We start from the raw sequence: 111,114 nt of genomic DNA on the forward strand, positions 1-111,114 counted from the left end.
GTGAGCATGTCCACAGGTCTGTTTGCTATGGCAGGAAGTATGGCTGGCGGAATACTCTTCAGCTTTTCGAGATTTGTAGCTGTTACTATGTAACTGCCGTTGCGGTTAGTTTCCAGAACCAAACCGAGTTCCTGGCCCAGGAGAGAGGGAGCGCCTTTAAGTTTCAGGTCATTGGTATACCAAATCTCAATGGTGTTGGAGTTGATGATGGTTCTTGCCTTTTTGCACTTGTACCCCAGTATTGTTTTAGTATCCGGAAGCAATTCGAAGGATTGTTTTTTCAGTGAAACAGAGTCTCTTGTGGCAATGTGCTTTCCTTTGGACCATTCGGCTGAAATTACATAGGAGCTATCGATATGGTAAACCAATGATTGCTCTATAGGGAAGGATGCTTTTCCATCAAATATACTCTTATTGCTTACCAGTGTTTTATGTGCATCCGAAAAAATGATGATTGGGTTATCGGCATCGGCCACTTTGCCAAGTGATATTTTTTGGTAGCTAACTTTTACGGCTACAGGTTGCTTTTGGGAGTAAGCTATGGCCGTAATTAAAATCAGGAGTAGGAAGAAAGCTTGTTTCATGCCTGCTAAGTTCGCCAATTTTTTTAAAATTTTTGCGCAACCTTTTTTCATTTGGCAGGACTACAGTATAAATAAACCAATTATTATGAAAAATATTTCACTTTTTTTATTGCTTTTGCTGTCAGGAATGGCAGGGGCGCAGATTGTGGATATACCGGATGCTAATTTTAAAGCACGTTTATTAGCCGCTAATTTTAACAATGGAATCGCTAAAAATAGTAATGGCAATAGTATGATTATCGATGCTAATGGTGATGGTGAAATACAGGTTAGTGAAGCCCTTGAAGTTTGGGAACTTAATTTTTTTTCGATTGAGATAACTTCTGCTCAAGGTATTAATGCTTTTGTGAACCTGAGAAGATTAGATCTGGATACATTTCTGGACTGCCAAATTTTGAACATAAATTTGCCAAATCTCGAGCGTCTTTATGTTTATGATGTTGATTTTCAAGAAATAAACTTACAGGCTCCTGCTTTAAAAATTCTCAATGTAAGTGTATCTGATTTTATTACATCTCTCGATACTTCAGGACTGCCAAGTTTGGAAGAGTTAACTTTAGATTATTCTGGTAATGCCACCATTAATCCTTTGGTTAATATAAACTTAAAGAAAATGAAGATAATTCATGTTGATCTTAACGAATTTGATTTTTCTGCTTTATCCTCATTGGAGGATGTATGGTTTGAAACATCTTTGAATTCATTTAATTTTTACGGCCTTACAGGGTTAAAGAAAATATACATAAATGCAGCAGGATACGTTAATAATCTAAATTTGGAAGGGGTAGTAAACCTCGAGGATATAATTTTGGATATATATAATGGGGTTTCAATCGATCTAAGTGATTGTGTTTTGCTTAAAAATGTAAATATTAGCATGGGTGCAACTGGTAACACAATTAGTTATATCAATTTCAAGAATGGTGTAACGGAATATGATGATTTTACTATTAATCTAAATACTGATCAGCAGGCTGGCATATATATCTGTATCGACGAAGGCAACGAAAGCCTATTCCCGTCAAATGTTTATGCCAATCCAAATATCCTTGTAAGCAACTATTGTTCCTTTACCCCCGGCGGTAGCTACAATACGATTGAAGGCAATCTTACTTTTGACAGTGATAACAACGGTTGCGGTCTTGATGATGCCTATTCCGGATTTGTCAGGATGAATATAGATAATGGGATAGAATCATTCAGCACTTTTACCGCTTCGGGACTATACAATTTCTACGTCCAATCAGGTACATTTACCCTCACCCCCCAAATAGATAACGAATGGTTTATTGCAACACCACCATCTGCTACAATAAATCTCGCTACGGTTGTTAACAGCACTATGACTCAAAACTTTTGTATTATTGCCAACGGTTTTCACCCCGATGTGGAGGTTGTAATTGTACCTATAGTGGCAGCGCAGCCCGGATTTGATGCCAATTACAAAGTAGTGTACCGCAACAAGGGCAACCAGGCTCTGTCCGGCACAGTGACGCTGAATTATGACGATGCGGTACTGGATTATGTTTCTGCCATTCCTGTTGAAAGCACATCGTCTACAGGATTGCTTAGCTGGAATTACGTGAACCTTCTTCCTTTCGAAAGCAGGAGCATTCTACTTACCCTCAACGTGAACGGCCCGATGGAAACTCCTGCCATAAATCTTAATGACGTACTTGCGTTTTCGGCTTCGGTGACTCCTGCAACAGGCGATGAAACCCCGACCGACAATGCCTTTGCATTGGAGCAGGTTGTTGTAGGTTCGTACGATCCGAATGATATTACCTGCCTTGAAGGGGAAAGTGTTGACCCTTCAAAAATTGGGGAATACCTGCATTATAACATTAACTTTGAGAATACCGGCACAGCGCCTGCGACATTCATTGTGGTAAAAGACATGATTGATGAGGCCAAATTTGACATCAACACTTTACAGGTGTTATATGCATCCCATGCTGTGGAAACAAGGGTGACAGGCAACAAGGTAGAATTCTACTTTGGCGACATCAACCTTGCAGCATTGGGCAAGGGTAATGTGGTTTTCAAAATCAAAACACTGAATACCTTGCAGGTAAATGACGATGTGGCCCAGCAGGCCGATATATTCTTTGACTACAACTGGCCAATAGAAACCAATGAGGCGGTAACAGTTTTCGAAGTACTCAGCCTGGGCGAATATGAAACGGACAATTCGGTAAAAGTTTACCCTAATCCTGCAAAAAATAGAGTTACAATTACTGCTGCTTCGCAAGTAGAATTGATAGAAGTTTATGATATGCAGGGCAGGCTGTTGCAGTCGGCCATTGTAAATGGTACAGAGGTGGAAATGGACCTGTCGTCGCGCAGCAACGGTGTATATTTTGTGAAGGTAGAGACGGATAGGGGGATGAAGGTGGAGAAGATAATTAAAGAGTAATTTTTCTCATTGATGGCAAAACCGGTACAGCAGTGCCGGTTTTTTTGTGTGATAAAATTTATGCAATTTGTATGTTTAGCGGCAAAATCCTGTATATTAGTGTATTATTTACACGCCATGAAAGAAGATTTTTTGCACCACGTTTGGCTATACAAAAAGTTTAGCCTGCAGGAACTCAAAACTGTACAGGGTGATCCGATAGAAATTATAAATGCCGGACAGTACCTCCAGCATTCCGGGCCTGATTTCTTTAATGCCCAATTGATCATCGGCGGGCAAAAGTGGGCAGGCAATGTCGAGATACACATAAAATCCTCCGACTGGTACCTGCACAGCCATGAGAACGACCCCAATTACGACAATGTTGTACTCCATGTAGTTTGGGATCATGATACCGAAGTTATGCGTAGGGACAATTCGGAAATACCTGTGCTCGAACTGAAACATTACACCGACCCGAAACTGCTGCAAAGTTATAATGCGCTCGCAGCCACGAAGACCTGGATTTATTGCGAAAAGGAATTGGCGACAATGGAAAGCTTTCTGCTCGAAAACTGGAAAGAACGCCTGTTCTTTGAACGTCTCGAGCGAAAGGCCGCACCCATACTCCAACTCGCTCACGAAACCGGGAATGACTGGGAAGCCGTATTGTTTTGCTTTCTTGCCAAGAACTTCGGGTTAAATACTAATGGTAGTATATTTTATAGTATTGCGCGCTCGCTGCCATTCAGTGTTGTAAGAAAAGAAAGTTTTGATGCCGATAATCTTGAGGCGTTGCTTTTTGGCAGGGCAGGGCTGTTAGAAAGGGAATATGAGGATGCTTATCCGCGCGACCTAAAAGCGCGGTATGCTTATATGAGCCACAAGCACCGGTTACAGCCTGTACACATTGACAGTCCTGAATTCTTCAGGCACCGCCCGGATAACTTCCCTACAATAAGGTTGTCACAACTATCACAGTTGTACCATGGCCATCAAAACCTGTTTTCGAAAATTATGAGTTCACCTACTGTTGAGGATATTTATAAAGTGTTTGATGTGCAGGTATCGTCTTATTGGCAAACGCATTATACTTTAGATAAGGAAAGTGCTAAAAAGCGAAAAGCACTAACGGCATCGTTCATCGATTTAGTCATCATTAATACAATACTGCCTTTCCGGTTTGCCTACGCCAAAAGCACAGGCAAGGAACTCTCCGAAGAGCTTATCAGCCTTTTAAAAACCGTAGCGCCGGAAAAAAATGCCGTGGTAGATAAATTTCGTTCGTTTAAGGTAGTGTCGGAGTCAGCCTATGATACGCAGTCGCTGCTGCAATTGCGTAACGAGTACTGTGAAAAAAAGCGCTGCATGCAATGTGCCCTTGGACTGGAACTTTTAAAAAGTAAATGATTTATTTTTATCTTTGAAAAATCAACGGTTTGAGTAATCAATTTTAAGCTTTAAACCAGAAATCAATAAAATGGCTGTAATAACTAACATAAGGCACTTTTTCGAAAAGCATGGCTTTGAAGTGTCACAGCGCCTTGCCGACAGGCTGGGAATGCGGGCAACTAATGTACGCCTGTTTTTCATTTACATATCCTTTGTAACGATTGGACTGTGGTTTGGCGTATACCTTACGCTGGCTTTCTGGCTTAGGCTAAAAGATATGATCTACACCAAGAGGAGTTCTGTTTTTGACCTGTAATCGAGTCATGACATGAAACCCTTCAACTTTCTTTTGCAATTTACCTCCGGCCAGCGAAAAGGCATTATGGCACTGTTTATACTGGTCATAATTTTCCAGGCAGTCTACTTTATTGTGGCTTCGTATGACTTTACGACTGAAGAAGGGCAGTCTGCACAGAAAAAGGAATGGCTTGCACACCAGGCAGAAATTGATGCTTTGAAAGCAAAAAGCAACAGTAAGAAAGACACCATCTACCCATTCAACCCCAATTATATTTCCGACCATAAAGGCTATGCTTTAGGGATGAGCGTTGCTGAGATTGACCGCCTCCACGCGTTCAGGAAAACAGGAAAGTTTGTTAATTCGGTTGATGACTTCAGGTACGTGACCAAAGTCTCCGATGAACTACTGGCTAAAATTTCTCCCTACTTCAAATTTCCGGATTGGGTAAATGAGAAAAATGGCCGGGAGAAAAGGTCAGAAGCTGTCAAGGCATTCCCAGGAACAGATGAGCCGGTTTTAAAAGAAGAAAAGAAAATCGTGCAACTCGATATCAATGATGCGCTTGAAGAAGACCTTGTAAAGGTGTATGGTGTCGGGCCTTATTTCGCTAAAAAGATACTGCGCCGCCGTGCTGAATTTGGCGCTTTTGCCAGCATGGAGCAGATGGGTGATTTTACCGATCTGTCTCCTGAAGCGGTAAAAGGATTGAAGAAAAGTTTTTATGTGGGCCAGGATCCGGATATATCTAAAGTCAATATCAATTCGGCTTCATTGCAACTGCTGGCACGCTTTCCATATTTCAATAAAGACCTTGCGAAAGCTATAATCACCAAAAGAAGCATGAACGGAAAAATCATCAATATTGATGAATTGTCAAAAATTAATGATTTTCCTGTTGATAAAATAAAAATAATTGCTCTATATTTGGAATTCTAAAACCAAACACATGAATTTCGATTATAGTGAAACGCAAAACATGATTGCAGAATCAATCAGGGATTTTGCAGAACAGCACATCCGTCCGAACATTATGGAGTGGGATGAGAGCCAGTATTTTCCTGTTGACTTGTTTAAGAAGTTAGGCGAAATGGGATACATGGGTGTCCTGGTACCTGAAGAATATGGCGGTTCCGGCCTTGGCTACCACGAATACATTACGGTAGTGGAGGAGATATCCAAAGTAGATCCCTCTATCGGCCTTTCGGTTGCTGCGCATAATTCACTTTGTACAAACCATATACTTACATTTGGCAACGAGGAGCAAAAGAAAAGATGGCTTCCTAAACTGGCTACTGCCGAATTCATCGGTGCCTGGGGACTTACGGAACACAACACCGGTTCTGATGCAGGTGGAATGAACACTACTGCTGTGAAAGACGGTGATCACTGGATTGTGAATGGCGCTAAAAATTTCATTACGCATGCAAAATCGGGCGACATTGCCGTGGTTATAGTGCGTACAGGTGAGAAGGGCGACTCGAAAGGCATGACGGCTTTTGTGTTCGAAAAAGGCATGCAGGGTTTTACCAGCGGTAAAAAAGAGGACAAGCTTGGTATGCGTGCCAGCGAAACTGCGGAACTTATATTTGACAACTGCCGCATACCCGATGCCAACAGGCTGGGTGAGGTAGGCGAGGGCTTCATCCAGGCGATGAAGGTGCTTGACGGCGGAAGGATATCCATTGGTGCCCTTTCATTAGGTATTGCCAAGGGTGCTTATGAAGCGGCATTAAAATATTCAAAAGAGCGCCATCAGTTCGGGCAGCCGATAAGCAGCTTCCAGGGCATTGCCTTTAAGCTTGCCGACATGGCGACTGAAATTGAGGCTTCGGAACTATTGCTTCACAAAGCGGCCTACCTGAAAAATAATGGTAAGAAAATGACCGTTGCCGGAGCAATGGGTAAAATGTATTCGTCTGAAGTGTGTGTGCGTGTTTCTAACGAAGCGGTACAGATACACGGCGGCTATGGCTACACCAAGGATTACCCGGTGGAGAAATTCTACCGCGACTCCAAGCTGTGTACCATAGGCGAGGGAACTACAGAAATACAGAAGCTGGTTATTTCGCGTAACCTGCTTAAGGAGTAGTCGTACATATATTATATAGTTAACGGGCTGCTGAGAAGCGGCCCGTTTTTGTTTGGTTTCTATAGCATTGTTTTTTTGGGATAATCTTTAGGTGATTATTGAGGCAAAATAAAATTCAAATTTATAACCATAATATAAAATAAAGTTTTAAGTTTGCAGCCTTAATGAGAGGAGGTGTTATGCTATGTTAATTATACCAATTAAAGACGGAGAGAATATCGACAGGGCGCTAAAGCGTTACAAGCGTAAATTCGACAAGACCGGCGTTGTTCGCCAGCTTAGGCGTCGTCAGGCGTTCATCAAGCCATCTGTAACAAGAAGGGCTGAGATCCAGAAAGCAAATTATATCCAGGGCCTAAGGGACGCTGCGGAATCATAAGCAGAAATTCTGTTTACAATACCAAACCGTTATCTGTAAAAGTTTAACTTTGCGGGTAACGGTTTTTTTATGGTCGACAGCAAACAGGCATACCACGATTATCTGCTAAAGGAAAAGAATTATTCCCTGCTCACCCTTCGTGCCTATCTGGATGATGTTTCGGCATTTGAATCCTTTATTAAGGATGGCGACGCCGGCGCGACGCTGGAAGAGGTAAATTATAGCCAGGTGCGCAGTTGGATCGTGCAGCTTGTGAATGTAGGTTTGGCTAATAAATCCATCAACCGGAAAATATCTTCGCTGAAATCGTTCTATAAGTTTCTTCTTAAATCCAGGCAGATAGAAATCAATCCCCTGTTGAAGCATAAATCCCTGAAGACCGAAAAGAAGCTGCAAATTCCTTTTTCGGAAAAAGAACTGGTAGATGTGGTGGCAGATAATGAATACCCTGACGATTTTGAAGGCGTTCGGAACAGGCTAATCATCGAACTGTTTTATACAACAGGAATGCGCCGTGCGGAACTCATAGGCCTCAAGGTAAATAGCTATGATTCTGGCAATGGTACGCTCAAAGTGCTGGGTAAGCGTAATAAGGAGCGCATACTGCCGGTATTGGATTGTACGGCAAAACTCATCGGGCAGTACCTTTTGAAACGGCGCGAATTGGAAACGATTAGTGATCCTGATGTGTTAATTTTAAATATCAGGGGAAATAAAATCAGTGAATCGTTTGTCTATCGGTTAATAAATTGTTACTTTAGTGTTGTCTCTGAGAAGGTAAAAAAGAGCCCGCACGTGCTCCGGCATACTTTTGCAACACACCTTCTGAACAACGGGGCAGATTTAAATTCAGTAAAGGAACTATTAGGGCACGCGAGTTTATCATCCACACAAATCTATACCCACAGCAGTCTTGCCGAGTTGAAGAAGGTGTATGGGGATTCGCATCCTCGCGGTCGTGGTGGCTCCTAAGTTTAACCAAAATAATGATATTATGAAAGTAAACGTTCATGCAGTCAACTTTACTGTTGACAGGAAACTGGTAGGCTATGTTCAGGACAGGTTGGATAAGCTTGAGAAATATTATGACAGGGTAGTTTGCTCGGATGTGTTTTTTAAGCTGGATAATACAAGCGATAAGGAGAATAAGATTGCTGAAATTAAGCTATCGGTCCCGGGGGATGAATTCATAGTGAAAAAACAGTGCAAAACATTTGAGGAGGCGGTAGAGCTTGCGGCCGATTCGATGGAGCGTTTACTGATGAAAAGAAAGCAAAAAGTGAGGGCTCATTCATAATGAGAAAAAAAATATCGAAAATGTTTTGATTAAAAAATAAATTCTATACATTTGCAGTCCGTTAGAAATAGCGGACTTTTTTATTGAAAGTTGCCGGTGTAGCTCAGCTGGCTAGAGCAGCTGATTTGTAATCAGCAGGTCGTGGGTTCGAGTCCCTCTATCGGCTCAAAATAAGTTTTTTGATAAGCGACTGAAAAGTAAAAGGTTAGGGGAGATACTCAAGCGGCCAACGAGGACGGACTGTAAATCCGTTGGGAAACCTTCGCAGGTTCGAATCCTGCTCTCCCCACAATTTTTATTTTGAATGATGAATGCTGAATTTTGAATTAGTGCTGAAAAGCAAGATTTTAAATCGATGGGATTCAGAGGTTGAAATAAAGGGAAAAGGCCGGTGTAGCTCAGGGGTAGAGTGCTTCCTTGGTAAGGAAGAGGTCACGGGTTCAAATCCCGTCATTGGCTCAAGATTGAATTTGAACACTAATTATATAACTAAGATTAAATTATTAAATCATGGCAAAGGAAACTTTTGATAGGTCGAAGCCGCACCTTAACATAGGTACTATCGGACACGTTGACCACGGTAAAACAACCCTTACTGCTGCTATTACAAAAGTACTAGCTGATGCAGGTCTTTCTGAAGCTAAGTCATTTGACCAAATTGACAACGCTCCTGAAGAAAAAGAAAGGGGTATTACTATTAATACTTCACACGTGGAGTATGCTACAGCTAACCGTCACTACGCTCACGTTGACTGTCCTGGTCACGCTGACTACGTTAAGAACATGGTAACTGGTGCTGCCCAGATGGACGGTGCTATCCTTGTTGTTGCTGCTACTGACGGACCGATGCCACAAACACGTGAGCACATCCTTCTTGGTCGCCAGGTAGGTGTTCCACGTATGGTTGTTTTCATGAACAAAGTGGATATGGTTGATGATGCTGAGCTTCTTGAGCTTGTAGAGATGGAAATCCGTGACCTTCTTTCTTTCTATCAGTATGATGGAGATAATGGTCCTGTAATCCAGGGTTCTGCTCTAGGTGCGCTTAACGGTGAGCCAAAATGGGTTGATACTGTAATGCAGCTTATGGATGCTGTTGATACTTGGATCGAGCTTCCTGCTCGTGACGTTGATAAGCCATTCCTAATGCCTGTTGAAGACGTATTCACAATCACTGGTCGTGGTACTGTTGCTACAGGCCGTATCGAAACTGGTGTTGCTAATACAGGTGATGCAGTTGAAATCATCGGTATGGGTGCTGAGAAACTTACTTCTACAATCACAGGTGTTGAGATGTTCCGTAAAATCCTTGACAGGGGTGAAGCTGGTGACAACGTAGGTCTTCTTCTACGTGGTATCGATAAAGCTGACATCCGTCGTGGTATGGTTATCATCAAGCCGGGATCTGTTAAGCCACACGCTAAATTCAAAGCTGAGGTTTATATCCTTAAAAAAGAAGAAGGTGGACGTCACACTCCATTCCATAACAACTACCGTCCTCAGTTCTACGTTCGTACAACTGACGTAACAGGAACAATTTCTCTTCCTGCAGGTGTTGAGATGGTTATGCCTGGTGACAACCTTACTATCGAAGTGCAACTACTTAGCCCAATCGCTCTTAGCGTAGGTCTTCGTTTCGCTATCCGCGAAGGTGGTCGTACAGTAGGTGCCGGTCAGGTAACTGAAATTCTAGACTAATTATTTTAGAAATAAATAAAAAGCCAGCAGGTGCATCTGTACCGGCTGGCTTTTAACAAACGGGCGTAGTTCAAGGGTAGAATAGCGGTCTCCAAAACCGTTGATGGGGGTTCGAATCCCTCCGCCCGTGCAAAAAAGGAAATACAAATGAAGGTTACCAATTATATATCAGAGGCGTTTACAGAGTTGAGGACCAATGTAACATGGCCTGAGTGGGCTGAAGTTCAGCGCTACACTATTATTGTTGCTGTTTTTTCGATAATATTCGCCCTGGTTACATTTGGTGTGGATAAAGGATTTGAAGTCCTTATTGCTAAAGTGTATGGTTTCTTAAAAAGCTAATATATCGCTATGACTGATAACAATGTTAAAAAATGGTATGTAGTCAGGGCGGTAAGCGGTCAGGAGAATAAGGTTAAGAATTACATCGAAACCGAAATCAACAGGCTCGGAATGGCAGATTACGTTTCCCAGGTACTGGTGCCAACTGAAAAGGTGGTGCAGGTGCGTGACGGGAAAAAAATCAGCAAGGACAGGGTCTATTTTCCGGGTTATGTAATGATCGAAGCCAATCTGACGGGTGAGATACCGCATATTATAAAGTCTATTGCCGGTGTGATAGGTTTTCTTGGTGAAACTAAAGGAGGCGATGCGGTTCCGTTACGCCTTTCTGAGGTGAACAGGATGCTGGGCAAGGTAGATGAACTTTCGGTAAAAACCGATAATGTTTCAATTCCGTTTACTGTAGGTGAAACCGTAAAAGTAATAGACGGGCCTTTCAACGGCTTTAATGGTACTGTTGAGAAGGTAAATGAAGAAAAGCGTAAGCTTGAGGTGATGGTGAAGATCTTCGGAAGGAAGACACCGCTGGAACTAAGCTTTATGCAGGTAGAAAAAGTATAATTTTTGTTACACTTATTATAAATCACATCCTCGCTTCCAATTGAAGATGTGCTAATCTTTAAAAGAAATGGCTAAAGAAATTAGTAAAGTAGTTAAACTACAAGTTAAGGGAGGTGCCGCGAATCCATCGCCACCGGTTGGACCTGCTTTGGGAGCTGCGGGCGTTAACATCATGGAGTTCTGTAAGCAATTTAATGCAAGGACCCAGGATAAGCCCGGCAAAGTTTTACCAGTACAAATTACTGTGTACAAAGACAAATCTTTCGAGTTTGTTGTTAAAACTCCACCGGCTGCAATACAGCTGATGGATGCTGCCAAGCTAAAAGGTGGTTCGGGTGAGCCGAACCGTAAAAAAGTTGCAAGCGTTACCTGGGATCAAATCAGGGCTATCGCAGAAGACAAAATGGCTGACCTGAATGCTTTCACTATTGAGAAAGCAATGAGCATGGTTGCCGGTACTGCAAGGTCTATGGGTATCACTGTATCAGGAACAGCTCCTTTTTAATTCGTAAAAAGAAAAGAAGAAATGGCAAAATTGACAAAAAAACAGAAAGAGGCTGCTTCAAAAATTGAGAAGAACAAACTGTACTCATTGAAAGATGCTTCTGCATTGATCAAAACAGTTGCTTCTGCAAAATTTGATGAGTCTGTTGACATCGCGGTACGTTTGGGTGTAGATCCCAGGAAAGCGAATCAGATGGTAAGGGGCGTAGTAACGCTTCCTCACGGAACTGGTAAAGATGTAAGGGTTCTTGCCCTTGTAACCCCTGATAAAGAAGCTGAAGCTAAAGCTGCCGGTGCAGACTACGTAGGTTTGGATGATTACCTTCAAAAAATCAAAGACGGCTGGACGGATGTTGATGTTATCATCACAATGCCTGCAGTAATGGGTAAACTGGGTCCTTTGGGTAGGATACTTGGTCCTCGCGGACTAATGCCGAACCCTAAGACAGGTACTGTTACTATGGAGGTAGGTAAAGCTGTAGGTGAGGTTAAAGCCGGTAAAATCGACTTTAAAGTTGATAAGACAGGTATCGTTCATGCAGGTATCGGAAAAGTATCTTTTGATGCTGATAAAATCACTGAGAACGCTCACGAAATTATTCAAACATTAATCAAATTGAAGCCAACTGCGGCTAAAGGCACATACATAAAGAGCATCCATATCTCTTCTACTATGAGCCCGGCGATCGCTTTAGATCCTAAAGCAGTTTAATTGGCGGTTAAAAATTTTTTATTATGACCAAGGAAGAAAAATCAAGAGTTATTGAAGATTTAACTGCACAGTTGGCCGGTACTAATGTTGTATATGTTACCGATATTTCAGGCCTTAATGCTGAGAATACTTCAAACCTGAGGAGAGCTTGCTTTAAAGCAGGTATTAAGCTTGAGGTTGTTAAGAATACCCTGCTTGAAAAAGCAATGGGTAGCCTTGAGAACAACTATGGCGAATTGCCTTCTATCCTAAAAGGAAGCACGTCTATAATGATTGCAGAGAACGGAAACGCTCCTGCGAAGATCATCAAGGAATTCCGTAAAAAATCTGACAGGCCTGTACTTAAAGGCGCTTACATCCACGAGGCTGTATTCATTGGCGACAACCAGCTTGATGCCCTTGTAGCGCTTAAATCTAAGGAAGAGGTTATCGGAGAGATCATCGGTCTTCTTCAATCTCCTGCTAAAAACGTTGTTTCTGCCCTTAAATCAGGTGGCAGCACGATTGCAGGACTTGTTAAAACGTTATCTGAAAGGTAACAAACCCGCGAGAACGCACTTTATAAATTATATATTACAAACTATTTAAAACGATAGAAAAAATGGCAGATTTGAAACAATTCGCAGAACAACTAGTTAATCTTACTGTTAAAGAAGTTAACGAACTAGCTACAATACTTAAAGATGAGTATGGAATCGAGCCTGCAGCTGCTGCTGTAGCTGTTGCCGGTCCTGTTGCAGGTGGCGGTGAAGGTGCTGCTGCTGAAGAGCAAACTGAATTTACAGTAGTTCTTAAAGATGCTGGTGCTTCTAAACTTGCAGTAGTTAAGGCTGTAAAAGAACTTACAGGCCTTGGACTTAAAGAAGCTAAAGACCTAGTTGACGGTGCTCCTGCAAACGTTAAGGAAGGCGTTTCTAAAGATGAGGCTGAAGGCCTTAAGAAATCTCTGGAAGAAGCCGGAGCTGTTGTTGAGCTTAAATAAGCTTACATAGGTTAAAAAACCCAGGTTTAGGCCTTGAGAAGAACTCTCAAAGGCCTAAACCATTTTTCGTATAATAACTTTAAATAACTTTATTGTACGCCCTTATAAATTATTTTAATCAAAATTTTGTCCATTGATGATAACAAATCAGACTGAAAGATTAAATTTTGCCTCTACAAAAAACATCCCGGCTTATCCGGATTTCCTTGACATTCAGGTAAAATCGTTCAAAGATTTTTTCCAGTTGGAAACCAAATCGGATGAAAGAGGCAACGAAGGTCTTTATAACACCTTCATGGAAAACTTTCCGATCACTGATACCCGAAATCAGTTCGTACTGGAGTTCCTTGATTACTTTGTTGACCCGCCACGATATACAATTGAAGAGTGTATAGACAGGGGGCTTACATACAGCGTGCCGCTAAAAGCAAGGCTGAAGCTGTACTGTACAGACCCTGAGCATGAGGATTTTGAAACGATTGTACAGGACGTATACCTGGGAACCATCCCATATATGACTCCTAGTGGTACCTTTGTTATCAACGGCGCTGAGCGTGTAGTTGTTTCGCAGCTTCACCGTTCGCCGGGGGTTTTCTTTGGCCAATCTTTCCATGCTAATGGAACTAAATTATATTCTGCAAGGGTAATTCCTTTCAAAGGCTCATGGATCGAGTTCGCTACAGACATCAACAGTGTGATGTATGCCTATATCGACCGTAAGAAAAAACTTCCTGTTACCACCCTTTTCAGGGCTATTGGTTTCGAGAGGGATAAGGACATCCTTGAAATATTCGACCTTGCTGAAGAGATCAAGGTATCGAAAACAGGTCTTAAAAAATATGTCGGCAGAAGGCTGGCCGCGCGTGTATTGAACACATGGCACGAAGATTTCGTGGATGAAGATACAGGCGAGGTGGTTTCTATCGAGCGTAACGAAATTATCCTTGACCGTGACACCATCATCGACAAGGACAATGTGGAGGAAATTATCGACTCTAACGTGAAGACCATCCTTCTTCACAAAGAGGATAACAACCAGGCAGACTATGCCATTATCCACAATACGTTACAAAAAGACCCTACTAACTCTGAAAAAGAAGCCGTAGAGCACATTTACCGTCAGCTGCGTAATGCAGAACCGCCTGATGAGGAAACGGCCCGCGGTATTATAGATAAACTGTTCTTCTCTGACCAGCGCTACAACCTTGGTGAAGTAGGCCGTTACAGGATGAACAAAAAACTTAGTCTTGACATCCCTATGGATAAGCAGGTGCTTACTAAAGAGGACATCATAACTATAGTAAAATACCTTATCGAGCTGATCAACTCGAAGGCTGAGATTGATGATATCGACCACCTTTCCAACCGTCGTGTACGTACGGTAGGCGAGCAGCTTTCAGCACAGTTCGGTGTGGGTCTTGCACGTATGGCAAGGACTATCAGGGAGCGTATGAACGTAAGGGACAACGAGGTATTTACCCCAATTGACCTTATCAATGCCAAGACTCTGTCTTCGGTAATCAACTCTTTCTTTGGTACTAACCAGCTATCGCAGTTCATGGACCAAACCAACCCACTTGCGGAGATTACCCACAAGCGCAGGCTATCTGCTCTTGGGCCGGGCGGTCTTTCAAGGGAAAGGGCAGGTTTCGAGGTTCGTGACGTTCACTATACGCACTACGGACGCCTATGCCCGATTGAAACCCCGGAAGGTCCGAATATCGGTCTTATATCATCACTTGGTGTTTATGCCAAAGTGAATGGAATGGGCTTCATCGAGACACCTTACCGTAAGGTAACCAATGGTAAAGTTGACCTTGAGTCGACACCGGTTTACCTTAGCGCAGAGGAGGAGGAAGGCATGATGATTGCTCAGGCAAACATCGAAATGAGCAATGACGGGCAAATTACCGCAGATAAGGTAATTGCACGTGAGGAAGGTGACTTCCCGGTTGTTGACCCTAATGTGGTTCATTACACTGACGTTGCACCAAACCAGATTGCCTCTATATCAGCATCGCTTATCCCGTTCCTGGAGCACGATGACGCGAACCGTGCGTTGATGGGGTCGAACATGATGCGCCAGGCGGTTCCTCTTTTACGTCCGGAGTCCCCTATTGTGGGTACAGGATTGGAGCGCCAGGTAGCTTCTGACTCAAGGGTACTTATTAATGCTGAAGGGCATGGTACCGTTGAGTATGTTGATGCCAATGAGATTACAATCAAATATGACAGGACCGACCGTGAGCGAAGCGTGAGCTTCGATCCGGACGAGAAAACCTACCAGCTTATCAAGTTCAGGAAAACCAACCAGAGCACGAGCATCAACCTTAAGCCTATCGTAAGGAAAGGTGACAGGGTAGCGCCGGGCCAGGTACTTTGCGAAGGCTATGCTACGCAGAATGGTGAACTTGCACTGGGCCGTAACCTTCAGGTGGCGTTCATGCCATGGAAGGGGTACAACTTCGAGGATGCTATCGTGATCTCTGAAAAAGTGGTACGCGATGACATATTCACGTCAATCCACGTGGATGATTACTCTCTTGAAGTAAGGGATACGAAGCTGGGTAACGAAGAACTTACCAACGACATACCAAACGTATCCGAAGAGGCTACTAAAGACCTTGACGAGAACGGTATGATCAGGATTGGTGCCGAGGTGAAGCCTGGCGACATCCTTATCGGTAAGATCACTCCTAAAGGAGAATCGGATCCGACACCGGAAGAAAAGCTCCTTCGCGCCATCTTCGGTGATAAGGCCGGTGACGTGAAAGATGCTTCATTGAAGGCGTCTCCGTCACTACACGGTGTTGTGCTGGATAAGAAATTGTTCGCCCGCGCTGTGAAAGACAAGCGTAAGCGCACAAAAGATAAAGATGATTTGGGCAAGCTGGAGATGGATTTTGAAGTTAAGTTCAATGAACTTAAAGACAAACTTATCGACAAGCTGTTCAACATCATAAACGGCAAAACATCTCAGGGTGTTATGAATGACCTTGGTGAGGAAGTATTGCCAAAAGGCAAGAAATATACCCAAAAAATGCTTTATGCTGTTGAAGATTTCGCTCACCTGACTAAAGGGCAGTGGACTACGGACGACGATACCAATGCAATGGTAAACGACCTTATCCACAACTATAAGATCAAGCTGAACGACCTTCAGGGTGCATTGAGGAGGGAGAAATTCACCATTACGGTGGGTGACGAGCTTCCGTCAGGTATACTTAAGCTTGCTAAAGTTTACATCGCTAAGAAACGTAAGCTGAAAGTGGGTGATAAGATGGCGGGACGCCACGGTAACAAAGGTATTGTTGCCAAGATTGTCCGCCAGGAAGACATGCCGTTCCTTGAGGATGGTACGCCTGTTGACATTGTGCTTAACCCGCTGGGTGTACCTTCGCGTATGAACATTGGCCAGATATATGAAACTGTTCTTGGATGGGCCGGCCTTAAGCTGGGCAAGAAATTTGCTACACCTATCTTTGATGGTGCATCGCTTGACCAGATAAACGAACTTACGGATGAAGCAGGAATACCGCGTTTTGGCCATACGTATCTCTACGATGGTGGTACAGGCGAGCGTTTCCACCAGCCGGCAACCGTAGGTGTTATCTACATGCTGAAACTGGGCCACATGGTTGACGACAAGATGCACGCACGTTCTATCGGTCCTTACTCGCTCATCACACAGCAGCCTCTTGGAGGTAAAGCGCAGTTTGGTGGACAGCGTTTCGGGGAGATGGAGGTTTGGGCTCTTGAAGCATACGGTGCATCGAGCACGCTAAGGGAGATACTGACTGTTAAATCGGATGACGTTATCGGAAGGGCTAAAACTTACGAGGCAATCGTTAAGGGTGAGACCATGCCGGAGCCGGGGCTTCCTGAATCATTCAACGTATTGATGCACGAGCTTAAAGGCCTTGGACTAGACATCAGGTTAGAAGAATAAATTTCCACGGGAATGGCGTTACGGCGCCATCCCTATCCATACTTTTTAATAAATCGATAGATTACATATCATGACGAGATTAAAAGATAAAAATACCGTTAAAAGGTTCAACCAGATCTCAATAGGCCTTGCTTCGCCTGAGTCGATCCTGGCAGAATCAAGGGGTGAGGTTCTAAAGCCTGAAACCATTAACTATCGTACTCACAAACCGGAAAGGGACGGCCTTTTCTGCGAGCGTATCTTTGGACCTGTAAAGGACTTTGAATGTGCCTGCGGTAAATATAAAAGGATACGCTACAAAGGGATTGTTTGTGACCGATGCGGTGTTGAAGTTACTGAGAAGAAAGTTCGACGTGACAGGGTAGGGCACATCAACCTTGTAGTGCCTATCGCCCACATCTGGTATTTCCGTTCGCTTCCTAATAAAATCGGCTATATCCTTGGTCTTCCGTCCAAGAAACTGGACATGATCATATACTACGAAAGGTATGTGGTTATACAGCCGGGTATTGCCAAGGGGCCGGATGGCGAAACCCTTAACAGATTAGATTTCCTTACAGAAGAAGAGTACCTGAACATACTGGATACCCTTCCGATGGAAAACCAATACCTTGACGATAGCGACCCTAACAAGTTTATCGCCAAAATGGGTGCTGAGTGTATCATGGACCTGCTTGCAAGGATTGACCTTGACGCATTGTCATATGACCTTCGCCACAGCGCTAACAACGAAACTTCAAAACAGCGTAAAACCGAGGCTCTTAAAAGGCTTCAGGTAGTTGAGTCGTTCCGTGAATCGAACATGAACAGGGAAAACCGCCCGGAATGGATGATCCTTAAAGTGATTCCTGTGATCCCGCCGGAACTTCGCCCGCTTGTACCGCTTGATGGTGGACGTTTTGCGACTTCTGACCTTAACGACCTGTACCGCAGGGTGATTATCCGTAACAACCGTCTGAAAAGGCTTATGGAAATCAAGGCACCTGAGGTGATCCTTCGTAACGAAAAGCGTATGCTTCAGGAATCTGTAGACTCGCTATTCGACAACACAAGGAAAGCTTCGGCTGTTAAGACCGAATCAAACAGGCCATTGAAATCGCTTTCTGACTCACTGAAAGGTAAGCAGGGGCGTTTCCGTCAAAACCTTCTTGGTAAGCGTGTTGACTACTCGGCACGTTCGGTAATTGTTGTAGGGCCTGAAATGAAATTGTTCGAATGCGGCCTTCCGAAAGATATGGCTGCCGAGCTGTACAAACCGTTCGTTATCCGTAAGCTTATCGAGCGCGGAATCGTGAAAACGGTAAAATCGGCCAAAAAGATAATTGACAAAAAAGAGCCTGTAGTATGGGACATCCTTGAAAACGTAATCAAAGGGCACCCGGTACTCCTAAACAGGGCCCCAACCCTTCACAGGCTTGGTATACAGGCATTCCAGCCGAAGCTTATCGAAGGTAAGGCAATCCAGCTTCACCCGTTGGTATGTACGGCTTTCAACGCCGACTTTGACGGTGACCAGATGGCGGTACACCTTCCGCTTGGACCGGAGGCTATACTTGAGGCACAGCTATTGATGCTGGCTTCCCACAATATCCTTAACCCGGCCAACGGTGCGCCTATCACCGTACCTTCCCAGGACATGGTACTTGGTCTTTATTACATGACCAAGGAGCGCCTTTCTACCGAAACGAACAAGATTAAAGGCGAAGGCCTTACGTTCTATTCGGCTGAAGAGGTGAACATTGCCCTTAATGAAAACAGGCTGGAACTGAATGCACGTGTGAAAATACGCGCTAAAGACTTTAACGATAATGGCGAACTGGTATGGCAGATCATCCAGACGACTGCAGGCCGTGTACTCTTCAACGAAGTAGTTCCGGAGGCAGCAGGCTATATCAATGAGGTATTGACCAAAAAGTCGCTAAGGGATATTATCGGTAAGATTTTGAGTGTTACCGATGTGCCTACAACGGCAGCGTTCCTTGACAATATGAAGGACATGGGATACAAGTTCGCATTCAAAGGCGGTCTCTCATTCAGTTTGGGTGATATCATCATCCCTGAGAGGAAGCAGGAGCTTATTGCCGATGCTAATGAGCAGGTAGATGCTATCTCGATGAACTATAACATGGGTCTTATTACAAATAATGAGCGTTACAACCAGGTTATCGACGTGTGGACTTCTACCAACGCATTGCTTACAGAGCTTGCGATGAAGAACATCCGCGAAGACCAGCAGGGCTTCAACTCGGTATACATGATGCTTGACTCTGGTGCGAGGGGTTCGAAAGAGCAGATCCGCCAGCTTACAGGTATGCGTGGGCTAATGGCCAAGCCGAAGAAATCGACTGCAGGTGGTGGTGAAATTATCGAGAACCCTATCCTTTCAAACTTTAAGGAAGGCCTTTCGATCCTTGAGTACTTCATTTCTACGCACGGTGCCCGTAAGGGTCTTGCGGATACCGCCCTTAAAACGGCGGATGCCGGTTACCTTACAAGGAGGCTGCATGACGTATCCCAGGATGTTATCGTGAACTCTGTTGACTGTGGTACGCTTAGGGGTATTGAAGTAACAGCGCTGAAGAAAAACGAAGAGATTGTTGAAACCCTTGGTGAAAGGATCCTTGGCCGTGTTGCGCTCCAGGATGTGGTTAACCCGCTTACAAGTGAAGTGCTTGTACATGCAGGTAACCAGATTACAGAGGCTGAAGTCAAGGCAATTAATGCTGCGCCAATTGAAGCCGTAGAGGTACGCTCACCGCTTACCTGCGAGGCTAAGAAAGGTATTTGTGCCAAGTGCTACGGCCGTAACCTTGCTACAGGCAAGATGACCCAAAAAGGTGAAGCCGTAGGTGTAATTGCTGCACAGTCTATCGGTGAACCGGGTACACAGCTTACGCTACGTACCTTCCACGTGGGTGGTACGGCAGGTAACATCTCTGAAGAATCAAGCATCATTACCAAATTTGCGGGAAGGCTCGATATTGAAGACCTTAAAACGGTTAAGGGTGAGGACAACGAAGGCAATGAAGTGGACATCGTGGTATCACGTTCTACCGAATTGAAACTTGTTGACCAAAATACCGGAATTGTACTAAATACACACAACATTCCTTACGGTTCAAGCATTTATGTGAAGGACGGCGAGGTAGTTGATAAAGGAACTGTAATCTGTAAGTGGGACCCTTATAACGGGGTAATCATCTCTGAATTTACAGGTAAGGTAGCTTATGAAGATATCGAACAGGGACAATCGTTCATGGTTGAGATCGATGAGCAGACCGGATTCCAGGAGAAGGTAATCTCTGAAGCAAGGAACAAGAAATTGATCCCTACGCTATTGATCTACGGTAAGGATAACGAGCTTATCCGTTCGTACAACCTTCCTGTAGGTGCCCACCTTATGGTGGACAATGGCGAGAAGATCAAGGCCGGTAAGGTACTTGTTAAGATACCGAGGCGTTCGTCTAAAGCGGGCGATATCACCGGTGGTCTTCCAAGGATTACCGAGCTTCTTGAAGCACGTAACCCATCGAACCCGGCAGTAGTGTCGGAAATCGACGGTGTGGTATCGTTCGGTAAGATCAAGAGGGGTAACCGTGAGATCGTAATCGAGTCGAAATTCGGCGAGATCAAGAAATACCTTGTGAAGCTTTCCAACCAGATCCTTGTTCAGGAAAATGACTACGTTAAAGCAGGTATGCCGCTATCGGACGGTGCCATCACTCCTGAGGATATCCTGAGGATACAGGGCCCATCTGCCGTACAGCAGTACCTTGTGAACGAGATCCAGGAGGTTTACCGTCTTCAGGGTGTGAAGATCAACGACAAGCACTTTGAAGTTGTGATCCGCCAGATGATGCGTAAAGTACAAGTACAGGATCCGGGAGACACGCTGTTCCTTGAAGACCAGTTGATCCATACGTCAGACTTCATGGAGGAGAACGACAAGCTATACGGTATGAAAGTGGTTGAGGATGCAGGAGACTCACAAACCCTTAAAGCGGGGCAGATCATTTCGCCGCGCGAGCTAAGGGACGAGAACTCTATCCTTAAGCGCAACGACCAGAACCAGGTATCCGCAAGAGACGTAGTCCCGGCAACGGCAACTCCTGTACTTCAGGGTATTACAAGGGCGTCGCTTCAAACCAAGTCGTTCATCTCGGCTGCGTCGTTCCAGGAAACTACCAAGGTACTGAACGAAGCCGCTGTAGCTGGTAAAGTAGATGGACTTGAAGGACTTAAGGAGAACGTTATCGTAGGCCACAGGATACCGGCAGGTACCGGTATGAGGGATTACGACAACATCATCGTAGGTTCTACTGAGGAATATAATGAGCTATTAACTCCGAAAGAGGAATTTAACTACTAATATAATGAGTGACCAAAAACAGGAGCCGGGGCAGATCAACATCGAACTGGATGAGAAGACTGCCGAAGGCATTTACTCCAATCTGGCAATCATAAACCACTCAGCGTCAGAGTTTGTGGTGGATTTTGTGACCATCATGCCGGGTGTGCCAAAGGCCAAGGTAAAGTCGCGCATTGTGTTAACGCCCCAGCATGCCAAGCGCCTGCTGAAGGCTTTAGGCGAAAACATCCACCGCTTTGAGAGTACCCATGGTACGATAAGCGATACGGAGCAGCAGCCGCTTCCACTGACTTTCGGGCCTGCAGGACAGGCTTAAGATAAAAAACAACCCCTTTCGGAAACGGAAGGGGTTTTTTGATGCTTTTCTGGGTATTTTTACACCGCTACTGTATGTTTTTTGGGCCGGTACATGATGATTTTAGGGTATGCCGCAGGGGTATTTTTGATGGTGTTTAGGTTATTGTTTGGACTTTTGCACTTTTTCAGCGATTGAGCGATTCAGTGAAGAGGGATAAGTGAAAAGCGCTCGTTATTATATTACTTTTTTTTATAGTAATTGTATTTTATATAGTTTGTTTCAATGAGTTAAATTGGAATTAGGTCTGTTCCCAACTTAAGAAATTTCCTTCAATGCTTCTCTTGCAGCGGTAATATCCTCTTGTATTTTATGAGTAGATGGATCTTTCTCCAATGCTGTCTCAAAATATTCCAAAGCCTTTAAATATTCTTTCCTGTCAAAATGATAAGTCCCCATATTTTTATAATAATAGGCATTTTCAGGATCTAAAGAAAATGAGAATTCCAAATCTGAGAGGCCTTGTTCAGCATTTCCCAATTTTATTTTGGCAAGGCCCCTATTGCAGTACGGTGCGTGTTGCTTAGGGTCGAGGGCGATTGCCTTATCAAGGTGTGCAATCGCCTCATCGTACCGATTCATAACAATCATTGTATAGCCTATATTATAATGTGCGTAAAAGCTATCGTTCATGCTGAGCGACTTATTGAAATATTCGAGTGCCTTGTCATGATCATCTGTTTGCGAATAATAATAGCCAAAATTGATAAGTTCTACGTAAGACGCCTTGAAATGAGCAGAGAAATCTTCAAGCAATGACTTTAAGGCGTCAAGTTGCTTTGCCTTGCCAAAACACCCTATGGCCAGCCGCTGGATTCTTTCATTCCTTTTTCCATTGGCCAGCAATATTTTAAAGTATTCTGCGGACTCCGTATATTCCTCTGCCCTGTAATGGTTCATCGCCAATGCGTACTCCCTGTGAACGCGGCGGTAATTGATGGCTGTGATGATAAGATGCCCATCGTTATAGCTGTCTTTGCCGGTTATTAAATTTATAGGCTTAGTATAGGGGAATAGATTGACCGGTACAAAGATAATACAGCATATAAGGAAAAAAGTCGCGGCCTTATAAAGCTCTTGCGATCCTGAAGCTTGGGTAATAAAGAATAGCCCGACAGCAATTATAACAGGAAATATGGCACCGGCTAAAAGCAGCAGGATATACTTTGAAAGGCTGAGAGGGGTATTGCTGCTGCACAATCCGCCATTCCAGGCAAATATGTTATGCTTGATGTGAAAAGTAAACCTGCCTGCAGTTAGCATCAGGTTTCTCTTCGTTTTGTCGTGAGTGCCCAGGTAAAGGCTGATCTTTCCTTTGGTAAAAGCGGCTGCCATGATGCCGTGTCCCATTTCATGCAGGAATGTCATTAGCGCCCGCCCGAGGAAAACCATTAGAAAAAAAGTAAAAATATATTGTATAACTAAAAGTGCGTTTATCATGCGCTAAATTTATAAATATTCTCTCTTATTTTCCGCAATAATACCAAACAGGTATTTTCCGCAATCCCCCAAAATTTCCTACCTTTGACTTCACCATTAAAACGATTTTTCCCTACACGATGTCCAGTATTATCCAGTTACTTCCCGACCATGTTGCCAACCAGATAGCCGCCGGTGAGGTGGTGCAAAGGCCCGCTTCGGTAGTCAAGGAACTGCTCGAGAATGCCGTGGATGCGGGGGCTACCGAGATCAAGCTCATCGTGAAGGATGCCGGCAAGACACTCATCCAGGTTATCGATAACGGCAAGGGCATGAGCGTGACCGACTCCCGCCTGTGCTTTGAGCGCCACGCCACCAGCAAGATACGCCATGCGGAGGACCTGTTTGCCCTGCACACCAAGGGTTTCCGCGGGGAGGCGCTGGCTTCCATCGCGGCGATTGCCCATGTGGAGCTTAAAACAAGGCAGGAGCAGGACGAGCTGGGTACGCACCTCATTATCGAGGGCAGTAAGTTTACCTCGCAGGAGGTGGCCGTGCTGCCGAAGGGTACGTCATTTTCAGTAAAGAACCTTTTCTTCAACATACCGGCCCGCCGTAACTTCCTCAAAAGTGATACGGTGGAGTTCCGCCATATCATCGACGAGTTCGAGCGCGTGGCCCTGGCACATGCCAATATCGGCTTTATCCTGTACCACAACGGCAGCGAGATGTTCAACCTGCCAGCGTCGAACATGAGGCAGCGCATCGTGAACATCTTTGGCGGGCGCACCAACGAAAAGCTGGTGCCCGTAAAGGAAACTACCGAGATCGTGGGCATCGGCGGGTTTGTCACCAAGCCCGAGTTCGCCAAAAAGAGCAGGGGCGAGCAGTTCTTCATCGTCAACAACCGCTTCATCAAGAGCGGCTACCTGCACCATGCCGTGATGGCAGCCTACGAGGGGCTTTTGAAGGATGGCTGCCAGCCAGCCTATTACATTTACCTTGAGGTGCCGCCGCATACCATCGACATCAACATCCACCCCACCAAAACGGAGATCAAGTTCGACGATGAGCATGCGCTCTACGCCATACTCCGCTCGACCATAAAGCACAGCCTGGGGCAGTTCAACGTCGCGCCCGTGCTGGATTTTGACCGCGACAACAACCTCGACACGCCGTACGAGTACGAAAGGCGCGAGGCTACCATGCCTGTCGTACAGGTGGACCGCGACTTCAACCCGTTTGCCGACGAAAAGCCCGTACGGGTGGCGTCATCGGCAGCATCGTGGCAGGCGTCACCGGCCTTCAAAAAGGAGCGCCAGCCCGCTTGGGAAAGCCTGTATACCGGAATGGCTTCGGCGACTGAGGAAGTCGAAAGCATGACGTTTGAAGCCGAAGAGGTTACCGGCTCGCTCTTTAACGATAGCGAAGTGGAGCAGGCGGTGTACAAAACCTACCAGATACACAAAAAATACATTGTAAGCCCCATAAAAAGCGGGCTGCTGGTCATCGACCAGAAACGCGCGCACCAAAGGATACTGTATGAGCAGTTCCTCACCAGCATCACCGTGCACCACGCGGCCAGCCAGCAGCTGCTGTTCCCGTTGGTGCTGCATTACAGCCAGGGCGAACTGGCGCTGATACGGGAAATGCGGGAGGCGCTCGAGAATACGGGCTTTGTGTTTGCCGAGTTCAACCACGACCACATTGTGGTATCGGGGCTGCCGGTAAACGTGTCCGAAAGCGAGGTGTCGATACTGCTTGAAGAGCTGCTCAACGACCTGCAGCAGGAAGTGCCCGACAGCAGCTTTAGCCAGAGCGACAGCATCGCCAAGAGCATGGCCAAAAGCCTGGCCGTAAAAACCGGCACCTACATGAGCGAAAAAGAGCAGGAAAACATGGTCAACGCCCTGTTTGCCTGCAAAGAACCCGATGTTTCACCCTTCCAGCGCCCTACCTTCATCACGGTAAGCGTGGAGGACTTAGATAAACGATTTGCGATATGAACCTGAACCTGACCGAAACGGTAAAGCAATTACTGATAATCAACATAATATTTTACATCGGCTCCCAGATTGTGGGTCAGCCTGCTTATGACATCCTCGCGCTCCACTTCCCGGAAAACCCTAATTTCCGTTTCTGGCAGCCGCTTACCAGCATGTTTATGCATGCCAAATACAACGAGGGACCAGGTATAATGCATATTTTTTTCAATATGTTTGCCCTTGTGTCGTTCGGTTCGCTACTGGAGCGGATCTGGGGGGGTAAAAAGTTCCTGTTCTTCTATATTTCCTGCGGATTAGGAGCTGCGGCACTCCATATTGCTGCCAACTACTACAGCTTTTACCAGGGGATGGAGCTACTGACCACTAATAGCGTCCCTAAAGGACAGATCATGGATTTGCTGGCACAGGGCCGCTATGATACCCGTTGGGAGGAAATGATGAGCGGTTCTGATTTTATTAATTTCATGTCATCCTATATAAATCCCGCGGTGGGCGCTTCCGGGGCAATTTATGGCATAATGGTTGCGTTTGCCTTCATAGCTCCGAATGCCGAGCTGATGATGATGTTTGTGCCCATACCGATCAAGGCAAAATACTTTGTGCCGGGCCTTGTGGTGCTTGACCTTTTCCTGGCATTACAGGGGCAGTCCATCTTTGGTTCGGGTACGGGCGTGGCGCACTTTGCGCACATTGGCGGGGCACTCATCGGCTTTATCATGATGTGGTACTGGAAGAAAAATTCATTTAACAACAAGCGTTGGAACTGATATGGGTATTTTAGACGACCTGAAGATGGAATATAGGGTGGGCGGCATTGTACAGCGGCTCATCTTTTGGAATGTAGGGCTTTTTGTGGTGCCAATGATACTGTTCAGTATCCTGCGACTATCGGGAATCGACCTCCCGGAATGGGACTGGACGTACCGTGGTGCGTACGGGCAGGACTGGTTCAGCCTTTCCTCCAACCCGGCCAACCTCCTTTGGAAACCATGGTCCATCCTCCTTTACAATTTTCTCCACAGCGGCTTTTTGCACCTGCTGTTCAACATGCTCATGCTCCACTTTGCGGGCAGGCTGTTCCTGACCTTTTTTACCCAAAAGCAGCTGTTTCGGGTATATGTCCTGGGTGGTGTTTTTGCCGGGCTGCTGTACATCATCAGCTACAACCTCCTTCCAGCCTTGGCGGGTACACAGGCAGGCATGACAGGGGCTTCGGCAGCCATCATGGCGATACTATTTGCCACCACGGCCTATTCGCCCATGTATTCGGTGCGGATGCTGCTCATCGGCACGGTAAAGCTATGGCACATTGCCGGGGTGCTGCTGGCGCTCGACCTCATTTATGTTTCTGTAGAAAATACCGGCGGGCACATTGCCCATTTGGGCGGCGCGCTGTTCGGCTACCTCTATATTGTCCTGCTGAAGAGCGGCACCGACCTGAGTAAGGTTGTTTCGGCTGTTATTGACTTTTTTGCCAATCTGTTCAAGCCGAAAAAGAAAACGCCGTTCACGGCCGTGCACCGCAACACACCGCCGCCGCAGAGGCCTGTGGGCAAGCCGAAGGACATCACGCAGAAACAGGTGGACGAGATACTCGATAAGATAAGCAAATCGGGCTACGACAGCCTTACGAAAGAGGAGAAAGAATTTTTGTTCCGATTACAAAATAAATAGTAGATTTGGCTACTATAACCCCAACGGATGAAAAAGCTTTCATGGTTCAATAAGGTCATGTTTTTTTTCAATATAGTCCTCACTGTATTGACTTTCGTTGCATACCTGCTGCCGTTCATGGCGCCCAAGCTGTTCCCGCTGCTGTCAGTATTCACGCTTGTGCTGCCGCTCATGCTGGTGCTCAATTTCCTGTTTTTCCTGTACTGGCTGCTGCAAACCAAGCGGCAGATGCTCCTTTCAGGGCTGGTACTGCTGCTGGGGATAACCTTCATAAGTAAATTTTACAAATTTTCGGCTACCGACCTTCCCGCAGAGGAGGGCGACTTCACGCTGATGAGCTATAATGTGCGCATTTTCAACCTGTACGAATGGCTGCCGCAAAGGGACATTGCAGCTAAGATCATGGGTTTCGTAAAGGAGAAGGATCCGGACATCCTGTGCCTGCAGGAATATACCCGTAAAGGCAATGCCTCTTTCCCGGCGTACCGACATAAATATGTATTTACCCGCGACGGCCAGATGGGCCAGGCGATACTGTCGCGCTATCCCATAATCGACAGCGGCTACATTGAGTTCCCACAGTCTGCCAATAATGTGGTTTTTGCCGACATTAAAAAAGGGAAGGACACACTGAGGGTGTACAGCATGCACCTGCAGTCGATAAAGATAAGCCCCGACATCCACGAGAAGATCGATGAGCAGCGCTCTAAACTCATTTTCAGGCGCCTGAGCGAGGCTTTTGCCAAGCAGCAGCACCAGGCGGAGCTGTTCGAAAAGCACAAGGCGCAATGCAGGCATAAAATGATCATTTGCGGGGACCTGAATAACAGTGCATTTTCGTATGTCTACCGGAGTGTAAAAGGTAAGATGAACGATGCCTTTGAGGAAGCAGGCAGCGGTTTCGGGAAGTCATATAACTACAAATACTATCCCGCGCGTATTGATTATATCTTTGCCGACAAGGCCATCGAGGTAAAGCAATACACTACTTTCGATACTTTCATAAATTCCGACCACTTTCCTGTCATGACCAGGCTGTCGGTACAGCAGGAGGAGGAATAGCCAATAGCCGTCATTTCCATCAACAAAAAATCCCGATGCAGTTGTGGTTGCAGTCGGGATTTAAAAGTTAGTAAACCCAGAGGTTCTGGTACTATTATTTTGTATTTACATGTCCGTCAAGCTCAGCTCCCGGCTTGAATTTTACCACGTTCTTAGCAGCAATGCTGATAGTTTTACCAGTCTGAGGGTTACGTCCTTCCCTTGCAGCCCTGCTAGATACTGACCATGACCCGAAACCAACTAGTGAAACCCTTCCGCCTTTGTTAAGAGTACCGCTTACGTTAGATACAAATGATTCAAGCGCTTTCTTAGCAGCACCTTTAGAGATTCCTGCGTCAGCAGCCATTGCGTCGATTAATTCTGATTTGTTCATAATAATTGCTATTAATTGTTTGGTTAAAATTATGATATATTCTATTCCTGTATACAAATTTAATAGGAAATCCAAAGTACGCAAGTATTTTGGCCATATTTCAAATTAATTGTTGATAACTTTTATCAAAATGTTCACAATGAGGCTTGGTTTATTAAAATTTTGTTAAACTATCAGTGTTTTCGGGCTATAAAGCCACTGCTTCGGCTGAAAATGACATCCCATTGAGTAATTCCCGTACCGTCATTCTTTTCTTCCCGGGAAACTGGAGGCTTTTAATTTTTATGATACCGTCGTTCACAGCGACCGTTATTTCCCTCTTATCAGCAAAAATGTCCCCGATTGTCCTGTCATGGCTTTCTTCCACAAATTCCGTTTCATATACCTTTACATCCCATTCCTTTTCGCCGTCCTTAAAGATGCACCAGGCGGCAGGGTAGGGGCTCAGCCCGCGTACCAGGTTGTGTATTTCGATGCCGGGCTTTGTCCAGTCGATCCTGGAATTGTCGCGGTTCAGCTTGTAGGCCGTTTTCAGGTCGCCCGTTACCGGCTGCACTGTGGTTTCGGCATTGCCGCTTTCAATAAGGGTCAGGGTTTTTATCACGGCATCTTTGCCAAGCTCCATAAGGCGGTCGTGAAGCGCCCCGGCGTTTTCGTCCGGTCCTATGCCAATTTCCTGCTTCAGGATCATGGCGCCGGTATCTATCTTTTCATCGATAAAGAATGTCGTCACCCCGGTGTGCTGCTCCCCGTTGATGATCGCCCAGTTGATAGGCGCCGCACCCCTGTATTGCGGCAGGAGGGAGGCATGCAGGTTAAAGGTGCCGAGCTTTGGCATTTTCCATACCGCCTCGGGCAGCATACGGAAGGCCACTACCACCTGCAGGTTGGCATTAAGGCTTTTCAGTTCGGCGAGGAAGGCTTCATCCTTCAGGTTGGTGGGCTGCAAAATTGTGAGGCGTTTCTCCAAAGCATATTCCTTTACCGCCGAATATTTCACCTTCTGGCCGCGGCCTGCGGGCTTATCGGGTGCGGTGATCACCCCGGCTATGTCGTAGTTGTGCTGGTATATGGTATCGAGTATGCCCACGGCAAATTCGGGCGTTCCCATGAAAACAATTCGTAAGCGTTCCATTTATTTCAGTGTGTATTGATTGTTTGTATTCATTATTATGCGGTTGCTGTCCAACAGCAGCTTCAGGGCAAACACGGTTTCCTCAGGCGTAAGCTGCAAACGGGCCTCAATGTCGCGGGAGCCCATCGGCTGTTCTTTTAGCATTGCCAGTATAGCATTTGCCGAATCGACCGGGCTTTGAGGCTTGCGGGCCTTTGTGATGCAGTAAGAGCATATAACGCAGTCCACAGTGTCCTTTTCATCAAAATAGTCCAGTATAAGGCGGCTTTTGCAGGTAACAGTGTCGGTAATGTAACGGATGACCGATGCAAATTGCTGTACTTTTATCTCATTCTGCCTTTCCAGGAATTTTACTACCCGGTTAATCGTCAGGTCGTCTTCCCGCATTTCATTAAAGGTAATGCTGCTGTCGTTGCCCGAGCTCTTCAGCGTAATGACATCCTTTTGCTGCAGCTTTTGCAGCAGCTTCATCAGTTCCTCTTCGCTGATTTTTGCTTTCTTGGTAACAAGGCCGGTATTGATGGCAGTTTCCATCTCAAAGATACCGGAATAATTCCGCAATATGGCCAGTATCGCCTCCTCGTCGGCAGGGTTCAGGCTGATGTAGCGCATCACCTCCTTGCTCGGGATGATGAACTGAAGGCTTACCTTTTCCGAAAACTCCTTCGACAGCGTCAGGATGCCCTGGTTGTCGAGAAACTGCAACGCGTTGAAGGCCTTCGCCACCGGGAAATTATACTTTTTGCAGAATTCCGTGAAATTAAAGGGATACGTCTCGTCTATGCCTTCGCCATAAGCGATCTGCAGAAAGCTGTTGAGGCGGTGGTATATTTCCTTCAGGAAAGCCCTGTCGGGCAGCACCCCTATGAACTGGCTTTGCGCTGAGCGTATATCCGACGGGCTCACGAGCAGCACGGCATACGACTTCTTCCCGTCGCGGCCTGCACGTCCCGCTTCCTGGTAGTAGCTCTCCAGGTTTTCGGGGAGCTGTATGTGGATAACGGTGCGCACGTTCGGCTTGTCGATACCCATCCCGAAGGCATTGGTGGCTACCATGACCTGTACACGCTCCTTTAGCCACAGTTGCATGTTCTTTTCTTTTTCGGCTTCCTTCAGGCCGCCGTGGTATAGCGTTGCGGTAAAGCCCAACGACTGCAGCTGCTGGGACACATCGTGGCAGGCCTTGCGGTTGCGCACATATATTATGGAAGGTTCCGGGTTCTTTGCAAGTATCTGCTGTATGCGGTGCAGCTTATCCTCCACCTCAAAAACCATATAGGCGATATTTTCGCGTGCAAATGACTTTTTAAAGACGGCGGGAGCCTTAAGGTCCAGCTGCTTTATGATGTCCTCCTGCACCCTTTGTGTAGCTGAGGCTGTCAGGGCCATGAAGGGCACGTGGGGCAGCTGCTTCTTTAATGCCGAAATCTTCAGGTACGCCGGGCGAAAGTCGTGGCCCCATTGCGATACGCAGTGGGCTTCGTCTACCGCCACCAGGTTTATCGGCAGGTCTTTCAGCCGTTCCACCACCCATTCCGATTGCAGCCTTTCCGGCGAAAGGTACAGGAACCTGTAGTTGCCGAACTTGCAGTTGTCCAGCAGGTCGCTCAGCTCATCGCTATGGATTCCGCCGGTAAGGGCTATGGCCTTTATGTCGCGGCGCGCAAGGTTCTGCACCTGGTCTTTCATCAATGCGATAAGCGGGGAAATGACAAGGCACAACCCTTCCTTCATCAGGGCAGGCACCTGGAAGCAAACCGACTTGCCCCCGCCCGTAGGCATGAGCGCAAAGGTATCCCTGCCGTCAAGAACCGATTGGATGATTTTTTCCTGCGGTTCCCTGAAGGTGTCGTGCTGCCAGTATTTTTTAAGGATCCCCAGTGCGTCCTGCATAGTTATTCTGAAAGTTGCCCCAAGATAAAAAGAATTCTGTTATCGGGGGTGTCTTTCGGGACTTCAATCAGCTCGTAGCCGTAATTTTTATAGGTTTCCTGCAAATGGACTGCAATCAGTTTCGCCTGCTCATAGTTCTCATAGCGGGCATCGTCGGCAGTATATATTTCTTCCCAGGGCGGCAAAAAGAAAATGCGCGTGTATTTGTGGTCGCGGCAGGCTTCGTCAAAAAAGGCAGGGTAGGAATCGCCTATGTAGTGCATGTACGCAAGTACATCCGGCAGGCCGCGGTCAATGAAAATGATGTCGGTTTCCTCGGCAAGGGCGTTGTGGTACTGTTTCTTGCGGCCTTCCAGCAGCAGCTCGCTAAACAGCAGCGGCTTCTCCAGGAAAAGCTGCTCGATGCCGTTCCGGCGCGCCTCGAGGGTTACCTCACGCGAAATCTCCGGATAACAGGTGTATCCTTTTTCGGTGAGTTTTTCGATAAGGGTGGTTTTCCCAGAACCGGGACCGCCTATGATGACAACTATTTCCTTGCCCACTTTTTTTGAAATAAGCGGCAAATTTAATCAAACACAAATGATTAATAAAAATGTTTCGCCACGAATTGCGCTAATTAACACAAATCCGCTCCAGGGTAAAACAAAAAAGCTGCCCTGTTACGGGCAGCTTCAGCTAAACAAATCGAAAAACCTTAGTGTGCGGGTGCGGTACCCACTTCAATATATTTTTTAAAGTTCGCGATGTCGCTATGAATCATTTTTTCAAATACAGGGGTCAGCAGGCTGGCGGCAAGCTCCCCTGCTTTGCCCAGCGGTGCACGGTAGGAGATGGTCACTTCAAGGTCGGTTGAATTACCGTTTTCCGCAAACCTTACCTTACCGGCATTATCTACGGCAGAGCCGGGCATCGAGTGCCAGCTTAGCAGTTTCCCCGGTTCGTCCATAAGGATTTCTGCGGTCCATCCGATGGTACCCAGACCACCGGGAATACTGGCCTTCCATTGCGATTTATGTTCGTCAATAACCGCAACGCTGTGCAAATGGCTCATGAACAGCGGAAGGTTTTGCAGCTCCCTCCACGCGTTGTATACTTCTTCCACAGGCTTATCAACGGTCAATGATGTGGTGATCGACACGTTTCCTCCCTTTAGCTTCCCGGTCCTTTCGATTACGTCATATGCAGGGCAATAGCCGCTTATGCCCCTGAAAAGCATGGTACCTGCTGCAACACCCTCCATAATTTTTTTGTCATTTTTTTTGGTCAGTGCGCGGTACAACAGGTATGAACCGGCCGCTACCATAAGGATGCGCTCTGTTTTGCCTACGTTTACCCTCAGTCCGGGAACGATGCTTTTTTTGTGTTTGTGCAGGTACGGGTCGGCTTCATTCGGGTTAGAAACCGAAGCATAGCGGTTCGGGTCGGTACCCGAAGGATCGTATTTCGAGAAATTTTGTTTTGATGGATTTTGAGTAAGTCCCATGGCTATTAAATTTTTTAGTTATTGAATTTCCTTCATACTAAAATTACCCATTAAACTGCTATGGGCCTTGTAATTATATTATAAAGTATTCCTAATATTCTGATAAATACATTAACCTAATTTTCCTGTTAAAAAATAGTATGCAGGCATAGTTTCTTAACGATGCATTAAGGTTTGGTCACAAATAAATTGTAAATGTCCCAATATGTTTTCCTGTCACGTTTTATGTGGGTAATTTTGATATGGAATTCAGGAAGAATGAAGGCAACGTCCTTATAATGAATGTGAAACCAAAAAAATAATGAGCTATGAAAAATTTACTCTTTACACTGTTATTTTCCCTCCCCCTGATGGCTCAGCACAATTTCAGGGCAGAAGACGGAAATATTGTTTGGGAAAAAGCGTTTCCTGTTAATAATGTGAATGTGGTGGCGATGATCGAATCGCATCCGGAACTTACTGTTGATGCCTATATGGACAACCTTGTACAAGGCGGCGCAAAAGAAATGGCTATAACGGGCGAAGGGGGCAGCGGCCTCATGCAGAACAATTGCAAGTTTGATTATGTGATTGTAATGGAGAATGGCCAATATATCGTAAAGGTAAAAGATTTTAAATTTCTTGAAAAGATGGGCCCTATGCAAATGAGGACCGTAGCCAGCAGTTGGGAGAAATATTTTATGGATGAAAGGAAAATAAGGCCTACGCCAATAACCCAGGGCAATCTTCAGCATTTGGACAATTTCCTTACCGGCATATTTGCGGGAGCGGCTATTACCAGTTCCGGCGAACTTACAGCGAACTAAGCAACAAAATATTATATCCAGAGAATTCCCGGTTACTACCGGGTTTTTTTATGGACAGGCAGTCCGGTGGAATTCATTCTTCCCCACGGCCACAGGTAACCATGAGTGTCGGGTTCGCTGCCAACATACTCCCGCAATTTTTACCTTAGGCTATTCCAAATAAAAAAGCCATTCCGGAGAATGGCCTTGTGAAAAATCAATCAACCCTATGTTGTCTCGCACTTGTGGCGTATGTATTTAGTTGAACCTTACTTCAAGGACATCAATCTCGCCCTCGCTTATTTCGTCGTTCTCGTCCGGAATTACGTTGATGCCGGAAATGCAGAGTGATTTCACTTTTTGGGTACCGGTCCTGATCAGCTTATCAAAGTTGGACGGGTGCAGCATCAGCATCACATTATCGTTAAGGGCATTGGCAAGGATAAAATTTTTGATCGTGGCTAAGTCAATGTTCTTTTTCATGGAGATAAATTTTGTTGGTTCTGAGAATACAAAGATGGCTCATAAACCTTTAAAATTATGGTAAGGCATTCCTAATAAAAGATTAAAATTTTTAAGAATTTTCGGAAGCTATTACGATATAGCATTGTGGAAATTCCAAATTTTAAATGACAATTCTAATTTCAAATAACTGAATAACTGAATAACCGAATAACCAAATAACCAAATCAACCCTTTACCACACCAACAGCTTCAGGAAATAATCCACGTCGTTGGAATATTCCTTCCTTGCGGTGCTGATGCCAATAAGGGTATATTTTTCGTCCTCATGCCCGCCCTCAATCTCAAAGCTGCCTGTTGACTGGTGCGTAGCGAGGAAGTCCCTGATGTCAAAACCGTCCAGTGCGCTCTTTGGCAGCAGCACAAAATAATCGATCACGGTATCCGTACCCTTAAAATCGGCTTTGCCCTCAAAGTTCTTCAGTTCATCAAAGGCGTCTTTGGCATATTGGTAATCCATTTTTGATTTTTTATGTTCTATTTTTTATTGTCCATTGGCCGGTTTGTACGAAATTATCATTATCGATTTTCATACGGGTAAGTCCCAATAGAAAATAATCAATAAAAAATATCATTTCGAAAGCCACTTATACAGCTTTTCTGCATTCTCTTTTGTGAATAATCCCGTACCCTTGCTCATTGTAGCTGCCGAACCGCAGGCTACGCCCATCCGGGCCATTTCGCTGTGCGTTCCGCCATTGGCCAGTACGGATACCATGCCCGCCACCATGCTGTCGCCCGCGCCCACGGTGCTTAACTTTTTTACCGATGGTGCAGGTACGTGCAATGTTTCGTCTTTGGTTACGAGGTAGGCCCCCTGAGGCCCCATAGAGACCACAACAATCTCGGCCTTACCTTCGTCAATCAGCTGTTTGGCGGCCTCATCAGCGCTCTCATTATCCAGCTCTTCCCGGCCGGTCAGCTTGCTTAGCTCGCCCAGATTGGGCTTGAGCAGGTATACGCCTTCTTCCAGTATTGCTGCCAGTGCCTCCCCCGAAGTATCGGCTACGACCTTTATGCTTTTAGCTTTTAGCTCTTTTACCAGCCTTTTTAAAAATGATGGCGCAATACCCGGTGGCAGGCTTCCGCTGATTACAGCTATTTCGGGCAGTGGGCTGATGCCGAGTATTTCGGAATGGATGGCTTCAGCTTCTTCCTTTGTGATGTCCTCGCCGGGCATCCCGAACCGGAACTGGTCGTTGCTGGCGGTATCGACCACAATGAAGTTTTCACGGGTCTCCGCGGTAACAGGTACAGCCTTGCAGTCGATATTTTCTTTCTGCAATAGCTTTTCCAGCATTTCGCCCGTGCGGCCGCCTGAAGTGAACAAGGCTACAGACCTAACGCCGAGCCTTTGCAGGCCGCGCGACACATTGATGCCTCCTCCTCCGGGTTCATATTTAGGCTGCGAACAGCGTATTTTCTTTTCGGGTTTTATGCCGTCTGCCTCACAGCTTTTATCTACGGTGGGGTTCAGGGTAATGGTAAGCACGCTTTTGGCCATGTTAATCGGGTATGTTCGTTACAGGCTAATATAACAATTATATGGGCGCGCCGGCACTAACGGTGTGTTAAATGGCATGTGTGCCTTTATGAATTTTAGCCACATAGGCGCAGGCCGGCTACTAATCTGATAAAACGCCTGCTCCTATGTAGTTAAAATTGAATATAATTTTTAATGGAATTTAGCTTACGAAGCGCTCCAGGATGCTATATTCGTTGCTAAGCTCCACATAGTAGCAGCCCTTGGGAATCTCTACATCAAAGTCAGATATCTGCTTATCGGTAAAGCCAAGCTGCTTCAGTTCCTTGCGGGTGTGGAGTAATAAAGGCTCATCGCCAATATAGTACAGGTTATCGTCATTACGGTTTATTTCGGTGATTTTGCCCGTTATCCCATAATCCATGGAATTGTATAGCAGTTCTTTCTCCAGTTCCCGGTCGGAAAGGGAGTCGAGCCAATTTTTGAGGTCTTTTAGCTTCATTTTTGCAATAGTAATTAATTAATAGATAATTTTAGGGGAATGCGATCAATACTTTGTGGGGCAAAGAATTAACACGATAAATATAGAGAAATAAATTTACCGTTAACAAATTTTTAAGAAAAAAAATCACGGTATTGTTTTAGCCGGCCCGGGCACTATCGTGCGGAAGGTAAGGTTGATGCGCGGATGCTTTATTTTTACTGATGGCGGCAGGCGGTGCAGCCAGTTGGTCTGGGTAGCTCCTTTCATTACCAGAAGGCTTCCGTTTTGTAAAATTATCTCCCTTTTTTCGCCGGTTTTTTTATGTTTGAACATAAATTTCCGTTCGGCACCCAGGCTTATCGAGGCAATTACGGTGTCTTTTCCGAGGGCTTTTTCGTCGTCGCTGTGCCATGCCATTCCTTCGTTTCCGTCATGGTATAAGTTCATTAGGCAGGAATTGAATATTATACCGGTCATTTTTTCGGCTATGGCTTTCAGTTCCAAAAGCTCCTTTGTCCACGGCAGGGCATGCTTGGTGGTGTTGGAGTAGGTGTAGGCATACTTTTCATCGCCATACCATGCCACCTTGCGTTTGGTTACGATCCTTTTTCCGTATATTACGGCCTCGTCATGCTGCCAGGGAATGGTGCTGAGCAAGGTGTCATAGTACATGCGGGCCTCCTCCTGTGGAAGGATAGGGCCGTGGTACAGGACTTCGCCATCATAGGGGAGGATGTTGGGGTCGGAAGTGAACAGGTCCATCAAAGCGGTATTCTTTTTGCAGTAAAGATACAATAACCCCAATGAGTTGCCTGTTATTTAACAACAAGCCTTTAAAGTAATATAAGCACTAAAATGAAACGATTTGACGTAAAGCATACCGTGTTCCACATCCTTGTAGGACTGTATTTTATATGGGCTTTTATATTTGCCGCATTGCTGGCGATGGCCATAAGCAATACGGTTGAGCCCCGCAATTCCGAACTCACCGGAATGTTCCCCGTTTGGATACTGATGAACCTGGTGATGGGTTCGGCATTATATGTTGTCATGCGGATGTTTCGCAGTAAAGACGTCATTAACAAGGCGGTGAGGGTTTCCTTTATTGCATTAGCAGCGGCAGCTTTAGGCATTATGGCCTATATGGCAATAAAGGCATAAAAAAACCGCCTGCACCGGGGAGGAGCGGCGGTTTTCAAAAAATAACCAATTTATAACCTAAACCTATATACTATAGATTACGCAAAATTGAAAAGGTTGCGTAGGTGGTGTAAATTTTTTCTGAACTTTTTGTAAAATTATCCGGACTTGCCGTTTTTTCTGAAAGTTAACGGCGTATGATGTATATTTGCGTTTATTTTTATGACGAATGGATAAGAAAAGTGAAGAATTTTACGCCAGGCTGAAGGAAGAGCTTGCGGGCTCAGCCGAATGGCCTGCCGAATACCTGTTTAAATTCATAGTGCAGTCAGACCCTGCCAAGGTACAGCAGGTGGAAGACGCCTTTAACAACATGGGTGCGGTCATAGAGACTACCCAGTCAAAAACCGGCAAGTATACCAGTGTTTCCATCAATGTGAAGATGGAAGGGCCGCAGTCGGTAATCGACAAATACATAGCGCTCTCTGAGATTGAGGGCATCATTTCATTATAATAACATAGTATGCGATTCAATTCAGACGAAGCCATTGGCAACCTCGAATACAATTCCGAAAGGGAGCACCTCATCATACCCGAATATGGCCGCCACCTGCAAAAGCTCATACAGCAGGCAGTAGCCCTTGAGGACAGGGCTGAGAGGAATAAGGCTGCAAAATATATCATATCGGTAATGGGTACGCTCAATCCGCACCTGCGCGATGTGCCCGACTTCCAGCACAAGCTTTGGGACCAGATTTTCATCATGTCCGACTTTAAGCTGGAGGTAGATTCGCCTTACCCGATACCGTCACGCGAAATGCTGCAGCAAAAGCCTGACAGGCTCGACTATCCGCAGAATTTCCCTAAATACCGCTTTTACGGCAACAACATCAAGTACATGATCGACGTGGCCAATAAGTGGGAGGATGGCGAAATGAAGGATGCGCTCATCATTGTTATTGCCAACCACATGAAAAAATCCTACCTGAGCTGGAACAAGGACACCGTGGTAGACTCGGTGATATTCGAGCACCTGTACGAGCTTTCGGGCGGGAAAATCAACCTGCAGATGGGAGCCGACGAATTGTCGAACGTTACCGACCTGATGAAGGTGAACAAGAAGCTGAGCAACAAAACGCAGTTTGGCAACCCAAAACAAAAAATGCAAAGGCCGGGCAACGGCAAGAATAACCTGAATAATAACAAAAACAGAAAATCCTAAATTCCATTCCGCTGCATGGGAACATTTAAAATTGAAGGCGGCGCGCCGCTAAAAGGGGAGATCACGCCACAGGGAGCCAAGAACGAAGCGCTCCAGGTGCTGTGTACCGTATTGCTTACACCCGAAAAAGTAACGATCAGCAACATACCCGACATCATCGATGTAAACAAGCTGATCAACCTCTTGCGCAGCCTTGGCGTAAAGGTTGAAAAACTGGCCCATGGCACCTATTCTTTCCAGGCCGATGAGGTAAACCTTGCCTACCTTGAGAGTGAAGCCTTCAAGAAAGAAGGCGCAGCGCTAAGGGGATCGATCATGATCGTGGGGCCGCTGCTCGCACGTTTCGGCAAAGGCTATATACCAAAGCCGGGCGGCGACAAGATAGGCCGCAGGAGGCTGGATACGCACTTTGAAGGGTTCATCAACCTGGGAGCTAAATTCCGTTATAACGAAGAAGACCATTTTTATGGCGTGGAGGCCGACAGGCTCAAAGGTACCTATATGCTCCTTGATGAGGCATCGGTTACCGGTACGGCCAACATTGTGATGGCTGCCGTGCTTGCCGAAGGCAAAACCACCATATATAACGCCGCGTGCGAACCCTACCTGCAGCAGCTTTGCAAAATGCTGAACAGCATGGGAGCTAAAATTACAGGCGTAGGCTCTAACCTTATCGAGATCGAGGGTGTAGACAGCCTTGGCGGGTGCGAGCACCGCATACTGCCGGACATGATCGAGATCGGTTCGTGGATTGGCCTTGCCGCCATGACCAAAAGCGAGATCACCATTAAGGATGTAAGCTGGGACAATCTTGGGGTAATACCTTCAACGTTCAGGAAGCTGGGCATCACGCTGGAGCGCAGGGGCGATGATATTTACATTCCCGCGCACACTGATGGTTACGAGATACAAAACTACATCGACGGTTCGATACTTACCATTGCCGATGCACCGTGGCCGGGCTTTACACCCGACCTTTTGAGCATTGTGCTTGTGGTTGCCACCCAGGCGAGGGGCAGCGTACTCATCCACCAGAAGATGTTCGAGAGCCGCCTTTTCTTTGTAGACAGGCTTATCGACATGGGTGCGAAAATCATGCTGTGCGACCCGCACAGGGCCGTGGTGATAGGCCTCGACTTCAAGTCGCAGCTTAAGGGCATCACCATGTCATCGCCGGATATCAGGGCGGGCATATCGATGCTTATCGCTGCGCTTTCGGCCAAGGGCGTGAGCACCATCCAGAACGGTGACCAGATCGACCGCGGCTACGAAAGGATCGACGAAAGGCTTAAGGCCATCGGGGCTAAGATCGAGAGGATCGACTAAGGATATTTTGATATAGAGAAGGCCCGCAATTTTGCGGGCTTTTTTGCGTTAATTTAGTTGCCATTTAAATCATAAACCAAACCAATACATCATGAAAAAAATTATTGCCGCACTGGTATTCGCTGTTTGTTTTTCGGCGAATGCCCAAAAAGCAGAAACGGCTGAGCCAATACCTTTTATAGAAGTTACCGGGACAGCTGAGAAAGAAGTAGTTCCCGACATCATTTACATTTCGATCACTTTACAGGATAAAGTGGTAAACAAATCCGAATATACCATTGCTGCCCAGGAGGAAAGGCTGAAGAAGGCACTGAAGGAATTGAACATCGACCTTAAAAACCTCTCGCTCGGAGGTGCAAGTTCTAACATTGTGTACCACAAAAAGAAAGAAAAGGGGGTTAGCCAGCGCCAGGAGTACAGGCTAAAAGTTTCAACTGCAGCTGAAGTCAAGGGCGTCTTTGAAGCGCTGTATAATAGTGATATAAAGGAGGCTTATGTTGAAAGTACTGACCACTCCCAAATGGATGCCCTTAGGAAAGAAGTGCGTACCAAAGCAATTAAAGCGGCGAAAGAGAAGGCTACCTATCTTCTTGAAGCGATTGGAGAAGCTCCCGGGAAACCTTTGGTTATAAAGGAAGAGAATGGAAATGTTTATCGTGCTAATGCGGCCTTATCAAATGTTGCCTATGAAGAATTTAAAGATGCTGACGCTGAGGTTGGCTTTGAAAACATCACCATCAAATTCTCCTACTACGTGAAGTATGCCATAAAGTAATTGCGAAATTTTTAGTATATTTAGGAAAAATCAAAGCCATGGACAACAGTACAAGCTCTTACCGGGAAATTTTAGAAGCCGACAAACGCAGGAAACGCAAAACCAATACTATCGTAATCATTGTAGTGGTTGCCGTCATAGCGCTGGCTGTGACGTTTTTCTTCATGATCTCATCGTTCGTAAAAAATTCCGATGCCTATCGCGCCGCCATCGAGCATTTGGGCAACGACCCCGAACTGAAAGCCGAAACCGGCGGCATCAATGAATATAGCGTGGACAGCTTCCATATCCATACTTCGAATGGCCACGGCGAAGCTACCTTCGATATAACCGTAGACGGAAAGGAGAAGGACATCCCCGTATACCTCGAACTCACAAAACATCCCGACGGGAAGTGGGAAGTACTTAAGGTGGATAAATAATCCGTGATAAAATAGAAGGCCCGCGATTGCGGGCCTTGTTGTTTTCTTTTATTGATTCGCCAACTCAACCGCCTTATCCAGCACTTCATCCTTACCTGCCCTGATGCCGGCTATGGTAGGTAAAACTTCAAGGTCTATCTTTACGCCCACGCGCTGGGTCTGTGTGCCATCGGGGTAAAACACGCCAAGCCCCGTCATCCAGGTCATGTACCCACCGGGAAAATAGATTGTGCTCACATTACCGTCCGCGCCTGCGGTCTGGCTGCCTATCGTGGTCACATTATCACCGGCCTGTAATGACATGGTGGTGAATTCGGCATGGCTTTGGGTGGTCTCATTAACCATCACGATGACTTTGCCGGTATAGGCATACGGGCTTTTGCTCCTCGGGCCTGTACTGTACGTTTTTAGCCAAAGGTATTTTCCGGGATAGTCCGGATTGGGCCTTGTAAAGTGTACAAATACCTTTTTATCCTTCATCAGGTAACGGCTTATTTCGTACAATGTGCCCTTCGGGTAATTGCGGATGTCGAAGATCAGCGCCTTGCATTTGCCCAGCTTTTCAAACATGTCATGCACGTCGGCAACTTCAAGGATGCCCATGTTGATGTAGCCGATATTGCCGTCGAGGATCCTGTATTTTTCCGGAGCGGCTTCTTTCGGAGCGGCAAACTCCTTTTTGAGGTATCGGGTTATCTCTTTGGTAGCGGTGCTTCCCTCTCTTTCAAAAGTAATGGCTGCCTTGTCGGTACTGCCGTTAAATATGGCGAAGTAAGCATTCCTTTTCCTCCCTCCCGGATTGGATGCGGGGATGTAAGGGCTTTTTTTGGTAAGTATGTCGTTAACCGACATGCCGTCTACATGGGTGATGGCATCGCCAATGCGGAGGTCGTTTTTCTTAGCCTTTTCCTCATCATAAAAACCTGTCACTACTGCCTTACCGTCGATAATACTGAACTTCACCGGCGCCCAATAATACCCAAAATACTGGTTGGTAAGGTCGGTATGAAAAAATCCGTGGCTGTCGTCTATGCTGGCTACCAGTTCCAGCATTGCCAGGTGATATTCCTGTGCATTGGCTTTGCTGAATTTCGGGATCATTTCCACCAGCACATCGTCCCATTTTTGGTCGGTTTGGTATTTGTACGGAAAATAATATTCCACAATGTTCCAGTAACGGAACAGGGCAAGCAGCCTGTAGTGGGCATTGGGATATTCAAAGTCTTTATATTCCGGCTCATTTTGAATGGTTACATTATCGGCTCCGCCAAACCCTGCATAATGGCTTTCGCCCAAATGCCTGTTGGCCTCAATGTACTGTAGTTTTTTTGTCAGTTCGGGAGTGAAGGCAGCAGCGTCTTCCATCCACGCCATGCTGAAGTTCTTTTCAAATGACTCCTCTTTCTGTTTTTTGCCGCATTTTTTGCATACAGGCACTTCGCCCAGGCCGTCGATCCACTTGATGTATAATGCGTTTAGCTCTTCTTTGGTCGTGGCTTTTTCCACTTCCGGCAGCAGGTCAATGAGTTTTTGGTCCCAGTTGAATTTGCCACGGGCCACCTGCGGGTGGTAGTACTTCAGGAAGCCCCAAATGCGGGCGGTAGCCTCCAGTTTTTTGATTTCTGTCACGGGCGTTGATGCCACTGCCGACTGCATGATGAAGGCGGCCAGTACTAAAATCAGTTTTTTCATTATTCAGGTTTTTTAGTTGGTACTTGTTTGGTTAACCACATAGGTACATAGGCCTGTTTTCCTTAGAAAAGTTTGATATAGCGCACAGAGTGTGAAGCGTAGCTTCATCTATGTGTAAATATGTTCCCTTTCCAATACTATGAAAAACTATGTATTTATGTGGTTGAATAATTTTTAAAGGAAATCCAAAAACTTCAACCCGAAAATCACGCCATCGGTAACGAACCCGCCCTGGTAGGCACGCACGTAGTCGATGCGCAGCATCCTGAACTTCCCGAATCCTACGTTGTCAAATCCTGCGGTAAACTCATGGTAAGGCTTGTATTGCGGTGTGGCAATGCTGTGGTAGCCCAACACGAGGTTCCATTGCAGGTCGGCCAGCAGCGGTATCTTGTTCATCACATAGCCCTTGTCGTTGTGCTCTATGTGCGTTTCGAGGTACGAATCGTTGGTGCTGTGCGTGTAGTAGGGGAGGAGGTTAAATACGTTGAGGTACTGCTCCTCGGTACCCACGTGCGTCTGGTTTCCGTTAAAGTGCTTGTAATCCATAAAGGCAATGTTGTCGGCATTAAAGAACTTCCCCGCCTTTACGTTGAAGCCGAACGTCCCCTTGTTGTGGAATGTTTCGCTGTACGATATGCGTGCGGCAATGAAGTCGTACTCATATCCCTTCACAGTAGACGAAAACGCCTTTTCATACATGAACGATATGCCGGGATAGTTCACTTCGGTAATCGGGATCTTGCCATCCGGGCGGCTGATGTACTTTTGTCCGAAGCGTATCGTACCACTGATGTTGGCCTTCCAAAGCTCGTGCTTTTCAAAAGGCGCCGAGGTATAGTTCTCCGGCTGGAGCGGGTCGTTGGAGGTATAGTCCTTGTTGTCCTTTATCAGCACATAATTGGTGTTGTTGAAGAGCGGCCTGCGTCGGTTGTACTCTACGCTTCCGGCCATGGTAAGCCCGTTAAAGATCCAGCGGCTGGTACCCACTCTCGCGTACGTTTTGTCGTACAGCTTCATGTAATTCTCTTTGAACAAAAGCGAACTGAAGGTATTCATTATGGGTGAGATGGGTTCCGATGGGTTGAACTGGTTGATGGTATTGCCCCCAGAGAAACTGTAAGTACCCAGCTTCCATATCCGGGTACTGAAACCGCCGTGCGCCCGGAAACGGTCTTCGGCAATGCCGTAGTTCATCTCAGTCCAAATTGAAAGATTACGCTTTTTGTCCATGTCGAAGGTATTGAACGACAGGCGGGTGTCAAAATTCCAACCCTGTACAGTGTTATATTTCGGGAACTGCAGCAGGCCATCATAGTTGAACGATGTCTTGAGGTCTTTGCTCCGGTAGTCGTAGCCCGAAATGACATCAAATACCTTAAAGCGGTTGCGGTTGGTAATAGTGGTATCCCTCGAGGCCTTGCGAACTTCTGCGATGCTGTCTTTTTTTACATAGTCGGTGCGTTCCTCATCGGTAAGCGGCACAGGGCGCACACCTGTCCAGTAGATGGAGTCTTTTTTATTGGAATCCTTTTCAAATGATACGAGTTCCTTGGTAAACGTACCTTTCTCAAACTTTTCGTGGAAAACGTAGTTGCTGTACACGTGGGTCATTTTACCCGTAAAGCCCACACCGAACATCCCCGCACTAATGTCAAACGTCTGCGAGTTCTTGGCCCAGATGCCGTTGGTGCTGTTGTAGCTGAAGTTTTGCTGCAGCTTGAGTACTTCCAGAATGTTTTGGCGGATGCGGTAACCCTTGATGTCAAGGTCGATGGCCGAGATTGCCCAGCTGTCGTCTACAATATAAATGTAACCCTCGAACACCGGTTCCTTATCGCGGCGCGGAATCACCTTGATCTTGCTTACCTCAAAGCCGTTCTCGTCGGTAAAGCTGCCTTCGTATTTATATTTGTAGTACCCAAAGCATCCTTTGGCAATGGGCGATATCATGTCTACATCCTCCATAGCAACATAGTCCTCGTAAAAGTTATAGAACGTGCCTGCCGCCGTGTTGTAGCTGAAGCCGTTGTTGTCGCCGCTTATCTTCGAGGCAATTATTTTTTCCTTCAGGCTGTTGGGCTGCTGGAAGGTAATGTGCGAAACGGTCTCGCTCAGGTAAATGATGCCGCTACCGGTAGAGTCCAGTTGGCCTTCGGGTACGTCGACTTTCATCCCCATGATGCGCTTGGGTACATTCTTCACGCGGAAAATTCCCTTGGAGTAGAAGTCGGCTTCAAAGCGGCCGGTCTTTTCTGAGTTTTTCTTTTTATTGGCTACGGCATTGCGGATGATGGCATATGCCGGGTCCTCGCCCTTAGTGATGGTAACTTCGTTCAGTTCGTAGCTTTCGTCTTCCATCACTACATTGAGCATGTGCGGAAATGACGTAATGTTCACCGGAATTTTTTTGGCTTTGTAGCCGATGGACTGGAACAGCACGGTGTACTTGCCGGTTTCTTTAAACGGGAGGTCATACTGCCCGGCCTCATTGGCCGTAGTGCCCGTATATGTGTTTTCGATGGTAACGCTCACGAACGGGATAGGTTCGCCGTTGGTGGAGGTAATTTTTCCTTTTATCTGTGCGAAAGACGCGAATCCTGCCAAAAGGAAAATTGTGGTAATGAATTTGTGCATGGTTTTATTGGTTATAGGTAGGTAATCGGTTTTTAGGATAGACGGAATTTACATAGGAATGGTTGCATAAGGGTTAAAAAAAAGTGAACATTCAGGGAAGATAACGGGAGTTAAGGGGACTTTCTTACAATTTTGGAGGATTTTTTAGTATGTTTGGAGTATGGGTTTCTTTGCAGAAGTAATAAGCGATCTTGTTTTCGACGACGTATTGTCGTATATCGAATAACCCGGTGCGTGGATCCATTGGCGGCTGAAGGGTAAGCGTTTTTCCTTTAAAGAGCTGGTTGAACGGTATTTCGGCATTAATCTCCTATTGTCTTTATTGGTGTATGGGATAATTGGTATAATTATCTGGCAGGTAGTTTCGTTATTGAACTAGTTACAGTAAATATTTTATGGAAGAAATCTTTTTTGAACTCATTTTTGCTTTTTTCAAATACCCGGGTACGTTGTTTCATTGGCTGCTTCGCGGGATGACACCTTCTTTTGATGAAGTGCTGAAAAAATATCAGTGGGTTAATGCAGGGCTTTCGGTTTTTATAATCGGTATGGCAGTGGCAATAGCATTTTAAATGCGGCATACATTATCGTTGATGCTTTTTCCCTTATCTTTGGGTAAATACATCATACAATGAATACCATACAGGACCTCCGGCTGGCCGTGCTGATCGATGCCGATAACGTGCCTTATTCCAACGTAAAAGGAATGCTTGAGGAAATTGCTAAATACGGCACCCCAACCTACAGGCGCATTTACGGCGACTGGACCAAACCCACCGTTTCCGGATGGAAGGGCGTATTGCTCGAGAATGCCATTACGCCCATACAGCAATACAGCTATACTTCAGGAAAAAATTCCAGCGACAGTGCGCTTATCATCGATGCGATGGATATCCTCTATTCGGGCAAGGTAGACGGGTTTTGCATCGTGTCATCCGACAGCGACTTTACCCGCCTGGCTACCCGCCTGCGCGAAGAGGGGATGAAAGTTATCGGCATGGGCCAGAAGAAAACGCCTAAGCCTTTCATAACGGCCTGTGATAAGTTTATCTACATTGAGATCCTGCCGGGCAGTGAAAGTAAAAAGACCGCAACGAAAAAACCGGTTAAGGCTGGCAAAGCAGAAAATCCGCAACCCGAACCGGAAGTGGTGGAAGCCGCCCAAACAAAGGAGACCCTGAGCACTATAGACAACAGGCTGATCAGCCTGATACGCAAGAGTATCAACGATCTTGGCGATGAGAACGGCTGGGCATTCCTGGGCGACCTTGGCAACTTCATACTGAAAAAGCAACCCGACTTTGACTCCCGTAATTACGGCTTCCCGAAACTGCTGCCTTTGATAAAGAGCATCGACAGGTTTGATGTTGACGAAAGGGAAACCGGCAAGAACAATATCAAACATGTATTTGTAAAGAATAAATAGTACGCATTTAGATTACCAATGAAAAAGATTACCGAAGCGATAGTGCGCAAGGACAAAACCGTAAATAAGGTGCAGTTCGACAAGGAATGGTTCTATTCGCTTGAAGACATGCAGGATTTCCTTAACGAAGACCTTTCCGGCGTAGAAGCCGTTACCCTGCCTATGGACATTTATGGCGAAATCCTCAACGTAAAATGTGCGACCTGGGAAGACATCGAGCGTTTCCGCCAAAAGGAGCCGCTGGACGATTTTAGGGGGAGTGTGCTGCGTAAGAAATAGTTACCGGTTGATGGTGTTGTTGGTTGTCAGATTAGCTACTGGCGTTATAATTAAGATTATGGGTCTAAATCCGACAACCAACAACCGGCAACTGGCAACCATCAACCATCAGCCCAACTACTCCAATATATCCAAAAACGTCAGCCCAAAAATAACCCCGTCGCTCAGGAACCCGCTTTCATACGAGCGTATGTAATCAATGCGCAGGAAACGGAACTTGCCCCAGCCCAGGTTATCGAAACCGGCGGTGAATTCCATGTACGGCTTGTGCTCGGGTGTCGAAAGCGCATGGGCGCCCAAAACTAAATGGTAATTCAGCTCACTGATAAGTGGCAGCTTGTTGGTTATATAGCCCTTAAAGTTATGTTCCAGATGCCCTTCCAGATATTGGTCGTTGGTGCTATGGGTATAATAGGGCAGGAAGTTGAACACATTGAGGTAGCGTTCCGACTTGCCAATGTGCGTCTGGTTGCCGTTGAAGTGCCTGTAATCGACAAACGCTATATTCTCTGAATTGAAGAATTTTCCGGCACGTATTGCCATCCCTGTTTCGCCCTTGTTGCCTGCATCCATCGTATAGGTAATTCGTGTCGAAAGATGGTCGAAGTTGTAATCCTCTATGCTCGACGCAAAGCCTTTTTCATACTTCAGGTAAAGCCGGGGGTAATCGGGGTTGCTAATGATTTCCCTGCCGTCGGGGCGGGTGCGGTATTTTTGCCCGAAGCTGAAACGTGCCTGCAATGACGCCTTCATCAGGTTGTGTTTCAGGAAAGCGGGCGTTTCATAGTCAAACGGCAGTAAGGGGTTGTTCGAAGTGTAAGGTTTGTAAATGTCTTTCAGCGTTGAGAAGTTGGTGTTGTTGTACAGCGCGTGCCTGCGTGCATATTCAACCGAACCGTTTACGAAAATTCCGTTCAGCAACTCTTCCTCATAAGCCACTTTAATGAATGCATTGTCGTAAAACTTCGCATAGTTGTCGCGGAAGAACAGCGTGCTGACACTGTTCACGATCTTATTGATGGGCTTTTCGGGGTTGAATTGCTCCATGCTGCTGCCGCCCGTTACCGTTACAATGCGCTTGGAAAAATTATTGAACTTATGGGAAAAGGTCCCGGTCGCCCTGAAACGCTGCTCGGCAAATCCATAATTCAGGTCGGTGCCAAAAGTTGTATAGGTGTTCTTATCGGGGTGATATTTCGTGAAATGAAACCCTGGTGCCAGCCAGTAGGCCTGCACCGTATTGAAGGCCAGGCGTGTGGCAATGCCGGTGTATTTGATGTCCCAGTTGTCTTCGGAGTTGTGGTAGGTATACCCAAGTATCGGCGAAAGCCACTTGAAGCGGTTGCGTTCATGGTCGATGCTGTCCAGATATGCCTTGCTTTTCCGTAGCTCCTGAAGCCTGTCCTTGCGGATGTAATCGTTGCGTTCCTCGGGTGTAAGCGGTATGGGCCGGCTGGTGTTCCAGTAACTGTCGGGCTTTTTATTGGCATCGGCTTCCACAAGCTGTACTTCAGGACCAAAAGTATTTTTGGCGAATTTTGGGTCGAACTTAAAATTACTGTACACGTAACTAAACCTGCCTGTAAGCCCCACGCCAAAAAGCCCGGCGTTGAAATCGATGGTCTGTACATTCTTGGTCCAAAGCTTTTCCCGTGCATTGTAGCCGAAGTTTTGCCTTATCGTGAGTGAATCCAAAAGCGGCTGTTCAATCTGGCTGCCCTTCAGTGTGAAGTCGGTAGCGTACAGTTCCCATGTGCTGTCTACTATATAGATGTATCCTTCCACTGCCGCCTCGTTTTTCTTTTTGGGCGACACTTTTATCTTACTGATGAGGTGGCTGCTATCATAAAACGAACTTTCCAGCGTATAATCATAGTAGTTAAAGGCATTGTCGGCAATTGGCGATACCACGCGCACCTCGAACGGCAGAAAGTTTTCATAAAAATCAAACTCTGCAGTTTCAGCACTGTTATAGCTAAAGCCGTTGTCTTCGCCGCTCACTTTTGAGGCTACAACCACTTCGCGAATTTTATCCGGTTTTTGCGACTGCACCCGCGATACGGTTTCCGAAAGGTAAATAATGCCATTGCCTGTGGTGTCGATAGAGCCGCCGATGTCTCCAATTTCCTGCCCCAGTATTTTATCCGGTACATCGGTAAGCGTAAAGGTGCCGCGGGAGTAGAAATCGGCTTCAAAAGTGGCTGTCCTTTCGGAGTTTTTTTCGCGGTTGGCAATCGCTTCGCTGATGATCATGCGGGCCTGGTCGCTTTTATTGGTTATAATAAGCTCGTCCAGCGTATAGCTCTCGACCTGCAAAGTAAAATTAAGCGTATGCGGGAATTTAACAACATCCACAGTAACCTCCCTTGTAGTGTAACCTATGGAACGGAACACCAGGGTGTGCCTCCCTTTAGCCGAAAGCGGTAGGGTGTAGTAGCCGTCTTCGTTAGACGATGTGCCGTTGTAGGTGCCTCCCTCCAGTACGCTGGCAAAGGGCACGGGCTCTCCCGAGGCTGATACTATCCTTCCTTTCACCTGTGCAAAAGTTGGAATGCTTAAAAGCAAAAGGAAGTACAGTAGATGTTTTTTCATGGTTTAAAGTATAAGCGATTGTATAGCCAGCTCGTAGCCATTCAGCCCGAAGCCAATGATAACACCCGCCGCCACGGGAGACAGGAACGACTGGTGCCTGAAGGTTTCTCGCGAAAAGGTGTTGGAGATATGCACTTCGATGACAGGCGCTGTTACCGCTTTCACGGCATCGGCAATGCCAATGGAGGTGTGTGTATAGGCCCCGGCATTCAGTATGATGCCATTGTGGCTAAAGCCTTTTTTTTGTATTTCGGTTATTATTTCTCCTTCAATATTGCTCTGGAAGTACGACAGCTTTATGCTTGGGTATTTATTTTGCAGTCCGGCGAGATAGTCATCAAAAGTCCGGCCGCCGTATATTTCGGGTTCGCGCGTGCCTAAAAGGTTCAGGTTAGGGCCGTTGATTATGTGTATGTTCATTGTTTTATGGTTTCTCTGGTAAAAGTAAGTGTTTACTGCAATGCACGCATTTAGTTTAATACTAATTTTAACATTTGGGTATAATATGGAAGGAGAATGATACGTATTAGCGGATTACGACGAATTCTTAGGGTTTGCCAAAGTTTTTTGAAGTACTTTTCCGATAATTCAGCTGGCTTATCGAAAGATCAGCGAAAATCCGCCCAATCCGCGTTCCTTTGTAATAAAAATAAACCGGCTTCCCCAATAAAGAAGAAGCCGGTTGTGCCATGTTTTTAAATTTCCTAGAAATAATACCCAACAGATAGCTGGAATACATTGTTCTTGATGTCAATCTCGTCGTTATCCGATACGTTGCTGAGACCCACATTGTAACGTGCCTGAGCAAACAGCCCAGCAATGATTTTTAGTTCTGCGCCAACACCTGCAGAAAGGTCGAAGCTTTTGGTGTCGAAAGCTTCTTCAGCCTCATCGACAAGGAAAGAGAACTGAGGTCCTGCCATAAGGCTTAGCTTTTCAGGCAGCACATAGAATTTTGCCATTACGGGTACAGCGATGTAGCTCAGGTCGATATCCTGTGCAATGTCAAGCGCAGTGTCTTTGTATGTCGCTCCCTGTGACGAGAAAAGCCCTTCTGCCTGGATAGAGAATGTTGGCACCAGGTTAAGCTCTACAACAGCTCCCGCATGGAAGCTGGTAATTCCGTCGGTATCCACATCGCCCGAAAAATTAGCGAAGTTGGCCCCTGCCTTAATACCAAAGTCAAGGCCCTGTGCCTGCATGGCAAAACTGCCTGCCAGTGCTGTGAACAATAAAAGAATCTTTTTCATGTGTTCTATAAATTAGTGGGTTAAAAATAAAAACCTAACGAAAGCTGTATTACCGAATTCTTTACATCGGCATCTTCAAATACCTGTTTTTGTCCCCATACATAACGGCCCTGGATGAAAAGCCCGCCCGTAATTTCATATTCAAGGCCGGCCGCGATGCCAAAGTCAAAATTCTCGGCTTCGGCCGGAACAACGTCTTTAGTTTCGCCTGCGACCAATGAGAACTGTGGCCCGGCGTGTATGCTTAACGAACCATCGATGTCAAATTCGGCCATGACCGGCAGTGTTACATAATTGATCTTATACTCATCGCCATCTACCTTGGCCCCCTGTACGGAGTATAATAGTTCCGGTTGGATCGTTATACGGTCAAGGATGTAAAACTCTGTAAGTAATCCTACATGAAAGCTGGTTATGCCATCAAAGCTGTCGGCATCGTTGCCGGTAAGGTTGGCAAAGTTTACCCCTCCTTTAATTCCATACGTTTGTGCCTGTGACAAAGAGCCCATGAGCAGCATTGCTGCTGCTAAAAAAAAATGTTTCATATAAAAATTTGTAATACTGGTTAAAGGCAAATGTAAGGCAAAAACTTAAAGCAGTAAATGTACTTTAACCCCATTTTGGCATTTTTAAAGATCTTTTACAAAGCCTATTGCAAATCTGGTAATGTAAGATTTTGATTGTCAGTAATAATTTGGATTACAAATATTTTAAAAAATGGCATACGTTTTGTAAGTACAAATGTTAATAACTTAAAAAATAAACACATGAAAAAATTTATGTTTTCGATGATTGCCCTTGCATCATTCATGGCTGTCCAGGCCCAGGAAGAAGAGGGAGGTAAAGGATTTGCAAAAGGTGATGTTTTTGCTTCCGGCTCGCTGGGATATAGCTCCCAAAAAACTGGTGAAGAGAAGTATAATCAGTTTAACGTTATCCCAAGGGTAGGCTATTTTGTGAGTGATAATGTAGCTATTGGTGCCCAGTTAGGATACGGCAACTCCAAGGCAACTTATTATACAGGTATGGAATGGGATGAACGTACTACAAATTCTTTTTCAGCCGGGGCCTTCGCAAGATATTATGCTACACCGAGTAATACCTTCTCTTTCTTTGGACAGCTGCAAGCCAACTACAGCACCTCAAAAACTGAATATGAGGGAGGTGGCGAGGATAAAAGGAATGGGTTTGATGTAGGCCTTGCGCCCGGTATCAGCTATTTTGTATCTGATCACATTGCCCTGGAAACCACTTTTGGCGTATTAAGTTATGCTACTTCCAAGCCCGATGCAGATGGCACTGAATCGACAAATACTTTTAATCTGAACCTTAACCTTAGCAATGTAGTGTTTGGCATCGTTTACAAATTTTAAAAATTTGTTAATATCATTCTTAATAAAATACCCGCTTATAGGTATTTTTCTTATTAATTAATTTTATACATTTGCCCCAAGTAACAATAAAAATTTAAACACAAAATGAAAAAAATCTTATTATCTGCAGTAGCCGTTATGGCTTTTGGTGTAGCTGCTCAAGCTCAATCAGAGGAAATGAAATTCGGTGTTAAAGCGGGTGCTAACTTCTCTAACTTTACAGGAGATTTTGATGCTGACGGAGCAACAAGTTTCTATGTAGGTGGTTTGGTTGACCTTCCTGTATCCGGCAACTTCCACGTACAGCCCGAAGTTCTTTACTCTATGGAAGGTGCTGACAAAGCAAGCCTTTCTTATGTAAGGGTGCCAATCATGGCTAAATATTATGTTATGGAAGGCCTTAGCCTGCAGGCTGGTCCGGAAGTAGCTTTCAAAGTTGCCGCTGAAGACGATGCAATGGATGAAATGACTAAGTCTATCGACTTTGGTATCGGAGCTGGTGCTGCTTACGAGCTTCCAATGGGTCTTATGTTTGACGTAAGGTACAACCTTGGTATGTCAAACATCAGCGATGTTGACGGTGTAGACATGAAGAACACAGGTATCCAACTTGGTCTTGGATACCGTTTCTAAGACCCTGATGTTAATAAATTCAGAAAACCTCCCCATGGGAGGTTTTTTTTTAAGAATATTTTGCTATTTTTATCGCACCTAAATCAATAACACATGAAAAAACTCTTACTTTCGGCTGTTGCCGTTATGGCTTTTGGATTTACCGCACAGGCACAAATGGATGAATTTCCGATATTCGGTATAAAAGGTGGTGTAAACCTTTCAAATTTTGGCGCTGATGCCGAAGACACCGATATGGCTACTTCATTTTATGCAGGTGTTTCATTGGATATCCCAATGAAAGGCATATTCCACCTTCAGGCGGAGGCCCTTTACTCTGTAGAGGGTGCGGATGAAGCATCAATTACTTATCTAAGGATGCCTGTTATGGGTAAATTTTATGTAGGTAACAATTTTAATGTTCAGGTTGGCCCAGTTTTGGGAGCTAAGCTTGACACTGAAGACAAGTATCTCAATAAAGCTACAAAAGCTCTTGATTATGGAGCTGCCGCGGGACTTTCTTATGAATTCAATATGGGGCTTGTTGTTGATGCAAGGTACTATCTTGGACTGGCAGACATCAACAGGTCTGAGTCAACAGATAAGATTACCAATAACTCGATCCAATTGGGTCTTGGATTCCGTTTTTAATCATTTGTTTGATAAATATTTAAAGCCTCTTTTACAGAGGCTTTTTTTAAGCCAATTAGTTAATCAATACAAATAAATCATGAAAAAGAATTTGCTTACTGTGGCTGCCACTTTGCTGGCTGCTGCTTCTTTTGCGCAGGAAAAAATGGAAGATCCTGCTGCTAAAAACCCTGCATTTGGCATCAAAGCGGGCCTTAACATAGCTACGATAACAGGAGATGTTAACGATGCATCGCCAAGGCTGGGGGTACATTTTGGGGTAACTGCCGAATTTAAGCTGTCAGACAGGTTTTCAATTCAACCCGAATTACTTTATTCGATGCAGGGTGTGAAGGAAACCGTTTCGGAAGAATATTTAGGCAGCATCATAACCGGAGAAGGAACTACTAAAATGGATTATATCAACCTGCCGGTCATGGCAAAAATCTACCTTAGCGATGGCTTTAGTCTTGAAGTAGGTCCGCAGATAGGTGTTTTGGTAAGCGGAAAAATATCGTATGACCTCAACTTTGAAGGTGAGAATGTAAGCGGCACTGAAGATGCAAGCAGCGAGCTTAAATCGGTTGATTTTGCCTTTAATGCAGGCTTGGGATACAAGCTTCCGTCGGGACTCTTTTTCCAGGGTCGTTACAGTTTGGGTCTAACAAACACTTATGATGGCGACTTTGATACTGAAGGAAAGAATGGGGTGCTGCAATTCTCTATAGGATATCAGTTTAAATAAATAACTTAGTCAAGCCTCATTTTAGTGAGGCTTTTTTGGTTGTTGTAAATATTTAGCAGGTTAAGAATTTCTTAAATTCCTTAAAATAGTCACAATTTTATTAAACTATTCTTAATAAAAAACTTAAAATTTTGAAACTTCATGTAGTGTGATGTAATTTTGAGCATTCAAATATGTAACTTAAAATACAAAACAACCATGAAAAGATTCAATTTAGTTTTAGGTACTGTGTTAATTGCAGCAGGTGCTGTATCATGTAAAGATGAGGCGAAAGAGACTGCCGAGCATAATGTTGACCACTATGTAGTGTTTGTCGACTCTGTAAACGGCCTTGATGCTGCTGAGAGGGCTGCTAACTGGGCTGCTATCGATGCCGAGTACCACGCAAGGGAAATGGAGGCAGAAGCTGCACTTACTACACTTGAGAATGATGAGGCTGCTGCCAAAAGGATCGAGGAAAGCAAAACCAAGTATGATGGTGTGAAAATGCAGGCTGAAAATGATGCAAAAGCAAAAATGGAGGCTAATGCATCTTCAGGTACACCGCTGGCAGACAAATTCTTTGGCCCGGGTAATGTTGTGGGTAATGACATGACCTTCTCATGGGTAAACAAAGACAATATCCTTGATGTATACACCAAATTCTATGAAACTTTCGATGCTGAAAAAGACGAGTATTCAAGGCAGGACCTTGACAAAGTTAAAGCGTGGTATGAAGCGCTTGATGCAAGGAAAAACACAGTAGAGAAAGAAGGCCTTTCTTCTGAAGACAACGGTAAGATTGCCAACATCAAGCTGAAATTTGCGCCTAAGTTCCGTTGGGAGCGCCTGACAGCAAAAGGTGAAGAAAACCAGGATGCTAAAGATAAAGCGAACTAAGAATAATTAGTTAATTTATTAATTCAGGAAGAAGGTATGCATAGCATGCCTTCTTTTTTTATTTAATTGAGGGAGCTTTAACCGGAGCTTAACGTGCTCTGATTGGGTGTTTTTGTAATTTTAAGTATAACTTTTAAATTTCAAAATTATGCCGGGAAGGAAAACACCGGGCCCGCAGGTTAAGGATAAAGACCAGTATGAGGCCCTCAGGGAGAAAGGCTACAGCAAAGAGAAATCGGCGCGCATAGCCAATAGTAAAGGCGCTGAAAAGCGCGGAGGCAAGGCGGGCAAATATGAAGACCGCACAAAGGCGGATCTTTATAAGGAAGCGCAAAAAGTAGGGATTGAAGGCCGTTCCAAAATGACCAAGGCGGAGCTGGCCCATGCGCTCCGCACCAACTAGCCTAACAATCCGTATCCATTCTTCAGGCCTATGAGCGCATCCCTGAAAAAGGATTTTGACGGGCGTACCATAAAATGCTGCTCTACCTGTTCCTTACGGAAGAAAATGATGCCTAAATGGTAGGCATCTACGGTTACGGTGGCTTTAGGGTGGTTACGTAAGGCATGCCATATGGTCTCCATATGCGCATTTGCGTGAATGTTGGGCAGGATGCACACCGTATCGTTATGCGAGTTGGAAACGATATTTTCAAAGGAAGCCATTGCGGCTTCTTTTTTGTTGTCTGCTATTACGGCCAGGTCGGTGCCGCCGGGGATGGGTGCCAGTGGCGAAAAGAACCATAGCTTGATCTTGTTTTCCTCGCCGGCATAGCGCAGCATATCGATTATCTTGTCGGCATCTTCGCCAATAACGAAAGACTTTGCGGGGCGTATATAGTTGACAATACGGTACAGGAGTTCAGCAGCAGGGTAGGGCACCTGCATGTTTTGCGCACGATGTTCTTTTTTGGAAAGCCGTGGGCCTTTGGCATAAAAAGCCTTGTTTATAAACCGGAACATGAACGGCGAGTGGATGCCGTGGTCGTCCACCGACTGCCAAAGGAACGATGTATAGGATAGTTTGCTCATCCTGTCTTTTAATAAAAAAATAAAGGTTTTAAAAACAACATGTGTCTGATATTTTATAATGGCCATTCTCACTTACTATAGAAACATCAAAATATTCCCTTTTAAATTCTGATTGATTTTCATTTAGAGGGATTTCTGCAATAAAGGATACAACATAAGTATCTTTAGCACCTTTTTTTAAACTAATTTTAAGACTTTCTAAAGATTGGCTACATATAAAATTATTACTAGTTATATAATCGAAATCTTTATTGAAATTTTCTATTTGCTCATTAAAAAAAGTCTTTGTGCAATTTACCTTTTTGATTGAATCCAATTCTTGAAAAAATACAGGTAACTTTGATTTATCTTTACGATTTGGAGAGTTCAGATAAAAATTTATATATGATTTATAAAAATCGGCAACCCATATCCCTCCCGCATCAACACTATCAATTTTTTTACTATTTAAAGAAGTATCAATGTTGGACTCATATATTGATTTTTCTTCGATAGCAGGTAAAGTCGTTTCTTTATCTTTAATACACGAAACAACAAGAGCTAAGACAATCATATAATAATATTTTTTCATAATTTATGAAGTTTTAGAAAGCCTTGCATTTTTGAGATAAAAGCCTTGCTCACGAAGCGGAACATGAACGGCGAGTGGATGCCGTGGTCGTCCACCGACTGCCAAAGGAATTGTGTGTAGGATAATGTACTCATGTTATTAGTCTAATTTTCGAACGTATCTCTTGTCAGTTCGAGCGTAGTCGAGAACATAACGTTAGCATCTCGACTGCGTTTCGATGTGACAGACTGACGCATTCCCCTTTGGGGATTAGGGGGTTATTCCATCTTCATCTCCAGCTCAAACCACCGTTCCGTTTTTGCGTCGAGGTCTTTCAATACTTTTTCAAGGTCGGACGCTTTTTGTGCAATGTCCCTATCTGCAATTGTGCCATCCGAAAATTCCTTCTCTATAGATTCCTTCTCACGTTCAAGGTCTTTTATGTCCTTCTGCAGTTTTTGATATTCTTTCTGCTCGTTAAATGTCAGGCCGGCCTTTACATTATTTTGCTTCCAGTTCTTTTTGGCGTTATCACCCACAGGCTTCAGGTCTTCCTTCGCGGGTTCTGCGCTGTCCTCGTAGGTACGGAAGTCGCTGTAGTTGCCAGGGAAGTCCTCAATGGCGCCCTCGCCCCGGAAAACGAACAGGTGGTCTACGATTTTGTCCATGAAGTACCGGTCGTGCGAAACGACAAGCAGGCATCCGGGATAGTCGAGCAGGAAGCTTTCCAGTACATTCAGTGTTACAATGTCAAGGTCGTTCGTAGGTTCATCCAGGATAAGGAAGTTGGGATTCTGTATCAGTACGGTACACAGGTACAGGCGCTTCAGTTCCCCGCCGCTCAGCTTCTCCACAAAATCATATTGCTTTTTGCGGTCAAACAGGAAACGTTCCAGCAGCTGTGCCGCCGATATGATCCTTCCTTTTGCCAGCGGTATGTATTCACCAAATTCTTTTATAATGTCAATGACCTTCTGCTCCGGCTTCGGGTTGATGCCGCTTTGGGTGTAGTAGCCGAGTTTAATAGTGTCGCCAACGACTACCTTTCCGTTATCCGGAGGCATGGTTTGGGTTATGATGTTCAGGAAGGTCGACTTCCCGGTACCGTTCTTCCCGATGATGCCGATGCGTTCGCCCTTCTTAAAATTATAGCTGAAATTCTCAAGTATGGTTTTGTCCTTGAATTTCTTCGATACATTGTGCAGTTCCACAATTTTGCTGCCCATTCGCTCCATGTTGATCTCCAGTTCTACCTGGTGTTCCTTGCGGCGGCTGTGGGCTTTTTCCTGTATCACATAAAAGTCGTCCTGGCGTGATTTCGACTTGGTCGTACGAGCCTTAGGCTGGCGGCGCATCCAGTCGAGTTCCTTTACATACAGGTTTTTTGCCTTGTCGATGCTGGCATTCTCGGCGGCAATGCGTTCCTCTTTTTTGGTAAGGTAGTACGAGTAATTGCCTTTGTATTGGTATAATTTTCCATTCTCCAGTTCAATGATCTCGTTGCACACGCGCTCTAAAAAGAAGCGGTCGTGCGTTACCATGAACAGTGTCATGTTCTCTTTGGCAAAATAGTTTTCCAGCCATTCGATCATCTCCAGGTCGAGGTGGTTGGTAGGCTCATCAAGAATAAGCAGGTCAGGTTTGCTGGTAAGTATAATAGCCAGTGCCACACGCTTTTTCTGCCCGCCGCTCAGGTTCTTTATCTTCAGCTTGAGGTCGTCCAACTTTAGTTTCGAGAGTATCTGCTTGTACTGGGTTTCAAAATCCCAGGCATTGTGCAGTTCCATTTTTTCGAAAGCCTTTTGGTACGCTTCTTCATCTTCGGGGTTTTCGAGGGCTTTTTCGTATTGCGCGATAACCTTCAGTACCTCATTGTCCGAATCAAAAATGCTTTCCTCGATGGTGAGTTCCGGGTCAAGCTTCGGTTCCTGCGACAGGAAAGCCATCTTGGTTTCCTTTCTCATGACTACCTGCCCGGTATCCGGCTGATCCTCGCCGGTGATGATTTTTAAAATGCTGGTCTTGCCGGTACCGTTCTTTGCTACAAAAGCAATTTTCTGGTCTTTGTTGATGCCGAAGGAAATGTTCTCGAAAAGCGTGCGCTCCCCGAAGGACTTGGATATGTTTTCTACTGAAAGGTAATTCACTATGTAAGCTTTTTTGCAAAAATAGCTTTTTTGTTTTAGGTTTCAGGTTCAAAGTTTCAAGTTGTATCTGTATAGTGTGATATAAAATGATTTGCTATCTTTGATACTATCAAATGATAGTATCGATAATGAGGCCGCCCTACACTATTACAGAAAATATTGTGAAGCTTGTTGCTGCAATTTCCCATCAGTTGGGAGAGGTGCAGGGGGCAAGTTTGCATAAGCCAAAGACTGAATTAAGAAAAAGAAACCGTATAAAAACCATCCAGTCTTCGCTTGAAATTGAGGGCAACACTATGACTGAGGAACAAATCACGGCTCTGTTGGAAAACAAACTTGTCATTGCTCCTGCAAAGGATATCCTTGAGGTGCAGAATGCTCTTGCCTTATACGGTCAAATAAGGGAATTTAATCCGTTTAAAGTGACCGATCTTAATAAAGCCCATGCTGTTTTAATGAAAGGGCTTGTTGATAAGCCCGGAAAATTCAGGTCGAAAAATGTTGGTATAGTGAAGGGAAGCAAAGTGGAGCACCTTGCACCTTCGGGCGATATGGTTAATGGACTGATGAACGACCTTTTTGATTACCTTAAAAAAGATAGTGACCTGCTTCTTATCAAAAGTTGCGTGTTTCATTATGAATTTGAATTTATACATCCCTATCTTGACGGGAATGGCAGGATGGGCAGATTTTGGCAAACGGTGGTTTTGCTTAAAGAATATCCTGTTTTTGAGTTCCTTCCTGTTGAAAGTCTCATAAAGCAAAGGCAGAAAGAGTATTATAAAGCTTTGTCAATTTCAGATAAGTCAGGCCATTCTACCGCTTTCATTGAATTCATGTTGCAGGTTATGACTGATGCATTGGCGGATGCTTTAAAAACAGGCAACCGTTCTGTAACTGCGCAGGAGCGGTTGGAAATGTTCCGTGATATAATTGGTGATCGCGACTTTTCGCGTAAAGAATATATGGTAAATTTTCGTGACATTTCTATGGCTACAGCAAGTCGCGACCTTAAAAAAGGCACGGATGATGGTTTGCTTGAAAGGGTAGGTGATAAAATTAAAACGGTTTATAGGTATATTTAGTGTCTGTGGTTTTTCCGAAATAATCTGCTATCTTTTTTTTGTGATTATTATATATAACTCAGCCACCACTTTTTATGCGTCCTCTTATACTTCTCGTACCACTTTGTCGGGAACCAGCATAACGCCACAACCAATATCCATATCAGGTACACGATGCCTAGCGAAAACCCGAAATTCTCCTTAGGGCGAAACCCGAATGCCATATCGAGTTTAAAGTTATCGGCAAATGTGTAGCCTTCGGCATAAAACAGCACTACACACAGCAAATGGATGATGTATATGTGCGCCAGGTAATACAGGAACGGTACGCGCCCGAAGATATTCAGTATATCGGTAACGCGGTTGCGTACATTCTCAAGCAGCGCCAGGGCAATCATGGCCGGGCCAAGCGTCATGCAGGCATACATGAGCGATGGCGGGTATTTGTTTACATTAAGGAAAGACAGGAAAGTGTACATGGCATCCTTCTGTTCTGTCCAGGGCTTGGGGTCGCCATAGCCATTGCTCAGGCGTAGCAAAACGAAGAGGCTGATGACGGCAAAACCGGTGCTAAGCAGCAGTTTCTTTCTGCGCACGGTATCAAATCCCGGGCTGTACCATTTCCCTAAAGCATAACCCAAGAGCATGATTCCTGTCCATGGCAGGGCGGCATAGGCACACATTAAGGCGACACCGCCACCAAGCTGCATCACGTCAAATTCGGTAAGCAGGAACAGGTTGGCCAGGACATCCAGCGTGGGATCGGTAAAAGTATGGGTATCCAGTATGTTATGCAGTGCGGTTATTAGTATCCCGATAGCCAGCAGCGCCCAATATCTTAAATAGATAAGCACCGATAAAATAACCATGCTTGCGCCAATGGCCCAAATTACCTGCAGGAAAAAGAAGCTGAAGAAGATATCAAAGCTCCATCCGAAGCCTACAATGGTGAACTCGGCAATAATGAGCCATAATCCGCGGGTAAGCAGGAAAAGCGACAGTTCTTTTTTGGTCTTACGCAGGCTTTGCAGGTAAATGGATGTGCCTGAAAGGAAAACGAACAGGGGTGCGCAAAAATGCGTGATCCAACGCGTAAAGAAGAGTGCCGGGGTTGTAGTGTCCAGGTTGGTGGGCTGGTCGGTCATGGCATCAATGTGGAAAAAATCACGCGTGTGGTCCAATGCCATAATGATCATGATGATGCCGCGCAGGACATCGATCGACTGAATCCTTTGTAAGGTCTTATCCATCAGTTAGTTTGTTGATTGGGATAAATATACGATAAATCGTTGTTGAATTACAAATCAGACAAAAAGTCATCATAAGTGACGTTTTGTCTGTAAAAATGCGATTGGAACAGATGTTGACTATTCCTTACCAAATTTAAAGTCAAAAACTAAAACATATAAATTATGAACTTAGCAAAACGCAACACGGCAAACAGGGCTTTCCCTACAGTAATGGATGAATTGTTTAAAGACCTTTTGGGTGGTACGCAATATGTGCATAAGGCCGTACCTCCGGTTAATATCCGCGAAACAGAGGGGGCATTTACAGTTGAATTGATGGCGGCAGGAATGAAGAAAGAAGATTTCAATCTTGAAATTGACAACGACCTGCTTACCATTTCAGCTGAAGTGAAAGCAGAAAATACGGAAGAGAACGGCAAGTTTACCCGCAGGGAATTCAGCTTCACCTCATTTAAAAGGTCGTTCACACTTCCTGAAACAGTGAAGGAGGATGATATCAATGCTGTTTACGAGGATGGCATACTGAAGATTACCCTTCCTAAAAAAGAAGAAGCATTGCCAAAAGCAAAACGATTGATTGAGATTTCATAATAATTGATTGGTTAGGTTGAAAGGGCGCTTCCCGCATGGGAGGCGCTTTTTGTTTTTGCATTTTGTAATTTAGGAAATTGTTGCATTTTCAAATTATCGAATTTTCAAATCAATAACTATCTTTGTTCAATGCAGCTATCCGTAATCATTCTTAACTATAACGTCCGTTACTTTCTTGAGCTGTGCATCATTAGTGTGCAAAAAGCTTTGGAAGGCATCGATGGTGAGATCATCGTGGTAGATAATAATTCTCCCGACGACAGCTGTGCCATGGTGAAACAGCGGTTCCCGGATATCACACTCATCGAAAACAAGGAAAATTCGGGCTTCCCGAAAGGTAATAATATAGGTGTGGCTGCGGCCAAAGGCAAATACATCTGCATCCTTAACCCCGACACCGTTGTGGCCGAAGATACTTTTACCAAGGTGCTGGCATTTTCCGAAGGGCAAAGCAACCTGGGCATGGTAGGTGTAAAATTCATCGACGGTACCGGTAATTTCCTGCCGGAGAGCAAACGGGGTCTCCCCACACCGTGGGTAGCGCTGACCAAGATGTCGGGACTCTACAAGCTGTTCCCGAATTGGGGTCTGTTCAATAAGTATTACGCCCAGCATTTGGGCGAGAACGATGGCGGCGAGATCGATATTCTGCCCGGCGCCTTTATGTTCATGGAGCGGCAGGTATACCTCGATGCCGGAGGCTTTGACGAACGCTATTTCATGTATGGCGAAGATGTCGACCTGTCGTATACCCTGCAAAAAAAGGGCTTACGCAACTATTACTTTCCGTCTGCGGCCATTATACATTATAAAGGCGAGAGCACCGTGCGCGATGCGGCCTACATGAAACGGTTTACCGGTGCGATGCGTGATTTTTACAAAAAACATTTCAGGGGCGCGTTCTTTATGGATGGCTTCCTGAGGCTGGGAAGCACGATGTTCATCCAGTCTAAAAAAAGAAAAAAGGCTGTAGTTTCACCACCGGACAATTATGTGCTATTTTCGAAAGATGAGGAGCTTTGCCGCCAACTGCAAAATTCGATTGGTAAAAAAGTGGTTCGTTTTGCCCAATACGAGCGCAAAGTATTGCCTTCGGCCAATAGCTGTACAGAGATAATACTGGATAATGAGTTACTGCCCTTTGGTGAGATCATAGCCATTATGCAGAACCATAGGCACAAATGCTATACCTTTCGGATACGTCCTGCGGGATGCAACTTTGTCCTCGGCAGCGACAGCAGCGACGGCAGGGGAGAGGTGCGGATGATGGAATTAGACACAGCAGAAAAAACGTTATAGTAGGCGAATATTTATACACAAAAGGCTATTGCCTTGATTTTTTTGTTAATTTCGCAAGCTGAAATACTAATCTTACCTTTAGGTTAACGATATGGCAAAATTTGAACTGAAATTACCCAAAATGGGGGAAAGCGTTGCGGAAGCGACAATTACCAATTGGTTAAAGAACGTGGGCGACCACATTGCGGCCGATGAGGCAGTTTTGGAAATTGCAACCGATAAAGTAGACTCTGAAGTGCCGTCTGAAGTATCGGGTACGCTTACAGAAATACTGTTCCAGGTAAACGACGTGGTACAGGTAGGCCAGACTATTGCTTATATTGAAACTGAGGGCGGCGTAGTGGTAGATGCCCCAAAAGAAGAAACTACCGCGGCCAATGTTGAGGTTATCGAAAAATCGGTAACGGCAGCTAAGGAAACCGTGACGGCCCCGGCAGATTTTTCAGGCTCGGACAAGTTCTTTTCGCCATTAGTTAAGAACATTGCCAAAGAAGAAGGCATCTCGGTAGCCGAGTTGGAGTCGATCAACGGCACCGGAAAAGAAGGAAGGGTAACTAAGAATGATATCCTTGACTATGTAAAATCCAAATCACAAGCACCAAATATCAAACCTCAGGAAACTGTACAGCAACCGGCAGTAATCCAGCAACCGGCAACTAGCAACCAGCAACCAAAAGCAGCCCCTGTATCAGTTAACGGAGGCGATGAGATTGTGGAAATGGATCGTATGCGCAAGCTGATTTCCGGCTACATGGTACAGTCGGTACAGACATCGGCGCACGTGCAGTCGTTCATCGAGGTAGATGTGACCAACATCGTTAAGTGGAGGGATAAGGTGAAGAATGCATTTGAAAAGAGGGAGGGCGAGAAGCTGACCTTCACCCCGATATTCATGGAAGCCGTAGCCAAAGCCCTGAAGGACTTCCCGGGAATGAACATATCGGTAGATGGCGAATACATCATCAAAAAGAAAAATATCAACCTGGGCATGGCGGCAGCGCTACCAAACGGTAACCTTATAGTTCCCGTTATCAAGAACGCTGACCAGCTCAACCTTGTAGGCATGGCAAAGGCGGTAAACGACCTTGGCAACCGTGCCAAAGCCGGCAAGCTGAAGCCTGACGATACGCAGGGCGGAACCTATACAGTTACCAACGTAGGTACGTTTGGCAGCGTGTTCGGTACACCGATCATCAACCAGCCGCAGGTGGGTATCCTTGCCCTTGGCGCGATACGCAAAGTGCCGGCAGTGATCGAAACCCCGGAAGGCGACTTTATCGGCATCCGCCAGAAGATGTTCCTTTCGCACAGCTATGACCACAGGGTGGTAGATGGTGCGCTGGGAGGCTCATTCGTTAAGCGCGTAGCCGAGTACCTTGAAGCATTTGACGTGAACAGGGATTATTAAATTTTTGGAAATACTATAAGGAAGCCTCGCAATTGCGGGGCTTTTTTCTTACCTTGGAGTAAAGTATTCAATAAGCGATAATGAAAAACATCTATATAATCCTGCTTGTTTTTTTAGTAGCGTCATGCTCAACAAAACAAGAAATTGTCGATAATAACCCGGCAAGGTCTGTGTTGGATTATCCCCGCTTTGAAAAAAGTGACATTGATGGAAATTTCACAGATAGTAGATATTCATTATCTCAAGTAAATGTTGGCCAAGAATATCTTCTTAAGCATCATGGGAGGGTTTTTTTTAATGGTAATAGAGCTGATCATTATTATTTGCACGAAATATTCAACGAAAGGTTTTTATTTATTACCGTAAATAAAAAACCTAACATTTGGTCGTCTGTATCTTTAATTCCAAGGGATTCCGTTTTTATGTATGATATGGGGTCACGAGAGCTATTTCATTTTAATGCTAATGCCTTTCGAATATCCTCTGTAAAATTTAAGCATCCTTTAAGAAAGACCAAAACAATTATTGAACAACAGAGGAATGGTTATACTGTTGGTGCGATTATTGACAGCATTGATATCATTAATAAGGAATTGCATCTCCTTTTAGAAGATAATAAGAGCAAGGCAGTGCTGAAGTTAGAACCTGTATCCTTATTGTAGATAGTTAATACAACTCCGCCAGATAATATATCTGTTTATTTGTGTAATTATGTTCGTCCCTTCCTTTGGTAGCTGAGCAGGTATAGCTTATGGAACCGTTATCCTCATGGTTTATTTTCCAGACGAAAAGCGGTACACGCAATCCAAACCTTCCTGCCTCATATACCTCGTCATTTATGCTGAACTTTTTCATTATAAGATGTTTAGTTGTAAAGGTACGTATTAATAAACGGAGCAGGCTATAAAACAGGATTAATAATTTTTTTATGCACAGAAAAAAAAATTAACAATCCCTGTAACATTTGTTTGATTCCTACGTCTACTATACCGGATGTAAAATCCGAAAGTATAATCATCAATCAAATCAATCATCAAATGAAAAGGACCATTAAAATGGGAGCGGTAGCTTTTGCCGCGGGCTTAATGCTAACGTCGTGCTACACTTACACTACTGTGGTAGGTAAAGGCGCACAGGGAAATCAGGAAGTTAAAAAGTGGAACCACTACGTGGTATTCGGCCTTGCACCGGTAGACGTTTCGGATGCCAGGGAAATGGCAGAGGGTGCTCAGGACTACACGGTGACTACCAAGCACAGTTTCATTACAGGGTTGGTTTCGGGGCTTACGTTTGGACTTTATACGCCAACTACAACCACGGTAACCAAGTAAGTAAAACAGCTGCTACCTGAGATTTTTCGACTCTACTTTGTTTCGCTCAAAATGACAGGTAGCCGCTAAATCTTTCAATTTCATGAAAAAATCAGTTTTTTATATTTCAATAATATTGTCGGTTGTGTTCCTGGTAAACATCATCGACATCGTGATCAACGATGCAGAACGCCTTACCCAATATGGCTGGGGCTATCTTAGCGGGCAGATTGTATTGTTCGGTATCTTCGTTTCCCTAACCTTCTTTATGCTCGGAAGGGCTTACGGCAGTAAGGAAAGCTAACAAATGTATGTAAATATCAAACCAGCCTTTTAGGTTGGTTTTTTGTTTTTAAAATATAAGATTTATTTCTTTTAATATAAGAATAAAATAGTATATTGCGGTCGAATTAGTAAAGCGATTTATTATGAAGACATTAGAGTTTATTTACCAGGAAACAGAAATCCATTTCCTCATCAATAACAGCGAGGATGTTACCGTCAATGCCACTGAAATGGCAGATATATTCGGGAAAGACCCGGAGGAATTCCTTTCGGATGTCCATACGCTTGATTTTATCAGGGCACTAGAATCCAAGCTGGGGGCAGCAAGCTTCAGGCGTGAGGTAGGAAGGGATGTTGTCGAGGTTTGGATGAACCGCAAGCTGGCCATAAAGTTTGCCTCATGGCTGGATCCGGAATTTGAGCTTTGGATTTATGACACTATTGAGACCCTCCGCTTTTCACATTACGATAATCATCTCAAGGCGCTCAATGCCCAGCAGGCTGAAAAACTCCGATTCAATAACCTGTGCAGGAAAGCAGTGTCCGACCAAAACGAGCTGGCTATCCAGATCATCGAAAGCTACAGAAGGCTCAAGAAGCTTACCAATGAGAAAAGGAGCGCCATTGTCAGCCAGGAGCGGGAAATCAAGAACCTGTTCGATATGTTTGATGAGAATTAAAGTAATTGCTTTTTGAGGGTGGCAGTTACCTCGTCAAGAAAATCGGCCTGCCTTTCGTTGATGAGGGTTTTCGCTTCTTCCATGGAAAACCATCCGGCTTTGTCTACTTCGGGATAAGTGGCTTTTCGACCTGATTTTGGCGGCCACTCCATTTCGAACGTGTTGCAGGTAAAAGTATTTTCATCCAGGTCGCCCTCCGCTGCCCAGCACATCACTTTCTTTCCGCCTTTTTGGGTAATGGTCTGCAATGCAGTAAACGGAGGCTGAGGTATATATCCTGTTTCCTCTTCAAATTCACGGATTGCGGCATCTAAAGGGCTTTCACCATCGTTGAGCTCTCCTTTAGGGATTGTCCACCAGCCCTCGTGTTTTTTAGCGAAGAAAGGCCCGCCGGGATGTACAAGGAAAAAGCCGATTTCATTTCCTTTCCTGCGGTAGAGTAGTATGCCTGCGCTTTGTTTCATGAATGGAATGTTGTAATTTTACTAAAATGAATTACCATGGAAGATAGGGCTGTTATTACGATACCCGCCACGCTGACAGATAAAATACTGGAAGCAATTTCAATTGTGTTGTTGGCATTGCTTTGGGTTATGGTTATTGTCGGCTACATGAACCTGCCGGAGATCATCCCTGTTCATTTTAACGGCGCTGGCGATCCGGACAGCTACGGCGATAGGAATACGCTTTTCCTGCTCCCTGTTATTGGTTCCTTCATATATTTTATCCTTACGCTGCTCAATGGGAAACCTCACACATTTAATTATCCTGTGGCTATAACGCCTGAGAATGCCGAAAATCAGTATCGTATTGCTGTTCGTATGATGCGTGCCATTAAAGTAAGCGTGCTGCTTGTTTTTTGTGCTATCGAATATGGCAGCTACCGGGTTGCTATGGGTAGTCAGGATGGACTTGGCAGTTGGTTCATAGTATTTGTTTTTGCAATTATTTTTATGCCCATGATTTATTTCATATACAAGGCGTTCAGGAATAGGTAATTACTTCGGTACAATATACTTATTATTCGAATCGCGGAAATAACTGTCGGCAGCTTTGCCAAATCGTTCAATGGTAAAATAATTGAATGTCCCTCCTACCACGGCCCCCACGCCAAAAGGCACCAGCCTTCCCAATGCCGCCCCGCCGCGTTTGGAACCGTATTTAGTTACCAGTTTGCGCCCGATTTTTTGATTCATCCTGTTGCGTATCCGGTCAGTGATGTGTTTGTCAAAATGCTTTACGCCAATTTTTTCGCCCCTGGCCACCATTGCTTTTTCGAGAAGTACTACACCTGCCCAAATACCAAGCACTAAGGTAAACTCGTCTTCAAAATCCTGTTCGGTATCCTTGCCGTAGATTAATCCTGTACCATAGCATAGCGCGGCCATCCACCGCAGCATAAGGATGAGGTCGGCCGAAACAGCACCTGCTTCCATGGCAATCTGTGCGGCTGTACCCAGTCCGGGGAAAACACCGGGCAGTGCCGTGGCGATACCTACCGAGGTGTATTTTTTCCGTATATTTTTAATATATAGGCGCGACAGTTCCTCCGCAGGCTTGCCGGGATTTTTTTGCCTAATCATGGCAATATCCTTTCGGATATCCGCAAATGCCGGCATTACCTTGAAGATGATCTGGTGGATGTCCATGGCCTTATTTTTACCTAAAGGTATTCATAAACAGGTAAGGGGATTGCCAAAGAGCTATTAAAATTACTCTTTAGGGCTGTTGTTGCGGATGTCCGGGTATTTATTGAGGTATTTTTCCAATAACTTTCCCTGCTTGAAACTCAGCTTCCAAAGGATTTTATTGGTTATTGAATGATTCCAAAGTTCCACATAAAAATTGTGCACCGCGTAGAGTAGCTTTTTCACTTCACCTTCCATACATGCATCGATGAGAACGCCCTCATCCCACAAGATACGGTATTGTTCCTCTTCACTCAGTTGCTTATACTCATTCAGTTTCATATCGATAAATTTACGATTCCCCCGCCAATTTGCCAAGCCGCTTATGTGCTTTCTGTACAAAACGGTTTCGGAACAGTATGTAGTATGCGGTTATAGCCCTTGTAAAAGTATAAATTTATAAACCTTTAAAAATTAAGTAATTATTAGCAATCGTTTGGCAAAATTTAAGATTGTAAAAACGGAACTTGCACTCGTAATCAAAAAGGAAAATGCCATGAGACTATTGCTTTTACTCCCCATCCTTGCCCTCATGTCTGTATCGGGCTTCAATCTTTCTGCCGGAAACAATAGCTTTGCGGTAGTGGTACTGCACCTGCTTGTAATGGCGATGTGCATCATATTCATTGCCATGATCGTGAAATCGATGTTTACAGTAAAGTATGTCGAAATGCCGGAAAAAGAAACCAGGAAAGCTTACGAAGGAATGGATTTACAGCACTCGTAGGCTTACATTATATATAACCAAAAAAAGCTCCCCCGCTGAAGGCGGGGGAGCTTTTTGTCTATTATCTCACATCTATTATCTCAATGACTACTTCGCAATATTCACCGCCCTGGTCTCCCTGATTACGGTAATTTTTACCTGGCCGGGGTAAGTCATTTCGGTTTGTATCTTGTGTGATATTTCGAATGAAAGGTTGGCGGCCATTTCATCGCTTACCTTTTCGCTTTCAACGATTACGCGAAGCTCACGGCCTGCCTGGATGGCATAGGCGCTCTTAACGCCCTGGAAGCCATAAGCGATGTCCTCAAGGTCTTTAAGGCGCTGTATGTACGAGTCAAGTACCTGCCTCCTTGCGCCCGGCCTTGCGCCCGATATGGCGTCACACACCTGTATGATAGGGGAAAGCATTGACTTCATTTCAATTTCGTCGTGGTGGGCACCAATGGCGTTGCATACTTCTTCTTTTTCACCATATTTCTCGGCCCATTGCATACCTAACAAAGCATGTGGAAGGTCGCTCTCCGCATCCGGCACCTTACCGATGTCGTGCAGTAGTCCCGCACGCTTCGCAAGTTTCACGTTAAGCCCAAGCTCGGCAGCCATCAGGCCACACAGTTTGGCCACCTCACGCGAGTGCTGCAGCAGGTTTTGTCCATAAGAGGAACGGTATTTCATCCTTCCTACGATCTTGATGAGTTCCGGGTGGAGCCCGTGGATGCCAAGGTCAATTACGGTACGCTTACCTACCTCGATGATCTCTTCCTCTATTTGTTTTGTGGTTTTGGCAACAACCTCCTCAATACGTGCCGGGTGGATCCTTCCGTCGGTTACAAGCTTATGCAGCGACAGGCGCGCTACCTCCCTGCGTACAGGGTCAAAGCAAGAAAGTATGATGGCTTCAGGGGTATCGTCTACGATGATCTCAACGCCGGTAGCGGCTTCAAGTGCACGGATGTTACGACCTTCACGGCCAATAATACGTCCTTTCACGTCATCCGACTCAATGTTGAATACCGATACACAGTTCTCCACCGCTTCTTCGGTACCTACACGCTGAATGGTATTGATGATGATCTTTTTGGCTTCCTGCTGTGCAGTAAGCTTTGCTTCCTCGATGGTTTCCTGTATGTGCGACATCGCACTGGTCTTGGCTTCGGCCTTCAGGCTTTCCACAAGCTGGTTTTTAGCATCTTCAGCCGAAAGTCCCGAGATTACCTCAAGCTGGGTTACCTGGCTCTTATGCAGCCTGTCGATTTCCTGTTGTTTCTTGTCGAGGAACTCAATGCGGGTATTGTAGTCTGCAATTTTAGCTTCGGCATCGTCAGCAGCTTTCTTTGCCCTTGCCAGTTCGCCTGATACCTGTGATTCTTTATCGCGGGTACGTTTTTCGGCTTCTGCAATCTTTTTGTCCTTGCCCAATATCACCTGCTCGTGTTCTGCCTTTAGCTCAAGGAACTTTTCCTTGGCCTGCAGGAGCTTGTCTTTTTTCATGTTATCCGCCTGTACGTTGGCGTCTTTAAGTATTCCGGCAGCCTCTTTTTTGGCATTGCGTATCAGGTTCGAGACATTTTTCTTCTCGAGGAACTTCGCGATCCCGAAGCCGGCCGCGACCCCAATTATGGCCCCGATGATTATCATTAGTGTACTATCCATGGTTTAGTTTGGTTTAATTTTAAAAAATAAAAAAGCCTACATCAGTGGGGTATTGTATAAACTCGAAAAGACAAGTTTTGAGCTAACCCGCTGTTCAAGGATCTGCTCAGGGCAGCATGCTATAGTAGCGGCGATTCGCCCATTTTAAAGAATTGGCGTTGAGTTTATCAAATAAGTTACTAATGTAGGCAGTATTATTGACGTATGTAAAGAACGTAATTTGCTTATTTAGAGAGAATACCGTCAAGTTTTTCATCCATTTCCTTCAGGCGTGCAAAAGCATCATCCAAGTCGGCCGACTTATCTAACTGCTTCTGTTCCACCTGCGCTGCAAATTGTAAGGCACACATGGCCAAAACATCCTGCTTGTCGCGTACCGCATAGTTCTCCTCGAACTGCTTTATCATTGCATCAATCTTTTTGGAAGCACTCCTCAGGCCCTCTTCCTGCACCGGGTTTACCGTGAGCGGGTATACCCTGTCGGCGATCGATATTTTGATTTTCAGCTTGTCGTCCATTCTTAATCAGAAAGTTGCGCTATGCAATAATCAATTTCGCGGATCAATGAATTTATCTTGAGTTTCGTTTCTCTTTTATTGTCGTCACTGCCCAGCAATGAATTTGCCATCCTCAGGGATTCGTTCTGCTGTTTCAGAAGCGCTATCTCCTCATTTTGTTTCTTTGCGACTGCTTCCGAATGCGCCTTTCCGTTTTGCAGCTCCCTGTTTTCCTGTTGCAGCCTGTCCAGTTTAAGGGCCAGCTTCTCCAGTTTACTTTCAAGGGAATCAACAATTTGGGCTAATCCGCTCATTACAGTCACTTTTCATTGCTTGATTTTACAAAGTTAATATTCCTTTAATTAGAAACAACTGTTTGGCGAAAAAATTGATTTAAAAATAATTTTCCTAAAATATTTTGCATCCGGAAGCAGTTAATGATTATATAGCGTTTGGGCTTGAAAGTGGCTTTTGCCTAAGCTCAAACGCTGGGAGCATTTTATAAGAATAACCTAATTACCGTTGCCGTTTTATCCGTTTTTCCTATTTTAGTCCCATGAGATCATTTTTCTTACTATTACTATTCAGTGCCGCTGCCGTTGCACAGCAAAGCACTTATCCGCAAGATTATTTCATTTCGCCGATGAACCTCCCGCTGCACGCTTCGGGGACTTTCGGTGAGCTGCGTACCAACCATTTCCATGCAGGGCTGGATTACCGTACCAACCAAAAGGAAGGCCTGCCTGTATATGCCGCTGCCGATGGTTATGTGTCCCGTGTACGTGTGTCAGCCTACGGCTATGGCACTGCCCTGTACATCGACCATCCGAATGGCTTCACTACGCTATACGGCCATTTACAGAAATACGCGCCTAAAATAGAGGAGTACGTCCGTGCAAAACAATATGAAAAGCAGTCGTTTGATGTCGACTTATTTTTGAAACCGGGCGAATTGACGGTAACCCAGGGCGAGCTTGTGGCCCTTTCCGGCAATTCCGGCGGGTCGGGCGGGCCGCACCTGCATTTCGAATACCGCGATACAAAGACTGAAATGATCATCAACCCGCTGCTTTTCGGGCTTGATAAAAAAATGAAGGATACCAAGGCGCCGGCGATACAGGGCCTCGTGGCGCACCCGCTAAGCGACGATGCCGTGGTGAACGAATCCAAAAAGCCATTCATCGTCAACCTGAAGCTCCAGAAGGATGGCACCTACATTGCCGATAAAATTTACGCCAAGGGAAACGTAGGCTTTTCCATAGCCGCATCCGATAAATCTACCGGGAGTACCGGCCATAACGGCATTTTTAAGGTGCAGACGTTCTTCAACGGTTCGCCATACTTTAGCTATGCCTTCAATACCTTCGCGTTTGACGAATCGCGCTACATCAATAATTTCATCGATTATCCGCGTTACTATTCCACCGGCCAGCGCTACCAGAAACTGTTCATCAAGACACCGTATGCCCTGTCGCTTTTAAAGAGTACCCCGTCCAATGGGCAGTTCAGCATTGTGCCCGATACGATAAAGAACTACCGCATTGAGGTGGCCGACTATCATGGCAACAAAACAATAGTGAACGGCAGCATTGAGTATTCTGATAAGCCGGCACAGGTAGCCGACCCCAGGCATATTACGCCTTATTTTGTAAAAGCGGGCAACGACCATAATTATACAAAGGACAATGTGTCGGTATTCATACCTGCCAATGCGTTTTACGAAGATTTTTACATGGATTTCAACGTGCGCGATTCCATCCTGTACCTGCACAATGCCACAGTGCCCATACATACCAATGTGGAAATCACTTTTGATGCGGGTCATTTACCCAAGGATGTGTTGCAGAAGACCTTCATCGCAGGCTTTAATGAAAAGAAAATATCCTATAATAACAGTATCCTGAAGGAGGGCAGGCTTACCGCCAAAGTCAGGCAGCTGGGTAATTTTAAGCTGGCGCAGGATAACAACGCTCCTAAAATTTACGATATTAGCTTTGCAGAGGGTAAGTGGCTGAGTGACAAGGACGGTTTTTGGTGCAAGATAAGTGATGACCTGTCGGGGATTGCTACTTTTGATGCTTTCATCAACGGAAAGTGGGCGCTCATGCACTACGATTACAAAACGCGCGTTATCTACCATAACTTCAGTGACGGCATTGTGGCCGAGGGGCGAAATGATTTGAGGATCGTTGTCACTGATAATGTGGGAAATTCCACTACCTTTGAAACGCATTTTTTCAGAACACAAAATACAGCTCCTGTTGAAAAAGATAAATAAGCTACTTACGCTACTGATCATACTGCTGGGTACCGTTGCCTTCGCCCAAAATAAGCCTGTAATTTTTGGGGTTATCATAGATGAGAACAATAAGCCCGTAGAGGGCGTAAATGTATATTACGCCGACATTGAGGGTACTAAAAGGACTGTTACCAATAAGACCGGTTTTTACAAGCTGGAACTTCCGGTAGACAGGGAAGTAATTGTTTGGTTTGAACACATCAGTTTTGCGTTATCATCTATAGAAGGAGTTAAATTGACGTGGAATGACACCTTTCAGTTCAATCCTGTGATGGTTACCGGTATTACCGAAATTAGGGGTGTTGTTATTGATGTCGATAAAAACGGCAGGGGAAAAGTGGAAGGCTTGACCAATGTTCCTCCGGAAGTAATCATAAAAATGGTTGGCCCTAATGCGGGAGTAGAGAATATAATCAAAACCATGGGACTTGGCGTTTCATTTAATAACGAGCTGAGTACACAATACAACGTCCGCGGGGGCAATTACGATGAAAACCTGGTATATGTGAACGATGTGGAGATCTACCGCCCGTTCCTTATCCGTTCCGGGCAGCAGGAAGGATTGAGCTTTACCAACAGCAACATGGTGGAGAGCGTTGACTTTTCTTCCGGCGGATTCCAGTCGCGCTTTGGCGACAAGCTTTCTTCGGTGCTGGATATAAAATACCGCAGGCCCACAAGGTATGCCGCCGCTCTTGAGGCGAGTTTCCTCGGCGGGAGCCTTACCCTTGAGGGATTGTCTAAAGATGAAAAATGGTCGGCCATCGTTGGCGCGCGCTACCGCGACAACAGCCTTTTGGTGAACAGCCAGGAAACGGAAACCAACTTTAAGCCTACTTTTGCCGATGTGCAGACGATCGTGAACTTCAGGCCGAATGCCAAATGGGATTTCAGCTTTATTGGCAACATTTCGCAGAACAAATACCACTACCAGCCGCTGTACCGCCAGACGAACTTCGGAACCGTTGACGATCCCATTGCCCTGCAGATATTCTACGACGGACAGGAAAAGGATGAGTATAAAACGTATTTCGGCGCGTTGACATCAGAATATAAAGTAAGTGACAATTTTAAGCTGAAGCTCATCGGTTCGGCCTACCATACTCAGGAGCAGGAATATTTCGATATCCTGGCGGCTTATGCACTGGGTAATGTAGATACCAACATCGGGTCCGATACCTATGGCGCCTGTGTGGATTGTGTTACCGTAGGCGAGCAGCTCAACCACGCCCGCAATGACCTTGATGCGCTTATCGTGAATGCCGAACTGAAAGGCTACCACACCATCAAAAAGCATTTTGTGGAGTGGGGTGCAAAATACACTCGCGAGGACATTCGTGACCGCATAGTGGAGTGGGAGGTAATCGACTCAGCCGGATTCTCCATCAGGCCGCCGGTTGCTGACTTTGTGCCAAACGACCAGCCGTATAGTCCCTACACCGGGCCACTGGTGCCGTACCAAAATACCAGGGCAACCAATTTTGCCCAAATCAACCGCCTTTCGGGCTATGCACAGTGGAGCTATAAAGATTCAATCGGCAATTCGATCATATACATGAATGCGGGGGGCAGGGTGCACCAATGGCAGGTAACCGGCGACAACATCGACGGCAAGAGCCAGATAGTAATAAGCCCAAGGGCACAGTTTGCCATCAAGCCCAACTCTAAACGCGACATGTTGTTCCGCCTGTCGGGTGGGTTTTACTACCAGCCGCCATTTTACCGTGAACTCCGGGATTCCCTTGGAATGGTTCGCCCTAACGTAAAGGCACAGCGTTCGATACACGTAGTGCTGGCCAACGATTACAGCTTTAAGCTAAATGTAGGCGATACGCTGCGCCCGTTCAGGCTGGTGACTGAAGTGTACTATAAGGACCTTAACGATGTGAATACTTATACCCTCGAAAACGTACGCATACGCTACCGCGCAGATAATAATGCCGTGGCTTATGCCTATGGCCTCGATATGCGCCTTAACGGGGAATTTGTGCCGGGAACCGAATCGTGGATAACAGTGGGCTATATGCGTACTGAGGAAAATATCAATAACAAGGGATATATTGCACGGCCAACTGACCAGAGGCTGAAATTTGGCCTTTTGTTCACCGACTATGTGCCGAACATCCCAAGCCTGAAGATGTACCTGAACCTGGTGTATAATACTGGCCTCCCGGGCGGTTCGCCATCATACGCCGATCCGTATGTATACCAAACACGCCTTAACGATTACCGCCGTGCGGACGCAGGCTTCTCCTACGTGTTGCAGGATGTTACGGATAAAAGGCTAAAATCGGACAAGTCATGGCTTAAGCCGTTTAAGGAACTGACAATGGGCCTGGAGATCTTCAACCTCTTCAACAACCAGAATGCCATAACCAATACCTGGGTGCGCGATGTATACAGCAAAAACCAGTACGGCATTCCTAACTACCTTACCAGCCGTGTATTCAGTTTGAAATTATCTGCAAGGATTTGATACCGTAATTGCTGTTGTATAAATTGTAGAGACGTTGCACTGCAACGTCTCATTCGTTCAGGTTAAATTTTTGGCGTTGAAGTGCAGTGTTTCTGCGTTTGCTAAATTATATGGTAGACGTTGCAGTGCAACGTCTCTACAAACGAGCGCAGTCAAAACAACGTTTCGTGTTCATCTGATTCCAAATTCATCACTAAGCACAATACATTAAAACATTTTGCTTATTTTTGGTATATCTCTAAAGACCTCAAATGAAAAAAGCTGCCATTATAGCCATAGCGCTTGCATCGGTATTGTTTGTAAGCTGTAAGGAAGAAAAGGAAAAGCCCAAGGTAATCTACGAAGAAAAGGCCGAAGGCACTGCTTCAAAAAAAGTGGACTCTACCCAAATCAAGGTGGCTGATCTTCCTGTACACATGGAGGGTACGCAATACCTGATACATCCGGTAGGCGACATCAGGATCTATGATGACAGCAACCGCAGCTATGGGACAAGCCGTACCAATAACCAGGTGAGCTATGCCATATCCAACTACAACCGCTTTGAGATTACGGGCTACTTTGAGAATTTGAAATTCCAGCATATAGACTCAACGTCCATGGTATCGCTAACCGATAAGAAAGTACAGATACAAACGGCTACTTTCCTGAATACGGTTGCCGATAAAACAAAGAGACAGCTGCTCATATACACCCTCGTCGATTCTGATACCAATCAGGACGCCAAGGTAGATGCTAACGATATCAGGTCATTGTATATCAGCGATATCAGTGGGAAAGGTTTTAAAAAACTTTCGCCAGACATGCAGGAACTCGTGGACTGGAGCCTGATTGAGGCTAAAAACCGAATTTACTTCCGTACTATTGAGGATATCAATAAAAATGGCGCTTTTGATAAAAATGACCTTGTACATTATTACTACGCCGACCTGCTTTCCCCGGATTGGGCGGTTACGGCATATGAGCCTGTAAAATAGTTTTAGCCATGCCATATAATGAACAAACCGTACAGCGTATCAGGGAGTTCTTTCTTGATAAAAATCCCGGCTTTATTGAGAAGAAAATGTTTAGCGGCATTTGTTTTATGGTCGATGGGAAAATGTGCTGCGGTACACACGTCGATAAAAAAACGGGTATTGATAGGTTGATGTGCCGGATAGGCGATGCTGTTTATGAGTCTTCATTGGAAAAGAACCATGTGGTGCCAATGGAATTCACCGGGAAGCCCATGAAAGGCTATATCTATGTGGAAGAAGAAGGCTTCAAAACAAAGCAGGGCCTCGAATACTGGCTTCAATTGTGCCTGGATTTTAACCCATTGGCCAAAGCATCCAAAAAATAAAGAGCTCTTTCAGTTAAAATGAAAATATGGGGCTATCAGTTCTACCCGCTTCCTGAGCTGCGACTGAAAACTAAATTAAAATATCGCTCTCAAGATCGGATTTTTCGATGGGGATGTCAAACCCAAGCCGCTGCATCAATTCTACTACAAGCCTTTTGTACCAGTTCTCCGATTTGGGGTGAATGTAAATCTTTTCGATTAAGATATTGATATCCACATCCGTTTTTACGCCTTCGTTGATGAAAAGGTTGTGCTTTGTCAGGTCCGAAACAATGCGTACCTCCAACTCATACTGGAAACTTTTCCGCTTAAAGAGGAATGGGAAGAAGTCGTTATCGAACGGGATGTACTCTTTTTTGTAGTCGATGTAGTTTACTGCCCCGATGTGCTGCTCATAGCGGGTTTCGGGCTTCAGGGCCTCCTGCATGCGCCCAATAGTACTCTGGATTGCAAGGCCTTCGTTGTTTTTGGTGAAAATCTGCCACATGGCAAACGACTCATGCTCGCTGATGTGCCAGCTACTCACCACCACATTCTTACGGTGGTTTTTATAATAGTCAAGGAAGTCCGGCTTGTCTGCCGAAAGGCGCTTCATTTCCTCAAAGGTGGGTTCGCTGAATGTCCCTTCATACTGGTCCTCAAACTTATCCGACCGCGACATGAACAGCTGCTTCCCCAACAACAGGTCCAGGAATTTGGACAGGTCCAGGTACTTCCACACAATGGTGTCAGGATCCGGCAGGGTTATCTGGTCGTTAGGGACATACATTGGCTATCGGTTATCAAAAATGGTTTTCAGGTCTTTAAAATGCGATATGGCATGGTCGGCCTCTTCGGGTGGATGCATGCTGTTCTTATCGTACAGCACGGTTGGAATACCCAATGCCTTCGCAGCAGCAATTTCCGACTCCGGGTCGTCGCCTACCACCAGTACTTCTTCAGGTTGGTAGTTGTGGCGCGCCAGTATGCCGGCAAAAACTTCCTTCTTGCTGGTTTTCGTTGGGTCTACTACATGGATTTCCTCAAAATCTCCCGCAATGCCCATCTGCTTTATCTTGCTGTGCTGCATTTTGGCGAATCCGGTAGTTACCAGGTAACGTGCGGCAGGGATGTTTTTTATCTCGGCGTAATCCTCAAAGGTATCTATGGCTTCACCATATTCCAGTTCTTCCTGGAGCGCGATGCCACTTGCAGTTAGCGCATCGCTAAAATTGTTGCGTTGCGCCACCAGGCGAAATGGCGTTCGCATAATGGCTTTCTTAATGTCATCAATGGAGTCATTATGCTGCCCGCTTTCTGCGATCAGGTCAAACAGTGGCCCGAACAGTTTGTCGCCAATGGCGCTTACAGGATAAACGGTATTGTCAAGGTCGTATATGATTGCTTTTATGGGCATGGATAAGTTTATTTGTTGATGCGTTTATCCGATTATCCGGTATTGCAGCGAAAGGTATTGGCTTTCTGACAAAGGTATCAACAAATAAACAAATCAACGTATCAATAAATTGTCAAATCAACGTTATTCGAAAGACTGCATCATCACCAGCTTCTTATAGGTCCCATCATGATTAATGAGTTCATCGTGCGTACCTTGCTCCACGATGCGGCCCTTTTGCATTACCACAATCTTATCGGCTTTTTGTATGGTCGAAAGCCTGTGCGCGATCACGACAGATGTACGGTTTTGCATCATGTTTTCCAGTGCCTGCTGTACCAGCCTTTCGCTTTCGGTGTCGAGTGCGGAGGTGGCTTCGTCAAGTATCATGATCGGCGGGTTTTTCAATACGGCACGTGCAATGCTGAGGCGCTGCTTCTGCCCGCCCGAAAGCTTGTTTCCGCTGTCGCCGATGTTGGTATTGATGCCTTCCGGGAGGTCTTTTACGAACTCGTAAGCGTTGGCAATTTTCAGGGCATCCATGATTTCCTCATCCGAAGCATTGGGCTTGCCCAGCGAAACGTTGTTTCGAATAGTATCGTTGAACAATATGCTGTCCTGCGTTACCAGGCCGATCATGCTGCGCAATGAATGCACCTTGTAGTCGCGTATATCGACACCATCTATCTTTATGCTGCCTTCCTGCACGTCGTAAAAGCGCGTAAGCAGGTTGGCTATCGTACTCTTTCCGCTGCCCGACTGGCCCACGAGCGCTACAGTCTGCCCTTTAGGTACGGTAAGCGAGAAGTCTTTCAGTACATTCTCCTCCTCATATCGGAAGTTGATATTTTCGATAGAAATGCCTTTTTCGAATGATGTGCTTTCGAGTGCATTCGGTTTGTCGTGTATCTCAACATCGGTTTCAAGGAGTTCTACAATCCTTTCCGCCGAGGCACTGCCGCGCTTAAGGCTGTAGCTTGCCTTGGATATGTCTTTGGCCGGGGTCAGGATGTTGTAGGCCAAAAGGATGTAGCCCAAAAAGAATCCTGCCTCCATGGTCCTGTCCTCAAAAACGAGGTAGCCTCCATATACAAGCAAAACACCGATAACAATTATACCCAACAGTTCGCTGAGAGGGGAGGCCAGGTTTTGCCTGTTCGATACAGAATTGGAAAAGCCAAAAAGCCTTTTGTTGATGTTGGCAAACTTTTCCCTGAAAATGCCCTCGCCGGTAAATGACTTGATCACTTTGAGACCGCCAACAGTTTCTTCAAGGGTAGCTAATATCTGCCCTTGCTGTTGCTGTACGCGCATCGATTTCTTCTTCAGCGACTTGCCTACTTTTGAAATGATGAAGCCCGCAATAGGCAGGAATATGAATACGAACAAAGTTAGCTGATAGCTGAATATAGCCATCGATACAAGCGTAAACAATATGGTCAGTGGCTCTTTCACGATCATTTCCATGTAGTTCATGAAAGAGTTGCTCAATTCATTCACGTCGGTAGTCATTTTAGCGATTACGTCACCCTTTGTCGTTTTCGAATAATAACTCAGGGGGAGTCGGGTTATCTTGCCATAGAGTTCCGTGCGTATGTCCTTGACCATCCCGTTGCGCAGGTGGGTAATGAAATACAGCGCCATGTAGTTGCAAAAGTTCTTGAGCAGGAAAATCACGATGATAAGCCCGATGATAAACATCAGCACCGTAAATTCGCCATGCCTGTCAATCTGGTTAACAAGCTGGTAATTCAGTGAGTCCTCAAGGTAGCTTTTTATATGCTTAAAATCCTCGTATACCGGCTTAGGCACCTCCTTCTTATCATCAAAAATAACTTTCAGTACCGGTATGACAGCAATAAGCGAAAGAGTGCTGAACAGCGCATATAGTACATTAAAGAAAATATTAAGGTATATCTGCTTTTTGTACGGCTTTGCAAAAGGATAGATTTTCTTGTAGTAGCTCATTCTCTTACCTGAGGTTCATTTCCTCTACAATGTTCTGTATCTTCTTGTCCAACGATGCTTCAATGGTTTTGAAATTTTTTACATCGTCAAGCGGCTCATTTACACTGAAATAGAATTTGATTTTCGGCTCTGTTCCGCTTGGGCGCGCGCATATCTTAGTACCGTCTTCAAGGTAATAGATAAGCACGTCGCTCTTAGGCAGGGTAAGCGCTTCCTCCTCGCCCGAAAGCAGGTTCTTTGCAGTAGAAGCTTTATAATCTTCCACCATGATCACACGCTGGCCGTTGATTTCGCTAAGCGGCTTTTCGCGCATCTGGATCATCATGTTATTGATTTCTGCAGCGCCATCCTTGCCTTTTTTGGTAAGTGAAATGAGATATTCCTTATAGAAACCAAAATCCACAAACAATTTCAGCAACTCCTGGTACAGCGAGCTGGCGTTGGCCTTTGCCTGGGCTGCGATTTCGCATAACAGCAGGGTAGAAGCCACAGCGTCTTTATCGCGCACGGCGTCGCCTACCATGAACCCAAAGCTCTCTTCGCCACCGCCGATGAATTCCTGTTCAGGGAAATCTTTTATCATCTTGGCAATCCATTTAAAGCCGGTGAGGCCCACTTTGCATTCCACGCCATAAGCCGTAGCCAGTTCCATCATCATTGGAGTGGAAACGATGGTCGAGCCAATGAATTGCTTTCCGTTGATTTTTCCTTGTTTTTTCCATTGTTCCAATAGGAAATGCGTCATCAGCACCATAGTCTGGTTGCCGTTCAGCAGGGTCATGATGCCGTTGCCGTTACGTACTGCCACACCCAGGCGGTCGCTGTCCGGGTCGGTACCCACCACGATGTCCGCGTCAACCTCGTCGGCTAGCGCTATGGCCATGGCCAATGCTTCCGGCTCTTCGGGATTGGGCGATTTTACGGTTGGGAAATTCCCGTCCGGCTTGGCCTGCTCTGCCACGATATGCACATTGCTGTACCCGGCATCCTCAAGCAGGTCGGGTATCGACTTTACCGATGTGCCGTGAAGCGGGGTATACACAATCTTCAGCGCGTCTTTGGCTTCCTGCGGCGTGTTGAACGATGAATTTACCAACGACGAGCGCAGGAATGCCTTGTCTACGGCTTCTCCTATATACTCTATCAATGATTCGTCAGCATTGAAGTTGATTTGGCCATATTCCAGCGCCTCAATGACTGCAATCAGTTCTTTATCCTGTGGCGGCACCAATTGCCCGCCGTCCTGCCAGTATACTTTATAGCCGTTGTATTCCGGTGGGTTATGCGATGCCGTAAGCACGATGCCCGCGTGGCAATCCAGATGCTTGACTGCAAAAGATAGCTCCGGGGTAGGGCGCAGCTCCTCAAAAAGGAATACCCTGATGCCGTTGGCAGAGAATACATCGGCAACTACTTTGGCCAGAGTATCGCTGTTGTGACGGCAGTCGTAGGCGATGGCTACTTTCAGCTCCTCGCCGGGGAAGGACGTTTTCAGGTAGTCCGATAGGCCCTGTGTTGCCTTCCCAAGGGTATATTTATTGATGCGGTTGGTGCCGGGCCCCATAACGCCCCTCATGCCGCCCGTACCGAATTCAAGGTTTTTATAAAAGCTGTCCTCAAGCTCTTTTGGCGAAGAGGCCATCATTTCGTGCAATGAAGCTTGTGTTTCACTGTCAAAAACGGGCGTAAGCCATACATTTACTTTGTCAAGTATTGATTTGTCGATTTCCATCGTAACTATATTTTATAGTATAAATTTTGTTATTATTTGCTAAACGGCAAAATTATGCAGTTATAAAGTTTCGCTAATTTTATAGCGTTCCTCATTATTGCGGGTGCGTAGAATGATCTCGCCCAAAAATCCCGCCAGGAAAAGCTGTGTACCGATGATCATCGTGGTCAGCGCTATGTAAAACCATGGGTTGTCGGTAACCAGTATCGCTTTCTCGTGATGGTACAGGTGTATGAGCTTGGAAGCGCCGATATATACTGCCGAAGCGAGCCCTATCAGGAACATCAATACCCCAAGCGCACCGAAAAGGTGCATGGGCCGCTTACCGAAACGCGACAGGAACCAGATGGTAATAAGGTCAAGGAACCCATTGATGAAGCGTTCCATGCCAAATTTGGTTGAGCCGTATTTGCGTGCCTGATGCATTACCACCTTTTCGCCAATGCGTGAAAAGCCTGCATTCTTGGCAAGCACCGGTATGTAGCGGTGCATTTCGCCTGAAACCTCTATGTTCTTTACGACTACGTTACGATACGCCTTAAGCCCGCAATTGAAGTCGTTGAGCTTTACGCCCGAAGTCTTCCTGGCCGCCCAGTTAAATAGCTTGGAAGGCATATTCTTGGAAAGGATGGAATCGTAGCGCTTTTTCTTCCAGCCGGAAACAAGATCGTAACCCTGTGCGGTAACCATGTTATACAGTTCCGGTATTTCGTCGGGGCTGTCCTGCAGGTCGGCATCCATGGTTATGATTACATCGCCCTGTGCTTTTGCAAATCCGGCATGCAGCGCCTGCGACTTCCCGTAATTCCTTTGGAAACGGATGCCTTTTACATTTGCATTGGCGGCAGAAAGCTGCTGTATGATGTGCCAGGACGCATCGGTGCTGCCATCGTCGATGAAGATGACTTCATAGCTGAAATTGTTTTCGGCCATGACCTTTACGATCCACTGGTGCAATTCGTTGAGCGATTCCTCTTCGTTGAGGAGGGGGATAACTATGGATAGATTCATTTATTGCTGAAAAGCTCCTTGATTTTCTTTTTTAATGATAGCACCAATGATTAGTGAATAGATCACTCCAAGGAACGTGTATAGTAATATGCTGATTGGTGCGGATACATAGGGGCTCATGAATGTTTTTGCCATTTTTAGGCCCATTTCCATTTGCTCCGACGTCATCTCAGGATTTTGCTTAACCATCGCCACCTTCATCTTTTCGAACATTTCATCCTGGAATTCAGGGAGTACAATATTAAATATGATATAGAACAGACCGTATATAAGCCCACCCAGCGCCATGGTTCCTGCACCTGTTTTTACGCACTGTCCAAAGGAGATGTAGCCGCCATTAAGTTTTTTGTAGGCAATGCACGCCAGCAGGACAAACATAATAGGAAAAATGAGGAAATTCAGGGAATTGGTAAGAGCACCTACCCATTGGTGTTCGGAAGGGTCAAGATCAAGGGCATACAAAATTACCAGTTCAAGAATCAAGGCAATGCCGAAAACAACACCGTAAGTAAGCATTGCTTTTGAGGGAGAGGTATTTTCTTTCATAATTTGGTTGTTTTAAGGTACAAATATACTAATTCCGACAGTATCAGTCGCAAAAAAATACGTTGCGTTACACTGAAAAAAAGAAGTATACCGCTTTGATTATTAAAAAATAGTTGTACTTTTGCGCTCTCAAATAAAAAGTGTTTAAACAAAAAGCTGTGAGCCGTTTACACCTTCCGCATCGGGAAGCTTCGGAACAGGCAGCAGCCAAACAATAAAAATTTATCAAGATGAAAAAAGGTATTCACCCGGAAAATTACAGGCTGGTAGCATTCAAAGACATGTCGAACGACGAAGTTTTTATCACAAAGTCTACAGCTGACACAAAAGAAACAATCATACACGAAGGAGTTGAATATCCGGTAGTGAAAATGGAGATATCAAGGACTTCACACCCATTCTACACTGGTAAATCAAAACTTATCGATACTGCAGGACGTATCGACAAGTTCAAAAACAAATACGCCAAGTTCCAAAAGTAATCTTTGGACAACGCAATACAGAAGCCTTCCGGAAACGGAGGGCTTTTTTGTTATTAGTTATAAAGTCGAAAGTTGTAAAGTCATAAAGTATTGGGGCACACTCTTGAGCCATTCTTTACTATGCACTTTGAAACTTTTTAACTTTTGACTTTAGGACTTTACGACTTTGAAGCGACTTTACAACTTGATAACTTTGCCACTTTGAAACTTTCGCCTATTTTCGTATCCTAAACCTGCAAACAAATGAACTATATCCTTTTTGACGGCCCTGTACGCAACCAACTGTTGCCGTTTACCTTTACCAGGCCTGTGGCCGATATCCGTGTGGGCATACTTACCATCCGCGAAAAATGGGAGAAACACCTTGGCTACACGACCACAACGCTGACCGAGGAATATCTTATGGATAAATTCCCGATGGTAGAGATGGAGGAAAATGTGATGATCAACGCTTCGTTCCTGCCCAATGAAGTGCTGTCTGAAATGGTATCGGCACTCGAAGCCAACCAGGCCATTTTCTGTGGGGAGGATGTAATAGCTTTTTATACTAAAGACACCCAGGACGAGGTCGATTTTGATACCTATGAGATCATAGAATATACTGAAAGCTGCCTGCGGATCGAAAACCCGTGGGACATTTTCGCAAAAAACGATGCCGCCATCCGTGAAGATTTTGAGCTGCTTACCGAAGGCCGCACTTCGCAGCCCATACCGTCAAGCGTAAACACCATAGCGCCCGAAAACATATTCATAGAGGAAGGTGCCAAACTGGAATTTGTTACCCTTAACGCTTCTACAGGCCCTATCTATATCGGGAAAAACTCTGAGATCATGGAGAATTCCGTTATCCGCGGGCCTTTTGCACTTTGCGAGGAGGCGCAGGTAAAGCTGGCGACCAAAGTGTACGGCGCTACGACCGTAGGCCCGCACAGCAGGATAGGCGGGGAGGTAAGCAATTCGGTACTGTTCGGTTATTCCAATAAAGGGCATGACGGCTTCCTTGGCAACTCAGTGCTGGGCGAATGGTGCAACCTTGGCGCCGATACCAACAACTCCAACTTGAAGAACAACTACGAAGAAGTAAAGCTGTGGAACTATGAAAAGGGTGGCTTCGTGAAAACCGGCCTGCAATTTTGCGGACTTATGATGGGCGACCATAGCAAGAGCGGTATCAATACCATGTTCAATACCGGGACAGTGGTAGGGGTGAGCGCCAACATTTTCGGTAGCGGCTTCCCGCGCAATTTTGTGCCGAGCTTCTCCTGGGGCGGCGCTTCGGGCTTTAGCACCTATATAACCAAAAAAGCTTTTGAAACCGCAAAAATCGTAATGTCACGCCGCCACGTGGAATTCACCGAACAGGATGCTGCCATACTGGAGCACGTATTCGAGGAGACCAAAAAATGGAGGAAGGACGATTAATGTACCAATTGTTTAAATTTTTTAATGTAGCAATTGGCAAATCGTAAAAGAAAATCAGGGTCGGGAGGATTAGTGGCGTCACTATTCCTACTGGCTTTTGCAGTATATTTTGCTTTTTTCAGGAATGCGCCCACACCGGCACCACATCCGGAGCGGGTGCCCGCATCGGTACCTGAAAAAGCGCCCAAAGCCAAAAAGGCAAAAAAGAAAGCCCCTGCGCGTTACCTTACTGTCTTTGAAGGGAAAGTCACAGGCATTAAGGACGGCGATACCTTCGAAATATTATACGACAGCATTCCGGAACGTGTACGCCTTGCGGAAATCGACTGCCCTGAGAAATCGCAGGCATTCGGCAAAAATGCACGGCAGTATGCCTCCGACCTGTGTTTCGGGAAAACCGTTACTGTTACTTCCGACGGCAAACGTGACCGATATGGCAGGGTTGTAGGAACTATAACCACACAGGAGGGTATCAATGTAAATGAGGAGCTTGTGAAGGCGGGATTGGCCTGGCATTACAAACAGTACTCAAAAAGCAAAACCCTCGATGGCATTGAACAACAGGCCAGGGATAAAAAACTAGGCCTTTGGGCTGATAAAAATCCCGTTGCACCCTGGGAGTGGAGGAAAGCCAGGAGAAAGTAGGCAGTCACGGTATTCAGTCTCAGTCGATACTTTTCATTCTATCCAAGTAGAGCCGTTGCACTGCAACGGCTACTATAATTTTCATATGCGTCAGACGTAGCAATGCTACGTCTCTACCCGGGATGTAAGCGCCTCCAGCTCTTCATCAGGGGCAAACCTCAGCGCAAACAATTGTCCTTCAGAAAGTTTTTCTTCTAAAGGTTCCAGCCGCCTGCCGGTGACCACAAAGTAGCGGTAGCGCATTTCCCCAATGACAATGCGGTTCTGTAAGGTGAGTGCATAGTGCTGGCGCAGCATGAACGCTACCCATATTACTACAGCAGACAATCCCGCAAGAAACAGCCACAGCTGCCGTCCAGCTTCATCATTATAGGCACTATAAGCCGTAAATGACAGCATTCCAAGCATTAGCGGATAAAATATAAAATGGTGTGGCGGGTACCAACGGATGTGGTTTTTATAGGATTGTGACATTAGAATTGTTTTTTATAATATTGAAAATGATTAACTTATCCTTTTACCCTCTTTGCTTGCATTCAGCAGTCTTTCAAAGCGCGAGCGCTGCGTTTTTTCCTGTTTGGCCGAAACAATCAGGTGAATGACGGCTTTCCTGTAAGAGGGCGCTTGCTTCATGAAGAACTCCCATGCGCCTTTTTCGGCCCTGAATTCCTTCTCCATGGCAGCAGATAATTTTGCATTCTCCTTACGCTCGTGGGAATAGACTCTCGATTTACTCTCTGTACGTTTTTCAAAGGCAGCTAGGCCCGCAGGTTGTACAATGCCCTGCTTTTGCAGCTCCGCCATCTTGTTGATATTCACAGCGCTCCAAATGCTCGTTGGTTTGCGGGGCGTAAACCGTATGGTATAGCTCTCCGTACCCAGCGATTTGCGCACACCGTCGATCCAGCCGTAGCAAAGCGCCTGGTCTACCGACTCCGGCCAGGTCATGCTCGGCTTGCCCGAATTGGTTTTGTAGAAGCCAACCAGAAGTTCGGTTTCCTTTGCATGATTTTTGTCAAGCCAGGCTCTAAAATCATCCTGTTTAGGGAAAAAATGAGGTTCCATAGTATGAATTTAGGGTATACAAGATAGGAATTTACAGGATATGCGACAGGAATTATGAGTGCAGTAATGCAACAACCTGGGTGATGCTCTCCATCTCCCTGAAATTTTCATGCTCTATGGTATGGTCTATCTGCTCATGCGCCCAGGTGGTGTGGAACGGAATGTGGCATGCATGTCCCCCAATCTGCAGTACAGGCAGCACATCCGATTTGAGCGAGTTCCCTATCATCATGAACTCCGCCGGCTCTATCTCAAGCCGCCGCAGCATCTTGGCATAATCAACCTGCTGTTTGTCAGACATCACTTCAATGTGGTGAAAGTAATGCCCCAGGCCCGACTCGTGCAGCTTTTTGTGCTGGTCCTTCAGGTCGCCCTTGGTGGCAACAACCAGCTTGTATCTGCCATGCAGCGCCTTGAGGGTTTCCTCAACACCATCGATAAGCTCAATGGGCTTGTCGAGCATTTCCTTGCCAAATTCGAGTATCTTCTCAATGGCTTCGACGCTTACTGTCTTTTCGGAAATTTGCAGTGCCGCCTCGATCATGCTCAGGATGTAGGCCTTTATGCCGTATCCGTAAATACCGAGGTTGGCGATCTCAACCTTAAATAGCTCCTTGGCCACACTGTGTGCCGGAAGATAAGGCTCCATCAGTTGGTAGAATTTCTTTTCGGTTTCCTGGAAAAACGGCTCGTTTACCCACAGGGTATCGTCGGCGTCAAAAGCAATGACTTTAATCTTCATACTGTAAGTTTGTTCAAAAATACGGGTAATATACTATCCCGCCCTGCGGAATAGTGATTCATTTGGTAAACAGGGAATTTTCAGGATACTACCTGTGTAGCATGCGCCGCTATCACCTGCATGCCATCGCCGGCTTGTTTCCATACACGGGTAAACCTGAAAAAACCTACCTCTGTGTTGCCAAAAACCGACCCGCTTATCTCCAGCAGCACCGATACCACAGCGGTATCGCCCATGATCTTTATAACCTGCTCGCCGGCATTGATCTCAAAAATTTCCACATTGCCCGAACGATGCGCATCGAGGTCGTCGAACTTAGTGAACACCTGGCCGGTGTGCCCTGTAAAAATCAAATCTTCGGCAAGCAGTGCATCCAGCATAAGAATATTACTTTCTTTCATCGCGGTAATAAGACGCGTTTCAAAAACGGCAACCTGTTCGTGTGTCAACATGATTATCTTGGTTTTAGCATTTTAAAAAGATTAGGGTACTCTGTTACAAAGCCATCTGCATCAACGGCTATATCTGCTGTAAAACTGCCCCCGCCGTTTTCGAACCGATAGACATTTCCGGGCATCCGGGTATATTTCTGGCGGTCCTTTCGAATAACGTCTTCAAGGATGTCAAAATAGGCCAGGTCAAATTCGGCACTGTCGCCCTCACTAAGGTGCAGGGCATTGATGGGAAGCGAATTCGTAAGCGGGGTGAGTGAAATATCCAAAAAAAGGCAGCCCTGCAGTTCGGGGTATGCCTTGCCGGAATTGTCTGTCCAGTTGCCTGAACCGTCCCGTTGCAAATGCCGGGAATGCTGGTGGTCGCTTACATGAAAATCAACCTCAATGCGCACCGCCTCCCATTCGTTGGTAAGATGCAGCACATATTCTGCGTAAACAGCCTTATGCGCCGCCCAGCCCTCAATTTCGGATCGGATAACGATTTCTTCCCCAAGGAAATTGACCGAACAATGCTCCTCGGTATCATTGGCAAGCCCTTCCCAGACGATTGATTTTTGCATGGCTGATTTTTACTGCAATGTAGTAAATAAGAGTTTAAAATAAGTTTAACACCCTGTATTAAATATATACTAAATATGCCTGGGCGGGCTGGGTGATTTGTAACTTAGGCATACTTATTGGCTTTTGGAAAAAAAAGAGTAATAACCTAAATGCCTTTATTATGAAAACGATGAAATTTTTACTGCCGGTAATAGCGTTTATTACCTGCACACTATCACAGGCCCAGGTAAACATTAATGTAAATCTTGGCGCTCCGCCCGCCTGGGGCCCTGCGGGATATACCGAGGTGCGTTATTATTACCTGCCAGACATTTATACATATTATGACGTTGGTACACGCGAATACATCTACACACGCAACGGTGCGTGGGTACGCACCACCACCCTGCCTGTGGCCTACCGCCATTATGACCTGTATCGGGGGCACAAGGTAGTACTCACCGATTATCGCGGCACAACACCATACGTATACTACAAGACCCATAAAGTGAAATATCCGAAAGGATATAAAGCCGGGCCGCAAAAAACCATTGGCCTGCCACCGGGACAGGCGAAAAAGGCTGTCGTTGTGCATACACCTTCAGGGCACAAAGTAGTGGCGAAGGGTAAAGGCCACGGCAACGGAAAAGCCAAAGGAAAAGGGAAAAAACACTGATTGAAGGGGCATCGCTTATGTGGTGCCCTTTTTTCATCCCCGTGCTTTATTTCTTAAGCCATCTTATTGCAGCCATTACTGCGCTGTCTATTTGCAGATCGTTATAAGCCTCGACACCGGTTATCGTTTCATGGGGCGTTACAAATTCCGGCAGCGGTTTTTTGTTGCTGTCGCCAATATGATGCGTAGAAATGAGGAAGTAAGTCTGGTTGTTATTGAAAGTAAAGCTGAGGGTAGAGTTGGCAAAGCCGCCGGTATCCTGCCCAAAGAGCCTGGTATTTTTCCGCTGCCTGAAATTGGAGGCCACACCCTCTCCCGAACTGGCCGTACCGGGGCCTATAAGTACCGCAACTTTGGCATCCTTTAATGAAGGCATTTTATTTTTAATGAAAGCCTGGGTAACACCCTCCATTTGGAATTCACCATCAGCAATTCCGGAAAGTCCTGCGGCGTTACCGTCACGGTCAATATAACAGCTCATTATGCCATCGGGGAAAAACATGGCCAGCCCTGCCATCATGGGGCGTATGTTGCCACCCTCATTGCACCGCAGGTCAATGATCCATCCTTCCGGATTATTTTTTGCCATACCGGCGATGATGCCGTACAATCGGTTGGCATGATCCTCAATTTCTTCCTGTTTATTTACAGGCATGGCGGGTATGCTGACATAGGCCATGCCGCCGATCATGCGGTGAACGATACGCCAGCCGCGCAGCTGATTGGCTTTAAGGGAATCGGAATACCGTGCCAGCAGGTCGGTGTGTGGTATCTGGAATTTTTTGTTGCCGCTGTAATAGGCAGCATGCTTGTCGCCTGTCGCTTCAAAGGCCACAATCAGCGCATCAAAGGCATCTTCGGTAGTCCTGCTTCCGGCAGCCCTGGCATACACGTCCGCTTCCACCTTTTTCCAGTCGACCTTTTTGCCATACAGCGAATTTTGTTTCAGGATGGTGAGGGAACTGTCGATATGCACGCGTACGGAATCAGGCAGCTTTGATGTTTGGGCTGTGCATGCAAAACATAACATTCCGGCAAAAAACAATAGTAAGAAGCGGCTGAGCATGGTGTGGTTTTTTAACAAATATAAATAACTGCCTGATTTAAAAAAAGAAACCGCACAATTACAAAATTATGCGGTTCGGATATTTTCGTGAATCCTTGTACTTGAGAAATATAGAAAGCCAAAAAATATTTGAGAACCGAAATTAATTCCCTAACGGGAAAACTAATCATCATATACTGATTCCGGTTCTACCGAAATTTAATCCCTCCGGGATAATTGATATACCATTATTTCCCGTTAGGGAATGTATTTTGGTAGCAAAGTTTGCCCGCCACACATTATTTTCCCGTAGGGAATTAATTTTTGGAGATATACCTTTAAGGATAGCTTTTGGGAGGGGCCTTGCCTCACCTCGTTTGCAAATACCCTATTTTCCGTCCGTTTGCGCTCACTAACGCGCCGCCGGTACCTATGTAAATATTATCCGGGGATGCCTTGTCGTCGAGCATGAGCCTGTAACCCGGCCTGTCCGATTTTTCGAGGCTGGCAATGAGGTATACCTTGTCGTTGGCCACCTGCACCAGGTTGCCTTTGCGGGTAAGGTAATACCTGCCATAAGGGTTGGCGTCGAAATGCGCATCCGAAACCACATTCTTATTGGACGATGCGCTTGCATCGATGTCCTGCTGTCGCGAAGGCTGCGGCTTAACGGACCGGCCGGCCGCTGAAGCGACAGGTTTTTGAGTGGTAACAGGACGTTGCGCAACAAGCGGCCGCTGTGTGGCAGCAGGCTTTTTAACCGAAGGTGCTTTACGCGCGGCTACGGGCTGTTTTACTGATTCGGGCTTATGGGTACTTTCAGCCACCGTGGCAGTGCTTCCTGCTTCTGCGGCACTTTTCCAACCTGTGGCAATGTAGGCCAGGCGGTCGTTCTTGGCGGGGTGCGTATGTGAGCCTTTCATCGAGGCGATGAGCGCCATTGCCGATTGCGCCTCCTCCAATGTTGCGCCCATTTTACGCAGCACAAAGCCGGAAAACTCATCGGCCTCCAGTTCGGTTTGGGGGCGGCTGCCAACCTTGTCCAGCGTATGCCCATTGAGGTGGTGGCCTATCTCGTGCGCGAGTATGCTGATGGCGGCCCACTTGTTACCCGTAGCCGAGTTGATCCTGTCCATGAAGCCGGGGTTATATAATATATACCTTTTGCTCTTCAGGATAACCGCCGCGGCATTGGGCACATTGGCGGCACGCAGCTCAAAATTGGATTTGAGGCCTATGACCGACATGATGTCCTTCACCACTTTTTCGGCGGTCTTTCCGGCTTCATAGGCGGTGATGTCGCCCGAAATGGTTTCGCCATAATAGCTGCACATGGCGGTGTATCTGGCCGAACCGAAAGTTTTTTGAGCCATTGCAGGCACCATGCAGCACAACGCTGCAATCAGGGTACAGGTTTTTATGCTAATCGTTTTCATGTAAGAGGGATAATGCTGATTCTTACTCCTCTAACGCAAAACGTTTGCCAAAAAGTGTAGTGCAAGGATCCTGAACTATGTTAAATCAGTTAGTTGTCAGAATATAAAAGAATTTTAAGCAGAGTCAATATAAGAACCAATATTCCAACGAATAAAATTATCTTGCCGTGCATCCTGTCTTTATCACTATACATCGGCACTACCTGTCCATTAGGTAATGTTTTTTTGGAGGTCCACAATACATATCCGGTGATGACGCCAAAAAAGCCTCCCGCCAAAGCCAGGCCATACCCACGCCAAACCCAACTGCTTTGATCTGTTTCAGGTTTTGCCAAATCCTCCATGCGCTTTTGTCGCAGGTGTTGTATTTCCGCTTCATCAACCGGTTTTCCCCGCCCGGCCAGTAACCTCCGCGCCAGCACATAGTCAAATTCATTCCACTCGTCGTGTTTCAGCACCACTTCATACAATTCCTCATCGGTAAACGACAGCAGGTAATAATCTTCCGGCAGGCTGCCTATCATGCTTTCGGCATAGCTTTCGAGCAGTTGGTCGGCGGCTTCAAATTGTTCAGGTTTCAATTGCACTTCATATTCTTTACCATAATCGCCGGTCATGGCACTCCCTATTCCGGGTGAGGTGTCGGCAAAAAGGGATTCTATGCCGTTTTCGATCAAAAAATGCTGGAGTGCCATTGCTTCACGGGCATCGGGGAATTTTTTATAGGTGACGTATTGGGATTGCATGGTTGTCATTTATGAATCCAAATATATAAAATCTGCTTCTTTTGCAATACTTTTGGAGTTACAGTATCTATATATTTAATATCGACAATGAAACAAATCACCGTACTCCTACTTCTGTTATCCAATATGCTGGCCGCGCAAAATTTTGAAAAGGCGTATCGCGGAATGTGGGCCGAATCGATTTGGAAATATTACTTTTTTAAAGATGGAAAATTCAGTATGGCGACTGAAGGCCATGTTGGTGAAATTGATGTTCAGGGGAGTTATTCAAAAGAGGATGATACTCTTTATGTACGAATAGAAACTACAAGCAGACTAAAATTTTATTTGGATATCGATGGTAAGCTGATCGATACAAAATTACTCTACGAATATTCGGAAATACCTGTACCGGATACCGTAACCGGTTTATGCACTGTTAAGAGAAAAATCCAACGGGTTGTAATCTCTGACAGTCATGGTATTGCCAGGGAGACTTTAAGCTATTACGGTCCCGATGATAGTGATCCTCACAAAATCAGGAAGCAACTCTATTACTTTTTTCGCTACGCCAAATTATTACCAGGTGCAGCAGAAAAAATATATCCCGCCTCTCATCTTAAAACTCATAAAACTCCTAAAGTGGAATATGACAAAGCAGACAGGGTACAATCATACTCTTTTTTCCAAGACAGGGGTCAAAATGTTGTCCTGCAACGCATGTATCAATTTAATTATGCTGAAGAAACAGGATATAAGTTTACATCCATTACTGACATGCCCTGGCGATTCGAGACAATCAAATACACTTTTAAATATGACATCAACGACAATCTTGATAAAATTATCGAAACCGGGGAAGACGGAGCGATTATAAGGACTTTTAAATTCTTTTAATTCCAACAAAATAATCCACTTAAAATGAGTCACTTAAAATAATTCGCCGTAACTTTATGCTATAAATAAGTAATATCATGAAACATATATTACTAATTTTAGCGTCACTACTACTTCCACTCTCACTTTACAGCCAGGGCGACAGCATTTATTTTTCCAATGCGATCAAAATAAATTTTAAAAAATACAAAGATGCCAGTGCCCGCGCCTATCGCAAAGGCGACATGGAGAAAGGCAAATTCCTTTTTGATTCATTGGTGAAGCACCGCTTAGAGGGTACTACTTTTGACGATTATACCTTTAAGAAATTCAGGGGCGGCAAGCTAAAGCTGGCCGAAGTTGACAAGCCTGTTGTAATTATAACCTATGCTGCCTGGTGTGTCCCGGCCCCCGGCGAGATACCTGCCATCAACAAGCTGGCACAGCAATATGGAAAAGACGTAAAGTTTGTGGTGCTTTTCTGGGACCGCAGGGAGAACATGAAAAAAACGGCCCGCAAGTTCGGCAGCCGCATCACGGTTTGCTACGCGCACGAGTCATATAAGAACGACGCTCCCATCATTGCGTCTATGAAGCATACGCTGGGCTTCCCTACTTCCTTTTACTTAGATGAGAACCTTAAAGTGGTCGACATCCGCCGGGACAGCAAGCCCGTCGGACCCAAAAAAACCTACTATAAAAAAGGCTATGCCCTTAATTACAATTCGGTGGTGGACGGCCTGGGGCAATTGCTCATGAACAGGCAGCTGGCAAAGGAAAGGCTGGCAGGAAATTAATTCACCGATGCTCTGTCATTTCGACGATAGGAGAAATCTCAAATCCTTATCTCAGAGATTTCTCCACTCCGCTACGCTGCGGTCGAAATGACAGGGAATCAAAATACTATTCACGTTCCAATTAAAAATTTGTGGAATTCGTGTAACCCTGCCTGCCGCAGGACAGGTTCGTGGCAAAAAATCAATACCCCTTCGTCGGGATTTCCATTATATAGGTTTTACCCGGCGCAACGGTCAGCTTGCGGTCGCGCAGCCATGGGTTGTGTATTTTTAAAACCTTGTAGTTAATGCCCTGCTCTTTGGCAAATACCGCCAGGTCGGGAATTGATGCGGTTACGGCAACAGGTTTTGTAGGGATCACGGGATACAGCTCTTCCTTCATCAGGTCGAAATTATACAGCGCAGGGTTTTGCATGATCTCTTTCAGGGCCAGTATGCGGAACACATAGCGTGAGGTTTCTTCCGTCAGCAGGAGGTCGTAGTAATTATCTACTCCCTGAAAGGTGATCTGTTTGTTCACGCCGCCAAAACCGCCGTTGTAGGAAGCCGCAGCCAGTGTCCACGACCCGAACTTTGCTTTGGCATCGAGCAGGTACTTACAGGCTGCCTCGGTCGACTTTTCAAGGTGGTAGCGTTCGTCCACAATGTCGTTTACCTCAAGGCCGCGCTCCTTGCCGGTTTCGGGCATGAACTGCCAGATGCCCCTTGCCCCCGCCGGTGATACCGCATTCACCAGGCCGCTTTCTATGACCGCAAGGTATTTGAAATCATCGGGCACGCCATATTTTTTAAGTATCGGCTCCATTACCGGGAATACGCGGTTGGCCCTTTTGATTATCAGTTGTGTGGTAGCATGCAGGTTGGCATTGGTAAGCAGTTCCCTGTCGAGCCTTTCGCGCACGTCGGCAATCTGCAACGGGGCCAGTTCGCCGGCAAAATCGATCTTATCCGGAAAAGGGAATTCCTTTTTCACTTCCGCCTTTTCGGTTTGTTTCTTTTCGGGCATCCCGTTGATAAGCAACCCGCTTATCAGTACTACTGAGGCTATAACGCCGGTTTTTTCGATCAGTTTCATAGTATATAGTCTTAGTGATTTCTTTTAATTTTATTTACCACATAGGTACATAGGTTTCATAGCCTTACAAGGTCAATATACGGACACATAGCAACTGAAGCTTTGCTTCAACTTTGTGTTCTTCAGCGCAAAAAAGTCCCATTTTAAAAGCTCCTCCAAATCTATGTACCTATGTGGTTTAATTTTTATTCAACGTAAATTTACAAAAACAGGGCCAATCATTGTGCCAAAATCAGCCGCGGCAGGTTTTCATTGAGCCACTTCGCCTTGTTGATGATCATGATGTGGGTGCCGCCTTTTACCGGAATGAAATCCTTTAGGTACTTGGGCGGGAACACCTCATCGGCATCGCCATGGATGTGGATGACACCTTTGGCAGGCTCGGTACAATTCCAGTTGATAATGGTTTTAAACGCCCAGTCAAGGTATTTCTTATCCCGCACAGACAGATATTTTTCATATAAGTTCAGGCGCCTCGTAATCATGTTGTTGCCCACTGCCAGCTTTGCCAGCCAGTCTACGCGCTGCATAAGGCCGGTAGGAAAAAAACGGTAGGCACGGGTCATTTTGGCAAAGCGCATCCGCCGGGGGAATTCGCCATTGCACTTCACGCTCGAAATGATGATGACTTTTCGGGCCTTTACCAACTTTGCCATTTCCTGCACCAATACGCCCCCAAACGACACCCCAACCAGCACGGGATTGTCGTGTTTTATGCCTTGCGCCATGCGTTTGGCATACGCTTCAATGGTTTCATCGCCATCAGGCAGGAACCATTCAAGGAAGAACATTTCAAATTGGTCTTCAGGCAGTTGTATGTTCTCAAAAATCTTAGTGCTGGCCGCAAGTCCGGGCATGAAATAAACGGGGATTTTCTCCATCGGGCATCATTTAACGTACGAATGGCATACGTAATCAAATTTTATTACGAAATTTGTATAAAATTAAAGCTTTTTACCCGAAACTTATTACATACGCTTTAATTTATCACTAAATTATGAGGTCAAGATTATTTCCGAAAAGCGGAAGGGGTACGGCCAACCATGGCTGGCTCCAGGCTAACTTTTCATTTTCGTTCGGTAATTACTACAATCCCGAAATGGTGCAGTTCGGCATGCTTCGTGTACTTAATGATGACACCATTGCGGCAGGCATGGGTTTTGGCACACACCCGCACGAAAACATGGAGATCATTACCATTCCGCTGGAGGGAGGCCTTACCCACCGCGACAGCATGGGCAACCAGGAAACGGTGCGCTTTGGCGAAGTGCAGGTAATGAGCGCCGGTACCGGCATACAGCACAGCGAAATGAACGCCAGCCAGACCGAGCGGGCCAAAACACTGCAGCTGTGGATCTTCCCCAATAAGGAGAATGTCACCCCACGCTACGGGCAAAAATCGTTTGACCTGGAAAGCCGCCGCAACAGCCTTGTAAACATCGTGTCACCTGAGGATAATAATGACGGTAATGCCCTTTGGATACAACAGGACGCATTCCTGCACCTCGGGCTTTTTGATGCAGGGCAGAATTTTTCGTATGACATTAAAATTCCGGGGAATGGGTTGTACCTTTTCCTGATAGAAGGTGAACTGGAAATTAACGGGCAGGCCGTAAATGAACGCGATGCATTTGGCGCGGTAGAATTCGACAGCCTGGAGATTGCCGTAAAAGCGCCTTCAAAAATACTTACCATTGAAGTACCAATGCAGTTTAAAGATTAGCTATGGAAATAAAAGACAATGAATTCTCAAGGCAGTTTGAAACTACGGTCGACGGCAAAATGCTGTCGGTGGAGTACTCCATCCAGGAGCGCAAACTGTTCCTTACAAAAGTGAACGTGCCCGAAGGCATCGAAGAAGAACCCAATGTAACCGAACTATTGAAGGAAATCATGGAAATCGCCGAGGAAAAAAGGCTGCGGGTCATGCCAACGCATCCCAAGGTTGCGGCATTTTTCCGGAAAAACCCACGGTATAAGGACATGCTCCCACCGGGTATCAGGCTATGACGGAAAATCCCAACTGCCCGCTATGTAACAGTACCGCCAGCCATTACCATACCCAGATTACCCGCGATTTTTTGCAATGCAGCAATTGCCGTTCGGTATTCCTGCACCCGAAAGACTACCTTTCGCCCGAAGCGGAAAAAGCACACTACCTGTGCCATAATAACGACCCTGAAGATATACGGTACCAAAATTTCGTGCGCCCGGTTGTTAATGCGGTAATAAGCGATTTTGGAACGGAACATAAAGGGCTCGATTTCGGTTCCGGTACGGGTTCGCCCATACTGAAATTACTTACCGACGATGGTTATGATGTGGTGCAGTACGACCTGTATTTCCATAACTACCCTGGGCTGCTCCGGGAAAGATATGACTACATTGCCTGTAGCGAAACTGCAGAACATTTTAAGGAACCGTATGAAGAATTTGAACAGCTGCGCAACCTGCTGAAGCCCGGCGGAAAGCTCTACATCATGACCGACCGCTTTGAGGAGACCCGCGACTTTGGCACCTGGTTCTACAAAACCGACCCTACCCATGTGTTCCTGTACCATGAAAAGGCATTTGAATGGATCAAAGAGGAATTTGGGTTTGGGGAATTACGGATCGAGGGAAGGGTTGTTGTGTTGGGAGTTAATTACTCAATTAATAATTAACATTATTTAAGATAGTACTTTATTGTTAATTAAAGGTTAAAAAAAAACACCTAAGTTTCTAAAAATAAAATAATTATATCTAATTTCACATTGCTTGCAAGACAGGAATATTGCGGAAAATCCTGAATAAATGAGTACGCATTAACAAATCAAACCAATTTTAAAATGAAATATTCTTTTTTGAAAGGATGTTCCTTTCTTGTGTTTGCTATTGTCGTTATGACAGGATGTTCAAGCGATGAATCAGTTAGGACAGATACTGACAACGCCTCTGCTATGCGTTCACGTGGGGAATCAGAATTTGAGGATTTATTCGACAATCTTTATCCAGGAGGATATACTGTGAGTGAAACACCTGTTGTAATAACTGACCGAGGGAGAACTTTTTATGCTTATCAGGTAAGGGTGGATGTTAACACCGAAGGATACATCCTTGAGGTTGGCGCTGAAAACTACTATTATGAAAATAGTAAGAGTGACAAAATAGTAACCGAATATAATGTTACTGCTACGGGTATTGCGAGAATGTCGCACGATATGTCTCATAATAATTACTATCTTAATCATGGACTCAATCCTACTTTGCCTTCAAATCCGGTTGCGACACCTGCAGGATTTTGGGGATGGGAAGTGACGCGATATGGAAACTGTAGTCCTCCTGATGCAAATGGAAATTCTTATGCCGGTGTTTACGCAACCCATTACATCTTTTGGATTGGCGGCACTGAAAAAGAAGTATTCATGACTTCTCCTGCAGGAAATATAGTGCATGCTTATGTAGAATGTACAGGAAATCCACTTACACCCGGCAGCTACACTGGTGAAATCATTACATTTTAATTAACTTTTACAATACGGCCATTATTATATGGCCGTATATTTTTTATCCATGAAAATAAAACATTTGCTTGGCGGCGCATTTTTTGCTACTATGTCGTTAAACAGCCAAACCATTGAAATACTTAACTATTCATCCAATGAGCCTGTCCATTTCGCTTCTGTAATATTTTACAAAGAAAACAAAACCGTTACAGGGGACTATGCGAATGAAAATGGTATATTAAATTTTCAATATCGGGATTTTGACTGTATCGAAATATCGTGTATTGGTTTTGAAACCAAAAAGTTTGATAAGAAGAATATAACGGAAAAACTGTATCTAAAGGAAACTGTGATACAACTTCCTGAGATTATAGTCAATGGTAAGGCGAGCGTCGAAATTGGATACATAAATAAAAAGAAAGTTAAATTAAAGCGTAATCTTTCGATTGGAAAATTTATACAAATAGCAGAATTTATTGAAAACCCATTTAAAGTCCCTGTACTCATAAAGTCTTTCTCCTTTAAATTAATTGAGGTAAGAGGACGGCCTATATATAGGCTGCACTTATACCGTAAGCATGAAACCGAAAATATTCCTGGAGAAGACATCCTTACTAAAGATCTTGTTTATTCATTAGATGAAGAGGCAAAAGGTCTGGTTGAACTAGATCTTGCTGAATATGGCGTTGAACTGCCACCAGATGGAATTTATATAGCCCTTGAAGGCTTGGGCAGCTATGATAAAAATGGTAATCCGGACGAAAATGGAGGATTCGATTTTGAAATGTTCCTAACCGATGAATACATCCATTTATATAAGTATGAATTTTTCGACGGTCCTGAAGGATGGATAAACAGGAACGAACAACTTAAAAAAGACGAAGAATTTATGGGTAGAAAAATATGGAAAAAGTCATTCATCGCCCCTTGCTTCGGTTTAAAAGTGCAGCAACCTTAATTAAGCTGACAACCCTTCAAAAACACTTTTGCTGCTTTCCGCAACAGGTTTTACGAATTCAATGCGCACCGCACCATCTTCGTCGATTTTAGTCAGTGTAACTTCGTGAAGCGTATTCACCAGTTCCGGATTCCATGGTGCTTTTACTTTTACGTAATTCTCCGTAAATCCGTGGATATACCCTTCCTTGTTCTCGCCTTCAAAAAGTGCCGTACGGGTAGTGCCTATCTGGCTTTCGTAAAACGCACGCCTTTTTTTAACCGATAATCCCCTCAGCATCTTGCTGCGCTTGGCACGAACGTTATTCGGCACTTCGCCCGGCATGGAAGCGGCAGGCGTATTATCCCTTTCAGAATACGTAAACACGTGCAGGTAGGATATTTCCAGTTCGTTCAGGAAATTGTAGGTCTCAAGGAAATGCTCGTCGGTCTCTCCCGGAAAGCCCACAATGACATCTACACCAATACAGGCGTGCGGCATCACCTCGCGTATTTTGTTGACACGCTCGGTATAGACTTCACGCAGGTAACGGCGGCGCATCAGCTTCAGGATGTCATTGCTGCCTGATTGCAGCGGTATGTGGAAATGCGGCACGAAAGTGCGGCTTTGCGAAACAAACTCGATGGTCTCGTTCCTGAGCAAGTTCGGTTCGATGGACGAAATACGCAGGCGCTCGATGCCCTCTACCTTGTCCAGTTCCTGCACCAGTTCATAAAAAGTATGCTCGTGCTTTTTGTTGCCGAACTCGCCCTTGCCATAGTCGCCTATGTTCACGCCCGTTAGTACGATCTCTTTAATATTTTGCTGCGAAATTTCCCTGGCATTCTTCAGAACATTCTCCAACGTATCGCTACGCGAAATGCCCCTGGCCAGCGGAATGGTACAGTAAGTGCACTTATAATCACAGCCGTCCTGCACTTTCAGGAACGCGCGGGTACGGTCGCCAATGGAGTAGCTGCCCACATAAAAGTCGGCTTCAGCAATCTCACAAGAGTGCACCTTGCCCATGTCGTTTTTGGAAAGATCGTTGATGTAATCGGTGATCTTGAATTTTTCGGTAGCCCCAAGAACCAGGTCAACGCCATCAACGGAGACAAGCTCTTCGGGCTTTAGCTGGGCATAGCAGCCTACGGCGGCAACAAAAGCCTTGTCGTTATTTTTTAGCGCTTTCTTTACGATCTGCTTGAACTGCTTGTCGGCATTTTCAGTCACCGAGCAGGTATTGATAACGTAGATGTCGGCGGTTTCCTCAAAATCAACGCGGTCGAAACCTTCGTCCTGGAAACTGCGAGCAATGGTGGATGTCTCCGAAAAATTCAGTTTGCACCCGAGCGTATAAAAAGCGACTTTTTTCTTTTGTTCCATGAGCATCAGCTATAAAGCTTTCCGAATAAGCCTGCAAATTTACGTACAATTTGCCAGTAAATAAAATGTACAATCATTATATTTGTAACTTAACACAAACGCTTTTATTTATGCAACCTGTTCAACTGCAAAAAGATAAACTGGAACTGATTGAGTGGATAACTCAATTGGAGGACAGTACCGTGATTGAAAAGTTAATAGCGATTATGGAAGAAGAAGTTAATTATGGTTATAAATTATCGGATGAACAGAAATTAATGCTTGAAGAAGGCGCAGCAAAATATGATTCGGGAGAAGAACGGGGCTATACCTGGGAAGAGATCAAAAATAATGCTGCTGAATTAAAAAAGCTCATTAATGAGAAAAAAGCATAAGTTCTTCTACTCATCCCATACGAACAGAAGCGTTATGAAGGCTTTTGATTACTATGAGTCCGTACAAAAAGATCTTGGAGATTATTTTATTCTTTCATTAGAAAAGTGCCTCGCATCAATAGATAATAATCCGGAAATTTTTAAGATTATTCATAAAAATTTCCGTCAGGCTAAAGTTCCAAAGTTTCCATACATTGTACTATATAGGATAATTGATACAGGAATAATTATTGACAACGTATTCAATACATATCGAAACCCAATCAAAAAAATCAGGTAATCTTGACCAAACTACTCCAATCATTATTCACCATATTTTCTCTTACCTTACTTTTTTCCTGCGGCAGGAAACAGGAAGAATCCCGCGACCAACTCGTTTTCCGATATAATGAAAATGCTGCTGTCAACTCACTGGATCCGGCATTCGCCAAAATACGCCCGTCCATCTGGGTATGCAACCAGCTTTTTAACGGATTGGTGCAGCTTGACGACACCCTGGGCATACAGCCGGACATTGCCAGATCCTGGGACATTTCGCCGGATGGCAAAACCTATACGTTTACCCTGAGGAATGATGTATATTTCCATAAGAATGCGCTTTTCGGGGAGGACAGTACCCGGACGGTTGTTGCCAAAGATTTTGAATACAGCCTGAACCGGCTTTTAGATGAAGACATTGCCGCGCCCGGCCGCTGGATATTGCAAAACGTTGAGAAATTTTATGCCGTGAACGATACCATTTTCGAGATAAAGCTATCCAAAACCTTCCCGGCATTTTTAGGGTTGCTGACGATGAAGTATGCCTCGGTAGTACCACATGAAGCATTTGAAAAGTCAGGCTATGACTTCCGCTCAAACCCCATTGGTACCGGGCCGTTCCAATTCAAAATATGGGAAGAGAACGTAAAACTGGTGCTGCGCAAAAACCCGCTGTATTTTGAGAAGGACGGAAAAGGTGTGCAATTACCCTATATGGAAGCGGTTGCAATCACTTTCCTGCCCGACAAGCAGAGCGGTTTCCTGCAATTCGTGCAAGGTAAACTAGACTTTGTATCCGGCCTCGACCCCTCATATAAAGACGAGATCCTGACGCCCAAGGGCGAACTTTCACCCAAATACCAAGAGGACGTAAAGATGATCACAGGACCCTACCTCAACACAGAGTACATGGGTTTTCGCCTTGATGGCGCCGACAAGGCCGTGAAGGACAAGCGCATCCGCCAGGCAATGAACTACGGGTTTGACCGCAACAAGATGATACTCTTCCTGCGCAACAACATGGGCATTGGAGCGACCAGCGGCATGATCCCTACCGGACTGGGAGGATTTGGGGCGAAAGGTTATAGCTTTGACCCCGCTAAAGCGAGGGCGCTCATAGCCGATTACAAAAAGCAGACGGGCGACAGCAGCCCCAAGATTATGATGAGCACTTCGGCTTCCTACCTCGACATTGCCGAATACCTGCAACGCGAATGGCAGAAGATTGGCCTGAACATGCAGGTCGACGTGAACCCGCCATCGACCCTCACGCAGTCCATATCTACAGGTAAAGTATCGTTTTTTAAAGCCAGCTGGATTGCTGATTATCCTGATGCGGAGAATTACCTGTCACTTTTCTACAGCAAGAATTTCTCTCCCGGCGGGCCGAATTACACCCATTTCAAAAATGAGCAATTCGACAAGCTGTACGAAGCCGCCTTCCTTGAAACCGATGATAAAAAACGCCACGAACTCTACAAGCGGATGGATGCACTGGTCATGGAGGAAGCACCGGTAATCCCGCTATTCTATGATAAAGCTTCCCGTTTCACAAGGAGCAATGTTACGGGGTTGGGCATCAATCCGTTGAATTTACTGGTTTTGAAGAGGGTGAGGAAGGAATGATGATGTTTATTTTTGATTGATCAGCATATATGGAACTGTTTAAAACTAAATATCGTATCGAATCTGCCAGACTGAAAGATTGGGACTATTCTGATAACGCTAAATATTTTATCACCATTTGTACAGCTCATAAAGAATGTCATTTCGGACAAATAATGGACAGTGAAATGGAGCTTTCTGATATTGGAAAAATTGCTCTGGAATTCCTTATACATATCCATTCCCATTTTGACTATGTAAAAACAGATTGCTGTATCGTCATGCCGAATCATGTACATGCAATTGTTGTCCTAAACCATACCTCATCTTTTGCAGAAAACATTTCGGTTACTGCATGCCGGGATGATGATGAAGATATTTTCCTGTATATTCCTGAGACGTTGCAGCGCAACACTTCTACAAGCGGAGTTAATGAATATATGCGGTCGATATCCCCGAAGGCCGGCTCACTGTCGACAATAATACGTTCCTATAAATCCGCTGTTACCAAACATGCACGTAATATTGATCCTGATTTTGGCTGGCAGGCCCGGTACCATGACCATATTATCCGCAATAATGACGCGTATTTTACTATCAGGAATTATATGCTCAATAATCCTAAAAACTGGAAAGAGGATAAATTTTATATGTGATGTTTATATGAGCCGTTGCAGTGCAACTGCTCTACAGCGTAATTATTTTGTATATACGTTTTATAACAAAGAGTTAGGGTAGAGACGTTGCACTGCAACGTCTAACATTTATTTTGATTAGTTACCGTAATCCGCGAGCCGTTGCAATGCAACGGCTCTACAACGTAATCATTTATATTGACGTTTGATAATTAGATACCGGGTAGAGACGTTGCACTGCAACGTCTCTAATAAATATTACCATAACATTATTGAAGCAATTAAATATATCCTAATTCCCTCGCATCCCGCCATACCCTTTCGTAACTTTAGTAAAACTAAAAAAACTAAAGCCATGAGAACGAAATTACTTTATGCGGTTGCGGCCTTTTCGTTTACCATTACATTTTACGCACAGGAGGTGCCTGTTTTGGAAAAAGACCTTCCGGCCGAAGCCAGGACTTTTCTGAAAGACCATTTTAAAAGCGGGTTTCATCATGCCATTAAGGAAGTAGCGAACAGGAAAGTGACTTATGATGTAGTGCTGAATGACAATACCGAAATCGAATTTACCGAAGCCGGGCGCTGGAAAGATGTCGATGGCAAGTGCAAGGCCATACCTTATACTTTTTTGCAGCCGCAGATTCTGGATTATGTAAAGCAAACTTACCCCGGCCAGCCCATAACCGGCATTGAACTCGAGGATTCGGAGTATGAGGTGACATTGGGCAACGGGATGGATTTGAAATTCAATGCCCGTGGCGTATTTGTAAAGGTAGACTGATGCATTCCAAATTGTTTCCAGAATGTAAAGCGTACTTGCGCCGTTAATCAGTATATTTGATATACGCTAAAGCAAAATGCATGAAGATCCTTATCGTAGAAGATGAGCAGGGTTTGCGGGAAGTGATACGCGAATCGCTTGAAAAGGAAAAATACATTGTGGAAACAGCGCACGATTACATTTCGGGCCTTGAGAAAATAGGGGCCTATGATTACGACTGCGTCCTCATCGACATCATGCTGCCCAACGGTACCGGACTTAATTTAGTCCGAGAACTGAAGGCCATGCGCAAAAAGGAAGCCGTGATCATCATTTCGGCCAAAGATTCAGTTGATGATAAAGTAGCCGGGCTGGACCTGGGCGCTGATGATTACCTTGCCAAACCCTTCCACCTTGCTGAGCTGCACGCCCGCATCAAGTCGGCCATAAGGCGAAAAAACCAGGATGGCGACACTGCCATAGCGTGGAACAACCTGAAGCTCATTCCTGAACAACGGTCGGTTGCTGTTGGCAATTCACCGCTGGTACTCAACAGGAAAGAATTCGACCTTTTGTATTATTTCATGATCAATCCCAACCGGCTCATCAACAAAACGGCCCTGGCCGAATCGGTATGGGGAGACTACACCGACCAGTCTGACAGCCTGGATTTCGTATATTCACAAATAAAGAACCTCCGCAAAAAACTGAAGGATGCCGGTGCCGAAGCCGACATCCAGGCAGTATATGGCATGGGATATAAAATGACCTGATGAAGTTGCGCAATTATACGCTCCGTTACCTCATTGTGGCCCTTTTGGGCGTCATTGCCCTGTGGGCCAGCCTTTTTTATGTGGTAATCCTGGACGAGGTATATGACAACATTGATGACGGGCTCAAAAACTCAAAGATACTCATCATAAGGCAGGCCTATGCGGACAAACGCATTTTAGACACCCCTGAGTTTGGCATCAACCAATTTAAGATAGTGCCGTTGCCAAAAGGACAACATGATCCCTCAGAAAAATTTGAAAGCACTTTTGAATTCTCCGAATATGATAACGAGGACCAGCCGGTACGTTTGCTGAAAACTGTTTTCAATGATCCGGAGGGCAATCCGCACCTCCTGACCATTCGCGCTTCAATGGTTGAAGAGGATGAACTGATGGAAGACCTGATGACAGCGCTTATAGCTTTATATGCCATGCTCGTTATCAGCATTGCGGCCATCAACCACATTATCTTGCGCAAGGTGTGGAAATCGTTCTACGCCACGCTCGACAAGCTGCGGCTGTATAAATTGGGAACGGGAACCGGATTTATAGCGCCTGCATCGACTGTGGATGAATTCAAGACCTTAGGCCGGGAACTCGAAGAGATGCTGCGCCGCAACGAGGAGATTTACGCCAGCCAGAAACAGTTCATAGAAAATGCCGCACACGAGCTGCAAACCCCACTGGCCATCAGCCTGAACAGACTGGAACTCTTTGCAGAGAACAACCAGCTGCCCGAAGAGCAGATGATGGAACTCGGCAAGATAAGCGACACCCTGCAACGGCTGGTACGCCTCAACAAATCGCTGCTGATGCTGTCGAAAATCGAGAACAGGCAGTTTGCCGGGGAGGATGCCGTCGACTTCAACCAGATCGTAAAACAACTGGCTGAAGATTATTCAGACCTGGCAGAGTACAAAAACATTTCAATAACGGTTGAAGACCACGGGCAGCTGTATTTTCTCATGAACAAAGGGCTTGCGGTTACATTGGTCAGCAACCTGGTTAAGAATGCCATCGTGCACAATACCAATGGTGGCAGTGTTGTTATAAAAGTAACCTCCGACAGCCTTGTCATTAAAAATACAGGGAGCACCGTTGCCCTTGACGCTGCCCATATCTTTAAAAGGTTTACGCACAATCCCGAAAATGAGCAATCCATAGGCCTGGGACTTTCCATTGTAAGTTCTATCATTGCAACATACAGGCTGAAAGTGGCGTACTCGTTCGACGGCAGCCATATCTTTACAGTCACTTTCCCGAAATAATTTTCGTTTTCCCAATTGTTTCCAGATTCAGGTTGGAGATTTGTCCTGTAACCTGAAAATAATGAGACATGAAAACGAAACTGAATTTTTCCAAAACATTGGTGTTGGCTCTATTTTTCGGCTTTTTGGCAAATGCCAAAACCACACCCGACCCACACCTTCCCGAACCGGCACTTGACTTCCTGAAAAAACATTTTACTGTGCATACGGTAAGCCAAATCCAAGCCGGAAAGACAAATGGCCGTGACTACCACGTAACGCTTTCCGATGGTACAATCGTGGAATTTGATAGTAACGGCAACTGGAAAGGCATCAACGGGAATTACCATGCACTCCCAAAAACAGTGTTGCCAAGGGAAGTAGTAAGCCATATTGCAGGCAATTTCAATTCGCAAATCGTGATACACGCAGTTAAAAAAAGCTGGGGCTATAAAGTCGCCCTGATGAACGGCACTACTTTGGAATACAACAATTCGGGAAAATTTTTAAGAATCGATAAATAACTATAAAAATGACTATTATGAAAAAGATGTTTTTTATTGCCCTGGCGGCAATCAGCCTGATGGGCGCAGCATGCAATGATGATGATAACAACGGCACCGACACCATAATCCAGGCGACGGACCTTCCGCAGGCAGCACGCAGTTTTGTGGAAACACACTTCCCCGGGGCAACATACACGAGGGTTGAAAAGCAGTCGAGGGCCGACAGCGATGGCTCGATTTACGATGTTCAGCTGTCCAACGGGTTCGAGATCGATTTTACAGCACAGGGTGCGTGGACGGATATCGATGGCAATCACCAGGCTATCCCTGCCGCTATAGTGCCGGCTTCGATATCGCAATATGTTACTGCCAATTATGCCTCACAGTCGGTAACGAACATCGGGATTGAGAGGCACGGCTATGATGTGGAACTCTCCAATGATGTTGAACTTGTGTTCAATACCAATGGTCAGTTTATAAGGATCGACAGGTAAAGATTAAATTTTTAATGGAGAGCGCCGCAATTGCGGCGTTTTTATTGTAAGACGTAATCAAAGTATATTTACGCATTACGACAGACAAAAAGCCATTTCCGAAAACCTTTCGGCGGATGCGATCAAAAAATCAATTCAAAACTGGAAAGCAGATAAAAGGAGGGTATAGTTGCTTTCTAAATTACTAAAACAAAAGAGGGACAGCACAAAATGCTATCCCTCTCCTTATAAGATCAGGTTCGGAATTCATGAAATGATTTCTTACCTCTGACCCTTAAAAATCGTCGCCGTTATTACTGCGGCCGCTGTTGCGGGTGTCCCTGTCCTGGCGGTCATCTTCATAATAGTCGCTTGATGACGCATCGCGCCTTTCTTCGTCGTGGAAGCCACGGCCGCTGCCGCGCTGCATTTGGTCATTCTGGTCCCAGTCGTTGCCGTCTGTGCTGCGGTTGGATCCGCCCATTCGCTGCTCTTCTTTCCAGCTGTCTTCATTTTCGTTGAAGGTCCTGGAGTCCATATCCTGTCTTTCGTCGCTGCTTCGATTATCCCTTTCCCAACGGGTGTCGTCATTATCGCTCCTCATGTTGCGGGCCTCATCTTCGCTGTCGCGCCAGCTTTCATTTTCGCGGCCACTCATGCGTTGCGGCTCGTTTTGTCCAAGGTTACCGGTATTTTGGTTCCTGTCGCGGTTTTGGTCATCGCGCCACTCCCGGTCGCGGTTACCGTTGTTGTCTGTTTGCATAGTGTTATAGTTTGGATGTTAATATTCACGTTTATGTTCTGCCGTGTCACCGTCCTGGATCTTTTGCGGAGTTTTGGTTGCCGATTCCTTTTTGGCAGCACCCTTTTCCGCTTCGGAAAAATTGCCTTTCAACTCCCCGGAGTCTTGTTTGTGCAGGGGTGTCCCGCTGGATGATTTAGGTGCCGGTGTTTGCTTATCTGATGCCATGGCGTTATTGTTTTGAGGTTATAATACAAAGTTCGCCATACACTTGCGGAAGGTCACTGCCAATTAACACCGCATTGGTGCGAAAACACTGGCATAAGAATTTTTAAAGTCATCAACGCCCTGTGTTTGCAGGATGTCCAAAGGAATGCTGTAGTGCAGCCATTGAAAAGTTTAACAAACAATTCACTCAAAACATAATGAAAAAATAGTGTTGAGTAACTAATTTAGTGAGAGCTTAATAAGTGAATACTGAATAAAACAAATCACAAAAAACCATGGCAACCAAAAACTGGACAATAGACCTTGCTCACTCTGAACTGGAATTTAAAATAAGGCACCTTGTAATTTCCACGATAACCGGTAAATTCAGGATATTTTCCGGGACGATGGTAACGCCCCAACACGACGATTTCAATAATGCTGTTTTTACGCTTGAAGCAGATGTATACAGCATTGATACCAATAATCGTGACAGGGACGAACATTTAAAGTCGCCCGATTTCTTCAATGCGGATGCCTTCCCGAAAATTGAATTTAGATCGACATCGTTTATCCATGTAAAAGGTGATGACCACAAATTGACAGGGCAGCTTACCATAAAAGGAATTACCAGGGAAGTCGTGCTGGATGTGCTTTTTGGCGGTGAGGCGAAGGATGGATTTGGCATTGACCGTGCGGGATTTGAAATCAATGGTGTAATCAACCGCAATGATTTTGATATCCATTCGGCCGATGTTACCGAAGCCAGAGGGGTGGTATTGGGAGAGGACATCAGGCTGCATGCCAACATCCAGTTTACTAACGATCCTGAGTAAAGGTTTTTGCCGTGATTGGATAATTCTCGTTTTCCGTCAGGTCAATTACGAGGAGAAACGAGGAAGCAATCGTCCTTGATTTGCAATTGGAGTTATACTGAAAGAATGCTTCGTCGTTCCTCCTCGCAGTGACGGTACTAAGGTGTATTCGTACCTAATTAAAATTATTCCCCCACATGGGTATTGCCCCTGTGTTTGTCGTTGCCGGCCTGCACACGGCCTTTTTCCGTATCAGAATTGAAATCACGGTTCTCGGCAGTTTCTACATCTTCTGCTTCGTTGGCAGTGCCGCGGCTCTTGTCAACCACTCTTCCGTCATCACTGGTGGTTTTATCATTATCGCTCACAGGTGTCGCTTGTTTTTCGTCTACATCGCGGGCACGCTGCACAGTTTCTGTACTGCCTTCTTTGTTCTTTTCAAGCTCCATCTTCAGCTTGTCGGCCGAAGGGTCGTAGTTATTCGGCAGGTTATCACCGCTAAACCCTTCGTTCCTGTCGCTTTTTTTCTCCTGGTTGTTCATTTTTTTTGAGCCCAGGTCTTTTGGGTCGTCTGTTCCTCCGTTATTCATGGCAATTATTTTTAGGTTATCTGAAATTGATGATGAAGTTATAGTGCGATGTTACAATGTCGTTTACCGTTCGTTCCAATGACGGCTTCAGGTCGGTATACCCATCCTTCAGTTTTCCTTCCGGTGTGAAGTAATCCGGTATTTTATAAGTAATGAGTTTATCTCCATCGCTATAAATG

General features: G+C 45.4%; 125 protein-coding genes, 4 tRNA genes and 1 other RNA gene (2 of these 130 running past the window's edge). 78 read left to right on the top strand and 52 right to left on the bottom strand.

Annotated elements, in window-relative coordinates:
* Positions 1 to 584: the 5' portion of a PNGase F N-terminal domain-containing protein gene (locus OGH69_RS00260; protein WP_265172428.1), read on the bottom strand. The gene continues 1,090 nt to the left of window position 1, outside the view; the window shows 584 of its 1,674 coding nt (coding positions 1-584); it begins with the start codon at positions 582 to 584; its stop codon lies beyond the left edge, outside the window.
* 877 nt (positions 585 to 1,461) lie between these two features.
* On the opposite strand from OGH69_RS00260, the gene OGH69_RS00265 reads away from it, so the two are divergent.
* From OGH69_RS00265 to OGH69_RS00370, 22 genes are all read left to right on the top strand, one after another.
* Positions 1,462 to 3,000: a T9SS type A sorting domain-containing protein gene (locus OGH69_RS00265; protein ID WP_265172429.1), complete on the top strand. Its 1,539-nt coding sequence runs from the start codon at positions 1,462 to 1,464 to the stop codon at positions 2,998 to 3,000.
* Between the two features lie 117 nt (positions 3,001 to 3,117).
* The gene (locus OGH69_RS00270; RefSeq protein ID WP_265172430.1) at positions 3,118 to 4,389 is read left to right on the top strand and encodes a DUF2851 family protein; all 1,272 of its coding nucleotides are present in this window, start codon (positions 3,118 to 3,120) and stop codon (positions 4,387 to 4,389) included.
* A 70-nt stretch (positions 4,390 to 4,459) separates the two neighbouring features.
* Positions 4,460 to 4,687: a PspC domain-containing protein gene (locus OGH69_RS00275; protein ID WP_265172431.1), complete on the top strand. Its 228-nt coding sequence runs from the start codon at positions 4,460 to 4,462 to the stop codon at positions 4,685 to 4,687.
* A gap of 12 nt (positions 4,688 to 4,699) precedes the next feature.
* Positions 4,700 to 5,608: a helix-hairpin-helix domain-containing protein gene (locus OGH69_RS00280; protein ID WP_265172432.1), complete on the top strand. Its 909-nt coding sequence runs from the start codon at positions 4,700 to 4,702 to the stop codon at positions 5,606 to 5,608.
* A gap of 10 nt (positions 5,609 to 5,618) precedes the next feature.
* Positions 5,619 to 6,761, top strand: coding sequence for an acyl-CoA dehydrogenase family protein (locus tag OGH69_RS00285; protein WP_265172433.1), 1,143 nt, complete (start codon positions 5,619 to 5,621; stop codon positions 6,759 to 6,761).
* A 184-nt stretch (positions 6,762 to 6,945) separates the two neighbouring features.
* A complete protein-coding gene (gene rpsU / locus OGH69_RS00290; protein WP_265172434.1) occupies positions 6,946 to 7,140 on the top strand; it encodes a 30S ribosomal protein S21 in 195 nt (64 codons plus the stop codon).
* A gap of 69 nt (positions 7,141 to 7,209) precedes the next feature.
* Positions 7,210 to 8,112, top strand: coding sequence for a tyrosine-type recombinase/integrase (locus OGH69_RS00295; protein ID WP_265172435.1), 903 nt, complete (start codon positions 7,210 to 7,212; stop codon positions 8,110 to 8,112).
* Between the two features lie 22 nt (positions 8,113 to 8,134).
* Entirely contained in the window at positions 8,135 to 8,437 is a 303-nt protein-coding gene (gene hpf, locus OGH69_RS00300) for a ribosome hibernation-promoting factor, HPF/YfiA family (protein ID WP_265172436.1), read from the top strand.
* A gap of 92 nt (positions 8,438 to 8,529) precedes the next feature.
* Positions 8,530 to 8,603 (top strand) — tRNA-Thr (locus OGH69_RS00305).
* Positions 8,604 to 8,645: 42 nt separating this feature from the next.
* Positions 8,646 to 8,726: transfer RNA gene (locus tag OGH69_RS00310), tRNA-Tyr, on the top strand.
* Between the two features lie 98 nt (positions 8,727 to 8,824).
* A tRNA-Thr gene (locus OGH69_RS00315) sits at positions 8,825 to 8,896 on the top strand.
* Positions 8,897 to 8,947: 51 nt separating this feature from the next.
* A complete protein-coding gene (gene tuf, locus OGH69_RS00320; RefSeq protein WP_257868958.1) occupies positions 8,948 to 10,135 on the top strand; it encodes an elongation factor Tu in 1,188 nt (395 codons plus the stop codon).
* Between the two features lie 59 nt (positions 10,136 to 10,194).
* Positions 10,195 to 10,265: transfer RNA gene (locus OGH69_RS00325), tRNA-Trp, on the top strand.
* Positions 10,266 to 10,282: 17 nt separating this feature from the next.
* On the top strand, positions 10,283 to 10,477 hold the full coding sequence (secE, locus tag OGH69_RS00330; protein WP_265172437.1) for a preprotein translocase subunit SecE: 195 nt from the start codon (positions 10,283 to 10,285) through the stop codon (positions 10,475 to 10,477).
* A gap of 9 nt (positions 10,478 to 10,486) precedes the next feature.
* Positions 10,487 to 11,038 (top strand): transcription termination/antitermination protein NusG, encoded by a 552-nt coding sequence (gene nusG / locus OGH69_RS00335; protein WP_265172438.1) that lies wholly within the window; start codon positions 10,487 to 10,489, stop codon positions 11,036 to 11,038.
* Between the two features lie 67 nt (positions 11,039 to 11,105).
* Complete coding sequence (rplK, locus tag OGH69_RS00340) at positions 11,106 to 11,543, top strand: 50S ribosomal protein L11 (RefSeq protein ID WP_265172439.1); 438 nt, start codon at positions 11,106 to 11,108, stop codon at positions 11,541 to 11,543.
* Between the two features lie 21 nt (positions 11,544 to 11,564).
* Positions 11,565 to 12,254, top strand: a complete 690-nt coding sequence (gene rplA / locus OGH69_RS00345; RefSeq protein ID WP_265172440.1) for a 50S ribosomal protein L1 — start codon at positions 11,565 to 11,567, stop codon at positions 12,252 to 12,254.
* 23 nt (positions 12,255 to 12,277) lie between these two features.
* Positions 12,278 to 12,793, top strand: a complete 516-nt coding sequence (rplJ, locus tag OGH69_RS00350; protein ID WP_265172441.1) for a 50S ribosomal protein L10 — start codon at positions 12,278 to 12,280, stop codon at positions 12,791 to 12,793.
* Between the two features lie 62 nt (positions 12,794 to 12,855).
* Positions 12,856 to 13,236 (top strand): 50S ribosomal protein L7/L12, encoded by a 381-nt coding sequence (gene rplL, locus OGH69_RS00355; protein ID WP_265172442.1) that lies wholly within the window; start codon positions 12,856 to 12,858, stop codon positions 13,234 to 13,236.
* 136 nt (positions 13,237 to 13,372) lie between these two features.
* The gene (rpoB, locus tag OGH69_RS00360) at positions 13,373 to 17,185 is read left to right on the top strand and encodes a DNA-directed RNA polymerase subunit beta (RefSeq protein ID WP_265172736.1); all 3,813 of its coding nucleotides are present in this window, start codon (positions 13,373 to 13,375) and stop codon (positions 17,183 to 17,185) included.
* 70 nt (positions 17,186 to 17,255) lie between these two features.
* Positions 17,256 to 21,554, top strand: coding sequence for a DNA-directed RNA polymerase subunit beta' (gene rpoC / locus OGH69_RS00365; protein ID WP_265172443.1), 4,299 nt, complete (start codon positions 17,256 to 17,258; stop codon positions 21,552 to 21,554).
* Positions 21,555 to 21,558: 4 nt separating this feature from the next.
* Positions 21,559 to 21,870: a DUF3467 domain-containing protein gene (locus OGH69_RS00370; protein ID WP_265172444.1), complete on the top strand. Its 312-nt coding sequence runs from the start codon at positions 21,559 to 21,561 to the stop codon at positions 21,868 to 21,870.
* Positions 21,871 to 22,167: 297 nt separating this feature from the next.
* Here OGH69_RS00370 and OGH69_RS00375 read toward each other — a convergent pair whose 3' ends face one another.
* Complete coding sequence (locus tag OGH69_RS00375) at positions 22,168 to 23,301, bottom strand: tetratricopeptide repeat protein (RefSeq protein ID WP_265172445.1); 1,134 nt, start codon at positions 23,299 to 23,301, stop codon at positions 22,168 to 22,170.
* A 167-nt stretch (positions 23,302 to 23,468) separates the two neighbouring features.
* Between OGH69_RS00375 and mutL the strand changes: the two genes are divergently transcribed.
* From mutL to OGH69_RS00395, 4 genes are read left to right on the top strand one after another with little or no spacing between them, the layout of a single operon-like run.
* Positions 23,469 to 25,334, top strand: coding sequence for a DNA mismatch repair endonuclease MutL (mutL, locus tag OGH69_RS00380; RefSeq protein WP_265172446.1), 1,866 nt, complete (start codon positions 23,469 to 23,471; stop codon positions 25,332 to 25,334).
* The gene (locus OGH69_RS00385; protein ID WP_265172447.1) at positions 25,331 to 26,101 is read left to right on the top strand and encodes a rhomboid family intramembrane serine protease; all 771 of its coding nucleotides are present in this window, start codon (positions 25,331 to 25,333) and stop codon (positions 26,099 to 26,101) included. Before mutL ends, OGH69_RS00385 begins: the two co-directional genes overlap by 4 nt.
* 1 nt (position 26,102) lies before the next feature.
* Positions 26,103 to 27,008: a rhomboid family intramembrane serine protease gene (locus tag OGH69_RS00390; protein ID WP_265172448.1), complete on the top strand. Its 906-nt coding sequence runs from the start codon at positions 26,103 to 26,105 to the stop codon at positions 27,006 to 27,008.
* A 27-nt stretch (positions 27,009 to 27,035) separates the two neighbouring features.
* Positions 27,036 to 28,070 carry an endonuclease/exonuclease/phosphatase family protein gene (locus tag OGH69_RS00395; protein ID WP_265172449.1) on the top strand — a complete coding sequence of 345 codons (1,035 nt, stop codon included), beginning with the start codon at positions 27,036 to 27,038 and terminating at the stop codon, positions 28,068 to 28,070.
* 94 nt (positions 28,071 to 28,164) lie between these two features.
* Here the strand turns inward: OGH69_RS00395 and OGH69_RS00400 are convergent, their stop codons facing one another.
* The 5 genes from OGH69_RS00400 to OGH69_RS00420 form a co-directional block, all read right to left on the bottom strand.
* Complete coding sequence (locus tag OGH69_RS00400; RefSeq protein ID WP_265172737.1) at positions 28,165 to 28,443, bottom strand: HU family DNA-binding protein; 279 nt, start codon at positions 28,441 to 28,443, stop codon at positions 28,165 to 28,167.
* A 187-nt stretch (positions 28,444 to 28,630) separates the two neighbouring features.
* Positions 28,631 to 29,578 (bottom strand): methionyl-tRNA formyltransferase, encoded by a 948-nt coding sequence (gene fmt / locus OGH69_RS00405; protein WP_265172450.1) that lies wholly within the window; start codon positions 29,576 to 29,578, stop codon positions 28,631 to 28,633.
* Entirely contained in the window at positions 29,579 to 31,471 is a 1,893-nt protein-coding gene (locus tag OGH69_RS00410) for a RecQ family ATP-dependent DNA helicase (RefSeq protein ID WP_265172451.1), read from the bottom strand.
* A 2-nt stretch (positions 31,472 to 31,473) separates the two neighbouring features.
* On the bottom strand, positions 31,474 to 32,013 hold the full coding sequence (locus OGH69_RS00415) for an AAA family ATPase (RefSeq protein ID WP_265172452.1): 540 nt from the start codon (positions 32,011 to 32,013) through the stop codon (positions 31,474 to 31,476).
* A gap of 152 nt (positions 32,014 to 32,165) precedes the next feature.
* Positions 32,166 to 32,954 (bottom strand): SRPBCC family protein, encoded by a 789-nt coding sequence (locus OGH69_RS00420; RefSeq protein WP_265172453.1) that lies wholly within the window; start codon positions 32,952 to 32,954, stop codon positions 32,166 to 32,168.
* 308 nt (positions 32,955 to 33,262) lie between these two features.
* On the opposite strand from OGH69_RS00420, the gene OGH69_RS00425 reads away from it, so the two are divergent.
* Positions 33,263 to 33,760 carry a hypothetical protein gene (locus OGH69_RS00425; RefSeq protein WP_265172454.1) on the top strand — a complete coding sequence of 166 codons (498 nt, stop codon included), beginning with the start codon at positions 33,263 to 33,265 and terminating at the stop codon, positions 33,758 to 33,760.
* A gap of 237 nt (positions 33,761 to 33,997) precedes the next feature.
* Here the strand turns inward: OGH69_RS00425 and OGH69_RS00430 are convergent, their stop codons facing one another.
* The 5 genes from OGH69_RS00430 to OGH69_RS00450 form a co-directional block, all read right to left on the bottom strand.
* Positions 33,998 to 34,222, bottom strand: a complete 225-nt coding sequence (locus OGH69_RS00430; RefSeq protein WP_265172455.1) for a hypothetical protein — start codon at positions 34,220 to 34,222, stop codon at positions 33,998 to 34,000.
* 214 nt (positions 34,223 to 34,436) lie between these two features.
* Complete coding sequence (locus tag OGH69_RS00435) at positions 34,437 to 34,721, bottom strand: hypothetical protein (RefSeq protein WP_265172456.1); 285 nt, start codon at positions 34,719 to 34,721, stop codon at positions 34,437 to 34,439.
* A 111-nt stretch (positions 34,722 to 34,832) separates the two neighbouring features.
* On the bottom strand, positions 34,833 to 35,765 hold the full coding sequence (locus OGH69_RS00440; protein ID WP_265172457.1) for a 1-phosphofructokinase family hexose kinase: 933 nt from the start codon (positions 35,763 to 35,765) through the stop codon (positions 34,833 to 34,835).
* Positions 35,766 to 35,946: 181 nt separating this feature from the next.
* A complete protein-coding gene (locus OGH69_RS00445; RefSeq protein ID WP_265172458.1) occupies positions 35,947 to 36,246 on the bottom strand; it encodes a hypothetical protein in 300 nt (99 codons plus the stop codon).
* A gap of 126 nt (positions 36,247 to 36,372) precedes the next feature.
* The gene (locus OGH69_RS00450) at positions 36,373 to 36,990 is read right to left on the bottom strand and encodes an alpha-ketoglutarate-dependent dioxygenase AlkB family protein (protein WP_265172459.1); all 618 of its coding nucleotides are present in this window, start codon (positions 36,988 to 36,990) and stop codon (positions 36,373 to 36,375) included.
* Between the two features lie 93 nt (positions 36,991 to 37,083).
* Between OGH69_RS00450 and OGH69_RS00455 the strand changes: the two genes are divergently transcribed.
* The 6 genes from OGH69_RS00455 (at position 37,084) to OGH69_RS00480 (ending at position 41,113) form a co-directional block, all read left to right on the top strand.
* Complete coding sequence (locus OGH69_RS00455; protein ID WP_265172460.1) at positions 37,084 to 37,389, top strand: hypothetical protein; 306 nt, start codon at positions 37,084 to 37,086, stop codon at positions 37,387 to 37,389.
* A gap of 208 nt (positions 37,390 to 37,597) precedes the next feature.
* Entirely contained in the window at positions 37,598 to 37,882 is a 285-nt protein-coding gene (locus OGH69_RS00460) for a DUF493 domain-containing protein (RefSeq protein WP_265172461.1), read from the top strand.
* Between the two features lie 9 nt (positions 37,883 to 37,891).
* A complete protein-coding gene (locus OGH69_RS00465; protein ID WP_265172462.1) occupies positions 37,892 to 38,590 on the top strand; it encodes a DUF4290 domain-containing protein in 699 nt (232 codons plus the stop codon).
* A 15-nt stretch (positions 38,591 to 38,605) separates the two neighbouring features.
* Positions 38,606 to 39,916, top strand: coding sequence for a UDP-N-acetylglucosamine 1-carboxyvinyltransferase (gene murA, locus OGH69_RS00470; RefSeq protein ID WP_265172463.1), 1,311 nt, complete (start codon positions 38,606 to 38,608; stop codon positions 39,914 to 39,916).
* Positions 39,917 to 40,007: 91 nt separating this feature from the next.
* Positions 40,008 to 40,691: an SIMPL domain-containing protein gene (locus tag OGH69_RS00475; protein ID WP_265172464.1), complete on the top strand. Its 684-nt coding sequence runs from the start codon at positions 40,008 to 40,010 to the stop codon at positions 40,689 to 40,691.
* A 38-nt stretch (positions 40,692 to 40,729) separates the two neighbouring features.
* Positions 40,730 to 41,113 (top strand): cytochrome c oxidase assembly factor Coa1 family protein, encoded by a 384-nt coding sequence (locus OGH69_RS00480; protein ID WP_265172465.1) that lies wholly within the window; start codon positions 40,730 to 40,732, stop codon positions 41,111 to 41,113.
* 48 nt (positions 41,114 to 41,161) lie between these two features.
* Here the strand turns inward: OGH69_RS00480 and OGH69_RS00485 are convergent, their stop codons facing one another.
* Together OGH69_RS00485 and OGH69_RS00490 are read right to left on the bottom strand one after the other, a co-directional pair.
* Complete coding sequence (locus OGH69_RS00485) at positions 41,162 to 42,805, bottom strand: S41 family peptidase (RefSeq protein WP_265172466.1); 1,644 nt, start codon at positions 42,803 to 42,805, stop codon at positions 41,162 to 41,164.
* Positions 42,806 to 42,979: 174 nt separating this feature from the next.
* Positions 42,980 to 45,442, bottom strand: coding sequence for a DUF5686 and carboxypeptidase regulatory-like domain-containing protein (locus OGH69_RS00490; protein ID WP_265172467.1), 2,463 nt, complete (start codon positions 45,440 to 45,442; stop codon positions 42,980 to 42,982).
* 395 nt (positions 45,443 to 45,837) lie between these two features.
* Here OGH69_RS00490 and OGH69_RS00495 point away from each other — a divergent pair, with 395 nt between their 5' ends.
* The 3 genes from OGH69_RS00495 to OGH69_RS00505 are packed head-to-tail and all read left to right on the top strand — an operon-like array spanning position 45,838 to position 47,147.
* Complete coding sequence (locus tag OGH69_RS00495; protein WP_265172468.1) at positions 45,838 to 46,014, top strand: hypothetical protein; 177 nt, start codon at positions 45,838 to 45,840, stop codon at positions 46,012 to 46,014.
* Positions 46,015 to 46,073: 59 nt separating this feature from the next.
* Positions 46,074 to 46,868, top strand: coding sequence for an NYN domain-containing protein (locus tag OGH69_RS00500; protein ID WP_265172469.1), 795 nt, complete (start codon positions 46,074 to 46,076; stop codon positions 46,866 to 46,868).
* Between the two features lie 18 nt (positions 46,869 to 46,886).
* Positions 46,887 to 47,147, top strand: a complete 261-nt coding sequence (locus OGH69_RS00505) for a hypothetical protein (protein ID WP_265172470.1) — start codon at positions 46,887 to 46,889, stop codon at positions 47,145 to 47,147.
* Between the two features lie 117 nt (positions 47,148 to 47,264).
* Here OGH69_RS00505 and OGH69_RS00510 read toward each other — a convergent pair whose 3' ends face one another.
* From OGH69_RS00510 to OGH69_RS00525, 4 genes are all read right to left on the bottom strand, one after another.
* Positions 47,265 to 49,739 (bottom strand): DUF5686 and carboxypeptidase regulatory-like domain-containing protein, encoded by a 2,475-nt coding sequence (locus OGH69_RS00510; RefSeq protein WP_265172471.1) that lies wholly within the window; start codon positions 49,737 to 49,739, stop codon positions 47,265 to 47,267.
* Positions 49,740 to 49,742: 3 nt separating this feature from the next.
* Positions 49,743 to 50,159: a type II 3-dehydroquinate dehydratase gene (aroQ, locus tag OGH69_RS00515; RefSeq protein ID WP_265172472.1), complete on the bottom strand. Its 417-nt coding sequence runs from the start codon at positions 50,157 to 50,159 to the stop codon at positions 49,743 to 49,745.
* Positions 50,160 to 50,443: 284 nt separating this feature from the next.
* The gene (locus tag OGH69_RS00520) at positions 50,444 to 50,989 is read right to left on the bottom strand and encodes a porin family protein (protein WP_265172473.1); all 546 of its coding nucleotides are present in this window, start codon (positions 50,987 to 50,989) and stop codon (positions 50,444 to 50,446) included.
* A 20-nt stretch (positions 50,990 to 51,009) separates the two neighbouring features.
* Positions 51,010 to 51,534, bottom strand: coding sequence for a porin family protein (locus OGH69_RS00525; protein ID WP_265172474.1), 525 nt, complete (start codon positions 51,532 to 51,534; stop codon positions 51,010 to 51,012).
* A 222-nt stretch (positions 51,535 to 51,756) separates the two neighbouring features.
* On the opposite strand from OGH69_RS00525, the gene OGH69_RS00530 reads away from it, so the two are divergent.
* The 6 genes from OGH69_RS00530 to OGH69_RS00555 all read left to right on the top strand — a co-directional run bounded on the left by OGH69_RS00530 (position 51,757) and on the right by OGH69_RS00555 (position 55,631).
* Positions 51,757 to 52,362, top strand: a complete 606-nt coding sequence (locus OGH69_RS00530) for a porin family protein (RefSeq protein ID WP_265172475.1) — start codon at positions 51,757 to 51,759, stop codon at positions 52,360 to 52,362.
* A gap of 105 nt (positions 52,363 to 52,467) precedes the next feature.
* A complete protein-coding gene (locus tag OGH69_RS00535; RefSeq protein WP_265172476.1) occupies positions 52,468 to 52,995 on the top strand; it encodes a porin family protein in 528 nt (175 codons plus the stop codon).
* A 93-nt stretch (positions 52,996 to 53,088) separates the two neighbouring features.
* Positions 53,089 to 53,625 carry a porin family protein gene (locus OGH69_RS00540; RefSeq protein ID WP_265172477.1) on the top strand — a complete coding sequence of 179 codons (537 nt, stop codon included), beginning with the start codon at positions 53,089 to 53,091 and terminating at the stop codon, positions 53,623 to 53,625.
* 79 nt (positions 53,626 to 53,704) lie between these two features.
* Complete coding sequence (locus tag OGH69_RS00545) at positions 53,705 to 54,349, top strand: porin family protein (protein WP_265172478.1); 645 nt, start codon at positions 53,705 to 53,707, stop codon at positions 54,347 to 54,349.
* A 198-nt stretch (positions 54,350 to 54,547) separates the two neighbouring features.
* Positions 54,548 to 55,228 carry a hypothetical protein gene (locus tag OGH69_RS00550; protein ID WP_265172479.1) on the top strand — a complete coding sequence of 227 codons (681 nt, stop codon included), beginning with the start codon at positions 54,548 to 54,550 and terminating at the stop codon, positions 55,226 to 55,228.
* 148 nt (positions 55,229 to 55,376) lie between these two features.
* A complete protein-coding gene (locus OGH69_RS00555) occupies positions 55,377 to 55,631 on the top strand; it encodes a DUF7218 family protein (protein WP_265172480.1) in 255 nt (84 codons plus the stop codon).
* Here the strand turns inward: OGH69_RS00555 and OGH69_RS00560 are convergent.
* The 4 genes from OGH69_RS00560 to OGH69_RS00575 form a co-directional block, all read right to left on the bottom strand.
* The gene (locus OGH69_RS00560) at positions 55,628 to 56,260 is read right to left on the bottom strand and encodes a hypothetical protein (protein ID WP_265172481.1); all 633 of its coding nucleotides are present in this window, start codon (positions 56,258 to 56,260) and stop codon (positions 55,628 to 55,630) included. The genes OGH69_RS00555 and OGH69_RS00560 overlap by 4 nt on opposite strands.
* Before the next feature lie 28 nt (positions 56,261 to 56,288).
* On the bottom strand, positions 56,289 to 56,831 hold the full coding sequence (locus OGH69_RS00565) for a hypothetical protein (RefSeq protein ID WP_265172482.1): 543 nt from the start codon (positions 56,829 to 56,831) through the stop codon (positions 56,289 to 56,291).
* Positions 56,828 to 56,965, bottom strand: coding sequence for a hypothetical protein (locus tag OGH69_RS00570; protein WP_265172483.1), 138 nt, complete (start codon positions 56,963 to 56,965; stop codon positions 56,828 to 56,830). Before OGH69_RS00570 ends, OGH69_RS00565 begins: the two co-directional genes overlap by 4 nt.
* Before the next feature lie 123 nt (positions 56,966 to 57,088).
* Positions 57,089 to 58,957, bottom strand: a complete 1,869-nt coding sequence (locus OGH69_RS00575; RefSeq protein WP_265172484.1) for an ABC-F family ATP-binding cassette domain-containing protein — start codon at positions 58,955 to 58,957, stop codon at positions 57,089 to 57,091.
* Positions 58,958 to 59,070: 113 nt separating this feature from the next.
* Between OGH69_RS00575 and OGH69_RS00580 the strand changes: the two genes are divergently transcribed.
* On the top strand, positions 59,071 to 60,042 hold the full coding sequence (locus OGH69_RS00580) for a Fic family protein (RefSeq protein ID WP_265172485.1): 972 nt from the start codon (positions 59,071 to 59,073) through the stop codon (positions 60,040 to 60,042).
* A 47-nt stretch (positions 60,043 to 60,089) separates the two neighbouring features.
* Here the strand turns inward: OGH69_RS00580 and OGH69_RS00585 are convergent, their stop codons facing one another.
* Positions 60,090 to 61,271 carry an acetyltransferase domain-containing protein gene (locus tag OGH69_RS00585; protein WP_265172486.1) on the bottom strand — a complete coding sequence of 394 codons (1,182 nt, stop codon included), beginning with the start codon at positions 61,269 to 61,271 and terminating at the stop codon, positions 60,090 to 60,092.
* 162 nt (positions 61,272 to 61,433) lie between these two features.
* Between OGH69_RS00585 and OGH69_RS00590 the strand changes: the two genes are divergently transcribed.
* The 4 genes from OGH69_RS00590 (at position 61,434) to OGH69_RS00605 (ending at position 65,231) form a co-directional block, all read left to right on the top strand.
* The gene (locus OGH69_RS00590; protein WP_265172487.1) at positions 61,434 to 61,862 is read left to right on the top strand and encodes an Hsp20/alpha crystallin family protein; all 429 of its coding nucleotides are present in this window, start codon (positions 61,434 to 61,436) and stop codon (positions 61,860 to 61,862) included.
* Positions 61,863 to 61,991: 129 nt separating this feature from the next.
* Positions 61,992 to 63,161 carry a glycosyltransferase family 2 protein gene (locus tag OGH69_RS00595; protein WP_265172488.1) on the top strand — a complete coding sequence of 390 codons (1,170 nt, stop codon included), beginning with the start codon at positions 61,992 to 61,994 and terminating at the stop codon, positions 63,159 to 63,161.
* Between the two features lie 91 nt (positions 63,162 to 63,252).
* Positions 63,253 to 64,569 (top strand): dihydrolipoamide acetyltransferase family protein, encoded by a 1,317-nt coding sequence (locus OGH69_RS00600; RefSeq protein ID WP_265172489.1) that lies wholly within the window; start codon positions 63,253 to 63,255, stop codon positions 64,567 to 64,569.
* Positions 64,570 to 64,649: 80 nt separating this feature from the next.
* The gene (locus OGH69_RS00605) at positions 64,650 to 65,231 is read left to right on the top strand and encodes a hypothetical protein (RefSeq protein WP_265172490.1); all 582 of its coding nucleotides are present in this window, start codon (positions 64,650 to 64,652) and stop codon (positions 65,229 to 65,231) included.
* Positions 65,232 to 65,235: 4 nt separating this feature from the next.
* Here the strand turns inward: OGH69_RS00605 and OGH69_RS00610 are convergent, their stop codons facing one another.
* Positions 65,236 to 65,424 carry a hypothetical protein gene (locus OGH69_RS00610; protein WP_265172491.1) on the bottom strand — a complete coding sequence of 63 codons (189 nt, stop codon included), beginning with the start codon at positions 65,422 to 65,424 and terminating at the stop codon, positions 65,236 to 65,238.
* 182 nt (positions 65,425 to 65,606) lie between these two features.
* Here OGH69_RS00610 and OGH69_RS00615 point away from each other — a divergent pair, with 182 nt between their 5' ends.
* The 3 genes from OGH69_RS00615 to OGH69_RS00625 all read left to right on the top strand — a co-directional run bounded on the left by OGH69_RS00615 (position 65,607) and on the right by OGH69_RS00625 (position 66,844).
* Complete coding sequence (locus OGH69_RS00615) at positions 65,607 to 65,900, top strand: Bor family protein (RefSeq protein WP_265172492.1); 294 nt, start codon at positions 65,607 to 65,609, stop codon at positions 65,898 to 65,900.
* Between the two features lie 82 nt (positions 65,901 to 65,982).
* Positions 65,983 to 66,183, top strand: coding sequence for a hypothetical protein (locus tag OGH69_RS00620; RefSeq protein ID WP_265172493.1), 201 nt, complete (start codon positions 65,983 to 65,985; stop codon positions 66,181 to 66,183).
* A 124-nt stretch (positions 66,184 to 66,307) separates the two neighbouring features.
* Entirely contained in the window at positions 66,308 to 66,844 is a 537-nt protein-coding gene (locus tag OGH69_RS00625; protein WP_265172494.1) for a KilA-N domain-containing protein, read from the top strand.
* On the opposite strand, the gene OGH69_RS00630 is transcribed toward OGH69_RS00625, so the two are convergent.
* Positions 66,841 to 67,308 (bottom strand): NUDIX hydrolase, encoded by a 468-nt coding sequence (locus OGH69_RS00630; RefSeq protein ID WP_265172495.1) that lies wholly within the window; start codon positions 67,306 to 67,308, stop codon positions 66,841 to 66,843. The two genes, OGH69_RS00625 and OGH69_RS00630, sit on opposite strands and share 4 nt — an antisense overlap.
* A 36-nt stretch (positions 67,309 to 67,344) precedes the next feature.
* Here OGH69_RS00630 and OGH69_RS00635 point away from each other — a divergent pair, with 36 nt between their 5' ends.
* On the top strand, positions 67,345 to 67,842 hold the full coding sequence (locus tag OGH69_RS00635; protein WP_265172496.1) for a DUF1648 domain-containing protein: 498 nt from the start codon (positions 67,345 to 67,347) through the stop codon (positions 67,840 to 67,842).
* Here the strand turns inward: OGH69_RS00635 and OGH69_RS00640 are convergent, their stop codons facing one another.
* Both OGH69_RS00640 and OGH69_RS00645 read right to left on the bottom strand, forming a co-directional pair.
* Positions 67,843 to 68,493, bottom strand: coding sequence for an EcsC family protein (locus tag OGH69_RS00640; RefSeq protein ID WP_265172497.1), 651 nt, complete (start codon positions 68,491 to 68,493; stop codon positions 67,843 to 67,845).
* A 63-nt stretch (positions 68,494 to 68,556) separates the two neighbouring features.
* Positions 68,557 to 68,814, bottom strand: a complete 258-nt coding sequence (locus OGH69_RS00645; protein WP_265172498.1) for a hypothetical protein — start codon at positions 68,812 to 68,814, stop codon at positions 68,557 to 68,559.
* A gap of 214 nt (positions 68,815 to 69,028) precedes the next feature.
* Between OGH69_RS00645 and OGH69_RS00650 the strand changes: the two genes are divergently transcribed.
* Entirely contained in the window at positions 69,029 to 69,259 is a 231-nt protein-coding gene (locus OGH69_RS00650; protein ID WP_265172499.1) for a hypothetical protein, read from the top strand.
* Positions 69,260 to 69,346: 87 nt separating this feature from the next.
* Here OGH69_RS00650 and rny read toward each other — a convergent pair whose 3' ends face one another.
* From rny to OGH69_RS00670, 4 genes are all read right to left on the bottom strand, one after another.
* Positions 69,347 to 70,912: a ribonuclease Y gene (gene rny / locus OGH69_RS00655; RefSeq protein ID WP_265172500.1), complete on the bottom strand. Its 1,566-nt coding sequence runs from the start codon at positions 70,910 to 70,912 to the stop codon at positions 69,347 to 69,349.
* 58 nt (positions 70,913 to 70,970) lie between these two features.
* Positions 70,971 to 71,076, bottom strand: a non-coding RNA gene (gene ssrS / locus OGH69_RS00660) — 6S RNA.
* Positions 71,077 to 71,136: 60 nt separating this feature from the next.
* Complete coding sequence (locus OGH69_RS00665; RefSeq protein ID WP_265172501.1) at positions 71,137 to 71,430, bottom strand: cell division protein ZapA; 294 nt, start codon at positions 71,428 to 71,430, stop codon at positions 71,137 to 71,139.
* 2 nt (positions 71,431 to 71,432) lie between these two features.
* Complete coding sequence (locus OGH69_RS00670; protein ID WP_265172502.1) at positions 71,433 to 71,723, bottom strand: hypothetical protein; 291 nt, start codon at positions 71,721 to 71,723, stop codon at positions 71,433 to 71,435.
* 242 nt (positions 71,724 to 71,965) lie between these two features.
* Between OGH69_RS00670 and OGH69_RS00675 the strand changes: the two genes are divergently transcribed.
* The 4 genes from OGH69_RS00675 to OGH69_RS00690 all read left to right on the top strand — a co-directional run bounded on the left by OGH69_RS00675 (position 71,966) and on the right by OGH69_RS00690 (position 77,526).
* Positions 71,966 to 73,687, top strand: coding sequence for a M23 family metallopeptidase (locus OGH69_RS00675; RefSeq protein ID WP_265172503.1), 1,722 nt, complete (start codon positions 71,966 to 71,968; stop codon positions 73,685 to 73,687).
* A complete protein-coding gene (locus OGH69_RS00680; protein WP_265172504.1) occupies positions 73,671 to 76,184 on the top strand; it encodes a TonB-dependent receptor in 2,514 nt (837 codons plus the stop codon). The genes OGH69_RS00675 and OGH69_RS00680 overlap by 17 nt, the downstream gene beginning before the upstream one ends.
* A gap of 251 nt (positions 76,185 to 76,435) precedes the next feature.
* The gene (locus tag OGH69_RS00685) at positions 76,436 to 77,161 is read left to right on the top strand and encodes a hypothetical protein (RefSeq protein ID WP_265172505.1); all 726 of its coding nucleotides are present in this window, start codon (positions 76,436 to 76,438) and stop codon (positions 77,159 to 77,161) included.
* An 8-nt stretch (positions 77,162 to 77,169) separates the two neighbouring features.
* Complete coding sequence (locus OGH69_RS00690; protein WP_265172506.1) at positions 77,170 to 77,526, top strand: TfoX/Sxy family protein; 357 nt, start codon at positions 77,170 to 77,172, stop codon at positions 77,524 to 77,526.
* A gap of 70 nt (positions 77,527 to 77,596) precedes the next feature.
* Here the strand turns inward: OGH69_RS00690 and OGH69_RS00695 are convergent, their stop codons facing one another.
* From OGH69_RS00695 to OGH69_RS00720, 6 genes are all read right to left on the bottom strand, one after another.
* Entirely contained in the window at positions 77,597 to 78,295 is a 699-nt protein-coding gene (locus tag OGH69_RS00695; protein ID WP_265172507.1) for a hypothetical protein, read from the bottom strand.
* Between the two features lie 3 nt (positions 78,296 to 78,298).
* Positions 78,299 to 78,922 carry an HAD family hydrolase gene (locus OGH69_RS00700; RefSeq protein ID WP_265172508.1) on the bottom strand — a complete coding sequence of 208 codons (624 nt, stop codon included), beginning with the start codon at positions 78,920 to 78,922 and terminating at the stop codon, positions 78,299 to 78,301.
* 123 nt (positions 78,923 to 79,045) lie between these two features.
* Positions 79,046 to 80,869, bottom strand: coding sequence for an ABC transporter ATP-binding protein (locus tag OGH69_RS00705; RefSeq protein ID WP_265172509.1), 1,824 nt, complete (start codon positions 80,867 to 80,869; stop codon positions 79,046 to 79,048).
* Positions 80,870 to 80,873: 4 nt separating this feature from the next.
* Positions 80,874 to 82,601: a phospho-sugar mutase gene (locus OGH69_RS00710; RefSeq protein ID WP_265172510.1), complete on the bottom strand. Its 1,728-nt coding sequence runs from the start codon at positions 82,599 to 82,601 to the stop codon at positions 80,874 to 80,876.
* Between the two features lie 60 nt (positions 82,602 to 82,661).
* Positions 82,662 to 83,612 carry a glycosyltransferase family 2 protein gene (locus OGH69_RS00715; protein WP_265172511.1) on the bottom strand — a complete coding sequence of 317 codons (951 nt, stop codon included), beginning with the start codon at positions 83,610 to 83,612 and terminating at the stop codon, positions 82,662 to 82,664.
* Entirely contained in the window at positions 83,613 to 84,158 is a 546-nt protein-coding gene (locus OGH69_RS00720) for a DUF4199 domain-containing protein (protein WP_265172512.1), read from the bottom strand.
* Positions 84,159 to 84,388: 230 nt separating this feature from the next.
* Between OGH69_RS00720 and OGH69_RS00725 the strand changes: the two genes are divergently transcribed.
* From OGH69_RS00725 to OGH69_RS00735, 3 genes are all read left to right on the top strand, one after another.
* Complete coding sequence (locus OGH69_RS00725) at positions 84,389 to 84,640, top strand: type B 50S ribosomal protein L31 (protein ID WP_108778043.1); 252 nt, start codon at positions 84,389 to 84,391, stop codon at positions 84,638 to 84,640.
* A gap of 243 nt (positions 84,641 to 84,883) precedes the next feature.
* Positions 84,884 to 86,062, top strand: a complete 1,179-nt coding sequence (locus OGH69_RS00730) for a GlmU family protein (RefSeq protein WP_265172513.1) — start codon at positions 84,884 to 84,886, stop codon at positions 86,060 to 86,062.
* A gap of 33 nt (positions 86,063 to 86,095) precedes the next feature.
* On the top strand, positions 86,096 to 86,707 hold the full coding sequence (locus tag OGH69_RS00735) for a thermonuclease family protein (RefSeq protein WP_265172514.1): 612 nt from the start codon (positions 86,096 to 86,098) through the stop codon (positions 86,705 to 86,707).
* A 105-nt stretch (positions 86,708 to 86,812) separates the two neighbouring features.
* On the opposite strand, the gene OGH69_RS00740 is transcribed toward OGH69_RS00735, so the two are convergent.
* From OGH69_RS00740 to OGH69_RS00760, 5 genes are all read right to left on the bottom strand, one after another.
* A complete protein-coding gene (locus OGH69_RS00740; RefSeq protein WP_265172515.1) occupies positions 86,813 to 87,181 on the bottom strand; it encodes a DUF6526 family protein in 369 nt (122 codons plus the stop codon).
* A 30-nt stretch (positions 87,182 to 87,211) separates the two neighbouring features.
* Positions 87,212 to 87,772 carry a YdeI/OmpD-associated family protein gene (locus tag OGH69_RS00745; RefSeq protein ID WP_265172516.1) on the bottom strand — a complete coding sequence of 187 codons (561 nt, stop codon included), beginning with the start codon at positions 87,770 to 87,772 and terminating at the stop codon, positions 87,212 to 87,214.
* A gap of 52 nt (positions 87,773 to 87,824) precedes the next feature.
* The gene (locus OGH69_RS00750; RefSeq protein WP_265172517.1) at positions 87,825 to 88,514 is read right to left on the bottom strand and encodes an HAD family hydrolase; all 690 of its coding nucleotides are present in this window, start codon (positions 88,512 to 88,514) and stop codon (positions 87,825 to 87,827) included.
* A gap of 80 nt (positions 88,515 to 88,594) precedes the next feature.
* Positions 88,595 to 88,966 (bottom strand): nuclear transport factor 2 family protein, encoded by a 372-nt coding sequence (locus tag OGH69_RS00755; protein WP_265172518.1) that lies wholly within the window; start codon positions 88,964 to 88,966, stop codon positions 88,595 to 88,597.
* Between the two features lie 2 nt (positions 88,967 to 88,968).
* Positions 88,969 to 89,529 carry a putative glycolipid-binding domain-containing protein gene (locus tag OGH69_RS00760; protein WP_265172519.1) on the bottom strand — a complete coding sequence of 187 codons (561 nt, stop codon included), beginning with the start codon at positions 89,527 to 89,529 and terminating at the stop codon, positions 88,969 to 88,971.
* Between the two features lie 161 nt (positions 89,530 to 89,690).
* Between OGH69_RS00760 and OGH69_RS00765 the strand changes: the two genes are divergently transcribed.
* The gene (locus OGH69_RS00765; RefSeq protein ID WP_265172520.1) at positions 89,691 to 90,185 is read left to right on the top strand and encodes a hypothetical protein; all 495 of its coding nucleotides are present in this window, start codon (positions 89,691 to 89,693) and stop codon (positions 90,183 to 90,185) included.
* Positions 90,186 to 90,231: 46 nt separating this feature from the next.
* On the opposite strand, the gene OGH69_RS00770 is transcribed toward OGH69_RS00765, so the two are convergent.
* From OGH69_RS00770 to OGH69_RS00780, 3 genes are all read right to left on the bottom strand, one after another.
* Positions 90,232 to 91,251, bottom strand: coding sequence for a S41 family peptidase (locus OGH69_RS00770; RefSeq protein WP_265172521.1), 1,020 nt, complete (start codon positions 91,249 to 91,251; stop codon positions 90,232 to 90,234).
* Positions 91,252 to 91,598: 347 nt separating this feature from the next.
* The gene (locus OGH69_RS00775) at positions 91,599 to 92,666 is read right to left on the bottom strand and encodes a M48 family metalloprotease (RefSeq protein WP_265172522.1); all 1,068 of its coding nucleotides are present in this window, start codon (positions 92,664 to 92,666) and stop codon (positions 91,599 to 91,601) included.
* Between the two features lie 89 nt (positions 92,667 to 92,755).
* Entirely contained in the window at positions 92,756 to 93,412 is a 657-nt protein-coding gene (locus tag OGH69_RS00780) for a hypothetical protein (RefSeq protein ID WP_265172523.1), read from the bottom strand.
* Positions 93,413 to 93,499: 87 nt separating this feature from the next.
* Between OGH69_RS00780 and OGH69_RS00785 the strand changes: the two genes are divergently transcribed.
* Both OGH69_RS00785 and OGH69_RS00790 read left to right on the top strand, forming a co-directional pair.
* Positions 93,500 to 94,288, top strand: coding sequence for a hypothetical protein (locus tag OGH69_RS00785; protein WP_265172524.1), 789 nt, complete (start codon positions 93,500 to 93,502; stop codon positions 94,286 to 94,288).
* A 77-nt stretch (positions 94,289 to 94,365) separates the two neighbouring features.
* Complete coding sequence (locus OGH69_RS00790; protein WP_265172525.1) at positions 94,366 to 95,064, top strand: TlpA family protein disulfide reductase; 699 nt, start codon at positions 94,366 to 94,368, stop codon at positions 95,062 to 95,064.
* 181 nt (positions 95,065 to 95,245) lie between these two features.
* Here OGH69_RS00790 and OGH69_RS00795 read toward each other — a convergent pair whose 3' ends face one another.
* Complete coding sequence (locus tag OGH69_RS00795; RefSeq protein ID WP_265172526.1) at positions 95,246 to 96,139, bottom strand: lytic transglycosylase domain-containing protein; 894 nt, start codon at positions 96,137 to 96,139, stop codon at positions 95,246 to 95,248.
* Between the two features lie 218 nt (positions 96,140 to 96,357).
* Positions 96,358 to 97,020: an alpha/beta fold hydrolase gene (locus OGH69_RS00800; RefSeq protein WP_265172527.1), complete on the bottom strand. Its 663-nt coding sequence runs from the start codon at positions 97,018 to 97,020 to the stop codon at positions 96,358 to 96,360.
* 116 nt (positions 97,021 to 97,136) lie between these two features.
* Between OGH69_RS00800 and OGH69_RS00805 the strand changes: the two genes are divergently transcribed.
* The 5 genes from OGH69_RS00805 (at position 97,137) to OGH69_RS00825 (ending at position 100,582) form a co-directional block, all read left to right on the top strand.
* Complete coding sequence (locus tag OGH69_RS00805; RefSeq protein ID WP_265172528.1) at positions 97,137 to 97,862, top strand: pirin family protein; 726 nt, start codon at positions 97,137 to 97,139, stop codon at positions 97,860 to 97,862.
* Positions 97,863 to 97,864: 2 nt separating this feature from the next.
* Complete coding sequence (locus OGH69_RS00810) at positions 97,865 to 98,149, top strand: GNAT family N-acetyltransferase (protein ID WP_265172529.1); 285 nt, start codon at positions 97,865 to 97,867, stop codon at positions 98,147 to 98,149.
* A complete protein-coding gene (locus OGH69_RS00815; protein WP_265172530.1) occupies positions 98,146 to 98,802 on the top strand; it encodes a class I SAM-dependent methyltransferase in 657 nt (218 codons plus the stop codon). The genes OGH69_RS00810 and OGH69_RS00815 overlap by 4 nt, the downstream gene beginning before the upstream one ends.
* A gap of 165 nt (positions 98,803 to 98,967) precedes the next feature.
* Positions 98,968 to 99,642, top strand: a complete 675-nt coding sequence (locus OGH69_RS00820; protein WP_265172531.1) for a hypothetical protein — start codon at positions 98,968 to 98,970, stop codon at positions 99,640 to 99,642.
* Positions 99,643 to 99,691: 49 nt separating this feature from the next.
* Positions 99,692 to 100,582 carry a hypothetical protein gene (locus OGH69_RS00825; protein WP_265172532.1) on the top strand — a complete coding sequence of 297 codons (891 nt, stop codon included), beginning with the start codon at positions 99,692 to 99,694 and terminating at the stop codon, positions 100,580 to 100,582.
* Here the strand turns inward: OGH69_RS00825 and mtaB are convergent, their stop codons facing one another.
* The gene (gene mtaB, locus OGH69_RS00830) at positions 100,583 to 101,947 is read right to left on the bottom strand and encodes a tRNA (N(6)-L-threonylcarbamoyladenosine(37)-C(2))-methylthiotransferase MtaB (protein ID WP_265172533.1); all 1,365 of its coding nucleotides are present in this window, start codon (positions 101,945 to 101,947) and stop codon (positions 100,583 to 100,585) included.
* Between the two features lie 65 nt (positions 101,948 to 102,012).
* Here mtaB and OGH69_RS00835 point away from each other — a divergent pair, with 65 nt between their 5' ends.
* From OGH69_RS00835 to OGH69_RS18235, 10 genes are all read left to right on the top strand, one after another.
* Positions 102,013 to 102,321 (top strand): hypothetical protein, encoded by a 309-nt coding sequence (locus OGH69_RS00835; protein WP_265172534.1) that lies wholly within the window; start codon positions 102,013 to 102,015, stop codon positions 102,319 to 102,321.
* Entirely contained in the window at positions 102,305 to 102,601 is a 297-nt protein-coding gene (locus tag OGH69_RS00840) for a type II toxin-antitoxin system RelE/ParE family toxin (RefSeq protein ID WP_265172535.1), read from the top strand. The genes OGH69_RS00835 and OGH69_RS00840 overlap by 17 nt, the downstream gene beginning before the upstream one ends.
* Before the next feature lie 2 nt (positions 102,602 to 102,603).
* Positions 102,604 to 104,205 (top strand): ABC transporter substrate-binding protein, encoded by a 1,602-nt coding sequence (locus tag OGH69_RS00845; RefSeq protein ID WP_265172536.1) that lies wholly within the window; start codon positions 102,604 to 102,606, stop codon positions 104,203 to 104,205.
* Positions 104,206 to 104,360: 155 nt separating this feature from the next.
* On the top strand, positions 104,361 to 104,840 hold the full coding sequence (locus OGH69_RS00850) for a transposase (RefSeq protein ID WP_265172537.1): 480 nt from the start codon (positions 104,361 to 104,363) through the stop codon (positions 104,838 to 104,840).
* A 334-nt stretch (positions 104,841 to 105,174) separates the two neighbouring features.
* Positions 105,175 to 105,603 (top strand): PepSY-like domain-containing protein, encoded by a 429-nt coding sequence (locus tag OGH69_RS00855; protein WP_265172538.1) that lies wholly within the window; start codon positions 105,175 to 105,177, stop codon positions 105,601 to 105,603.
* A gap of 80 nt (positions 105,604 to 105,683) precedes the next feature.
* Entirely contained in the window at positions 105,684 to 106,355 is a 672-nt protein-coding gene (locus OGH69_RS00860) for a response regulator transcription factor (RefSeq protein ID WP_265172539.1), read from the top strand.
* Positions 106,355 to 107,623, top strand: coding sequence for a sensor histidine kinase (locus OGH69_RS00865; protein ID WP_265172540.1), 1,269 nt, complete (start codon positions 106,355 to 106,357; stop codon positions 107,621 to 107,623). The genes OGH69_RS00860 and OGH69_RS00865 overlap by 1 nt, the downstream gene beginning before the upstream one ends.
* 68 nt (positions 107,624 to 107,691) lie before the next feature.
* Positions 107,692 to 108,126, top strand: coding sequence for a PepSY-like domain-containing protein (locus tag OGH69_RS00870; RefSeq protein WP_265172541.1), 435 nt, complete (start codon positions 107,692 to 107,694; stop codon positions 108,124 to 108,126).
* 17 nt (positions 108,127 to 108,143) lie between these two features.
* Positions 108,144 to 108,602 carry a PepSY-like domain-containing protein gene (locus OGH69_RS00875; protein ID WP_265172542.1) on the top strand — a complete coding sequence of 153 codons (459 nt, stop codon included), beginning with the start codon at positions 108,144 to 108,146 and terminating at the stop codon, positions 108,600 to 108,602.
* A 94-nt stretch (positions 108,603 to 108,696) separates the two neighbouring features.
* Positions 108,697 to 108,771 carry a DUF6526 family protein gene (locus OGH69_RS18235; RefSeq protein ID WP_372339324.1) on the top strand — a complete coding sequence of 25 codons (75 nt, stop codon included), beginning with the start codon at positions 108,697 to 108,699 and terminating at the stop codon, positions 108,769 to 108,771.
* A gap of 105 nt (positions 108,772 to 108,876) precedes the next feature.
* Here the strand turns inward: OGH69_RS18235 and OGH69_RS00880 are convergent, their stop codons facing one another.
* Positions 108,877 to 109,344 carry a hypothetical protein gene (locus tag OGH69_RS00880; RefSeq protein WP_265172543.1) on the bottom strand — a complete coding sequence of 156 codons (468 nt, stop codon included), beginning with the start codon at positions 109,342 to 109,344 and terminating at the stop codon, positions 108,877 to 108,879.
* Between the two features lie 18 nt (positions 109,345 to 109,362).
* Positions 109,363 to 109,551 (bottom strand): hypothetical protein, encoded by a 189-nt coding sequence (locus OGH69_RS00885; protein WP_265172544.1) that lies wholly within the window; start codon positions 109,549 to 109,551, stop codon positions 109,363 to 109,365.
* A gap of 275 nt (positions 109,552 to 109,826) precedes the next feature.
* Here OGH69_RS00885 and OGH69_RS00890 point away from each other — a divergent pair, with 275 nt between their 5' ends.
* Positions 109,827 to 110,366, top strand: a complete 540-nt coding sequence (locus OGH69_RS00890) for a YceI family protein (RefSeq protein WP_265172545.1) — start codon at positions 109,827 to 109,829, stop codon at positions 110,364 to 110,366.
* Positions 110,367 to 110,530: 164 nt separating this feature from the next.
* Here OGH69_RS00890 and OGH69_RS00895 read toward each other — a convergent pair whose 3' ends face one another.
* Both OGH69_RS00895 and OGH69_RS00900 read right to left on the bottom strand, forming a co-directional pair.
* On the bottom strand, positions 110,531 to 110,935 hold the full coding sequence (locus OGH69_RS00895; RefSeq protein ID WP_265172546.1) for a hypothetical protein: 405 nt from the start codon (positions 110,933 to 110,935) through the stop codon (positions 110,531 to 110,533).
* 16 nt (positions 110,936 to 110,951) lie between these two features.
* A protein-coding gene (locus OGH69_RS00900; RefSeq protein ID WP_265172547.1) for a hypothetical protein crosses the window boundary here: on the bottom strand, positions 110,952 to 111,114 show its 3' end. Its footprint extends 341 nt past the window's final position; 163 of the gene's 504 nt are visible here — the last part of the coding sequence; the start codon falls outside the window, past its right edge — the gene reads right to left on this strand; the stop codon is at positions 110,952 to 110,954.

Source organism: Flavobacterium sp. MFBS3-15, from assembly GCF_026107645.2.
In the GTDB taxonomy this organism is placed as follows: Bacteria; Bacteroidota; Bacteroidia; order Flavobacteriales; family Flavobacteriaceae; genus Flavobacterium.

Excerpts from the sequence above, each read along its gene's own strand:
- OGH69_RS00265 (WP_265172429.1), top strand. The coding sequence starts at position 1,462 with ATGGGTGCAACTGGTAACACAATTAGTTATATCAATTTCAAGAATGGT.
- OGH69_RS00270 (WP_265172430.1), top strand. The coding sequence starts at position 3,118 with ATGAAAGAAGATTTTTTGCACCACGTTTGGCTATACAAAAAGTTTAGC.
- OGH69_RS00275 (WP_265172431.1), top strand. The coding sequence starts at position 4,460 with ATGGCTGTAATAACTAACATAAGGCACTTTTTCGAAAAGCATGGCTTT.
- OGH69_RS00280 (WP_265172432.1), top strand. The coding sequence starts at position 4,700 with ATGAAACCCTTCAACTTTCTTTTGCAATTTACCTCCGGCCAGCGAAAA.
- OGH69_RS00285 (WP_265172433.1), top strand. The coding sequence starts at position 5,619 with ATGAATTTCGATTATAGTGAAACGCAAAACATGATTGCAGAATCAATC.
- rpsU (WP_265172434.1), top strand. The coding sequence starts at position 6,946 with ATGTTAATTATACCAATTAAAGACGGAGAGAATATCGACAGGGCGCTA.
- OGH69_RS00295 (WP_265172435.1), top strand. The coding sequence starts at position 7,210 with ATGGTCGACAGCAAACAGGCATACCACGATTATCTGCTAAAGGAAAAG.
- hpf (WP_265172436.1), top strand. The coding sequence starts at position 8,135 with ATGAAAGTAAACGTTCATGCAGTCAACTTTACTGTTGACAGGAAACTG.
- tuf (WP_257868958.1), top strand. The coding sequence starts at position 8,948 with ATGGCAAAGGAAACTTTTGATAGGTCGAAGCCGCACCTTAACATAGGT.
- secE (WP_265172437.1), top strand. The coding sequence starts at position 10,283 with ATGAAGGTTACCAATTATATATCAGAGGCGTTTACAGAGTTGAGGACC.
- nusG (WP_265172438.1), top strand. The coding sequence starts at position 10,487 with ATGACTGATAACAATGTTAAAAAATGGTATGTAGTCAGGGCGGTAAGC.
- rplK (WP_265172439.1), top strand. The coding sequence starts at position 11,106 with ATGGCTAAAGAAATTAGTAAAGTAGTTAAACTACAAGTTAAGGGAGGT.
- rplA (WP_265172440.1), top strand. The coding sequence starts at position 11,565 with ATGGCAAAATTGACAAAAAAACAGAAAGAGGCTGCTTCAAAAATTGAG.
- rplJ (WP_265172441.1), top strand. The coding sequence starts at position 12,278 with ATGACCAAGGAAGAAAAATCAAGAGTTATTGAAGATTTAACTGCACAG.
- rplL (WP_265172442.1), top strand. The coding sequence starts at position 12,856 with ATGGCAGATTTGAAACAATTCGCAGAACAACTAGTTAATCTTACTGTT.
- rpoB (WP_265172736.1), top strand. The coding sequence starts at position 13,373 with ATGATAACAAATCAGACTGAAAGATTAAATTTTGCCTCTACAAAAAAC.
- rpoC (WP_265172443.1), top strand. The coding sequence starts at position 17,256 with ATGACGAGATTAAAAGATAAAAATACCGTTAAAAGGTTCAACCAGATC.
- OGH69_RS00370 (WP_265172444.1), top strand. The coding sequence starts at position 21,559 with ATGAGTGACCAAAAACAGGAGCCGGGGCAGATCAACATCGAACTGGAT.
- OGH69_RS00375 (WP_265172445.1), bottom strand. The coding sequence starts at position 23,301 with ATGGTTTTCCTCGGGCGGGCGCTAATGACATTCCTGCATGAAATGGGA.
- mutL (WP_265172446.1), top strand. The coding sequence starts at position 23,469 with ATGTCCAGTATTATCCAGTTACTTCCCGACCATGTTGCCAACCAGATA.
- OGH69_RS00385 (WP_265172447.1), top strand. The coding sequence starts at position 25,331 with ATGAACCTGAACCTGACCGAAACGGTAAAGCAATTACTGATAATCAAC.
- OGH69_RS00390 (WP_265172448.1), top strand. The coding sequence starts at position 26,103 with ATGGGTATTTTAGACGACCTGAAGATGGAATATAGGGTGGGCGGCATT.
- OGH69_RS00395 (WP_265172449.1), top strand. The coding sequence starts at position 27,036 with ATGAAAAAGCTTTCATGGTTCAATAAGGTCATGTTTTTTTTCAATATA.
- OGH69_RS00400 (WP_265172737.1), bottom strand. The coding sequence starts at position 28,443 with ATGAACAAATCAGAATTAATCGACGCAATGGCTGCTGACGCAGGAATC.
- fmt (WP_265172450.1), bottom strand. The coding sequence starts at position 29,578 with ATGGAACGCTTACGAATTGTTTTCATGGGAACGCCCGAATTTGCCGTG.
- OGH69_RS00410 (WP_265172451.1), bottom strand. The coding sequence starts at position 31,471 with ATGCAGGACGCACTGGGGATCCTTAAAAAATACTGGCAGCACGACACC.
- OGH69_RS00420 (WP_265172453.1), bottom strand. The coding sequence starts at position 32,954 with ATGGGACTTACTCAAAATCCATCAAAACAAAATTTCTCGAAATACGAT.
- OGH69_RS00425 (WP_265172454.1), top strand. The coding sequence starts at position 33,263 with ATGAAAAATTTACTCTTTACACTGTTATTTTCCCTCCCCCTGATGGCT.
- OGH69_RS00430 (WP_265172455.1), bottom strand. The coding sequence starts at position 34,222 with ATGAAAAAGAACATTGACTTAGCCACGATCAAAAATTTTATCCTTGCC.
- OGH69_RS00435 (WP_265172456.1), bottom strand. The coding sequence starts at position 34,721 with ATGGATTACCAATATGCCAAAGACGCCTTTGATGAACTGAAGAACTTT.
- OGH69_RS00440 (WP_265172457.1), bottom strand. The coding sequence starts at position 35,765 with ATGGCCAAAAGCGTGCTTACCATTACCCTGAACCCCACCGTAGATAAA.
- OGH69_RS00445 (WP_265172458.1), bottom strand. The coding sequence starts at position 36,246 with ATGAAGCTAAAAGACCTCAAAAATTGGCTCGACTCCCTTTCCGACCGG.
- OGH69_RS00450 (WP_265172459.1), bottom strand. The coding sequence starts at position 36,990 with ATGGACCTGTTCACTTCCGACCCCAACATCCTCCCCTATGATGGCGAA.
- OGH69_RS00455 (WP_265172460.1), top strand. The coding sequence starts at position 37,084 with ATGAAACGATTTGACGTAAAGCATACCGTGTTCCACATCCTTGTAGGA.
- OGH69_RS00460 (WP_265172461.1), top strand. The coding sequence starts at position 37,598 with ATGGATAAGAAAAGTGAAGAATTTTACGCCAGGCTGAAGGAAGAGCTT.
- OGH69_RS00465 (WP_265172462.1), top strand. The coding sequence starts at position 37,892 with ATGCGATTCAATTCAGACGAAGCCATTGGCAACCTCGAATACAATTCC.
- murA (WP_265172463.1), top strand. The coding sequence starts at position 38,606 with ATGGGAACATTTAAAATTGAAGGCGGCGCGCCGCTAAAAGGGGAGATC.
- OGH69_RS00475 (WP_265172464.1), top strand. The coding sequence starts at position 40,008 with ATGAAAAAAATTATTGCCGCACTGGTATTCGCTGTTTGTTTTTCGGCG.
- OGH69_RS00480 (WP_265172465.1), top strand. The coding sequence starts at position 40,730 with ATGGACAACAGTACAAGCTCTTACCGGGAAATTTTAGAAGCCGACAAA.
- OGH69_RS00485 (WP_265172466.1), bottom strand. The coding sequence starts at position 42,805 with ATGAAAAAACTGATTTTAGTACTGGCCGCCTTCATCATGCAGTCGGCA.
- OGH69_RS00490 (WP_265172467.1), bottom strand. The coding sequence starts at position 45,442 with ATGCACAAATTCATTACCACAATTTTCCTTTTGGCAGGATTCGCGTCT.
- OGH69_RS00495 (WP_265172468.1), top strand. The coding sequence starts at position 45,838 with ATGGAAGAAATCTTTTTTGAACTCATTTTTGCTTTTTTCAAATACCCG.
- OGH69_RS00500 (WP_265172469.1), top strand. The coding sequence starts at position 46,074 with ATGAATACCATACAGGACCTCCGGCTGGCCGTGCTGATCGATGCCGAT.
- OGH69_RS00505 (WP_265172470.1), top strand. The coding sequence starts at position 46,887 with ATGAAAAAGATTACCGAAGCGATAGTGCGCAAGGACAAAACCGTAAAT.
- OGH69_RS00510 (WP_265172471.1), bottom strand. The coding sequence starts at position 49,739 with ATGAAAAAACATCTACTGTACTTCCTTTTGCTTTTAAGCATTCCAACT.
- aroQ (WP_265172472.1), bottom strand. The coding sequence starts at position 50,159 with ATGAACATACACATAATCAACGGCCCTAACCTGAACCTTTTAGGCACG.
- OGH69_RS00520 (WP_265172473.1), bottom strand. The coding sequence starts at position 50,989 with ATGAAAAAGATTCTTTTATTGTTCACAGCACTGGCAGGCAGTTTTGCC.
- OGH69_RS00525 (WP_265172474.1), bottom strand. The coding sequence starts at position 51,534 with ATGAAACATTTTTTTTTAGCAGCAGCAATGCTGCTCATGGGCTCTTTG.
- OGH69_RS00530 (WP_265172475.1), top strand. The coding sequence starts at position 51,757 with ATGAAAAAATTTATGTTTTCGATGATTGCCCTTGCATCATTCATGGCT.
- OGH69_RS00535 (WP_265172476.1), top strand. The coding sequence starts at position 52,468 with ATGAAAAAAATCTTATTATCTGCAGTAGCCGTTATGGCTTTTGGTGTA.
- OGH69_RS00540 (WP_265172477.1), top strand. The coding sequence starts at position 53,089 with ATGAAAAAACTCTTACTTTCGGCTGTTGCCGTTATGGCTTTTGGATTT.
- OGH69_RS00545 (WP_265172478.1), top strand. The coding sequence starts at position 53,705 with ATGAAAAAGAATTTGCTTACTGTGGCTGCCACTTTGCTGGCTGCTGCT.
- OGH69_RS00550 (WP_265172479.1), top strand. The coding sequence starts at position 54,548 with ATGAAAAGATTCAATTTAGTTTTAGGTACTGTGTTAATTGCAGCAGGT.
- OGH69_RS00555 (WP_265172480.1), top strand. The coding sequence starts at position 55,377 with ATGCCGGGAAGGAAAACACCGGGCCCGCAGGTTAAGGATAAAGACCAG.
- OGH69_RS00560 (WP_265172481.1), bottom strand. The coding sequence starts at position 56,260 with ATGAGCAAACTATCCTATACATCGTTCCTTTGGCAGTCGGTGGACGAC.
- OGH69_RS00565 (WP_265172482.1), bottom strand. The coding sequence starts at position 56,831 with ATGAAAAAATATTATTATATGATTGTCTTAGCTCTTGTTGTTTCGTGT.
- OGH69_RS00570 (WP_265172483.1), bottom strand. The coding sequence starts at position 56,965 with ATGAGTACATTATCCTACACACAATTCCTTTGGCAGTCGGTGGACGAC.
- OGH69_RS00580 (WP_265172485.1), top strand. The coding sequence starts at position 59,071 with ATGATAGTATCGATAATGAGGCCGCCCTACACTATTACAGAAAATATT.
- OGH69_RS00585 (WP_265172486.1), bottom strand. The coding sequence starts at position 61,271 with ATGGATAAGACCTTACAAAGGATTCAGTCGATCGATGTCCTGCGCGGC.
- OGH69_RS00590 (WP_265172487.1), top strand. The coding sequence starts at position 61,434 with ATGAACTTAGCAAAACGCAACACGGCAAACAGGGCTTTCCCTACAGTA.
- OGH69_RS00595 (WP_265172488.1), top strand. The coding sequence starts at position 61,992 with ATGCAGCTATCCGTAATCATTCTTAACTATAACGTCCGTTACTTTCTT.
- OGH69_RS00600 (WP_265172489.1), top strand. The coding sequence starts at position 63,253 with ATGGCAAAATTTGAACTGAAATTACCCAAAATGGGGGAAAGCGTTGCG.
- OGH69_RS00605 (WP_265172490.1), top strand. The coding sequence starts at position 64,650 with ATGAAAAACATCTATATAATCCTGCTTGTTTTTTTAGTAGCGTCATGC.
- OGH69_RS00610 (WP_265172491.1), bottom strand. The coding sequence starts at position 65,424 with ATGAAAAAGTTCAGCATAAATGACGAGGTATATGAGGCAGGAAGGTTT.
- OGH69_RS00615 (WP_265172492.1), top strand. The coding sequence starts at position 65,607 with ATGAAAAGGACCATTAAAATGGGAGCGGTAGCTTTTGCCGCGGGCTTA.
- OGH69_RS00620 (WP_265172493.1), top strand. The coding sequence starts at position 65,983 with ATGAAAAAATCAGTTTTTTATATTTCAATAATATTGTCGGTTGTGTTC.
- OGH69_RS00625 (WP_265172494.1), top strand. The coding sequence starts at position 66,308 with ATGAAGACATTAGAGTTTATTTACCAGGAAACAGAAATCCATTTCCTC.
- OGH69_RS00630 (WP_265172495.1), bottom strand. The coding sequence starts at position 67,308 with ATGAAACAAAGCGCAGGCATACTACTCTACCGCAGGAAAGGAAATGAA.
- OGH69_RS00635 (WP_265172496.1), top strand. The coding sequence starts at position 67,345 with ATGGAAGATAGGGCTGTTATTACGATACCCGCCACGCTGACAGATAAA.
- OGH69_RS00640 (WP_265172497.1), bottom strand. The coding sequence starts at position 68,493 with ATGGACATCCACCAGATCATCTTCAAGGTAATGCCGGCATTTGCGGAT.
- OGH69_RS00645 (WP_265172498.1), bottom strand. The coding sequence starts at position 68,814 with ATGAAACTGAATGAGTATAAGCAACTGAGTGAAGAGGAACAATACCGT.
- OGH69_RS00650 (WP_265172499.1), top strand. The coding sequence starts at position 69,029 with ATGAGACTATTGCTTTTACTCCCCATCCTTGCCCTCATGTCTGTATCG.
- rny (WP_265172500.1), bottom strand. The coding sequence starts at position 70,912 with ATGGATAGTACACTAATGATAATCATCGGGGCCATAATTGGGGTCGCG.
- OGH69_RS00665 (WP_265172501.1), bottom strand. The coding sequence starts at position 71,430 with ATGGACGACAAGCTGAAAATCAAAATATCGATCGCCGACAGGGTATAC.
- OGH69_RS00670 (WP_265172502.1), bottom strand. The coding sequence starts at position 71,723 with ATGAGCGGATTAGCCCAAATTGTTGATTCCCTTGAAAGTAAACTGGAG.
- OGH69_RS00675 (WP_265172503.1), top strand. The coding sequence starts at position 71,966 with ATGAGATCATTTTTCTTACTATTACTATTCAGTGCCGCTGCCGTTGCA.
- OGH69_RS00685 (WP_265172505.1), top strand. The coding sequence starts at position 76,436 with ATGAAAAAAGCTGCCATTATAGCCATAGCGCTTGCATCGGTATTGTTT.
- OGH69_RS00690 (WP_265172506.1), top strand. The coding sequence starts at position 77,170 with ATGCCATATAATGAACAAACCGTACAGCGTATCAGGGAGTTCTTTCTT.
- OGH69_RS00695 (WP_265172507.1), bottom strand. The coding sequence starts at position 78,295 with ATGTATGTCCCTAACGACCAGATAACCCTGCCGGATCCTGACACCATT.
- OGH69_RS00700 (WP_265172508.1), bottom strand. The coding sequence starts at position 78,922 with ATGCCCATAAAAGCAATCATATACGACCTTGACAATACCGTTTATCCT.
- OGH69_RS00705 (WP_265172509.1), bottom strand. The coding sequence starts at position 80,869 with ATGAGCTACTACAAGAAAATCTATCCTTTTGCAAAGCCGTACAAAAAG.
- OGH69_RS00710 (WP_265172510.1), bottom strand. The coding sequence starts at position 82,601 with ATGGAAATCGACAAATCAATACTTGACAAAGTAAATGTATGGCTTACG.
- OGH69_RS00715 (WP_265172511.1), bottom strand. The coding sequence starts at position 83,612 with ATGAATCTATCCATAGTTATCCCCCTCCTCAACGAAGAGGAATCGCTC.
- OGH69_RS00720 (WP_265172512.1), bottom strand. The coding sequence starts at position 84,158 with ATGAAAGAAAATACCTCTCCCTCAAAAGCAATGCTTACTTACGGTGTT.
- OGH69_RS00725 (WP_108778043.1), top strand. The coding sequence starts at position 84,389 with ATGAAAAAAGGTATTCACCCGGAAAATTACAGGCTGGTAGCATTCAAA.
- OGH69_RS00730 (WP_265172513.1), top strand. The coding sequence starts at position 84,884 with ATGAACTATATCCTTTTTGACGGCCCTGTACGCAACCAACTGTTGCCG.
- OGH69_RS00740 (WP_265172515.1), bottom strand. The coding sequence starts at position 87,181 with ATGTCACAATCCTATAAAAACCACATCCGTTGGTACCCGCCACACCAT.
- OGH69_RS00745 (WP_265172516.1), bottom strand. The coding sequence starts at position 87,772 with ATGGAACCTCATTTTTTCCCTAAACAGGATGATTTTAGAGCCTGGCTT.
- OGH69_RS00750 (WP_265172517.1), bottom strand. The coding sequence starts at position 88,514 with ATGAAGATTAAAGTCATTGCTTTTGACGCCGACGATACCCTGTGGGTA.
- OGH69_RS00755 (WP_265172518.1), bottom strand. The coding sequence starts at position 88,966 with ATGTTGACACACGAACAGGTTGCCGTTTTTGAAACGCGTCTTATTACC.
- OGH69_RS00760 (WP_265172519.1), bottom strand. The coding sequence starts at position 89,529 with ATGCAAAAATCAATCGTCTGGGAAGGGCTTGCCAATGATACCGAGGAG.
- OGH69_RS00765 (WP_265172520.1), top strand. The coding sequence starts at position 89,691 with ATGAAAACGATGAAATTTTTACTGCCGGTAATAGCGTTTATTACCTGC.
- OGH69_RS00770 (WP_265172521.1), bottom strand. The coding sequence starts at position 91,251 with ATGCTCAGCCGCTTCTTACTATTGTTTTTTGCCGGAATGTTATGTTTT.
- OGH69_RS00775 (WP_265172522.1), bottom strand. The coding sequence starts at position 92,666 with ATGAAAACGATTAGCATAAAAACCTGTACCCTGATTGCAGCGTTGTGC.
- OGH69_RS00780 (WP_265172523.1), bottom strand. The coding sequence starts at position 93,412 with ATGCAATCCCAATACGTCACCTATAAAAAATTCCCCGATGCCCGTGAA.
- OGH69_RS00785 (WP_265172524.1), top strand. The coding sequence starts at position 93,500 with ATGAAACAAATCACCGTACTCCTACTTCTGTTATCCAATATGCTGGCC.
- OGH69_RS00790 (WP_265172525.1), top strand. The coding sequence starts at position 94,366 with ATGAAACATATATTACTAATTTTAGCGTCACTACTACTTCCACTCTCA.
- OGH69_RS00795 (WP_265172526.1), bottom strand. The coding sequence starts at position 96,139 with ATGAAACTGATCGAAAAAACCGGCGTTATAGCCTCAGTAGTACTGATA.
- OGH69_RS00800 (WP_265172527.1), bottom strand. The coding sequence starts at position 97,020 with ATGGAGAAAATCCCCGTTTATTTCATGCCCGGACTTGCGGCCAGCACT.
- OGH69_RS00805 (WP_265172528.1), top strand. The coding sequence starts at position 97,137 with ATGAGGTCAAGATTATTTCCGAAAAGCGGAAGGGGTACGGCCAACCAT.
- OGH69_RS00810 (WP_265172529.1), top strand. The coding sequence starts at position 97,865 with ATGGAAATAAAAGACAATGAATTCTCAAGGCAGTTTGAAACTACGGTC.
- OGH69_RS00815 (WP_265172530.1), top strand. The coding sequence starts at position 98,146 with ATGACGGAAAATCCCAACTGCCCGCTATGTAACAGTACCGCCAGCCAT.
- OGH69_RS00820 (WP_265172531.1), top strand. The coding sequence starts at position 98,968 with ATGAAATATTCTTTTTTGAAAGGATGTTCCTTTCTTGTGTTTGCTATT.
- OGH69_RS00825 (WP_265172532.1), top strand. The coding sequence starts at position 99,692 with ATGAAAATAAAACATTTGCTTGGCGGCGCATTTTTTGCTACTATGTCG.
- mtaB (WP_265172533.1), bottom strand. The coding sequence starts at position 101,947 with ATGGAACAAAAGAAAAAAGTCGCTTTTTATACGCTCGGGTGCAAACTG.
- OGH69_RS00835 (WP_265172534.1), top strand. The coding sequence starts at position 102,013 with ATGTACAATCATTATATTTGTAACTTAACACAAACGCTTTTATTTATG.
- OGH69_RS00840 (WP_265172535.1), top strand. The coding sequence starts at position 102,305 with ATGAGAAAAAAGCATAAGTTCTTCTACTCATCCCATACGAACAGAAGC.
- OGH69_RS00850 (WP_265172537.1), top strand. The coding sequence starts at position 104,361 with ATGGACAGTGAAATGGAGCTTTCTGATATTGGAAAAATTGCTCTGGAA.
- OGH69_RS00855 (WP_265172538.1), top strand. The coding sequence starts at position 105,175 with ATGAGAACGAAATTACTTTATGCGGTTGCGGCCTTTTCGTTTACCATT.
- OGH69_RS00860 (WP_265172539.1), top strand. The coding sequence starts at position 105,684 with ATGAAGATCCTTATCGTAGAAGATGAGCAGGGTTTGCGGGAAGTGATA.
- OGH69_RS00865 (WP_265172540.1), top strand. The coding sequence starts at position 106,355 with ATGAAGTTGCGCAATTATACGCTCCGTTACCTCATTGTGGCCCTTTTG.
- OGH69_RS00870 (WP_265172541.1), top strand. The coding sequence starts at position 107,692 with ATGAAAACGAAACTGAATTTTTCCAAAACATTGGTGTTGGCTCTATTT.
- OGH69_RS00875 (WP_265172542.1), top strand. The coding sequence starts at position 108,144 with ATGAAAAAGATGTTTTTTATTGCCCTGGCGGCAATCAGCCTGATGGGC.
- OGH69_RS00880 (WP_265172543.1), bottom strand. The coding sequence starts at position 109,344 with ATGCAAACAGACAACAACGGTAACCGCGACCGGGAGTGGCGCGATGAC.
- OGH69_RS00885 (WP_265172544.1), bottom strand. The coding sequence starts at position 109,551 with ATGGCATCAGATAAGCAAACACCGGCACCTAAATCATCCAGCGGGACA.
- OGH69_RS00890 (WP_265172545.1), top strand. The coding sequence starts at position 109,827 with ATGGCAACCAAAAACTGGACAATAGACCTTGCTCACTCTGAACTGGAA.
- OGH69_RS00895 (WP_265172546.1), bottom strand. The coding sequence starts at position 110,935 with ATGAATAACGGAGGAACAGACGACCCAAAAGACCTGGGCTCAAAAAAA.